We start from the raw sequence: 115,343 nt of genomic DNA on the forward strand, positions 1-115,343 counted from the left end.
TGGAGCTCTTATAGTGACCGAACCGAAGCTGGAAAAAGGGTTAGGGTAAATATAGATCTCTTATAGCGACCGAACCGAACCTCCAAAATGGATTTGGGTACCTATGAGCTCTTATAATGACCGAAACCAAGCGCAACAAGGATTTTGGGTAACTACAGAATTCTAATTGAAATTAAATAATAAATTTTTTACTCGTAATAGGTATATTTACCCCTTCTATATGCATTAAAGTGTATTTTCAATATCCGCCTAATCTGCTTTTTAGATTCGATTACCTTGCACCACTCAAATACCAAATTAGTGGTAATTTTTATATTTGGAAAAAGAAGCTTCAGCTCCCGTACAGATCGCAATATCCCATCCGCTATATTATCTATACAGCCACATACGCTGCACACAATTTTAGTCTCCCCGGCCTTTACGAAAAAGGAACAGCAAGAGCGGCAGGTTAACCCTTTTTTCAAATTCTCATAGGTGTATGCTGGTAGCCGCGTGTAGGGAGAGCCTGTCTTATGTTCCTTCACTAAAAACTCGGCTAGTTTATAGTGGTCATCGGAAAGCGTAGAAGTTCTCGCATTTAATTCCTCGAAAAATTTAGTAAGCTGAGTTGGATAAATAATTGGTTGCTCTAATGGTGCTTGATAGAGGGTGAATGTGGGATTGACAAAGAAGACGTTTGATTTTAAGGAAGTAGAGTATTTAATCTTTTGTAAAACTTGCCGCATCAATGTGCCGCTTCTCTTTATTTGGTCCAGCGGATTCTGAATCTCAGTATCATTCATTGCAAAGAACTGGTCGGATTTATAATAATAGTCCCCTTCAAAATTTTTTACTTCACAAGGAAAATGGGTCCCTTGGCTGATGATAAATGAATCTATTTGAAAACTAGTAGAATTCGTCTCAAGCAATAAATCATTCAATATCAGAAACTTATTTGGATTCAGCCTTTCAGTAAACTGATCAAACTTCACCTCACCTTCGTATCCTTTTTCTAAGTTTGAATAGATTTGTTTTTCCTTACTTGGTAATATCATACGATTATCCAAAGACCTAAAATTCTTTAACTCATCTGACTCGGTCCGATCCTTAAATGCCATAATCCACATCCTTCCTGTATTCCTTCATTGTACCTAAGGAATAAAATAAAAGAAGTGAATATTATGTTAACAATTTAAGTTTTCACGATAGGAAAAGTTTGAATTATCGTATAAAATATAAAATATTACAATGTTGTGAACAAGGGGAAAAGACTATGGTGCAAACGGCTAATAAGCAAGAAACTTTAACTTCACTTAAAAACAGAATCCTTGCTTTATATGAATACCTTATCAAAAACGGTGATATAGAAAACGCAGAAAAAACAAAGCAATTAGCAAAGAAACTGCAAAATAGGGAATTTATGATTGCGTTTTGCGGTCACTTTTCAGCGGGAAAATCAACGATGATTAACAAAGTGGTCGGCGAGAATTTGCTGCCATCAAGCCCGATTCCCACCAGTGCGAACCTCGTAAAGGTAAAGTCGGGTGAGGAATATGCGAAGGTTTTTTTCAAAAATGAAAAGCCGCGGGTGTACTTAGCACCGTATGATTATGAATTAGTAAAGAATTACTGCAAGGATGGAGACCAGATTAAGGAAATCGAAATCAGCCATGCTGACTCCCAGCTGCCTGCTAATACGGTAATTATGGATACTCCGGGGATTGATTCTGCTGATGATGCACACAGGGTCGCAACAGAATCCGCCATTCACCTGGCAGATTTAGTTTTATATGTGATGGATTATAACCATGTCCAAGCGGAGCTAAACTTTTTATTTACAAAAGAGTTAACGGAAGCAGGAAAAGAGGTTTACCTCGTTATTAACCAAGTGGATAAGCACAAAGAAGAGGAGCTGTCGTTCCGCCAATTTCAAAACAGCGTCACTGGTTCTTTCGCTGCATGGGGGGTTAAGCCCGCACGTATCTTTTATACTTCATTAAAGTATCAAGACCATAAACTCAATGAATTTAGTGAATTAAAAGCTTTTATCTCACAAAAATTGCAAAATAAGGATCACCTTTTACAGCAATCCATTTTTAATTCACTGAGAAAAATAGCACAAGATCATGTAGAACAAGCTCGGAACCAAAGAGAAGATGAACTTCAGCCGTTTTTTGAAGTTTTAAATGAGCTGCCTGAGGACGAAAAAAAGGACCTAACACAAACCTACCAATCCATCAGTGCAAACCTCACGACACTTGAGAAAGGGGTCGAGGAAACTGAAAAAGAAGTGGATACAGAAATAGCTAAGATTTTGAATAATGCTTATTTAATGCCGTTTCAAACAAGAGAGTTAGCAGAGGCATTTCTTGAAGCCGCTCAACCAGAATTTAAGGTAGGATTCCTTTTTTCAAAACAAAAAACGTTAGAAGAAAAGAATGCACGTCTTGACAGACTTTTCCAAGACCTGGTAGAGAGAACGAAATCACAGCTTGAATGGCATTTGCGTGAATATCTGATTGCTATCCTAAAAAGACATAGCCTAGATGACCAAGAGTTACAAACTAAAGCACAATCATTTTCTGTCGAAGTTCCAATCGATTTGATTGTTCATACAGTTAAGCAAGGTGCGAGAGTTTCTGGTGAATATGTGCTTCATTACACAGAGGACTTGGCTAATGGAATCAAAAAAATAGCAAGAGATGCCGTTTTAGATTTTAAAAACGCTTTTATGCCAGTATTGGCAGCTCAAACAAAAAAGTTAAGAGATATGTATACAGAAGATTTCCGAAGTATTGAAAATTATGTCAGTGCACTATCGGAAATAACTAAGTTTGAAACAGAAACTGCCCTTAAAGAATCAACAGTAGTAAACTTATTACATGAATACGTAGAAGATAAAGATGATGAGTATTTACTTTTTAATCAGGAAGAAGAGGACGCTGAAGTTATAAAGGGTCAGTCAATTACGAAGCCTAATGCCATTGAAAAAAATGAACCTCTTCTACCGGTCGTCAAGGAAGAAACAAGTGTAATCAGGAAAAATGAAACAGAAAAAGCAAGAGACCAGGTACAAAGTATGGTTACTCGTTTAGAGCAATCTGCAAAGCTAATAAACGTTCTGCCAGGTTTTCAAAAGCTGGCCAAGGAATTGGAAGACAAAGCAGACCGTTTGGCTCATAAAGGGTTCACGGTTGCTTTATTTGGTGCATTCAGTGCTGGAAAGTCTTCATTCGCGAATGCACTTATGGGGGAAAAGGTACTTCCAGTATCACCCAATCCTACAACGGCGGCCATTAATAAAATCAAACCTGTAAATGATCAATATCAGCATGGCACGGTCCTAGTGAAATTTAAGGAAGAGAACTCCATGCTCGAGGATATCAACCGATCATTAAAGTTATTTGACCTGCAAACTACTGCCTTAGAAGGTGCAGTGAAAGAAATTGATAAGGTTATGCTCGATAAGGGGCAGGAGGGTGTAGCGGAAAAAACGCACTATGCTTTTTTACAAGCATTTAAAAAAGGCTTCCTCCTCCACGGAAAGCAGCTTGGAACAGTATTAGAAACAGACTTAAACGAATTTGCTGATTTCGTGGCATTAGAAGAAAAGTCGTGCTTTGTAGAATGGATTGAACTTTACTATGATTGTGAATTGACGCGCAAAGGTATTACCCTCGTTGATACACCAGGGGCAGACTCGATTAATGCCCGCCATACAGGAGTAGCATTTGATTATATAAAAAATTCTGATGCGATTTTGTTTGTTACGTATTATAACCATGCATTTTCAAAAGCAGACAGGGAGTTTTTAATCCAGCTCGGCCGGGTAAAGGATTCCTTCCAGCTCGATAAAATGTTCTTTATTATAAACGCAATTGACTTAGCTGAGAATGAGGAAGAAAAGGAAACCGTAGCGGAATATGTAACAGAGCAATTAATAAAATATGGGATTCTCAAACCACACCTCTATCCATTATCTAGTTTGTTAGCGCTAAAGGAAAAATTGGTGCCGAACACAGGGGCAAGATCAGGCATGGGAAGTTTTGAAGGCGATTTCTATCATTTTATTTCAAATGATTTAACAGAAATGGCACTCACTTCGGCAGGTAATGAGTTAAATCGTGTTCATGAGTTAGTAGGAAAATTGGTTGAAAGTTCCAAAGAAGACCAAACTGTAAAGGACAAAAAACGCACTGAAATCGAAAAACAAAAAACTATGATTAAGGTTTTACTTGAAAAACAAACAGCAGATGTTGTGCAAAAACGAATGACCCAAGAAGGTGAAGAACTACTTTACTATATTAAACAAAGGGTTTTCCTCCGGTTTGGTGACTTTTTTAAAGAAGCTTTTAATCCTTCAGTGTTGAGAGATGATGGAAGAAATTTAAAGAAGGCTTTACAATCGGCTTTAGATGAGCTGTTAGAAAGTATAGGCTTCGATTTCGCACAGGAGCTCCGTGCAACGACTGTCAGACTGGACTCTTTTGCTGGAAAGGTTTTAGCCGACTATTATACGGGGCTAACGCGCAGCATGAGGGAAATAAATAAAGACTTGTCATTTTCAACATTTGAGATGAAACATGAAGGGGAGATTGAGTTCCCTTTAGCTTTCAGAGATTTAAATAAACAGCTGTTTACGAAAGCACTATCTTATTTTAAAAATCCAAAGTCGTTTTTTGAAAAAAATGAAAAGAAGTTGATGAGTGATGAGTTGTATCAGGTATTAAATGTCCCTGCTGATCATTACTTGAAATTTGAAGGTGAAAAACTAACTGCCTATTACGCGGGTATTGTATTTGATCAATTCGAAAAGTTAATCACTCAGATAGAGCAGCAGGCAGATGATTACTATGTAAGTCTTCTTACCGCTCTAGATGGTGGTGTATCCATCGAGAAATTACAAGAAGTATATCAAAAGCTGGAAGAGTCTATGAAATAATTTCATTGGAGGATGACTATGAATGTACTAATCGACAAAGAATGGCTGTTAAAAAACTTACATGATCAAAATGTCCGTATTGTGGATTGCTCTTTTTCATTAGCTGACCCTAAAAAGGGCAGAGAGGAATATGAACACAATCATATTCCTGGAGCTTGTTATTTTGATCTTGATAAAGATTTATCGGGCGAGGTTTCCGAACATGGCGGCAGGCACCCATTGCCAGACTTAAAAGAATTTATTCATAAACTTGAACTTGCAGGTATTGATAAAAACACAATAGTAGTTTCCTATGACCAGGGCGAAGGTGCGTTTGCTGCACGGTTCTGGTGGCTGCTGCAATATCTCGGACATGAAAAAGTGTATGTTTTGGATGGAGGATTTAATGGCTGGAAAGAAGGAAACTTTCCTGTGACTTCCGAGGTTCCTGCTTATAAAAAGACTACCTTCCAGTCTGACATTAACTACTCCCTGATTGCAAGTATGGAAGAAGTAAAGGCAGCAGCCGAGGAACAGAAAGCCAACGTAGTCCTAATTGATTCGAGAGAAGAAAAACGCTATTTAGGTATAGAAGAACCTATTGATAAAAAAGCTGGGCGGATACCTGGTGCACTTAATAAGCCATGGTTCGAAGGACTCAATGCTGGCTATTATAAGCCGGCAGAGATACAAAAACAACGATTCTCAGACATTCATACTGATAACGAAATCATTGTTTATTGTGGTTCAGGTGTGACGGCGGCACCTAATTTTATAGCATTAAAGGCAGCTGGTTATGAGAAGGTAAAACTTTACTTGGGAAGTTTTAGCGACTGGATTTCCTATCAAGAAAACAAAATAGAATAGGTTTTTATGTTATAATAGAAATCGTGTTGTTTTTATATGATAGGAGGTCTAAACCTTGGAAAATCAAAAACCTTCACTTATGTTAGTTGATGGAATGGCGCTGTTATTTCGTGCTTTTTATGCTACCGCTGTAACAGGCCAGTTTATGATAAATTCAAAGGGAATTCCGACGAATGGAATCCACGGTTTTATTAAACATTTATTTACTGCAGTTTCTGCTTTTAAACCATCCCATGTGGCTGTTTGTTGGGATATGGGCAGTAAAACTTTCCGCTCTGAATTATTTGACGCCTATAAGGGGAATCGCAGTGAAGCACCAGTCGAATTAATTCCTCAGTTTGATTTAGTTAAGGAAGTAGTCGCAGCCTTTGACATTCCTAACATTGGGTTAGCGGGCTATGAAGCTGATGATTGTATTGGAACAATTGCGTATCAAGCAAGGGAGCATGCACATGTTTCAATCTTAACTGGTGACCAAGATATTCTTCAGCTCCTGAATGAAAGTATTTCTGTCATTTTATTGAAAAAAGGATATGGAAATTACCTTGTTCATACTCCTGATACATTCTTTGAGGAAAAAGGTATAAAACCACGCCAAATGATCGATTTAAAAGCTTTAATGGGTGATCCAAGTGACAATTATCCTGGAGTTAAGGGAATTGGGGAGAAAACCGCTCTAAAACTTTTAAAGGAATTTGAGCATGTTGAGGGGATTATATCGAATCTTGATCGACTTTCAAAATCTCACAAAACGAAAATTGAGCAGGATTTAGAAATGCTTCACTTGTCACGCATGCTTGCTGAAATTAAGTGTGACGTCCCAGTGACATGTGACCTTATAGAAGCTGGATTGAAGATCGAGAAAGAAAAAGCTCTAAATAAATTAAATGAACTGGAACTTCGCGGCTTACATCGCCTGCTGCCGCTTGAAGCCTCCGTTGTTTCCTAGAGCCTAGGCTGTCCCAAAAATGGGACAGCCTTTTCCAATAATTATTTAGTGTTGCTTTTTTTCGCAGCATTTTCTAATTTACTTTTAGGGTCTTCTGTCATCTCCGCATCCTGACCGTAGCCTTGTGGATTCACTCCAGGTGCCTTTACACCGCGATTTCTTGAACCGTGTTTACTCACCGCTGTTCACCTCCCATTTTTTTAGTATTTCCACGCAAGAATAATAAAACTCAACTTTCTAAACAATAAAGATTAGAGGTGATAAAAATGAACAAAGGTGTTTATTTAGCCCTATCGAGTATTGCTTTAGCACAGGGCTTAAAGATTCCCATTCATTATTATAAGAAGAAAGAATGGCGCCCAGACCTCTTTTTCCAAACGGGTGGAATGCCAAGCTCCCATTCAGCTGGGGTTTCTACACTCACCACCTATATTGCCTTACAACGCGGGCTCCCAACATTTGATTTTGCCTTATCCTTGGTTTACGGTCTGATTGTGATGTATGACGCACAAGGTATTCGACGACAAACAGGTGAACTTACCTTAAAAGTAAATTCCATGCATGATTTAATGGAAAAAGTGGATAAAGAAGAAAGTGTAGAATTTGAACAAGAATCTCCAAAAAAATTGAAGGAAATGCTAGGCCATCAGCCGGAAGAAGTAATCGGCGGTGCACTCCTTGGGGCATTAGTAGGAGTGGTTGGGCATTTATACACAAAAAATAGTAGAAAAATGTCGAATTTTAAGTTAAAATCGGGTAGTAGATGGTTTTAGATTGCTTGGAGAGGGATGGAGAAGCCAGTGCGGACAGTTGATGAGTACTTGCATTACTTGGAAGGGAAAGGTTTTCAATTTCAAGAGGATGCAATCGGTTTTATTTATTTCGGAAAACACTACACGAATGCTTCCGATGAATTGATTAATTCTGCTATAGAGATTACATTAAAAGCACAGAAAACCTTTGATGGCAGCTTTTATGTGTCATTATTAGAAACCCTTGTTTCGAGCAAAATACAAACAAGAAATGCGGCCCTAAAGTTTGTTAAAGAAAGAGAACTAGTGGCAATATAAGCAAAAGCAAAAATCCTCCCGAATAAGGAGGATTTTTGCTTTACCCTTGAAGCTTTTGTCAGCAATCTCATGTATCATTCTCTTCCCTCAAAGTATTTCTTCTGATTGCTTGCCGCGCTAATTCATCGGCTGTTTTGTTTTCAATGCTTGGAATCCACTTCATAAAAAACAAATCAAATTGTTTGGACAGCTGTAAGGCTTGGTCCAGCAGCGGGGCATACAATTTGTTTTTAACAAATTCCTTCTCCACACCTTTATTAACTAATTCTGAATCAGTTCGAAAAGATACAACTGAATGCGAATAACCTTTTTCTAAGCAGATTTCTAAAGCTTTAATAAAAGCATGATATTCTGCTTCATGATTTGACATCGAGCCGAGCGGGATCGAATATTTTTCTGCTGTCCCATTCCCTTTAATAAATATTCCAGCACCGCTTGGTCCCGGGTTTCCAGCACTGGCCCCGTCAATATAAACTTCAATCAAAGCAGACCCTCCAGTTTCATATTAATTGAAAGTTTATCATAATCTAACTCAAAACGCAGGAAATATATTTTTCCTATTTCTACTTTGTTGATATGGGTATGCTAAGATTAGATGGATAAATCACATTGAAAAACAGTGAAATCATAAGATTTTTTCTTTTCAACTTCGAAATTTTTAAGGAAAGGTTGAAAAACATGAAGTATAGACTTGAGTGGAATTATAAAACAGGAAAAAATGAAAAAATACAATTTACCTCTGATTGGATTTCAACAGAATTGGCAATACAAACTGGTGAGGAACTTGAAAAGCTTGGAAAAGCAAGTGATATTTATTTTTATGATGAAGTTGGTACATCGTGGATCTTAAAAGAACTGAAAAAGCTGGTCACTGAAATTGAAGATGATCCTCATGAAATTACCGTTTATTTTGATGGTGGATTTCAAAAGGAAACCAATACTGCTGGTCTTGGAGTGGTAATATTTTTTAAACAAGGGAAAAAGAAATATCGAATTCGGGCGAACGAAGTGTTCGATGAACTGGAAACGAATAATGAAGCAGAATATGCCGCCTTTTATTATGCGTTGACGATTTTAGAGGAATTAGGCGTCCATCATTTACCTTGTGAATTTAAAGGGGACTCTCAGGTTGTGTTAAAACAGCTTGAGGGAGAGTGGCCATGTTATGAGGATGTACTCAATGCTTGGCTCGATAGGATTGAAGAAAAAATTAAAGCACTTTCACTCACTCCGAAATACACACCGATTCCAAGGAATGACAATAAAGAGGCAGATAAATTGGCGACCCAAGCTTTAGAGGGAAAAGAGATATTTGCAAAGACACAAATCATTTAAGAAACGGGGTGCCGTAGACTCGTGAAAAAATTAAGCAGAAAAGAACTGTTCAGTCATGTTGAATCCTTATTAGGGCAATATTGTGAGGGGTGTTTTGTCCATCAACAGTTCAAAAAGGAAGGCGGCAGAAGGGTCGCCCATCGTTTTTGTATTTCACAATGTACTGTTGGAGAAAAGCTGCAAGAATATGGAAAAAGGCTAACATGACTAAATGTCTAGTTCACAGAGACTATAGGCATCTCAATAGAAAAAGGCTGACGGTATACGCCAGCCTTTGGTTTGTTATTAATAGATTAAAGTTTTACTACGTTAGCAGCTTGTGGTCCGCGGTTTCCTTCAACGATTTCGAAAGAAACTTCTTGGCCTTCTTCTAAAGACTTGAAGCCTTCGCCAGTGATCGCGCTGAAGTGTACGAATACATCGTCTCCGCCTTCAACTTCGATAAAACCGAAACCTTTTTCATTGTTGAACCATTTTACTTTACCGTTTTGCATCTACTATTTCCTCCTAAGCCTTTCAGGACACTGTAAAAGTGCCAAAGATAAATATTATCATGACCAAAAAGATAATATAAATACTATTCAATTAATGATACATGACGCTTTAAATATACATGAATATTTTTGGACAGTCAAGGAAAGTAAGCGCTTTTTAAACCAATAAATCGTATTATCATGCAATATTCAAAATTAATAAATCTATCTGAACATAAAATTTTATCAGCCTCATATTCTTATAAAAATGGTTGATAAAGGGTGAGGGTAATGTACCGATTTTCTATTGAGGGAGACGAATGGATATTAAGATTCTCGCCGCAAATCTACATTGAAGCTGAAGAAAAACAAGTTGTCTTGACCGCATTGCTTCAAATCGGAAATGATTTATCATCTTATTCACATGGTGACGCCTTCCTTATGTTTACTAAGAAGATAGGTGCGATTGTTTTTGATGTTGAAAGAATTCCATCATTTATTTTAACCGTCTCTAACATTATTCCAGAAGAAAATTGGTATAGGCAGGATTCAAATTTCAAACTAATACAATAGTAATGCAAATAGGTGGTCAGAACTGACCACCTATTTTGTCATGAAAAAGACAAAATTATAGCTTTACGAATTGCCATGCATTTTGTATCTTAAGATTATCCTCATCAAACTCTAGTAATCCATAACCTGGACAAAAAAACTTATTTTCAAATAAATAGGTGCAAGGAAGCTTATCATCACCATCAAAAAACAAAAGTGTGTGTCCATCTAAATAAAAGGTATATACCATCTCTCCTTGTTGGTAATCACCAAAATAGGTTGAAATGGTGTCTATATTGTACATTGTTAATGGCTCCGTTATTTTCTTACTTGGTGAACCATTTACCATAAGATAATCATGATGATTTATTAATCCTATTGATACAATTACATCTTCATCTTCATCAATTCCAACAATATGGTCATTTTTCAAGGAGCGTATGGAAAGATTTTTTCCATTATGAATGATACAAGGATTCAGATTATGTTTAATCGTCAGTAAACCAGATTTTGAACTTAAATAGTTTCCGCAGGCTTCTTCAATGATTTGTAAATTGGGTTTACTCAATGGTTGTTTATCCGGAATAGATGAACCAAGCTGCTCCAAGACTTCCTCAACAATCTCCCAGCCAACATTATTATTCGCAACTGTAAAAATGCCGATATTCTGCTCGGGGAATATTACAATAAATGAGCGATAGGTACCAATCCCGCCGCTATGCCACCAATAATAATTACCCTCATCGTAATCTTTAATCCAACACATCCCGATAGAGCTTTCAGGTACCGTGTAGCGATTCGCCTGTATGCAGAAAATCTCTTGAAGTGATTGTTCAGTAAGAATCTCTTCCCTGTTAAATTTTCCGTTAGCTAAATACATTTGTCCAAATTTAGTCATATCTTCTGCATTGGTTATGCAGAAGAATGAACCATGGCAAGCCACGTTTTCAGGAAATGAATGATCCACTTTAAAGGAACCATCTTCTGATTTTTCATGCTGGAGTGCCAAAGGATAGGTCATAGCTTTCAAAGGATCATACATACTTCGGTTCATCTCAAGGGGAGTGAAAATTTCGTCATTCATCAGCCGAGCAAATCTTTTTCCTGCTGCTCTTTCAGCGACATATGCTGCAAGATTAATAGAATGGTTGCCATATGAATACATCAAATTTGGCGGCGCAACAAATGGAAGATGCGGAATCTCTTCTCTTACATATTTTTCAAGAGCATCGTTCTCACGGTTTCCGAATAGGTCACCACCATCAGGCAGTCCAGCAGTATGACTTAGCAACATACGTAAAGTGACAATGTTTGCGGCCCCTGAAAAACTAAGCCGCAGCTCGGGGATATACTCTTTTATTGGACAATCTAAATCTAGTAAACCTTGTTGGACAAGCTTCATGATTAGTGTTGCGGTAAGCGTTTTACTGACTGAACCAATTCGAAATAAGGTTGCAGGAGTAATGTCAACTCCTTGTTCCTCGGTGTTTGTAACACCGTAGCCTTGCTGTAACAGAACCTCTGAATCAGTGAATATTGAAAGTGCAAAACCAGGAGCTTTTTTTAATAGACTTGCGGCTAAACTATTAATCTTTTCAAAATTCAACATAACATTATACCTCTGTTTGTAGTATGTAAAATTTACCAAATAGAGCTTAATTATATAATGCATTTATCTAATGGTCTAGTAATGGATATATTTTTATCCTTTACAAAGAGACAAATGAAGTGGGAAAATGAATGCTGGATGCTTTATCAAAAGGAGCAATCGTAATGAAATTAATTATTGCCGAAAAGCCAGACCAAGGTTCAACATTGGCTTCTATATTTAAAAGTAAAAAACAAAATGGCTTTATTGAGATTTTTCCAAACGAAACTTTTACAAATGGAGCGTACGTCACTTGGGCGATTGGGCACTTATGCCAGTTGGTGAACCCAGAAGCTTATGAACCAGGATGGAAAAAATGGTCGTTGGATAACCTGCCAATGATACCCTCTCAATTCCAATATGAAGTAACGAAGGATAAAGTAAAACAATTTTCCGTTATCCAAAAGCTTGTAAATAATCCTGCCGTAACAGAAATTATTCATGCAGGCGACGCCGGACGTGAGGGTGAATTAATCATCCGTAACATTCTTCGCATTACAGGCTGCAGGAAGCCAATGAAACGTCTATGGATTTCATCTTTAACACCTAATTCGATTCGTGAAGGTTTTAACAAATTATTAGACGAAGATCACACTAAAAATCTATACTTTGAAGCATACACTCGAGCATGTGCAGATTGGGTAGTTGGAATGAATGCCTCAAGACTCTATAGCTTGCTTTTGCAAAAACAAGGCTTTTCTGATGTGTTTTCGGTTGGAAGGGTACAGACCCCTACATTAGCACTCATCGTAAAAAGAGAATTAGAAATTGAAAATTTTAAATCGGAGCCATTTTGGGAAGTGATTGCCCATTTTAACATCGATGGTAAGAAATATTCTGGCAAATGGCAGAATGATGGAGAAACACGTGTAAAAACAAATGATATGGCGGAGAAGGTTGCGGCGTTTTGCCGAGAAAAGCCAGCAGAAGTTTCAGATGTACAATCGGATAGAAAAGAGTTCCAACCACCTTTACTATATAATCTCTCTGCTCTTCAAGCAGAAGCAAATAAACGCTATAAATTCCCACCGAAAAAGACTTTAGATGTGCTGCAAAAACTTTACCAAAAAGGGAATGTTTCATATCCCCGCTCGGACTCACGATATGTAACGGTAGAAGAAGCGAATACTTTCCCTGATATTCTTACTAAACTAAGTCATATAAAGGGCTATGATCAATACTTTCCACTGCCTATTGAAACACTTGTTGATAACAAGCGGTACGTAAACGAAAAAAAGGTGACAGACCACTATGCGATTATTCCGACTGAACAAATTCCAAATGTAGACCGGCTTGATCCCGATGAAAAGAAACTTTACGACCTCATTGTCACAAGTTTAATAGCAGCACATTATCCAAAAGCCATTGCTGAATATACGACGGTAACGACTTTAGTGGATGGACGGGCAGTTTTTCAATCAAAAGGTAAGGTTCAAATCGAAGAAGGCTGGAGGAAGGTAATCAACCAAAAGGAAAAAGAGGATGAACCTGCTCTTCCACAACTAGTAAAAGGGGAACAAGGTCGAACGGTGAAGGTTGATGTGAAAGAAAGCCAGACCCAGCCGCCAAAACGCTATACCGAAGGTCAGTTAATTACCTTAATGAAAACGGCAGGTAAGCATATCGAAGACAAGGAAATGGAGAAAATCCTGTCCAAAACGGAAGGTTTGGGTACTGAGGCGACAAGAGCTGGTATTATAACCATGTTGAAGGACAGAAAATATATCGATGTAACCAAGAACCTAGTTTATGCGACAGCAAAAGCTAGAATCCTAATTGAAGCAATTGGACAGGAAATTCTTGCTTCCCCGGAAATGACAGCAAAATGGGAGCAGAAATTAAAAGAAATATCAGAGGGATCCGCTTCTCCCAAGAATTTCATGGAACAAACAAATAAAATGGTTTATCATTTAATTTCTTCTGGAGTTGACCATGCTGCTAATTGGGTGTTTTCAGAAGAGGTGCGCGAAAATTTTACCCCTAGTAAGAAGATGACAAAGGGTAAAGGCGGTACAAAGCTGGGCAAATGTAAAAAATGTGAAGGCTCCATTGTGGATAAAGGCAGCTTTTACGGGTGTTCTAACTATCAAAAAAACCAATGTAATTTCACAATATCTAAAAAAATACTTGGGAAAAACATTACCCAAAAAAATGTTAAACTTCTATTATCTGAAGGGAAAACAGAATTAATTGAAGGTTTTACAAATAAGGATAAAACTTTTAATGCAAAGCTTTATCTGGATGAGCAGGAAAAAAGGGTTAAGTTTTTATTTGAAGAACATAATCCCAAAACTGTGACAAAGTTATAATTCAACTTGTCACTATTTTTTATCTATAGTAAACTTTTAAGAGAGTAATTTTTTTGGAGGTACGGGATGCCAACACCGAGTATGGAAGATTATATCGAACAAATATATATGTTAATTGAAGAAAAAGGATACGCCAGAGTTTCAGATATTGCAGAGGCGTTATCTGTCCATCCCTCCTCAGTAACAAAAATGGTTCAAAAGCTAGACAAGGATGAATACCTTGTTTATGAAAAATATAGAGGTTTCAGCTTAACTACTAAAGGAAATAAGATTGGAAAGCGTCTTGTATTTAGACATGATTTACTGGAACAGTTTCTAAAAATCATCGGAGTGAAGGATGAAAATATATATCAAGATGTTGAAGGAATCGAGCACCACTTAAGCTGGGATTCGATTGAAAGAATCGTTGATCTTGTTCAGTTTTTTCAAGAAGATGAATCAAGGATAGAAGCATTAAAAGAAATTCAAAAACAAAACGAAGCTGATTAATGCAAAAGCACCTGGTAGAAACCAGGTGCTTTTGCTGTTGTTTTATTCGAGAAGGCTTCCATGAGTCCCATCTCAATAAAGCATATAAAAAAGAGGCTCCATGAAGTCTTCATGAGACCTATTTCAATAAGGAATCTACAGAATAGGACTCCATGAAAGCTTCATGAGACCTATTTCAATATGGAATCTACAGAATAGGGCTTCATGAAAGCTTTATGAGACCCATTTCAATTAGGAAACTACAAATAGGGGCTTCATGAAATCTTCATGAGACCCATTTCAAAAAGGAATTACAAAAAATGACTTCATAGGCTACATATTCAATGTTCCCACTTCTGAATTAAAATAAGTTTGGATAATGGTCAAAGGATTGATCCTGCTGCTCAGGGCTTAGAACAAGGTTCCCATGGTGATCCTCGGCTGCGAGAACGCCTGTTATGTCTCCGTTTGCTGCTTCCATTAACGCTTTTTGATAGGAGATGACCCGACCTCCGGAAGTAACAAAGCTGATAATCTCACCAAAATGGTTTCGATGAATACCTACTACTGTTTCCACAACGTTTCCCCCCTTTGCTCGATATTCTTTCTATAATTTACGATAAATAAACAGGAGGGAATAATATTTTAACGACAAATTAGCAATAAAACACATAGAAAAGAAGCATCTGACCGTCCCGATGCTTCTTTTTTTTAATCCCAATTAAAAGGTGTTTCTTGATACACGTAGTAGTTAAGCCAGTTTGAAAAGAATAAGTGACCATGGGACCGCCAGCGATTAATTGGCGGTTGTGTTGGATCATTATTTGGAAAATAATTTTCGGGAATATGGATTTGCAGCCCTCTGCTTATATCACGATTGTATTCCTGTGCTAAGGAATCTGATTCGTATTCCAAATGTCCAGTGATCATGACGTGTTTTCGATCTCGGGAGGCAATAAGCAGCGCACCTGCTTCCTCGGACGCGGCTAGAAGCGTAAGTTCAGGGTTCTCATGAATCTCACCAATCGATACATCTGTATAGCGAGAATGAGGAGCATAAAAATGATCATCAAACCCTCGCAGAAGTAAATCGTTTTGCTCGAAAATCTTATGCTCATAGATTCCCGAACATTTACGAGACAGTTCAAATTTATCAATCCCATAATGATAAAAAAGTGCTGCCTGGGCTCCCCAACAGATATGCAAGGTAGAGGTGACATTGGTTCTCGTCCAATCCATAATTTCTGTGAGTTCCTGCCAATACTTTACTTGCTCAAACTCCATCAATTCAACTGGCGCTCCTGTAATAATCATCCCATCATACTTTTGATTTTTAACCTCTGAAAAAGTAGTATAAAATTGTTCTAGGTGCTGCTTGCTTGTGTGTGTAGATTCATAGGAATTGGTTTTTAAAAATTTGACGTTTACTTGCAGCGGGCTGTTTCCCAAAAGCCTTAATAGCTGCGTTTCTGCCTTTTCTTTTTCAGGCATTAAATTGAGAATTAGAAGTTTTAGTGGACGAATATCCTGGCTGATTGCCCGTTCGTCGTCCATCACAAAAATATTCTCATGTTCGAGTATTTCTCGTGCTGGCAGCAACTTTGGAATGTTAATTGGCATGGTGCACTCCCCCTTTATTTCTAAGTGTTAAGTATATAGTATTTTTCTAATATTTGGTCAATAACATTATAAACATTATCTTAAATTCAGAAAAGAATAAAGTTTTGTGAAAAATATTACACGAAAATAAAAGGAGGATTTGATACAATAAAAGAGGCTATTAATTCTATTTGAATGCGGGGGATCATTTTTGCAAATGAGAACATCAATTAAGTCCGACATTGAAATTGCACAAGAATCGACCATGAAGCCAATTGTTGAAATTGCGAAATCAATTGGTTTAAAGGAAGATGACCTCGAATTATACGGAAAATACAAAGCAAAAATCTCGTATGAAGCGCTTAGAAATATTGAAACAAATGAAAGTGGGAAAATCATACTTGTTACTTCCATCAATCCTACTCCTGCTGGTGAAGGGAAATCAACCGTAACAGTGGGTCTTGGTGATGCCTTTAAACGCATTGGTAAGAAGGCTATGATTGCGATGCGAGAGCCATCATTGGGTCCCACAATGGGAATAAAAGGGGGGGCCACTGGCGGAGGCTATTCACAGGTATTGCCGATGGAAGACATAAATTTACATTTTACTGGGGATTTGCACGCGATAACTACAGCAAATAATGCGCTGGCTGCATTACTCGATAATCATATTCAGCAAGGAAATGAGCTTAAAATCGACCAGCGGCGTATTGTTTGGAAACGTGCAGTTGATTTAAACGATCGTGCACTAAGAAAAGTGATTATCGGTCTTGGGGGTCCTCTGCAAGGAGTTCCTCGTGAAGATGGCTTTGATATTACGGTTGCCTCAGAAATTATGGCCGTTCTATGTTTGGCTTCAGATTTGAAAGATTTAAAATCGCGATTAGCCCGAATGGTTGTAGCCTATAATGATAAAAAGGAACCTGTAACAGTTGGCGATCTTGGGGTTGAAGGAGCACTTACTTTACTGCTTAAGGATGCGGTTAAGCCAAATCTCGTGCAAACAATCGAACATACTCCTGCACTCGTACATGGTGGACCTTTCGCGAATATTGCTCATGGTTGTAATAGTGTGATTGCTACCCGTGCTGCTGCCAAGTTGGCTGATTTTGTCATTACAGAAGGCGGATTTGGTGCTGATTTAGGAGCTGAAAAGTTTTTACATATCAAAGCAAGAAGTGCTGGTATTAAACCAGAAGCAGTTGTAATCGTAGCAACCATCCGGGCATTAAAGATGCATGGCGGGGTAGAAAAGTCGGATTTGGCAAAGGAAAACATTGCTTCCTTAACGTTAGGTTTTGCGAATCTGCAAAAACATATTGAGACTATCAAGGCCTTTGGTTTACCAGTTGTGGTTGCGATTAATAAATTTATCACAGATACAGAACTGGAAGTTCAAACATTGTTAGAATGGTGCAAGCAAGAGGCAGTTCCAGTCGCTTTAACAGAGGTCTGGGAAAAAGGCGGTGCCGGTGGAGTTGAACTTGCAGAAACATTGTTATCCATCATGGAAAAAGAAGAAAATAACTTTCAACCATTATACGAGGTTTCAGATTCCCTTGAAAGCAAAGTGAGAACGATTGTTCAAAAGGTATATGGCGGAAAAGACGTAGAATTCTCAGCTAAAGCGAAAAAGCAGCTAGTGGACTTTGAGAGATTCGGATGGTCTAATTTAGCGATTTGCATGGCAAAATCGCAATACTCCCTGTCAGATGATCCTGCCAAATTAGGCAGGCCAACTAACTTTATCGTCAATGTAAGAGAGTTCAAGCCATCAATCGGTGCTGGATTTATTGTGGCGTTAACCGGAGAGGTTATGACCATGCCAGGATTACCGAAAAAACCTGCTGCGTTGAATATGGATGTGGATGACACTGGCAAGGCATTAGGGCTGTTCTAAAAGACTAGAGGTGAGTGAATGTTTGACCCTACCGCTTTCGATAATATGAAAGTAGTCGTTGAAGGTGCGTTATATGATTTAGATTTATCGGGTGAGATTGTCATTACAGACCGAAATGATATCATAAATATGGCGAAAATGTCCCGCAGCTTCGATATTGACTTTCATAACTCTTCAACTCAACCAGCTATTGTAGCAGCTAAATTGGAAATTAAAGCAGAGTTGATTAATCTTGCAGCAGAGTTACTGCCAAACTCATTGGCACAGCAACAGTCTGGATGTAAGATAAAGCTGCAATTCTTTTATGATACTATTACCAATGAAGCTCAATTACAGAGAATACGTGAAATTTTCTTTGATATTTGGGGTGGAACAAGACAGTTTAGTCATTCTGTAACGATTACACCTTCAAAATCACTCATTCGGAATTGTATTTCCATTGAATTTGACAGACTAATCAGCGAGGACCAGATGGATGATATAGTGGAAATGATCGATTTCATGATAAAGACCAATGAACACTTACAATCATACCTTAGGGAAATTTGTTAACTAGAGTGAAACCAGCTTTATTTAGCTGGTTTTTTGCGTTATAAATATTTACAAGAAAATGATTTCAAGGTACGATTGTTTTAACTAGATATTAGGACCTCATACCAATTTTAGGGGGAGATCACATTGGTTAAAACGGCATGGGTAACAGACAGTACGGCATATTTAGATGAAGAATTAAAAAATCATCCTGACCTGTATACAATACCGTTAACGATATTATTAGATGGTGAGGAATTTGCTGACGGGATTGATTTAACAGCTGCTGAGCTTTTTGCTAGATTAAAGGATCTTAAGTCGCCGCCAAAAACTTCACAGCCAGCAGTAGGTGTTTTCCAGGAATTGTACGAAAAACTTTCCAAGGATTATGACCAGGTTGCAGCAGTTCTGATATCAGGAAAACTCAGTGGTACCGTATCTTCAAGTGAACAGGCGGCAAAGCTGGTTAATATTCCTGTTAAAACCCTTGATTCTCAAATTCTAACTGCACCTATGACCGCTTTATTAAAAAAAGGAATGGAATTGATGGAGGCAGGTAATAGCCTTGAATCTGTCATGGACCAGTTAGAAATACTAAAGACCACAAATGAGACGTATGTTTTAATTGGAAGTCTAGAACAACTTCATCGGAGCGGCAGGATGTCTGGTTTACAGTTCTTCTTAGGCAGCATGCTTAACGTGAAGCCCATCATTTCCATAGAAGAAGGCGCCCTTAACACGAAAGAAAAAGTGAGAAGTGATAAGAAGGCCAAGGAAAGGATTCTTGACTACTTTAAATCCTCTTATGAGAAAAATAAATTTAAAGAAGTATATATTTTATATGGCTTACATCAGGAACAAGCAAATGAATGGAAAGTGGAATTAGAGCGATTATATCCTGAGTTAAACGTTATTACCTGTCCGTTGGGTGCAGTAATTGGTGTTCATGCAGGTGAGAATACTCTTGGTATCAGCTGGCACAATGGCCTGAAATAACTTTATCCCCAAGTGAGCATACTAAAATGGCAGTTCATTTTAGGTAAGGGGGTAATTTTCATGAAGAATAAGAATTTGACTCGTGAAGAGATTGAGAAACAAGACCAAAAAAATGATGTAGAATTTGGCGGTGAGTATACAATTGGTAACACGAAGTCACAAAGCCAAAAAAAGAGCGGCCGTCAAGCGAACAAAAAATAACTCCGAGTTATCGGGGTTATTTTTTGTTTGCTTTTCATGTTAAAATAGCAAGGATGAAGGAAGGTGTCTTATATGATGGATCAAATGATAGAACAAACGAAAACGTTTGTCCGCAGTCAATTAGGTGATGATGCAACAGGACATGATTGGTTCCATGTTGACCGTGTCAGACGGACAGCATTACATATATGCAAACAAGAACAAGCGGGCGACGCATTTGTTATTGAAATGGCGGCACTTTTGCATGATGTTCCTGATGAAAAGCTTAATGATAGTGTCCAAGCGGGGAAAAACAAACTGAATTCATTTTTACAAAGTATTGCTTTACCTGATGAGGTACAAGCTGCTATTGTGCAAATTATTGATACAATTTCATATAAAGGTGGAAGTAAAACGGAACTAAAAACCATCGAGGCAAAAATCGTTCAGGATGCGGATCGGTTGGACGCAATTGGTGCTATTGGGATTGCGAGAACATTTGCCTATGGCGGTAAAAAAGGCCAACCCATTTACGATCCCAGCATAAATGTGCGTGAGGAAATGAGTTTGGAAGAATATCGTAAAGGAAAATCAACTAGTATTCATCATTTCTATGAAAAATTACTAAAGTTGAAGGATTTATTGAACACAGATACTGCAAAAGGAATGGCAGAAAGCCGTCATCAAACGATGGTGGACTTTTTAGAACAATTCTATCTAGAATGGGATGGTCAGGACCGATGAAAATGCTAACAGTAGAAAATATTACAAAAACATATGGGGAAAAACAATTATTTAACAACATCTCCATTACCATCGGTGAAAAAGAGAGAGTCGGATTAATTGGCATTAATGGGACAGGAAAATCATCACTCTTAAAAATTATTGCAGGTTTGGATCAGCCGGATGAGGGAAAAATTATCACCGGTAAGGATTACTCGATTGCATTTTTAGACCAACAACCCGAATTAGATCCAGCTAAAACAGTACTAGAACAGGTTTTTCATGGCGAAGCACCTATTCTAAGGTTAATGCGCGAATATGAAAAAACACTAATGCTCCTGAATACATCTCCAAATGATACAAAGGTTCAAGAGGATTTATTCCAATTACAAAAGCAGATGGACGCTTTAAATGCATGGGATGCAAGTACAAATGCCAAGTCGATCTTAATGAAACTCGGAATTGAGGATTTCACAAAAAAAATCGGTGAGCTATCTGGAGGTCAGAAGAAACGTGTAGCGCTAGCTCAGGTCCTGATTGCTGAGCCTGATTTACTTATTCTGGATGAACCTACGAACCACTTAGACTTTGACTCTGTAAAATGGCTGGAAGAATATTTAAGCCGATATAGCGGCTCCATTCTTCTTGTTACACATGACCGTTACTTTTTAGACCGGGTTGCTAACCGGATGTTTGAGCTTGATGGCGGAAATCTCTATAGCTACAAAGGAAACTATGCTGCATTTTTAGAAGCAAAAGCGATCCGTGAAGAAAATGAGGCTGCGACCTTTGAGAAGAAACAAAACCTGTTTCGACGTGAACTTGAATGGATGAGGCGAGGTGCAAAAGCGAGAACAACTAAGCAGAAGGCAAGAATTCAGCGGTTCGATGAATTGGAAGATAAGCTTTCAGGCGGGAAGCCGACAGGTGAAAAGGTAGATATTTCGTTAAATGGCAGCAGGCTTGGGAAGCAGGTATTTGAACTTAAGGATGCGACTAAGCGTTATGGAGAAAAAACAATCTTAAAACACTTTGATCTGCTAGTAAAACCAGGAGACAGACTTGGGATTATCGGCAGGAACGGGGCAGGTAAGTCAACATTGTTGAACATTCTGGCCAAAAAGCTTCCGCTTGATGAAGGTGAATTTATCATGGGTCAAACAGTTAAAATTGCTTATTATACTCAGGAAAGCGAAGATATGGACGAAAACAAGCGGATGATTGAATACATTAAAGAAACCGCTGAAGTGGTGGAAACTTCTGATGGTAAAACATTATCTGCAGCACTCATGCTTGAACGTTTTCTATTCCCGCCTTTTTCTCATGGAACACCAATACGGAAATTATCTGGAGGAGAAAAGCGTCGGTTATACTTGTTAAAGTTATTAATGACATCACCAAATGTTCTCTTACTGGACGAGCCGACAAATGATCTTGATACGCAGACATTGACGGTGCTCGAAGATTACTTAGAAGAATTTCCCGGAGTGGTAATTACGGTATCCCATGACCGCTATTTCCTAGATAAAGTCGTAGACCAGCTGCTAGTCTTGCGCGGTGAAGGCCTAATTGATTCATTCTATGGGAATTATAGTGAGTATCTTGAAAAAGAATTAGCTGTTGAAGCGAAGAAGACAGCAACTAATAAGCCCGTACCGGTTAAAGCTCCTGAAAAGGAAAAAAAGAAAAGAATGACCTATAAGGAGAAAAAAGAGTGGGAAGAAATAGATGAAGTCATTGCTAAAACAGAAGCTCGATTAGAAGAAGTTGCCGAAGAAATAGGGAACACAGGCAGTGACTTCACAAAAGCCCAGGAATTAATGAAACTAGAATCAGAATTGAACGAGCATCTTGAGTATTTAATCGAAAGATGGGAATATCTAGCTGAACTAGCGGAAAGCGAGTAAAAAAGTACGTCGATGACGTGCTTTTTTTAAAGGGAAAAATTATATCGGCGTTAATTGGGTTATCAACGATAAATAGAATAATTCGGTGAAAAATCAATTTTATCATCGAAAAAAAATATATGACGTTGGTCCCCATCCACAAGACCAATTTCTAGAATGAAATATCACCATTATGTTAAACTTGTAAAGAGAAACTAAAGAATTAGGTGAATTTCGTGAAAATAAAGGGTATTGAACCAACTCCAAGCCCAAATACAATGAAAATTATTTTAGACCAAGAACTGCCAATGGGAAAAAGCCATAATTATAAAAAAGAAACAGCGGCCACTGCACCGGATGTAATCCAAAATATCTTCCAAGTTGAGGGAATCAAAGGTGTTTATCATGTAGCAGATTTCCTAGCGGTTGAACGCAATGCGAAATTCGACTGGAAGGATTTGCTGCCGCAAGTCCGTAAGGCGTTTGGGGAAACAGCTGAGCAATCAAGACAAACCGGTAACCAAGTATACGAACATTTTGGTGAAATCAAGGTTGAGGTTCAAATGTTTAAGGATATTCCCCTTCAGGTTAAGCTAACAGATGGAACGACAGAAAAACGGTTTGGGATGCCTGAATACTTTCTAAAAGCTAGAGAACGAGCTCAGCTACCAGACGAAAATTATATTCTGCTTCGCAGGTGGGATGCTCTCGGTGTTCGCTATGGAGATTTTGATCAAATTGGTCAGGAAGTCATAGAAGAATTAATGGCAGCTTATCCTGCAGAGCGGCTCGAGGATTTAGTATCCCAAGCACAAGTAAAGGAATTCGCAGCTAAACCAAAGCCAATACGAGAACGCAAAAAAGTAACACTGGAATCTTTTGGAAATCCAGATTGGCAGATTCGCTATCAATTGCTTGAACAAATGGATGATCCTGAACTTGAAGATTTACCCGTATTAGAAAAAGCCTTAGCAGATGAAAAGCCATCAATACGCCGACTGGCTACCGTTTATTTAGGGATGATTAAGGACCAAGCGGTATTGCCTTATTTATATCAAGCATTAAAAGATAAGACAGTTACCGTTCGCAGGACTGCTGGTGATTGCTTATCTGACCTTGGATTCCCTGAAGCCAATGAAGAGATGGCGAAAGCACTACAAGACTCAAGCAAATTAGTTCGTTGGCGGGCTGCAATGTTTTTGTATGAAGTAGGTGATGAAACAGTATTGCCGGCATTGAAGGCAGCAGAAAATGACTCTGAATTTGAGGTCAGCATGCAAATCAAGATGGCGGTCGAAAGAATTGAAGGCGGCGAGGCTGCAAAAGGTTCTGTCTGGAAGCAAATGACTGAGGCACGGAAAACAGAAAGTTAATTGGAATTGCACTTTGTAAATTAGATATAGTACACTGCAAATATAGAAAGTGAGGTTTTTATAATGTCAATGGCTTATGAAGAATACATGAGGCAAATGGTTTTACCAATGCGTGAGGAGTTAACAAGAACAGGATTTCAAGAACTTACATCCGCTGAAGAAGTTGAAAATTATATGGAGAGTGCAAGTGGCACAACGCTTGTTGTTGTAAACTCAGTTTGCGGTTGTGCAGCTGGACTTGCTCGTCCTGCTGCCACACAAGCAGTATTAACAAGCGAGAAAAAGCCTGATCATCTTGTAACGGTATTTGCTGGACAAGATAAAGAAGCAACAGCAAAAATGCGCGAGTATTTTGAAGGAATTGAGCCTTCATCACCATCAATGGCATTATTAAAGGGAAATAAAGTGGTTCACTTTATTCCACGGCATGATATTGAAGGAATGCCTATGGAATCCATAATGGATAATTTAAAGGCTGCATTTAATTCCAATTGCTAAAAGGATGTCATTCGACGTCCTTTTTTTTGGAGGTTTTTGATTGTTATGTTTGTCACAACGGCAGGACGAACCAATGAGCAAATGATTGAAAAGGCAATAGAAATAGCAGATAAATTAGCAGTGCTGTACATACCGCGCAGAAAAAAGTCGATTCAGACGTTACAAATAGAAACAAACAGTGAGTGTATTGTTGCAGGAAAAGAAAGGCTTGAACTATTTTCCTTAGGAGAGGAGCAGCCCTTCTTTTTCCATCCAAATTCAGCGATGTTTCGAATCAAGCGGCTGGCAAACGGTGAACACGACCCCTTTGCTGAAGCAGCACAACTTACCAAGGGAATGACTTTCCTGGATTGTACACTGGGTCTTGCCTCAGATTCGATTGTGGCAAGTTACTTAGTGGGGGATGAAGGGATGGTGACAGGCACTGAGGCTCAAAAGTTTTTGGCATTTTTGGTCAAGGAAGGACTGAAAACCTGGGATTCGGAAATTTTCGATATGAATAGAGCGATGGCTAGTATAAAGGTTATTCACAGTCATGCACTGGACTATTTAAAATCTCTGCCGGATAAATCCGTCGATTGTGTCTATTTTGACCCGATGTTTGATGAGTCTATCCTTGAATCAGATGGGATCAGGGCATTGGGGCATATTGCTCTTTACGATGATTTGAATGAGGAAACAATAGAAGAGGCATTGAGAGTATCAAAAAAGAGAGTCTTGTTAAAAGACCACTTTAAAAGTAAACGATTTGAAAAATTTAGTTTCCACGTATTAAAGAGAAAGACCGCTAAATTTCACTTTGGTTACCTAGAAAAATAAGAATTTCTATCATTCTGTAAGAAATGATTTTTCCAATTTGCCGCCAAAAGAAGTATAATAATTGGTAAGAGTTAAAAAATATCGGAAAAATTAACCCAATTCTTCCAGGAACAAAGGGGAAAATATAGATGAATAAATGGATTCGTAAATCGTTTGTAGTACTCGTTTCAATTTTAACATTTGGTCTTATTACTCCTACCCAACTAATAAATAACGTCAATGCTGAGAAACCTACAGAGAGAGATACGATTGAAGCTGCGCTGTTAAGAGGCTATGCTCAGGAAAACAGCTTTTTTGAAACAGAAAAAGTAGTAGATAAGGAAAAATTACTCGAAGAGTTGATCAAGAAAGCAGAGCTGCAATCCTATCAAAAATTTGGTACGAGGATTAAACCTGTAATTGAAAATGAGTTTCGGGAAATCATTATGCCAAATATCGAAAAAGCTTTGCAAGAAACAGCTGCTCAATTCCCAACGGAGGATTTATTAAATTTAGCTATTACAGAGACTCCTGGCAAGGGGCAATCAGAAAAAATCTTTAATATTAAAAATCGTGAAACAAATATGGATGTTCTTCGTTTTCATGTGAGAAGGGACAATCCACCTCAAGCTGGTTACTGGTTTAATTTTCATTACCATACCTATCATGACGGTTTTCAAAGCCATCATGAGCTAGGGTCTATCTATTGGGATAAAAATACCCCGCCAAAATGGATGAGTTAATGATTTGCGAAATAATATTAAAAAATTTTTTTTCATTATTGAAACCTTTCCTAGAGAATCTCGTATATAGACTATTACCTAAAATGGAGGAATGAAAAAATGGCAATAAGTTTATCAAAAGGTCAAAAAGTTGATTTAACGAAAACGAATCCTGGGTTAACAAATGTAGTAGTTGGTTTAGGCTGGGATACGAACAAATATGATGGCGGAAATGATTTCGACCTCGATTCATCCGTTTTCTTATTAGGTGAAAATGGCAAGGTTACAAACGAAACAGACTTCGTATTCTACAATAATCCAAAAGGTGCAAATGGTGCAGTTGTACATAATGGGGATAACCGTACTGGTGCAGGTGATGGTGATGATGAACAAGTAAACATCAATCTAACAGCAATACCTGCTAACATTCAACGTGTTACCTTCACAATTACAATCCATGACGCAGCAGCTAGAAACCAAAACTTTGGTCAAGTGTCTAATGCATATGCTCGTATTTTCAATGAATCAACAGGTGAAGAATTGATCCGTTATGATTTAGGTGAAGATTTCTCTATCGAAACAGCAGTTGTTGTCGGCGAATTATATCGTCATAACGGGGAATGGAAGTTTAGCGCAATCGGCAGCGGCTATCAAGGCGGCTTAGCAGCTCTTGCTACAGACTTCGGATTACAAGTAGGATAACATCTAGAATAAAGACCCAGCGTTAGCTGGGTCTTTGAACGAAAACATATACATCCGGGAGGAATTTTTTTAATGTGGGAAGGTATTATTGAAACATATTCATTATTTTTTGACTGGCAGCATTGGGTGGAGGTTCTTTCAGATCCGGTTAACTGGGGATTAATCGGAACCTTAGTAATTCTTGAAGGGTTACTATCAGCCGATAATGCTCTTGTTCTAGCAGTAATGGTAAAACACTTACCGCCAGAACAGCGTAAAAGAGCACTTTTTTATGGGTTACTAGGTGCTTATATATTCCGTTTTATCGCAATTGGAATAGGGGTATATTTAATTAAATTTACATTGGTTAAAGTTTTAGGAGCTGCTTATCTTGCTTGGTTAGCAATTAAATATTTTATTGATAAACGGAAAGCCAATCAGGCATTAGAATCAGAAGAAGAAGAGCACGGGATTAACCAGAAGGGCTTGCTCATCCGATTATTTGGAACCTTCTGGGGAACTGTTGCTGCAGTAGAATTAATGGATATTGCTTTTTCGGTTGACAGTGTTCTAGCTGCTTTCGGAATTAGCAATGAAGTTTGGGTGCTGTTGCTTGGCGGTATGCTTGGGGTTCTTATGATGCGTGGTGTTGCCGGAGTATTCTTGGCTTTAATCGACCGTATTCCAGAGCTTGAGACATCAGCATATATTTTGATTCTACTAATATCTGCAAAGATGTTTGCCGGTGTCTTCGGAATTCATGTTAGCCATATCACATTCTTTGTTATTTTACTAATTGTATTTGGAGCTACTTTTGTTGTTCATTTCATGAACAAGAAGAAAGAAGTGGGCAAAGAATCATAATTATGGTCGTACGACATAAAATGGGGAGCAGACGAAAGTCAGTCCCCATTCTTTTTTATTAAAGGAGTCATTTAGAATGAAGCATTTTACCTATTTTTATGAAAATGAGCTTGAGGCTTTATTCTTTCAAAAGCCAATGGACTTTACCAAATATAGTGATCGGGAGCTTTTATCCTATGGACTTGGTGCAACTCTATACATGCCGGCAACTCGTCCAAATATTCATCAAGATCTTCTTTCAAAAAAGCATGAAGGTCTAACTTCCCTTGTAATTGACCTAGAAGACGCCGTTGGTGATATGGAGGTTGAAAAAGCGGAAAGGCTGCTTGTTGAGGAACTCCTAAAATTAAAGGGTGAAATCAATAAAAAATATTTGACCATTGACGACCTGCCTCTAGTGTTTATCCGTATTCGGAATATCGAGCAGCTTAAAAGAATCAAGGAACAATTAGGCGATGCTACCCAGTTGTTAACGGGGGTGGTTTTACCGAAATTTAATGCAGAGTCTGGTGGTGAATTATTAGCAGAGGTGGTTAGAATTCACAAAGACCACAAGCCTTTTTATGCCATGCCTATTCTGGAAAGTGATAAAATAATACATAAAGAAACAAGAATGACTGAATTAATGGCAATAAAAAATCTTCTTGACCGCTATAAGGAAAATATCTTAAATGTTCGAATTGGGGCTACAGATTTTTGTGGATTGTATGGAATTCGCCGAAGTGTGGATACCACTGTTTATGAGATTGCTGTTTTACGAGATTGCATAACAGATATTATAAATGTTTTCCAACGTTCAGAAAGTCCTTATGTGATTTCAGGACCGGTCTGGGAGTATTTCTCATCTAAACCAAGGATGTTAAAACCGCAGCTTAGACAGACTCCTTTTCGCGAACGATATGGGGATGATGGCTTGAAATGGCGGGCTGAATTAATTGACCAGAATATGGATGGTTTAATTAGAGAAGTGTTAATGGATGTCGCTAATGGCCTTACAGGAAAAACTATTATTCATCCGACTCATATTAAAGCAGTGCAAGCACTTAACGTGGTAACATACGAGGAATATATTGACGCCTGTTCAATTGTTAATGCAAATCAAAGGGAAAATGGAGTGAGGAAAAGTAATTTTTCCAATAAAATGAATGAAGTTAAGCCTCATTTGTTTTGGGCGAAAAAGACCATTTTAAAATCTCAGCTTTACGGGGTGCTACATGAAGGATACACAAATATCGACCTTATCAAAAAAGACGTTTACGTATACAATTCTTGACAAAATTAATGTTGACATTGAAGTAACGGCTAATCCATATCGGTTAACTCTTGAAGAACTGTTTATAATGGCAGCAAGAATTAATAAAAAACGGTCGTTTTTGTTTGTAAGTAAGGTTCTCGGAAAACATCTGCCTGTACAACCGCAAAAAGGTCTTTTAACAGCTGCTTTACTTGCAGCTAGATATGCTGAAAGTATAAAAAATTTGAATTGTCCATTAATAGAGAGTTTGATCCATTCATTTGGTCAAAAAGAGACAGATTTTCAAAGTGTTTCTTTTATCCCTAAGTTTATAAACCCGGTTGTGATTGGATTTGCAGAGACGGCTACTTCACTTGGACACTCCTTTTTTGATTGTTTTGAAGAAGGAGAGTATTTTCACACAACAAGAGAAGAGATAGGCAATCTAACACCTTTTATAACCTTTGAAGAAGAGCATTCACATGCTACCTCTCATCGCTGCTATATTCCGATAGACATGATTAATAATCAGCGAGAAATTATTTTAGTGGATGATGAAATGACCACTGGAAAAACGGCAATCAATATTATCCAATCGATACATTCGCAGTTTCCTAGGAAAGACTATACCGTTGTGTCAATATTAGACTGGCGATCTGAGGAAAACAAACAACAATTTACACAACTTGAAAGAACACTTGGGATCAATATAAATGTCGTAAGCTTAATGAGCGGTAAGGTTCATGTTAATGAGATTGAAATACTTAAACCAGTTGAGGATCAATCTAATGCACAGATAGGCATAAGTACAGAAGTGGAAGTATTTTCTTTATCCTCCTTTTTTGAGGAAGAATATGCTGAAACTGGAAATAAGACTAACTATATTAAGGGAACTGGCCGCTTTGGGATAGACAGCAATGCCAATGCTGGTCTTCATCAGAAAATATTTAATGCAGCGGGAGTGTTGAGGCAGCACAGAAAGGGATCCAAAACATTATGTTTAGGGACCGGGGAATTCATGTATATTCCTATGAAATTGGCTGCTGCAATGGGTAAAAACGTCTTCTATCAATCTACCACTAGAAGTCCAATATATATTCAAAACATCGAAGGGTATGGGGCAAGATACGGCATAAGTTTTCCTAATCCTGAGGATCAGGATATTGCTAATTTTGTTTACAATATTCCTCCAGGTGAATACGATGAATTATTTGTATTATTTGAACGGAAAGTAGAGGCTGAAAAGCTTCAACCATTATTAAAACAAATGGAAACATTACAGTTAAAGTCGATCAAAATCGTCTTTTTCTCAGGATAATAGGGGTGGTGATAGAATGTCGATGATAACCAATCAACCTGCTAAAATGGGAAGCTATTCTGAGGATGATGTTCTTTTTCTATTAAAGGATTTAAGTTCTATTCAGCTTGAAGACTCCACTGTGAATCGTGAAATGAGAGTTCAATCTGGTCAGCATTATAGTGAATCATTGCCGATAGAATACCAGCCTCCAAAGGAATATGTGGATTTGTTTTGGAGTACTGCCAATGATTATAAATCAAAAGTCGCACTATGCGTGGGTATTGTGGCCGAGCAAATCTACCGAAATAAGGGTAATCAAGCCATCCTCGTATCTCTTGCCAGGGCAGGAACGCCGGTTGGAATTCTAATTAAAAGATATATTAAATTCCGCTACGGCATATCTTTACCTCATTATAGTGTCTCCATTATCCGTGATAGAGGTATCGACGAGAATGCACTACATTATATCCTTAAAAATCACCCAGAGGGTAACATTCAGTTCGTGGATGGCTGGACAGGAAAAGGGGCCATTTCACTCGAATTAACAAAGGCGTGCGGAGAATTTTATGAAAAATATCATATACAGCTTGATGATCAACTTGCAGTCATTGCCGACCCTGGACAATGTACGACGCTTTTTGGAACGAGAGAAGACTTTCTCATTCCAAGTGCTTGTTTAAATTCGACCGTCTCTGGCCTTGTAAGCCGAACGGTATTAAACACCAATTATATTGGGAAAAACGATTTCCATGGAGCAAAGTATTACCGTGAGCTTCTTCCAAGCGATGTATCAAATGATTTTATTGAGTTAATTGCTGGTGAATTTTCCGCCATCAGCCAAGAAGCAGGGAAAACCGCTTTACAAAAGGTATACGAGGAATTGAATGCAGAATTTGCAGGTATGCAGGATGTTAAAACCATCCAAGCTGAATATGAAATAGGAAGCACGAATTATATCAAACCAGGCGTCGGTGAAACAACAAGAGTACTGCTTCGAAGAGTCCCATGGAAAATCCTCATGCGCGATCCTTCAAGTCCTTATGTGAGACATATTCTCATGCTTGCTGAGGAAAAAGGAGTAGAGGTAGAGATATATCCTAGAATGAATTATTTGTGTATGGGGTTAATTAAATCGGTTAAGGAGATTAGTAAATGATAATTGCATCGGATCTTGACCGCACACTGATGTATTCTGATCGAGCAATTGAAGAATTCGGAATGCCAGAGAATCTTGTGTTAAAGCCAGTTGAAATGAATCAGGGAAAATGGGCAGGATATATGACACAAGCTGCTTTTTCAATATTGAAAGAAGTGAACCAGCACAGCTTGTTTATACCGGTTACAACAAGAACAACAGAACAATTTAAACGTTTTGTCATTTTTGAAAAAGAAATACCATTGTCCTATGCGATTACGACAAATGGAGCACATATTTTGTATAATGGGGAACCTTTAAAAGAGTGGTCTGAACAATTAATGTTTCAGTTGAAAAATGGAAGTGCAGCTGAGGAAGAGTTACTCCTTGCGTTAGAAATGGCTGGAATTATGTTGGATGGGGAAAGAAAGCAGGCTGATAACCTATTTTTTTACTATATTTTAAACTGTCTTCCGACCCCATCAGAACTCACAGAAATTCGTGGGCTTACAGCCAAATATGGATGGAAAATGAGCCTTCAGGGGAGAAAACTCTATTTTATTCCAACTGCCATTAGCAAAGGGAAGGCACTTGAGTTTATTTGTAACCGAGAAGGAATGGAAGCAATGGCGGGCGCAGGTGATTCTATTTTAGACTGGGATTTTATAAAGAATTGCCGCTATCGATTCGTCCCAAGTCATGGAGAGCTCCTTAAAGTGAAGGGACCAGCTGATGTCACGCTGACAAACCAGCTCGGTGTTGCTGCTGGTGAAGAAATACTCCAGCATTTCCTAAAGGCTTTAACACTCAGTATTTAACTATCTTTAATATATGGGTAAAAGAAGTAAAAATAGATTGAACAAAACAGAGTAAAAGAACCACAAAAAAATAAAATAGACATACTAATACTGGCAAGAACGGGAGAAAGAAACAGAGTAAAAAGTAAGCATAACCAGAACAAATCGATCATAACGAAGGTTTTCGACACCATTAAATTCATAATGATACTTAATTCCTCGCTAACATCTTCCATTCTTGGCCGCTTATATAAAAACCTCATTTAGTCACCTACTTATATCTAAGTACTCAATCATATGTAAGGACAAGGAAAAAGGTGAAAAGTGAGTAAATTACTTAGGGGAGAAATGAACTGCTTTTTTCTACATAGTAATGAAACATTTTACGATTACTTTCGTATAAACAATGAACCAATTTTTTAACTGTGATATGATGGTAAAGAATACCCTTACATAATTTTACTGTGACGTACAAAAAATCTTTCGCTTTTATGAGGGAAGGGATTATGAATGAATTTACCATACAACCAAATGAATGTTCGACCCGTATCCCTTACATTTGAAAATTGGCTTGATATGCTGAAAATGCCCCTGTCAGAACGCCCAGGATTTTCAATTGAGCAGGGAAGTATACAGATTGGTCAAGTACTAGCGAAATTCCTTGGAATTCCAATTGATAGTGATGAGTACTATAACCAGCTTTTTGATTATGTGTCTTCCGCTGAAAGTCGCTTACATTTATTAAGTGAAGAATCACTAAATAAAAACATGGATAATCAGCATTTTCAATCGATTCAAAAGGTATTGAATATCAGTCAAGAACAGAAGCTTTCAATCAATCGATTCACCGCTTTTCTTGATGGTGAACGGCTGTTGTATAAGTCAAGTATCCCAGCTATTCATCGAAAAGTAAGGGAAGCGATGATCAGCACGCTCGAACTTTTTGCCCAGCGCGAAAAGGACGGGTTAAAAAATCACGAACTAAGAAGGGTTTTAGTTGACGTCATTAAATGGTCGATGAACCACTTAAATCCTTTATTAGATACCATTGATCTTAAAAAGGAATTGCCTAAATTCTTATGGTACGGCGATATGAAAAGAAGTCAGCCTTATTTTCTGTATTATTTAATGAAACTTGGCTGCGATTTAGTTATCTTTCATCCTGAAGGCAAGGATGTTTTACATGGGTATCTAGATGAGGAAATTTTTACGCACCATTATCCAAATAAACAACAAGCGGAACCATTTCCTAAAGAGAAAAGAAATCGTCAAACCACTGTTGCTTATCGTGCCTCAAGAGAGATTGAGACGATTCTTAATCAGGAAGGTTCAGGTTTATATAAACCGTGGCAATTAAGGGAATATACTCCATCTTCAATTACCTTAAAAACAACCTATGATGAATTATTTATACTCGGAAAAGAAATGGCAATGGTTCGGCCCGGCTTTGAAGTAGAGAATGGACAAGTCAAAATTCCTTCCCTGTTTGCTAAAATACAGGGTGTAAGTAAAAATCGTAAAGAGTATTGGGACCGAATTCAAAACCTTATAGAATTCGAACACAGTATGCTGATTCGCCAATTACCTTTTACATGGTCAAGCTCGAATGATTTTCGCTTTCACTACCGGAACGCACTTGGCAGAGATGGATTGTTGAACCCGGAAATGATGTTGCAGGCACATTATTGGCCGTATTCATTCTTACCGACTGGGTTACAAAAGGGGATTGCGAATGCGATTCGACGAATTTGTGAGCGTCCGGGTTTAAAGTCTTTACCTGGGGAAAGCATGGAAGAGGTAAGCATTTATTTATTTAGTCAGGCTATGTTTACCCCAAAGGAAATTATCCAGTTGATGGAGAAATTTGATTATTCACAGCATGTGCCAAAGTTAATCATTTATAACAATGAATGCCGCGGTATGTTATCAAGATCAGACGCTGCCCTTATCCTGCTATTAAACCAATTTGGTATTGATATTATCGTATATAATCCGCCAGGCCATAATGATATTGAAAATTTCCTTAATGAAAATCTATTTGATACGCACTGGCTTGAGGATGTGGTTTTTGAATTAGAGTATAAAGAACCTTTCAAACTCAAAAGAAAGTTCTTTCAAGGAATTATAAAAAATTTAAGGGGAGATTAACTAGTGAATCTACCACAAAATCAATCTGCAAACTTAATGACAGAGGAAACACTAAGTGAAGCAAAGATTTCAGACATTAAGCTTGCCCTCAGGAAGGAAACAGAAGTTCAGAACCTCGCAAGGTCTATAGATGAGCGAGACCAAATAAAAATTTTGGAGTTTGGGAAAGAGCCTGCTGTGCAAATCTCCCGTTTCTCTGATCAAATCTTAGGTAATATGCGGACGACAAAGGTTGAGGATTCTGGTGAGCTTCTTAAGCAGCTCACCAGAATAATGGATAAATTCGACCCAAAGGACTTTCAAAAAACTTCAACTGGATTTTTCGGAAAGCTCTTCAAAAAGGGTGAAAAGATGATTGAAAAGGTCTTTGGAAAGTACCAAACCATGGGCTCTGAAATTGATAAGGTATACGTGGAAATATCCAAGTATCAGCATGAAATGGTTGATTCAACCAAAATGCTAGAGCAAATGTATGAGCAAAATTATCAATACTATCTGACCCTTGAAAAGTATGTGGTTGCAGGTGAAATGAAGGTTGAAGAACTTAAAAACAATCAGCTGCCGCAGCTCGAAGCACGTGTTGCTGCAGGTGATCAGATTGCTTCGATGCAATTGGATACGTTGAGAAATTCGATTGAAGCTTTAGAGCAGCGAATTTATGACCTTGAAATGGCAAAGATGGTATCATTGCAGACAGCACCGCAAATCCGCTTGCTGCAACGGGGAAATACAAAGTTGATTGGAAAAATTAATTCTGCTTTCGTAACAACAATTCCAATCTTTAAAAACGGGCTCATTCAGGCGGTTGCTGCAAAAAGACAAAAGCTTGTTGCTGATTCGATGAGTGAACTCGATCGGCGTACCAATGAAATGCTACTGAAAAATGCCCAAAACATTTCAAAGCAAAGCACAGATATAGCAAGACTTGCAGGAGGTCCAAGCATCAAAATCGAAACCATCGAAGAATCCTGGAACATTATTATTAAAGGAATGCAGGAAACAAGAGCCATCGAAGAAGAAAACAAACGCCTGCGCGTTGAAGGAACAAAACGTCTAGAACAACTGCAGGACAACTTTAAAAAATTGAAACAACAATACTAATTGATTGTTAACTATAAAAATTTTATTTATGAGGTGAAAGTTATGGCTATAAGCTTACAAAAAGGTCAAAGAGTAGATTTAACAAAAGGGAATCCAGGACTATCTAAAATCATGGTAGGTTTAGGCTGGGACCCAGTTCAAAGCGGTAAGAGCGGAGGCGGCGGTCTCTTTGGCGGATTGTTTGGCGGCGGAGGAGCAGGCGGCGGTGCTAATGTAGACTGTGATGCTTCTGTTATTATGCTAGGTGCAAATGATAAGATTCAAAACAACAATGACGTTATCTACTTTGGTAATTTGAAAAGCAAAGACGGCAGCGTTCAGCATTCTGGAGACAACTTAACAGGTGATGGAGACGGTGATGACGAGCAAGTAATGGTAGAACTAAGCCGAGTTCCAGCTAATGTTCAGAAACTTGTATTTGTTGTTAACATCTATGATTGTGTAAAAAGAAAACAGCACTTCGGGATGATTCGTAATGCTTTTATTCGAGTGGTGAATCCATCCAATGGTCAAGAAATGATTCGTTATAACCTATCAGATGATTACAGCGGCAAAACATCTTTAGTGGTTGGCGAAATTTACCGACACAACACAGAGTGGAAATTTGCAGCTGTTGGAACTGGTACAAACGCTGCAAGCTTAAGTGAAGTAGTGCGTTCTTATTCTTAATCTTTAGGGAACAGGCTTTGCTTGTTCCTCTACTATTACGTTCTGAAGAGGTGAGGTAGTTGGGCATCAATTTATCTAAAGGACAAAGAATTGATCTTACAAAAACAAATCCAGGACTAACAAAGGCTGTTATCGGGCTGGGATGGGATACAAACCGCTATCATGGCGGTCAAGATTTCGACCTTGACGCCTCTGCATTTTTAACCGATGCCAATGGACGGGTGACTCAAGACCTAGACTTTATTTTCTATAATAATTTAGCTCATTCCTCTGGAGGAGTAGAGCATACAGGTGATAACCGCACAGGTGAGGGTGACGGGGACGACGAGCAGATAAGAATTGATTTCAGCAAGGTTCCTCCACATGTACACCGTATTGCGATTGCTGTAACGATTCACGAAGCAGACGCTCGGAACCAAAATTTTGGACAGGTTTCTAATGCATTCGCCCGGTTGTTTGATGAAGAAACCAATCGTGAAATTCTCCGTTTTGACCTTGGTGAGGACTTCTCGGTGGAAACAGCTGTCGTTATCTGTGAGCTTTATCGTCACAACGGCGAATGGAAATTCAACGCCATTGGAAGTGGATTTTCAGGAGGATTAGCTGCACTTTGCCGGAATTATGGGTTAGAAGTATAGAGTTTGTCGGAAAATCTGTCCTATTCGGGCAGATTTTCTTTGTGTTTAACGATTCCCACCAATTAATTACCAATTATCCCGCACAATCTACCATGTTATAATTCTAGTAAAGGACTAATTTACTAGGAGGATTATAATATGCGTAAATGGGTTGTTTCCTCCATCATAGCTGGATTGTTTTTATCGATGTTTACCACTTCACAAGCCTCTTTTGATAGTATTAAGCTCGGTGATTATCCAAAAAACTCCGAACTTTATCAATTAATTAATAATAAATCCTCGCTCCAACAATTAAACGAAATGATTTTATTACCAAAAAGATTTTTTGATGAAAAAGCGGCTGCTGGAATTATCACTAGGATGGCAAATTTGCCTGAAGGTCTTTTAGAGAAAATTAACGAACAAGACATTACCCTTAAACTGTTTACTGGAAAATTAACCGATAATCAAACAGCTAGATATTTAGCAGGGAAGGTACCAAGAGGGTATAACTCACAAACCACGTGGGATGAAGTACCTGGAATTGGCGGCTCGCAGGTGGTTTTGGTGAAAATAGGGCACAGCGAAACGGGAAAAGGCCACGGCTCTGTCAATTTAGAGTTACATGAAATTGCACATTCGATTGATCATCTAGTATTCCAAAATATTAGTAAAAATAAAGAATTCCAATCGGTTTGGGAGGCAGAAAGGGGAATAATGTTTCCTGGAAACTCTTATTTTATCCTGCACGTAGAGGAATATTTTGCTGAAACTTTTGCCATGTACTACTTAAATGACGAAACGAAGTTTAAATTAAAAGAACTAGCTCCTCAGACGTATGACTTCTTTCAAGGACTACACTAATATTCCGGATATGGTAAGATGTAGGGTTATACTTACGCCATCATTATGGTAAAATGAACAACATGAATGCGAGACAAGGGAGTGTCAGTTTTGAAGCAATATTTAGAACTATGTGAGCACGTTTTGAAGAATGGTCATGAAAAGGGAGACCGTACTGGAACAGGGACGATTAGTACCTTCGGTTATCAAATGAGATTTGATTTACAAGAAGGCTTTCCTTTATTAACTACAAAAAAGTTACACTTAAAATCAATCATTTATGAACTACTATGGTTTTTAAATGGAGATACCAATGTCCGTTATTTGCAGGATAATGGTGTACGAATTTGGAACGAATGGGCTGATGAAAACGGCGAACTAGGGCCAGTATATGGACATCAATGGCGTTCATGGACCGGTGCCGACGGAACAACAGTAGACCAAATTAGTGAGTTAATTCATCAAATTAAAACCAATCCTAATTCACGCAGACTGATTGTAAATGCTTGGAATGTTGCAGAAATAGATAAAATGGCGTTAGCACCGTGTCATTGCTTGTTCCAATTTTACGTAGTCGATGGGAAATTATCTTGTCAGCTGTATCAACGTTCAGCAGATGTATTCCTTGGTGTACCATTCAATATTGCATCTTACGCATTATTGACCATGATGATTGCTCAGGTTTGTGATTTAGAACCAGGTGAATTTGTACACTCATTTGGTGATGTTCATATCTATCAAAACCATTTGGAACAAGTGAAAATGCAAATGGAGCGCGAACCAAGGGTATTACCAAAAGTGAAAATCAATCCAAACGTTAAGGATATTTTCTCGTTTGAATTTGAAGATTTCACGCTAGAAGGATATGACCCACATCCACATATTAAAGGAGTAGTCTCCGTATGATATCCTTTATTGTAGCAATGGATGAACACAGAGTCATTGGCAAGGATAATCAATTGCCGTGGCATTTACCGGAGGATTTAAAATTCTTCAAACGCACGACTATGGGACACCCGATTGCAATGGGCAGAAAAACGCACGAATCTATTGGCCGGGCACTTCCCGGCAGAGAAAATATTGTGATTACTCGTCAGCTAGATTATAAGAGCAATGATGTAACAATTTTCTATTCGATGGAGGAATTTGTGGAATATTGCCGAAATCAGGATGATGAAATTTTTGTAATTGGCGGTGCAGAAATCTTCAAAGAAACTTTTGAACATGCAGACCGCCTTTACATAACACATATTTACGAAAAGTTTGAGGGAGATACCTATTTCCCAGAGTTCAATGAACGAGATTGGAAGTTTATTTCCAGTGAAAAAGGCATTAAGGATGAGAAAAATCCCTACAAATATGAATTTAGAATTTATGATCGTATAGTAAAAGACAGCCAATGATTTTGCTGTCTTTTTCATTTCTAAAAAAATATCATTTCACCTAAACAAATTTAACTCTCCTGCTTTATAATATTTTAGAACGTAAAAAGGAGGCAATCATGTTTAGGCTGATCACATGCTTTTTGTATATTAGCGGATTTCTAATCTACAGCATTCCGCAGCTAGCAAGAATAAAGAAAGCGAGTCATTTACCCGTTGAGGAACGTGATAAGCTAGCTCATGAATATCCAAAAAAATTTTCTAAGAAATTTATGAAATTAACAGGCTCAGAGGTAGTGGTAGAGGGTTTGGAGTTGATTCCGGAGGGACCGGTTGTGTTCATTGCGAATCATGAAAGCGATTTTGATATTCCTGTTCTGCTTGGTACCATTGATAAACCTTTCGGTTTTGTTTCAAAAATAGAGCTAAAAAAAGTGCCTATCTTATCTTCGTGGCTCAACACGATTAACTGTATACTTATTGATCGTAAGAATCACCAGCAAGCACTTAACAGCATGAAAGAGGGTGTTCAATTGCTTCAAGAAGGTCATTCACTTGTTATATTTCCTGAGGGTAAGAGAAGCAAGGGAGGACCTGTCCAACCCTTTAAGGTGGGAGGTATTCGTCTAGCACAAGACGCTGGAGTGCCAATTGTACCAATTGCTATTAAAGGTACTGCGGATATTTTTGAGAAGAATGGGCGGTTAATAAAGCCTGCTCAAATTAAAGTAACCATTGGCTACCGAATCGATCCTATAATTCATAACCATAAAGACTATAAAGAGATGGCAGAAGAAGTTCGTCAAATCATTATCGCAATGAGTGAAGCAAGGAACATCGCTTCATAAAGAAAGAAGCATCGCTTTGATGCTTCTTTCACTTTAAAAGTAGGATCCGTTTAATTCATAATCTGCTAATTTATCAAGCATTCCTCTGAATTCATCTGGATGGCAGAAGTCTTCCTCGTGGAAATGTGCTTTCACCCATTGAATTAATTCATTTGGGCTATTAAAATATTCCCCGCTGCTGTCGCTTTTGCGAATCATATACCTGCCGTTATCTTCATCGATGGTTACTTCAACTGGCAGGGCTCCATCAAAACTACTGAGTGAAAATTCCATCTTCATCACATCCATTCGTAATAAGTTTAAAATAGTATATGTTTCTCTTGATGAAATTATAAATGGTAAATAACCAATTGTCAAAATATTTATACAATTCAAAATAGGATTTTACATTGACTTCAGGTGTGGTTCTTGGTAAATTGTTAAGAGTAAATGGTAGAGAAATAAATGCAAAAAATCACATTTAGATAAGTTTTCTTAGATAATGTGAAATTAATATGAATTATTGCGGATATTTTACTCAAAACTGTTGTTCAGTACTATAATCGTAGTAGAAAGATAATTAACTAAAGGGGATGTAAATCAATGTTCTCAAATATTGGAATACCAGGATTAATCCTTATTTTAACTCTAGCCCTTATTATTTTTGGACCTAAGAAGCTGCCTGAAATTGGACGCGCCTTCGGACAAACATTGAAAGAATTCAAAAAATCAACTCGTGAATTAACGGATGATGTAATGAAGGATATAGATGAGGAAAAGCAAAAATTGACTAAATAAGGTGTAAGATATTTTCTTGCACCTTTTTTTCTTCAGTTTTCTTTTAGACTATTAAAATGTTGGTAAGAGTGTTTACTTATTTTCAACCATTGAAATTGGCAGGGGAAATACATGGAAGATAAAGAATTACAATTAGTTGATCACTTAGATGAATTGCGAAAAAGGATTATTATATCTGCGGTCGCGTTTGTTGTTTTTTTCATTGTTGGATTCATATACGTGACTGATATCTACGATTGGTTAGTTCGAGATCTTGATGTCAAATTGATCGTACTTGGACCAAGTGATATTATTTGGGTTTACTTTATGATTGCGACGATTATTGCCATTGCAGGTACCATCCCGGTCTTGGCAAGCCAAATCTGGCTATTTGTGAAGCCAGCACTTAAACCTATTGAAAGAAAAATTACTTTATCGTATATACCGGCATTGTTTATTTTATTTATTATTGGGCTTTCTTTCGGTTACTTTATCATTTTTCCAATGGTGCTTGAATTCTTAGTCTCAATGGGAGCAGATATGTTTGTAACGAATTTTACTGCGGATCGATATTTCCGTTTTATTATGAATATGACCCTTCCGTTTGGTGTTCTGTTTGAGTTACCAGCGGTGGTAATGTTCCTAACTTCACTCGGGATTATTAATCCTTTTGTATTAGCTAAAATTCGTAAATACGCGTATTTCGTTTTAATCATAATTGCGATTGTTATTACACCGCCAGATTTCATGTCAGACTTTGTTGTTACGCTGCCATTGTTACTGTTATATGAAATCTCGATAAACTTATCGAAGTTTGTCTACAAGAAACGATTGAAAAAGCTTCAAGATCAAGAGGAAGAATTTGCAGAAGCTTAAATAATGGACTATTTGGCCTTCAGAGGTTTATTTCTCTGAGGGTCGTTTTTATTGTCAATCCATCTAAAAAGCATGGTTTATTATTTTTTTATAAATTGGAATGAATTTATATATACATATTTTAAAAACCAAGCGGATTTTGACACCTTTCGATTAGGTTAAGGTGTATAATATAGACAAACGGGTGAAAAAGAGGATTGATATTTTGTTATTCAAAAGCCTAGAGTTCAAAAATGTGGTTGGACAGAAGGTTAAAGTTATCGAAATTCCTTTATTGGAGGAAGGCAGCACTTATGCATTTATGATCCAACTCCGTTTACAGAAATTTATTACTGCTATTTATCAGGAGACGAAACCGAAAAAATGCTATTCGTTTAAAGAGTATTTGAAAAAGGGTATGAAATGGCCTGATTATGAAGCTTTGTTTAAAAAAACAGAATTGAAGAATAACGCATAACTTTTCAGAACACTGGATACCCCGGTGTTCTTTTAATTTTCACAATTAATTTCATGAAAATAGGGGAATTTATACCTTAAAGAACAGGGAACCTGTATAATACAAAGGAGTAAACCGTAGGATGTGAGTATATGAACAAAATTAAGATAGTAACCGATTCTACCATGGACATGACAAAAGAACAGGCGGAGCAGTTAGGTGTTGTCGTGGTGCCTTTGTCCGTAACTATAAATGGCGAAACATACTTAGACAGAGTTGAAATTCAACCTCCTGAATTTATGGAAAGCATGAAGAGTTTAGATGAATTACCGAAAAGCTCCCAGCCTTCCGCTGGTACCTTTCTTGAAGTATATGACAAGCTAGGTGAAGAAGGCTACGAGGTTTTATCGATCCATATGACAGGAAAAATGAGTGGAACTGTCCGCTCTGCTGAAAGTGCTGCACAGATGACAAAGACGAGGGTAACAGTCCTAGATTCCAAATTTATTTCCATTGCTCTTCAATTCCAAGTGAAAGAAGCGGCTGAAATGGCTAAGCAAGGCAAGAGCATGGAAGAAATTCTTAATCGACTTAAATCCGTCTGCGAAAACACGAAACTATATATTATGATTGATACACTCGAGAACATGGTGAAAGGCGGACGGATTGGTAAGGGTAAGGCCTTTATTGGCTCGTTACTAAATATCAAGCCGATTGCCTCGCTTGAAGGTGCCGAATACAATCCAGTGGCAAAGGTTCGCAGTCATTCTCAAGTGGTTAAATGGCTTGCTAAACAATTCTCTGAGGATGTCAAAGGGAAAACCGTTCGCGGTGTTGGAATTGTTCATGCCGAAGCACAGGGATTGGCTGCAAAAGTAAAAGATTCTATTATTGATTTAACTGGGTATCAAGATATTTCAGTTGATTATACAGGGCCAACCATCAGTACTCATACTGGACCTGGGGCGATTGCCTTAATGTATTACACTGAATAATAAACAGGATGGTGCAATGCATCATCCTATTTATTTACCAACAAAATTTCCGATGATTCGTCAACCTTATATCCTAGTCGCTGCAAATGCTTCCTTATCCCACTCCGTTCCCATGTTCTCAAAATCATAGTGCTTAGTATTTTTTTTGGATAGAAAATTCCGATATTTGTCAGTTCTTCAAAATTCATTCCCTGACGTACATACTTTTCGATTGTTTCATCACGTTGGTCAATGATCGCTAAAAATTTGTTCATTGCCTCAGTAAATTCCTGTTTCGTAAACAAACCCTTTTGGTGACCTGTAATATAAGTATCTGCTTCTAACTCTATTAGTCGTTTACCGGAAGCTATGAACGCATTGATATCCCCATCCGTACCAAAATACCATGGTCCAAAGGAAGTCATATCAAAATCCCCAACAAAGACGACACCTAACTCAGGGAAATAAGGACTGGAATATCCCACCGTGTGACCAGGTGTATGAAGAAAGTGTACTTTCACTCCGCTAAAGTTGTATTCCTGCTCATATTGATAGGTTCCCGAAATTTCTCCGAGGTTTTGCACCCATTCCTTAGGCATGTGCTTCCTTAATGCTTCAACACCATCCGGACCCCATTCTTGATAAACTCCATTTCCTTGAGCAATACCATCTATTGATTGAATGGTCTCAAATTCTAATGGGTTAATCCATTTTTTCGCATTGGGAAACAAATGATTATGCAAGGTATGATCGGGATGGTAGTGGGTATTGATAATCAAATCAACCCCATACTGAACTTTCAGTGCTCGAAGCTCGGCGGGGTCTGCTCCAGTATCGATGAGTACCTTATCTTTACTATGAATATACAAGCTTCGCGAATAGGGAACCTTACTATGATTTGGCCCTTCAATTATCAAAAGCTGACCGAGTTGTTGCATTTTTACACCTCTGTTTAGTTGACTAAATTTTCTGTCTGTTGAATGAATACTCATTCATAATATCATATCTTCCCATTTCATAAAACCTTTTTGTCGTCCTGTTTTTTATGGGTAAAAATAGCTGTTTTGGTAATGCTAAAAAAAATTGAAAGTAAAAAGGTGTTGTCTATGTTTAAATGGTTGTCAGGAAAAAAAGCAGAAGAAACACCAAAGGTTCATAGCTTAGACTTGGAAGAGTTGAAGGAACAGCTTAAAACGGAATTGAATGTTGGTGCGGACCTTGTCTTTAGGACGTTAAAAAGGGACGGGGAGAAACTCATTTTCTGTCTGATAGACAGTTTAATCGATTCAACAAAACTCGATGAAGTCGTAATTAAATCCATTATGAATCATAAGGAAATAGAATGGACATGTGAAGGGATTTCAAAAGTGTTACCTATGGCATCAATCCATGCTGTTAATCAGTTAGGTGAAGTTGTTCAGGGAATTAACCAGGGAAAAGTGTATATTTACTCGGAAGGGCAGCCCTATGGAATCCTAGCAGATGTTAGTAAAAATCTTGTACGTGGGCTTGAAAAAGCTGAAACAGAATCACTTGTTTACGGTCCAAAGATTTCTTTTACAGAATCTCTTCAAAGCAACATAAATATTTTAAGGAACAACATAAAGGATGAAGATTTATGCACAGAAGACTTAACAGTTGGTAGAAGGTCAAAAACAAAAGCGAAGATTGTCTATATCAGGGGAATTGCAGATGAACAAATTGTAAACACCTTTAAACAAAGATTGAACGAACTTGAATTGGATTACATACCTGGGACAACTGTCCTTGGTCAGTACATTGAGAGCAACAGCTGGACCGTTTTTCCTCAGTTAATGACGACAGAACTTCCTGATCGTATTTCAATCGCTTTATATAGGGGGAAAGTGGCTGTATTAATGGATAGGAGCCCAGATGCTCTCTATGGTCCAACATCCTTCTTCGCCTTTTTTGAATCAACAGAAGATGTTTATATGCGCTGGAACATGGGGTTGTTTTTACGGTTGCTGCGGCTAGTGGCTACTTTCATTTCTGTTTTACTTACACCCGCATATGTTGCTGTTTTGACCTATCACTATGAAGTAATCCCTTCCCCTTTGCTCCTGTCGTTAGGAGAGTCAAGGGCAAGAGTTCCCTTCCCACCGGTATTTGAAACACTATTACTAGAATTTGTAATTGAATTATTACGGGAGGCAGGGGCTAGGCTGCCGACAAAAGTCGGTCAGACAATCGGTATCGTTGGAGGTATCATCATTGGGCAAGCAGCTGTTCAAGCAGGATTTACTAGCAATATCTTAATTATTATCCTTTGTTTAAGTGCTCTTGGTTCATTTACAACCCCTAGTTATTTAATGGGTACAGCCATTCGACTCATACGCTTCCCGATTATATTGATGGCCGGATTATGGGGAGGCATCGGGATTATGATTGCTTTTTGCTTTTTCATTATCCACCTGCTCCGGCTGGAAACAATTGGCGGTCCATATCTAACGCCTATTTATCCAGCTAGAATAAAGGATATTGGATATAGTTTTTTCAAGCTGCCACCGCAATATTTTTCATTCCGCCCTATAACCAATCGAACAAAGGACAAGGAGCGCTTTCCTAAAAAGAAAGCGAAACAAAAAAAGGATGTAGATGAATAGGAGCGAACTAAAATGAAGGTGAATTTACATCCAAAAGAAGGATTATTAATAAATGCATTTATGCTCTTTTTTATCATCCACTCGGTACAGGTTGGAGTAGGATTGGCCGGGCTTCCAAGAGTAGTTTATTTAGTTGCAAAGCATGATGCATGGATTTCTGTTTTTTTAGCAGGGATGATAACCTCAATTGTCCTAATATTTATGGTCCAGATGCTTAAGCAATATGACAGTGCCGATTTATATGGCATTCATGTTGATGTATTTGGAAAATGGGCAGGACAATCATTGAATTTTATTTACATGATTTATATGACATCCACTTTTTTTATCATTTTAATGAACTACATTGAGATTGTTCAAGTGTGGATATTCCCGACGTTGCCGACTTGGCAGCTTTCACTCGTACTCATTTTGATCGTTATCTATGCTGTTTATGGTGGAATTAGAGTTATCGTTGGAGTTGCATTTTTTTCTGTTATTGGCACGGTATGGCTGGTAATAGTCCTTTTTGTACCATTACAATTTGGTGATTTTACACATTTGTTGCCAATTTTGAATGTAAATGCGAAACAATTAGTGATGGGTGCTCAGAGTACAACACTTTCTATGCTGGGTTTTGAAATCATCATGTTTGTTTATCCATTTGTAAAGGAAAAACATAAATCAATGCTTTTTGTTCAGATAGGGAATTTGTTTACAACAATTATATTTACACTTGCAACGCTCATTTCTATTGTATTCTTCGCTTCTAATAGTCTAGAAAAAACAATCTGGCCGGTATTATCGATGTTTAAGATTGTTCGACTACCTAACTTGGAAAGGTTTGAATTTATCGCAGTTTCCTTTTGGATGCTCATTATATTGCCTAATATGTGCTTCTATCTTTGGGCAGCTTCAAAGGGCTTTTCTCGAATTTTAGGGAAAAGACAAAAATCGGGTGTTTGGATTATTGCGATTGTTACCTTTGCAGCTACCTTCCTTATTAAGTCTAGATACCAAATGAATACGATTACGGATGTTGTAGCAAAGTTAGGTTTTTACTTTGCTTTTTGCTATCCAGTCCTACTTGCTATGATTGTCTTTATTAAAAAATGGTTTAAAAGGAGGGGGGATAAACATGCAGAAACGCAGTAAATGGCTAAAGATTGCTATTGTAATTAGTTCCTTCTGTATACTAACAAGCTGTGGAGTAGAAACAAAACAATTGGAAAGATTGGGACTGATTACTGCAATAGGATTTGATTTAAAGAAGGAAAATGAAATTAATGGAACTGTTGCAGTATCAAAATTTGATCCAATGGCAAAAGTTATGACCAACGTAATCTCTGCAAATGCCAATACCCTCCAAACGTTAAGAGCGGAGGAAAATCTTGCTATTGATCAAAGACTTGAAATGGGTCAGCTCCGGTGTGTCATTTATAGTAAAGAGTTGGCCGAAAAAGGAATCATTCAGCTTGTCAATGCTCTTAATCGTGATCCGACGGTTGGAAACATGGTTTATTTAACAATTGCTGAAGAAGACGCATCCTCCATCATTAAAATGGACGAGAAGAAAATTAAAGTGAATATTGGGACCTATTTATACAATTTAATTAGACAGAATGTGGAAAGGGAACTTTTAATATCGCCGACACTTCATGAATTTAATCATAAATTCTTTGATAACGGACAGGACCCTGTACTGCCTATCTTACAAGTAAAAAAAGACAAGGTAGCGATTTCTGGAGTTGCTTTATTTAATGATGATAAACTGGCCGCAAGATTAAGTAATGATAAGCTCTTTTATTTAAAACTGTTAACAGATGAATATCGAACAGGATCCAAGGAATTAGAGTTTGATCGCGAAGAATTTTCGAATATCATCAACACCCAAGGTGGTAAGTCTTTTGGGGAAGTATATAACAAATTGTTTTTAAGTATTGATACATTGCGCAGCAATACAAAAATTAAGTTAGTGGACAAAAAGAACATACGCTTTAAAGTCGAAGTTAAAATGGATTCGAGGTTGCTTGAAACCACCAATTATTTAGAGTTAGGAAAAACAGCTAACATGAAGTTCATCGAGAAAAAAGTTAATCAAGAAATGGAAAAACAAATTAAGAAACTCCTTTTATTTTTCCAAGAAAAGAAAGTGGATCCAGTAGGTATTGGGAATGAATATATGGCTCATGTCCGAGGTAAGCCTATGACACAAAAGGAATGGAAAGAATTATATAAGAATGCTAAATTTGATGTTCAAGTAAAGAATACAATTGCCAGGACAGGTACAATGGATTAATAGAGCCGTTTTCTTTCTTCTTTTGTGAATCTTTGTTACACTAATCACGAAAATAAGAAGGTTGCGGGTGATTATTTTGAAAAAACAAATTTTGTTTATGTTAATCATTGGTTTATTTGTGTTGTCTGCTTGTGGACAAAAAGGGATTGTGAATGCACTCGATTACCCAGTAAATGATTTTTCTGCGGTAACGGAAGAGAACAAACCTTTTGAAAAGAAAAATTTGGACGGAAAGATTTGGATCGCTGATTTTATTTTTACCAATTGTGCAGATGTATGTCCACCAATGACTGCCAATATGACCAAGCTGCAAAAAATGGTTACAGATGAGGATTTGAAAAATGTGGAATTTGTCTCATTTAGCGTCGACCCAACGGTTGATACACCTGAGAAACTTACTGCTTATGCGAAGAATTTCGGGTTGAAAACAGATAATTGGACATTTTTAACAGGCTATACACAAGAGTTTATTGAGTCGTATGCAAGAGAAACATTTAAGACGTTAGTGAAAAAGCCCCAAGAAGGTGATCAAGTGATTCACCAGACATATTTCTTCTTAGTGGGACCAGATGAAAAGGTTAAGAAAATTTATGATGGGTACAAAGAAGTACCATATGATGAAATGATTAGTGACATTAAATCGCTGCAATAGACCTTTTCCAGGTCTATTTTTTTGGGAATGAATAGGATATAGTACAAGCTTATTTTGTATTATTTTTGTTCTGTTATAATATCATTAGGAAGAGGGTGGTGAATCAAAATGATAAAAGTTTTCACCCTTCTTTTTCTTTCGACATTTTTCTTAAGTTCTTGCAGACAATCCGAACGGTTGGAATTGCATAAAGTGCGGACGGCTTCGGCTGTTATTTATGAGGAGATTCCTGCCGATTTTGTCCCAAAGGAAATAAAGATTATTTCCGCTGGTGACTCTTTAACAGAAGGTGTAGGAGATAGTACCAAAACTGGAGGATACCTGCCTTATTTAAGAACTTTGCTCGAGGAAGAAAAGGGAATTAAGGAAGTTGATTTCTATAATTTCGGTGTAAAAGGTAATCGTACGCCGCAGTTACTAAATAGACTTAAGACTGATGAGATGAAAGACACACTTGCTGCTGCTGATTTGGTAATTTTGACAATTGGCGGCAATGACATTATGAAGGTTGTCAGGGATAATATCTCAAATCTCCAGTTGTCCGCATTCAATAAGGAAAGAGAAGTATACATTCATAATTTGATTGAAATTATGAATACGATTATTCGTGTGAATCCCGAAGCCTCTATCGTCTTGGTTGGAGTATACAATCCTTTTTCACAGTGGTTTTCGGATGTAAAAGAGCTGGATCAAATCGTATCGGATTGGAATAGGGCTAGTCAAAGCGTTGTTGCTAATTATTCAAATGCATATTTTGTTGGGATTGAAGACCTTTTTATAAACCCAACAGAAAGTTTATTGCATTCAGACAAGTTTCATCCCAATGATAAAGGGTATGAATTAATTGCAGAGCGATTAAACGAAACTATAGAAGAACGGACATTACCTGATCTCGTTAAAAAGGCGTATATGGTCAGTAAAGAGGAGAATTAGCTTTCTATGAAAAATAAATGGAAAACGGGATTCTTTCTTTTATTAGGGTTCATTGTCATTATTGTTATTATTCTTTTATCTTTAATCATGATACCAGCGGATGAAAAAGGAAAGATTCAACAAACTGAACCTAATAACAAGAATGTTACTTTCGAGGTTAAATCGAATAAGGCAGATCTCAACGTATTAATAAACCAATATATAAAAAAAGAAGCAGCCGATTCACCCGTTGAATATAGCGTACATCTACAAGATGAAGTGGAATTGTATGGCACCTTACAATTCTTTAGTCAGGAAGTAGATTTAAAGCTTACCTTCGAACCAGAGGCATTAGAGAATGGTGACTTGGTTCTAAAGCAAAAGTCCATTTCAGTTGGCAGCCTGCATTTACCTGTTTCCTATGTACTCCGATTTATCAATGAAAATTATAAGCTGCCAAATGGTGTAGAAATTCACCCAAATGAAAAAATTGTTCATGTAAACATGCAGCAATTAAAACTAAAAAGTGATGTAAGTATAAAAGTAAATACATTTGATTTAATTAAAGATGATATTACTTTTACGATACTGGTACCCGTAGAATGAGGTGGCTCACATCAGTGTGAACCACCTTATTTCTTTACCTAATCTTTCAGGAGTATTGCTTGAAAGGCAGGTTCTCCTTTTGTAAGACCTGCCAATACAATCGTATAGGTTTCATTTGGACGGAACTGTACTTTTGGTAATGGCAGGACCACATTTTTCGTTCCAACCTCTCTAACTTCTAAATCTACGGTCATAGGCATGATTCCTAAATATTCGGTGACCTGTTTATATGAAACGTTTGGAAAGACAACATCTCGGTCTTTAACGGCAATATCCAGGGCACCTGTATCGGATGATAGATGAAGAAAACGTATTTTCGATTCATTAGGCGGCACTTCCGGTTGATTCAGGTACGGTAGCAGGCGCATTTTTTTCACAGAGTCGATGGTTGCGAGGGTATAGGATTTACCGGGCTCAACCGTAATTCTTTTGTTGAGAACACTATCTACTGAATTTCCTGTTGGGTAAATATCAATGTGATACTTACCAGGTTTTAATGCTAAATAATTGCTTGCCACTCTGAATGGGAGGCGTTTTACTTGCATTTGACCATTAATATAAATATCCACATCGGGGGAATCAGGTGAGGTGTGAAGGAACCGGATCCTTCCTTCGGCCTGGCTCTGTTGGATGTTACGAATCGTCATTGCTTTATTCATATATTTTAAATGTTTCAGATAGTAATGCATGTGAAGGTTTGGGTTAGAGTATTTAAAATTGTGAGCCAGCAGGTCGTACATTGCAGCCCTTTGAAGATAATCAGAATGATTTCTATTTCCAGACATCCCATTTGCTCCTTTCTTACGTTCTTTACAAATTAATTTATTCAAGCATGTTTAGGTGGGTGTCTATATTTGGATTTTTTGTTTACAAATGGATAAAAGTGTCATATACTTAATTCAAATAAGTCGGAAGGCGGGTGAAGTGTAATGTTAATTGAAAATACGTTAATTGCCGTTAATTTCAATATCGTTTGCACAGCCCGCGGATTCACCATATAGGGGAATCTATACCCATTATTCCTTTGTGAATAAAACCATGGGCTGTGTGTGCCTGTGGTTTTTTATTTTACATTTTTTGGAGGAATATGGATGAATTTATACACAATTGGTTTGACTGAAAAGATAAATAATGACTTTCAAGCTTTAAAACAAAGTGATGAGATGATTATCGGCCGGGTGGCCTTGGAACATAAGCATATGTATCGTGTATGGACGGAGCATGGAGATTTGCTTTGCGAGGTTTCTGGTAAATTTAACTTTGAAGCCTCAAGTCGTGAGGATTACCCAGCTGTAGGTGATTGGGTCATGCTCAAGCCGCGTGTGGTTGAAGGAAAAGGAACCATTTATTTAGTAATGCCACGCTTTAGTAAATTTTCCCGTAAGTCGGCTGGAAGAACAGCTGAAGAACAAATTGTTGCTGCAAACGTCGATACTGTTTTTCTTGTAAACTCACTAAATGACGACCTTAACTTAAGAAGAATTGAACGTTATCTACTGTTGACATGGGAAAGTGGCGCTAACCCTGTTATTGTCTTAAGTAAGGCAGATTTATGTAAAAATACTGAGGAAAAGCTTGCTGAAGTGGAAGCAATCGCATTTGGTGGAGTACCGGTTATCGCCATTAGTGCAGAGTTGAAGAGTGGAATCGAAAAACTTGGGCCCTATTTACAACCTGGAAAAACCATTGCATTATTGGGGTCATCGGGGGTAGGGAAGTCAACGTTAACGAATTTGTTAGTAGGCGACCAAAAGCAAGCGGTTAAGGAGATTCGTGAAGGTGATGACAAAGGACGTCATACGACCACCCACCGTGAACTGATCCAGCTTCCTAATGGCAGCGTATTAATTGACACACCAGGAATGCGAGAATTGCAGCTTTGGGAAAGTTCCGATGGTTTAGTAGAAACGTTTTCAGATATTGACGAATTGGGCGAAATGTGCAAATTCCGTGATTGCAGGCACCAGGATGAACCCGGGTGTGCTGTTTTGGAGGCGATTGAGGAAGGTACAATAGCTGCAGACCGCTTATCCAGCTACAACAAGCTCCAAAAAGAACTCGCCTATATCGAAAGAAAAGCCGATAAACGTGCGCAAACCGAAGAACAGAAGAAATGGAAAAATATTACCGAACAAGCGAGACAAAAAAAGAAAATTAAATAGGGTAATACAGCCGAACCCGGGTACGTGGTTCGGCTTTTTGTACCGTTTTGGTCAACAAATTGTATTTCTTCATAAACATTCGGTATACTCATAGTCATAGCAAAATAAATTCAAAGGGGTGGGAATTATGGGGGAAACGAAACAACTGGCAACATTTGCTGGCGGCTGTTTTTGGTGTATGGTGAAGCCATTTGATGAGCAGCCGGGCATTATTAGTGTCATCTCTGGATATACTGGCGGTCATGTTGAAAACCCTACATATGAGCAGGTTTGTACGGAGTCAACAGGTCATTATGAGGCTGTTCAAATTACCTTTAATCCAGAAATATTTCCATATGAAAAACTGCTTGAACTATTTTGGCAGCAAATAGATCCAACCGATTCAGGTGGCCAATTTTACGACCGCGGTCAGTCTTATCAAACAGCGATTTTCTATCATGATGAAAAACAAAAAGAGCTTGCAGAACAATCTAAACAGGCTTTGCAGGAGAGCGGCCGTTTCACTAAACCGATCGTAACGCCAATTTTACCGGCGAAAACCTTCTATCGAGCGGAAGAATACCATCAGCATTACTATAAGAAAAATAAAGCACATTATGAAGGATACCACGTAGGCTCAGGGAGAGCGGGTTTTATTAAGGCACATTGGGGGGGAAAAGAATGAAAAACAAGGAACAACTGAAAAAAGAATTATCACCAATGCAATATGAGGTTACCCAAAATAACGGAACAGAGCCTCCATTTCGTAACGAGTATTGGAATGAAACGAGGGAAGGTATTTACGTAGATATTGTCTCAGGAAAGCCATTATTTAGCTCTCTTGATAAATACGACGCGGGCTGCGGCTGGCCAAGTTTTACAAAGCCGATTGTAGAGGAAGAAGTAATTGAAAAGGAAGATTATAGCCATTTTATGGTGCGGACAGAAGTAAGAAGTAAAACCGGTGACTCTCATTTAGGCCATGTTTTCGATGATGGTCCTGGTCCAAATGGTCTTCGGTATTGCATTAATTCAGCAGCCTTACGCTTTATTCCGAAAGAAAAGCTAGAAGAACAAGGCTACGGAGCCTATAAGAAACTGTTTGACGAAAATTAAAAAGCCGCCACTGCGCGGCTTTTCCTAATTTCCTTTTGCTTTTGAAGTGGAGGTCATTCCACCAGAAAGGATAAATTTCATCGCGTCTTCGGGTTTAACGTCAATGATTTCTACCTGTTCCTTCGGGATTAAAAAGGTAAACCCGGCCACTTGAAATGTTTGCGGAACGTAAACCGCCACATACTCCTTAAGCGGGCTATAGAAATCCTCCAACTGTTCGGAGGTAATAAACCCCATACTCCTCATCTCAGTTCCTGGAATGACGACAAGCGCCACCTTTGAAAAGGACTTTTTCTCACCTAAAAAGGATTGAACAGTATCTTTTATGACAGAGTAAATCGTTTTTACAACAGGAATTTTTTCCAGCCACTTATCAATCAGTCTTATAATGCTGCCAGTTATAAATTTTGTAGATAACCAGCCTAGAAGAGTAATTAATACAATCGTGGTTAGCAAACCAATACCAGGAATATAATCCTCCTGAAGATAAGGCCTTAATGTATTTCCAAGCAGTCCATCGAGAAACAGAAACGTTTTGTAAATAACAAAGATTACAAGAATAATGGGAACAATGGTTAAAATACCGTTAACGAAGTTCTTCAAGAGCATTTTCAAATTTATCACCTACATTTTCTTCATTGATTCTCATAATATAGGCGAATGCACAGACAGGTCAAGTACCTATTACATAAATTAAGAGTGTTAACAGATAAAAACCTTAAGGAGTGAATAGGTATGCATTATGGTTATGGTGGTTTTGGTGGAGATTGCTGTGGATATGGTTATGCAGCACCAGCAGTAGGTGGCTGTGGTTGGGGTTATGGAACTTTCGTTTTAATCGTAGTGTTGTTTATTTTATTAATTATCATCGGCGCTAGCTATTGTTAATCCTAAAATGACTCAGGTAAAGTCCTGAGTCTTTTTTTTTGTTATTTTCTAAGAAGGAGCAAAACACGAACGATAATTAATTGATTTTATAAATAGTTCGTTTTTAATGTTGACGGAAAGCGATATCTTTGATATATTTACCAATGGTTAAGTAAATACGTCTTGGAGGTTTTGGACAATGGAAAATAGATATGATGTTATAGTAGTGGGTGCTGGCCCAGCGGGGATTTTTACCTGCTATGAACTTACACTAAAAATGCCGAACGCAAAGGTGCTATTAGTAGATAAGGGGCATGATATTTACCGGAGAAATTGTCCAATTTTAGATAATAAAATTGAAAAATGTCCTCCAGCTGCAGGCAGGAAAGAGTATGCAGGATGTTTGCCTGCTTGTTCAATCACTGCTGGTTTCGGTGGTGCAGGTGCATACTCAGATGGAAAGTTTAATATCACAAGTGAATTTGGCGGCTGGATGACCGATTACCTTTCAGATTCTCAAGTTATAGATTTGATTAAATATGTTGATGAGATTAACTTAAAACACGGTGCTACAGAAAGCATTACCGATCCGCTTACAGATAAAGTAAAGGATATCGAGCGCCGCGGCTTTGCAGCTGGCCTAAAATTGTTGCGTGCTCATGTTCGCCACCTTGGAACAGAGCAAAACTTAGAAATTATGAAAAGTATCTTCGAATACTTAAATGAAAAAATTGAAATGTCATTTAAAACAGAAGTACAGGATTTGATTACTGAAAAAACACCTGATGGCTACGTGATAAAAGGAATTAAGCTAAAAGGAGATAAGGACCTATTCGCCGAAAAGGTGGTAATTACTCCTGGACGGGATGGTTCAAAATGGCTGACAGAAATCTTAAAGTCACGCCGCCTGAAGATGACTAGTAATCAAGTAGATATCGGTGTTCGTGTAGAAACATCTGACATCGTTATGCAGGAAATTAACGAGCATTTATATGAAGGTAAATTTGTCTTCAATACTTCTGTTGGAACAAGAGTGCGCACGTTCTGCAGCAATCCATCCGGCCATGTGGTTGTGGAAAATCACTCAGGAATCATGCTGGCAAATGGTCATGCCTACAAGGATCCGAAGCTAGGCAGCCCTAACACGAACTTCGCATTGCTAGTATCTCATACATTTTCAGAGCCATTTGATAAGCCGACTGAATATGCGCACGAAGTATCACGTCTTGCGAACGCTCTTTCAAATGGCGGCTTAATTGTTCAAAAGTATGGAGATATTTTAAAAGGACGCCGCTCAACTGAAAAAAGAATTAAAGAAGGATTCATCGAGCCGACACTTAAAGAAGCGGTTCCAGGGGACCTTGGTTTGGTTCTTCCATATAATACACTTAAGAGTTTAATTGAAATGACAGAAGCATTGAATCAAGTATCGCCAGGGTTGGCTTCCGAGCATACATTGTTCTATGGTGTCGAAGCGAAGTTCTACTCTGCTCGACCAAAACTCAATGACCGATTTGAATCAGAAATCAGCGGTTTGTATGTCGGCGGTGACGGAGCTGGAATTACCCGCGGTCTTGCCCAAGCAAGCGCATGCGGTGTCTGGATCGCAAGAGACATCATCAAAAAAGCAACAACCGAACGAAATCAGGAAGTCGTTATGGCCTAAACCCGCTAAATTTAGCGGGTTTCTTTTTGGGTTTGGAGGTGTTTTTCAGCGTTAAATTGGATATATCGGCGTAACCTAGGTTTTCCGCAAACCAGCACTTTCTGTTAAACTGAACTTAAAAAGGAGGATACATATATTATGCTGCCAGACCGAATATCTCCTGGTGATGAAATTAGGGTAATTGCCCCATCTACAAGTATGGCCGTCATTAAAGGGAAGCAAGTAGAATTAGCAACACAGCGATTAAACCAGCTTGGCTTTACCGTCACGTTTGGAAAACATGTCGAGGACCACGATGAATTTTTTACGACTTCAATTGAACAAAGGGTTGAAGATTTGCATGACGCTTTTCGCGACCCAAATGTTAAAGGGATTTTAACAGCACTTGGGGGCTATCATACTAATCAGCTGCTAAACTACATAGATTACGATTTAATTCAATCCAACCCTAAAGTATTTTGCGGCTATAGTGACATTACCGCATTAAGTGCGGCCATTTATCAAAAAACTGGTTTAATCACGTATTCGGGACCATTTTTTTCAACGTTTGGTGTGAAATATGGATTAGATTACACGCTTCAATCTTTTTTAGAAGCTGTTACGAATGACGCACCATATGAGGTGAATCCTTCATCTGCTTGGAGTGATGATAAGTGGTATTTAGATCAGGAGGAACGTACCTTCATAGATCAGGAAAACTACTTGGTCATCCATGAAGGTGAAGTAGAGGGAAAACTGATTGGTGGGAACTTAAGTACGCTGCACCTTTTGCAGGGGACGGAATACATGCCATCATTAAAGGATTGTATTCTTTTTATTGAGGAGGATAACGAAGCACATATTCAATCTTTTGACCGCGTGCTTCAATCACTGCTTCAGCTGCCTGATGCAGCAAGTATAAGAGGTATTCTTATTGGCAGGTTTCAGAAGGATTCAAACGTAACGGAAGCGGCAATCAAACGAGTCATCGAAACAAAAAAGGAATTAAAAGATATCCCGGTGATCGCAAATGTCAATTTCGGACATGTTCAGCCCATTGTGACTATTCCAATGGGAGCCAATGCGGTGATTTCTGGTAGAGGAACAACCACTACAATTACCATTAATGCATAAGAAAAAGGGGGACCAAATCCCCCTTTAACCAATCGTCACTTTTTCTTTTGGATAATGTATTTTCTCCTGGCTATTATCTTTGCCTCTTAAAATCAACAAGCATGTTACAATCCCCAATCTACCGATAAACATCAAAAAGATAATGAGGATTTTCCCGAATGTCGTAAGAATCGGTGTTAAGCCCATTGATAATCCATTCGTACCAAACGCAGATGTTACTTCAAATACGACTTGAATCAAGGTTCCTTTTTCCGTAACTGATAAAATTAAAATCGAGACCAAACAGAGAGTGGCGGCAGTTGATATTACGATAAAGGATTTAATTACATCCTCCGTATGCAGTTCTCTTCTAAACACTTTAATTGACCCTTTTCCTCTTGCATAAAAGAAAATCGCCAGTAAAACAATTGCAAACGTCGTGGTCCGAATCCCGCCGCTGGCACTGCTTGGTGAACCTCCAATGAACATTAAAACCGACATGAAAAGCTGATTGCTCGGTGTAAATTCATTCAAATCCATCGTTGCCAGCCCCGCACTTTTGGTGGTAGCGGAATTAAATAAGGTATAGAAGAACGTTTCGTGCCAAGATTTATCGACGAAAAAATGGTAGCTATCAAGTAAATAAATCATAATGCTGCCTACTATGGTTAAGATGACAAATGTTGCGGTAGTTAATTTCGTAAATAAAGTGAAATGATATCTTTTTTTACTCTTCAAACTTAAAAGGAATTCGTAAACCTCAACAATAACCGGAAAACCTATCGCTCCGATAATCATCAATAAAATGATTACCGTCTGAACAAAATAATCATTACTAAAGGGGATTAATGAGCCGCCAGTAATATCAAATCCAGCATTCGTCGTGGCGCTGATGGAGCCAAAAAATCCATGTTTAAATGCAGATAAAGGGCTGTCAAAATATTTTAAGAAACGTATTCCTAAGATAATACCACCAACTATTTCAAATGAGATAATGATGATAAAAATCCGTTTTGCCAGCTGGACCAAACCAGATAAGTTGGATTGATTTTGGTCAACCATAATCAGCTGGCGTTCCTTTAATCCCACTTTTTTCCCAATCATAACCCAGAGAAAGGTACTCAGCGACATCACACCTAATCCGCCTATTTGGAGGATTATACACAATAGAAAAATACCCAAATTATTAAATGTATCTTTTATAGAGATAACACTTAGGCCAGTTACACTAACAGCACTTGCGGATGTAAATAGCGCGTCAATTATACTAAGGGACGCATTTTCACGATGTGCCCATGGTATTAACAAAAGCAATGTAGAAATAACTAAAGCAGATAAGTAAAAAACTACGATCAATTGAATCGTTGATAATTCTCTTTTTTTAGATAATGGTTTATTCGATTTATTCATTTAATCCATCCTTATGTAAATCTAAGTGTTATTCTATATGAACTATCCTAAAAAGTAAAAGATAGTTTTCTATGATTAAGATTTATGACATTTTTCTAAATGCTAGAGTTATGAGGACAAATGGTTCCTGCGGACTAGAATAATTATAAAGCTCCCTTTTAAGATAAATAAGATGAAAGTATTAAAATACTCGCTCATACAATGAACTAAAAGGGGAAGTGGTGTCAGGTTGGAACGTACGTATCTTATAAAACCGTCACTGGATGATACCTTGCCAATGATTGACTACGGCAAAGGGGTATATTTGTATGATCGGGAAGGAAAAAAATATCTTGACGGTGCCTCAGGTGCTGTCACGGCGAATATTGGCCACGGAGTATCCGAAATCCTTGAAGCAATGGCAGAACAAGCAAAGAAAATTTCGTTTGTTTACCGCTCACAATTTACAAGTGAAGCAGCTGAAAAGCTTGCTGAAAAAATTTCAGCACTTACACCTGGAGACCTAAATTGGTGCTTCTTTGTTAATAGCGGGTCTGAAGCAGTCGAAACTGCGATGAAAATGGCGATTCAATATTGGCAGGAAAAAGGCATACAAACAAAAACGAAGGTGTTATCAAGGTGGGTCAGCTATCATGGAATCACTTTAGGTGCACTTTCTTTGTCTGGGCACACAGGAAGAAGAGCGCGATTTGTTCCATTGCTCGAGGATTTTCCAGTAATCAATCCCCCATACTGCTACCGCTGCCCCTACAGCCTAGAGGCACCTTCCTGCGGATTCCTTTGTGCACAGGAGCTTGAACATGCAATCAAACGTATTGGTGCGCAGCATATTGCCGCTTTTATTGCAGAACCTGTAATCGGAGCGGCCGGGGGTGCCATTGTAGCTCCGAAGGATTATTTTAAGGTTATCAAAAAAATCTGTGATGATAATGACATCCTTTTTATTGCTGACGAGGTTATGACTGGCTTTGGACGAACAGGATCAATGCTGGCAATGGACCAATATGAAGTAATACCAGATATTGTAGCATTAGGTAAAGGGATGGGTGCAGGCTATGCTCCAATAGCGGCAGCACTTGCAAGTGAGAAGGTAATTGAGCCCATTTTGGCGGGCACAAAAGTAGTTATGAGCGGACATACCTTAAGTGCAAATCCACAATCCTGTGCGGTTTCTCTCGCCGTACTAGAATATTTAGACAGAAACAAGATTGTCAGTGAGGTAGAATCCAAGGGAGATTACCTAATAAAACTGCTGCACCCATTAAAAAATAAATATTCCTTTATCGGTGATATAAGAGGGAAAGGCTTATTGATTGGAATTGAGTTTGTCGAGGATACAGCTAATAAAACCCCTTTTTCTCGAAATGCAGGGGTTACTCCAACCATGATTGCTCTCGCAAAAGAAAAAGGGCTGCTCGTTTATCCTGCGGGCGCCGGTATTGATGGAGTAAATGGTGACTCCATTATTGTTTCGCCGCCATTAACCATCACGAAAAGTGAAATAGAAGTATTGGTTCAACTGTTAGAAGAAACATTTGAAGCTTTTTCAAAGCAAATGAAGTCGGGTGGTGTTTAGATGGAGAATCCATTTGGGAAAGTTAAAACCTTAGAAAAGGTTTTGGAAGTCTTCTACAACGGAATGACGTTAATGTTTGGGGGATTTGGCGGTGTCGGATCCCCGCCGACACTCATTGATGGAATTCTTGAAAAAGGAATACGGGACATCACATTAATCGGAAATGATACTGGATTTCCACATATCGGTATTGGAAAATTAGTCAGTCAGGGAAGGGCAATAAAGGTGATTGCATCACATATTGGTTCGAATCCGATTGCCGGTAAACTCATGCACGAAGGAAGGCTTGAGGTGGAATTTTCACCGCAAGGCATATTAGCAGAAAGGATTCGTGCTGGGGGAGTTGGTCTCCCAGCGATTCTAAGTGATATTGGAATGGAAAATGAACTCGTATCAAGAAATAAGCCCCATTTTCTCCTCAACGGGAAGGACTACTTAATTGAAACAGCTTTAACCGCAGAAGTTTCAATCGTTTATGCCAAAAAAGCAGACCCCTACGGAAATTTAATTTACGACAAAAGTGCTCGAAATACGAATCCACTTGTGGCGATGGCAGGAGATATTACCATTGCAGAGGTAGAGGAAATCGTTCCGCTCGGAAGCCTTGACCCGAATGAGATTATTACTCCTGGTGTGTTCGTTGACCATATTATTCCTTCGAAGGGAGTGAACTGGAAGTGGGCTTGGGAGTAGATTTTCGTAATACGATTGCCAAAAGAGCAGCAGAAGAAATCCACAATGGAATGGTGGTAAACCTAGGTATTGGAATTCCCTCCTTAGTTCCCAATCATTTACCGAAGAACATGATGGTCATGTTCCATGCTGAAAATGGGATTACAGGAATGGGACCAAGCCCAGAAAAAGGGATGGAAGATGAGAATTTATGTAATGCAGGCGGCTTTCCGGTTACCTTGAATCCAGGTGGTTCTTACTGTGATAGCACTGTGGCATTTGGGATGATACGACGAGGACGGGTGGATATCACCATTTTGGGTTCCCTGCAAGTCAGCGCACAGGGGGACTTGGCAAACTGGATTGTTCCAGGAAAAAAAGTCCCTGGGATGGGCGGTGCGATGGAACTGGCCCAAAAGGCAAGAAAAGTAATTGTATTAATGAATCATTGTGATAAGGCAGGAAATCCAAAAATCGTCACGTCTTGCACATTACCGCTAACCTCTGCTGCATGTGTGGATATGATCATAACAGAGTTGGCAGTATTCAAGGTGACTCCTGATGGATTATTGTTAACAGAATTGTTCGCGCCATACGATTTACAGATAGTCGCCAATAGGACTGAATGTGATTTTATGGTAAGTGATACGATCCGGAAAATAGCCAATTAATCTCACCTATTCTTCTGAGGAAGGAGTGAAAGTGTTGAAAAATCATGAAGAATTAATCAAGCAATGGCTGAAGGACAATCGGGCTAGAGGAACCCGGTTTTTACAAATCCTAGTCCAAGAGAATAGTACAAGGGGAAATGAAAGCAGTGCACAGGCGGTCATCATTGAAAAATGCCGGCAGTTAGGGTTGAATCTTGATATTTGGGAAATTGACCGGGATGAGTTAAAGGAGCATGAGGCATTCTGCTGTGACCGTCAAAGCTTTGAAGGAAATCCGAATGTCGTTGCTGTATTAAAAGGAACGGGAGGCGGGAAATCAATCATCCTAAATGGTCATATCGATGTGGTACCAGTCGGCGATGAGAAGAACTGGGAACATGATCCATTTAGCGGGCATATTGAGTGCGGTAAACTCTATGGCCGCGGAAGCACAGATATGAAGGGCGGGACCGCAGCGCTTATTATGGCAATCGAAGCAATTATTGCTACGGGCACCAAGCTTAAAGGGGATATTATTTTTCAAAGTGTGATAGAAGAAGAAAGCGGAGGTGCTGGTACGCTTGCTGCCGTCCTAAGGGGCTACCAGGCCGACGGGGCAATTATACCGGAACCAACGGGTATGAAGATTTTTCCGAAACAGCAGGGTTCGATGTGGTTTAGGATTACCGTAAAAGGCAGGGCAGCACACGGAGGAACGAGATATGAAGGTATTAGCGCCATCGAAAAGGCAGTACTAGTGATACAAAAACTGCAGCAATTAGAGAAGAATCGTAATATTAAAATCACGGATCCGCTATTTAACAGCATTCCAATCCCAATCCCGATTAACATTGGAAAAATAAATAGCGGCGAGTGGCCGTCATCTGTTCCAGATTTGGCTGTTATTGAAGGAAGAATGGGCGTATCCCCTGAAGAGACCATTTCGGCAGCTCAAGGGGAAATGGGTGCTGTATTGTCTGAGCTTAATGAACAAGATAAATGGTTCCAAGAGAATCCACTTGAAATTGAGTGGTTTGGAGGAAGGTGGCTTCCTGGAAATCTTGATGTCAATCATCCATTAATGAAGACACTATCCGAGAGTTTTGTAGAAATTAAGGGTAAAGAGCCGGTCATTGAAGCAAGCCCTTGGGGGACTGATGGTGGAATTCTCTCAAATGTTGGAAATACACCTGTGGTTGTCTTTGGTCCGGGAATTACTGCCACGGCACATGACGCCAATGAGCACATACATTTGGAGGATATGTTTGCAGCAAGTAAAATTATTGCTCTAACGCTATTAAAGTGGTGTGAAGTTAGTGAGGTATAGAAAATCCCTTCAACCTAGTAAATTTGATACAATAGTAAAAAATGAATCTTTTCATTTGGAGGGATTAAGATGAAGAAAGATTTATGGATAGGCGGCGAATATAGAAGTACTTCTTCCTATATGGAGCTGAAAAGTCCATATAACTTAGAGAGTCTTGCACAGGTAGGTATTGCCAGTCCGGATGATGTTCACGCTGCAGTCGATGCGGCCCAAAACGCCAAAAGAAGTATGGCAGAACTGCCTGCTTATGTGCGGGCTGAGATATTAGAAAAAGTAGTACAATTTCTTAAAGATGATCGTGAAGAATGTGCAAGAATCATAGCAAAGGAGGCAGCGAAGCCACTAAAAGCCGCGAGGACAGAAGTAGACCGAACGATTATGACTTACACCTTTGCAGCTCATGAAGCGAGGAAAATACATGGGGAAACCGTGCCAATGGATGCCGCTCCTGGCGGGCAGGGTAGGCTCGCTTTTACCGTTCGGGAACCACTTGGTGTCATAGCTGCCATCACGCCGTTCAATTTTCCTATGAATCTAGTTGCACATAAAGTGGGCCCAGCCATCGCTAGTGGAAATAGCGTTATTCTAAAGCCAGCAAGTCAAACGCCATTATCTGCCTATAAGATAGCTGAATACTTTCATCGTGCAGGTCTGCCCGCTGGGGCCTTGAATGTCATCACCGGAAGCGGACGCAGCATCGGTGATATCTTAATGAAAGATGAACGTATAAAAATGATTACTTTTACAGGAAGCCCTGAAGTGGGGACCTATATCCGTGAAAACTCAGGATTAAAGCGGGTAACACTGGAATTAGGATCAAATTCGGCATTAATTGTGGATGAAGGGGTTCAATTACAACAAGTGATACCTAGAATTGTGAATGGTGCCTTTGCTTATCAGGGGCAGGTTTGTATCTCGATTCAAAGGATATTTGTTCATGAAAATATCTTTGAGACTTTTGTGGAGCAGTTCGTAAATGAGACACAAAAGTTAAAGGCTGGAAATCCATTAGAGGAAGATACGGATATTTCAGCCTTGATAACTCGTTTTGATGTGCTGCGAACACAAAGCTGGGTGGATGAAGCTGTCAAGAATGGTGCTGAATTGAAGTTGGGCGGCAGAGCAGAGGAAGGGATTTTCCAACCAACGGTTCTGATCAATGTTCCGTCTACGGAAAAAGTAAGTTGTGAAGAGGTATTTGCACCTGTCGTTCATATCAATACTTTCAATGAATTTAGTAAAGCAATCCATTTAGTGAATGACTCAAAGTATGGGCTTCAAGCGGGAATCTTTACAAATGACATCCATAAAGCACTCCAGGCAGCAAAAAAACTTGAAGTTGGCGGTGTCATGATTAATGAAATTCCTACGTTCCGTGTAGACCAAATGCCGTATGGCGGAGTTAAAATGAGCGGAATGGGCAGAGAAGGCATTAAATATGCAGTGGAAGAGATGACTGAATTAAAGCTTATCAGCTTTAAAACAGAGTAGAGAAAATGTCTGGCTGATTCCAGTCAGACATTTTTTTCACCTGCTTTTCGGAAAGGAGTCTAAATGATGAATCAAATTTCCTCCACTATGATAATGGAAGAGAGTAATTTCTTTTTAGAAGTTTATCTTGATCCTTTTAATAAAAGAATACGAATTGATGATTACCGTGGAAATTTACATTTACTGCTGGAAAGAACGGAGGAGTTAGCACACAAGCATCAAGTGGAAAAATTAATTATGAAAGCGCGGTCAGAAGACTTTTTACACCTATTCGAAAAAAGCTTTCAGCCGGAAGCTGTAGTGGATCGTTATTTTCTTGGATCGGATGCCCATTTTTTTTCGAAGTTTTATACTGTGGAACGAAAGAAAAATGACCATTGGATTACAGAGGACGGAATGATTCAGAGCATTTACCAATTAGATACAACTATCAATAAACCCTATCCGCCAAAAGAGTATGAGTTAAAGAGAGCAGATGAATCTTGTGCCGAAGAGCTTTCGGCATTGTACAGCGAAGTGTTTCAAATCTACCCTACACCATTACATGAACCGGAATATGTGAAAAAGACCATGAAGGAAGGGACTGTTTATTACGTTTTCTTTCACCAGGGGAAGATTGTAAGTGCTGCTTCTGCCGAAATAAATTCCTTTTATAAAAATGCGGAATTAACTGATTGTGCAACATTAAAGGACCATCGAAAGTATGGGCTTATGAAAATTATCCTCGGTGAGTTAGAGGACGAACTGAGAAGGCAGGGGATATTTTGTGCCTACTCGATTGCGAGGAGTTTGTCTTTTGGAATGAATGCGGTATTATTCCAACTCGGTTATAAGTATCGCGGTCGACTAATGAATAACTGCTATATCTATGACAAGCTTGAAAATATGAATATGTGGGTGAAGAATCTGGCAAGCTGCTAATATTTTGGCTTTAAGAGCTGATTTTTCGGCACTTTTTGGTTAAGAGGTGATCAAAACCGTGGTTCAATTAACCGCGCTAACACAGGAGGTACTTTCAGCCATTCTGAAATCGATTGATGAGGGAATCCATGTGGTCAATACTGATGGCAAAACCATTTTTTATAATGAAGTTGCAGCACGACATGATGGCATGGATGTGAAGGAAGTCCAGGGCAGACATCTTTTAGATGCCTTTCCCTCCTTAACAGAAAATTCAAGCACCCTGCTCCGGGTGATTAAAACCGGTAAACCTATCTATAATCAAACACAGGTTTATGTTAATATGCACGGAAAACAAATTGATACGATTAATACAACACTTCCTATACTTGTAGATAAAGAGATTATTGGCGCAGTTGAGATTGCAAAAGATTATTCGCGAATGAAGCAATTAGCAGAAAGCCTATTGGATTTACAAAGGAATGTTAATAAAACCAGTAAGAAAAAAACGAGAAAGAACGTTAAATATACGTTAGATGATTTAAAGAGTGTAAACGCAGTTTTTTTAAGCACTAAGGAAGAAGCAGGTCGATTGGCAAAATCAGATTCTCCGATTCTAGTATATGGTGAGAGTGGTACGGGCAAGGAGTTATTTGTACAAGGAATTCATCATGCATCCCATCGAGGTGATAGTCCGTTTATTGCGCAAAACTGTGCAGCCATCCCAGAAACACTGCTGGAAAGTATTCTATTTGGTACCGCAAAAGGCAGTTACACAGGAGCGGTTGAGAGAAAAGGGCTATTTGAACTGGCAGATGGCGGAACACTGTTTCTCGATGAGCTTCATACAATGCCAATGGAGCTTCAGGCAAAGTTATTGCGTGTTTTAGAGGATGGCATGGTACGAAGGGTCGGAAGTTCGCAAAACATATCGGTTGATGTGCGTGTCATTGCTGCAATGAATGTTCATCCAAATGATGCACTTCAAAGTCATAAGCTTCGCTCCGATCTCTATTATCGTCTTAATGTGTTTACCTTCTCGCTGCTGCCTATACGGGAACGCAAAGAAGATGTCTTATATTTGACGCAATATTTCATTGAATTTTTTAATAAGACATTGAATAAACGAATTCATGGAGTCGAGCAAAAAGTGGAAGATTTCTTTTTGAGTCATCCATGGCCTGGTAATGTAAGGGAACTGAAGCATACGATTGAATACATGATGAACGTATGCAATGACGAAATCCTGCAAATGAAAGACCTGCCAATTATGATGAAACAGCAAGCAGCAGGAGATAAAAATAGTGACTACCAGTTATCCTTAAGAAAAAATGTAGAAGAGCTAGAAAAAAAGCTGATTGACACTGCGCTCAATCAATCAGCGGGAAATATCAAACAAGCAGCCGAGTTGTTGGAGATTCCTAGACAAACCTTACAATATAAAATCAAAAAGATACGTGAATAACTGCCGAAAATTCGGCGTTTTTTTTTTGTGAACCTCAATTGAATAGCAAAATAACCTATCCTTACCCGGACTAAGTGCATTGGCACAATTCTTGCATAATATTTAAGTAAAGCAGGGTAAGGAGGAAATACACATGAAACAAAATCTATATAAGCCGGATAGGCATTGGAAAGATATAGAGCTATGGAAAGATGTAAGTGAGGAGCAATGGAATGATTGGCTGTGGCAGCTGACCAATACCATTCGAACATTAGAGGATTTAAAAAAGGTAATCCATTTAACTCCAGATGAAGAAGAGGGAGTTAGAATCTCAACAAAGACGATTCCACTGAATATAACACCGTATTATGCTTCACTAATGAATCCTGATGACCCACGCTGCCCAATTAGGATGCAGTCTGTTCCGATTTCTAAAGAAATCCATAAAACGAAGTATGATCTTGAAGACCCTTTGTATGAGGATGAAGATTCACCCGTTCCCGGCTTAACACACAGGTATCCTGACCGTGTTCTGTTTCTCGTCACCAATCAATGCTCAATGTATTGCCGTTATTGTACAAGGAGACGCTTTTCAGGACAAATCGGGATGGGGGTTCCAAAGAAACAGCTTGATGCCGCTATTAACTATATCCGTCAAACGCCACAAGTACGAGATGTATTAATATCTGGCGGAGATGGGCTTCTCATTAATGATAATATTCTTGAATATATTTTAAAGAATCTACGCGAGATTGATCATGTTGAAATAATTAGGATTGGAACTAGGGCACCTGTTGTATTTCCACAGAGGATTACTGAAAACCTCTGTAACATTTTAAAAAAATATCATCCAATTTGGTTGAATACTCATTTTAATACATCTATTGAAATTACCGAGGATTCCAAAAAGGCTTGTGAAATGCTCGCTAATTCAGGTGTCCCAGTCGGGAATCAATCGGTCATTTTAGCTGGAATCAACGACAGTGTTCCAATTATGAAAAAGCTTATGCATGACCTTGTTAAAATACGTGTTCGTCCATATTATATTTATCAATGTGATCTGTCCGAGGGAATTGGGCATTTCCGGGCACCAGTCTCCAAAGGTCTTGAAATTATCGAAGGTTTGCGTGGTCACACAAGCGGTTATGCAGTACCTACGTTTGTCTTAGATGGTCCTGGCGGCGGCGGGAAAATTTCACTACAGCCGAATTATTTAATTTCACAAAGTGCGGAAAAGGTTGTTCTCAGAAACTTTGAAGGAGTCATTACCTCTTATCCTGAACCAGAAAATTATAAACCTGGAACAGCAGAGGGCTATTTCAAAAAAGTTTACCCAGATATGGAGGGAAAACGGTCAAATATAGGGATTGCAGGAATTATGAATGACCAGCATTTCAATCTTGTTCCAGAGGGGCTGACAAGACTAAATCGACGTAAAGAATACAATCAAAATCCTAACCATTCCACATTAAAGGACAAACGAAGTAAACGTGATGAATTGAAAGAAAAGAAATTTCAGGCATTACAAAATAAACCATCAACGTCTGAAAAAAATGATTCAGATATGGATACAGCTTCAAAGGAATAGAGGGATGATATGAGATTATTATGCGAATGGTGTGGTCAGGAGGCCGAAAAGGGAGAAAATACAGTTTATTGGGAGCTTACGGATGGAACTAGAGCGATTCAAATTACCGAGACGCCGGCGGTTGATTGTAAAGAATGTAAGATGATTTATCAAACAGATGAAATCACAAAGGAAATTGAGGATCAATTGTTCCTGATTAATACGAAAAAAATTGGGAAAACCATCAGCTATAAAGAGTTAATGGCACTTCCTAGACTGTTGAAGAGGAATTATTTTGACTTTTCATAATCAAAACCCCTATCTGCTGCTGATAGGGGTTCTTTTATCATTCTGTTTGAACTGATTTAGCAGCGTTTTTTCTAGCACGTAAAAATTTAACCAGATTTAAAACAATGGTTTTAATAACAGCGTAGAATGGAATTGCAAGTACCATCCCAAGTACTCCGGCCAGATTTCCAGCAGCCAATAATATAATGATAATCGTTGCTGGATGGGTATCTAAACTTTTTCCAAGAATAAGCGGTGATAATACATTACCTTCAATCTGCTGCGCGATGAGAATAACAACGATTACTAATAATGCTTTCGTAGGTGAATCAAATAAAGCTACAATGACGGCTGGTGCTCCTCCAAGAATTGGGCCGATATAAGGAATAATGTTGGTAAAAGCTACGATTAAGGCCATGACCAGTGCAAATGGTAAATCTATGATCAAATAGCCGATAAATGCCAGTGTGCCCACTGCCAAAGCTACAGTAACCTGTCCCTGAATATAGGCAGAGAGAGTTTCCCCAGTCTCTTTTAAAATCGATAAACCTTCCTCTCTATATGCAGTAGGAAGAAATTTCGATATCGCTGTAGGGAACTTATGCCCATCTTTAAACATATAGAATAATAAAAATGGAACTGTTACAAGTATAATGGCAATATTGGTGATTACACTCAGTATATTGGTTATGCTGCCAGTTATCGTGTTTGGCAGGGTATTTGCAAACCCTATTAGTCTTTCCTGTACAGTCTCGAGAATATCCTTTTGCTCATCCATGACCCATTTAAATTGCGATGATTTCACGACACTGTCAAAAAACTTCATCGTTTTGTCTGCATATACGGGAAGTTCGTTAGAAAGTGCGGTAAATTGTTTTGTAATAGCCGGAATTAAATTTCCAATCGCAAGTACACAAAGGAGAATGAATACAACATAAATGATTATGATGGCTAGTAGTCTAGGCACTTTATGACGCTGCAAGAAATTAACAACTGGATTAAGTAAAAAATAAAGAAAGCCTGTAATCAGAATGGGGAAAAAGATGGTTGAAAAAAAGATTCCGATTGGTTCAAATAAGAATGATATCTTGGTTGAAACCCAAATGATGGTTAAAATTAGTAAGACCTGAATTAACCAATATTGAAATTTTTTCTTTGCCAATGTTTGTACCTCTGTTTCTAAATATATTTGGTAAAATTATATCAATTATATTTAATTTATACCAATCATTCTTTAGGCCGGTTTTTTAATAAGACTCTGGACGTAGATTCATGCGTCGGTTATAGTATTTTTAACAATATCTTACCTAACAAAGAAAGAAAGGCGCAATGTATGATTAAATCATTTTACCACTTTTTAATGAAATATCGGCACCCAGAACCAAAGGATGCGATTAGTGTGTTTGCAAATGAAGCTTTTTTGGATCACAGCTTTCCAAAAACATCTCAAGATTACAATGAACTAAGCTCCTACCTTGAATTAAATGGACATTACCTAGAGTCCATGACCATATTTGATGACGCATGGCAAATTTATTTGTTATCGGAAAGAAAATAAAATAATGTATTTCTTAGAATCGTCTCTGCAAAAAGAGGCGATTTTTCTTTTTCTTCATTGTGCGCGATACATCGAAGTGTGCATATACTATTGTAATCAAAATTCACGACTCATCATTGAGAGGATGGAGGATATGAAAAGAAGGAATATACCGAAGTATAAGGTCGGTGATACGGTCGTGATAACGATGTATGGTACAGTTGGTAAAGTAACAGATGTCAAGTTGATTGACGGAAATTATGTATACGAAGTAAATAAAAGTGATGGTCTTTTTGTTGAATCAGGACTGCAGCTTCTTTCAGAATATGAAGGAGCTTTGGTGGAACAGGAACAAATTGATATCGAATACAAATTCTTTTTCGGAGATTTAGTACAGGTGGCTGGATACGGCTCTGATTTGTTTAAGATTGTCGGGTTTCGAACAGAAATTTGGCGCTACAAAGAAGATGCATGGGAAGATGTAATCTACGAACTATCTAGGATTAGTGATGGGGAATGGCTGGAAGCGGGTGAAGAAGAAATGACACTCGTTGCAGACGCAGAGAGTGCGGACACCTTTATTCAAAAGTTAGGGCTTCTTTACTTAGTCAATAATGAAGAGAAGCAGCAAGTCGCGATTTCAAAAACACAAAAAAACATTGTCAGAAAAGCAGAACTTGAAGAAATTGAACGAAAAAAGGAAAAAAAACAGCTCATTGATCATTTATTAGATATATTTAATGATTACAAAATTCTATATACCATGTTTAACGACCAGGAGTATTATCAAGTGATGCGTGTTATTCTGAGAAAATTAAAAAGTGTCGCCAATGACGATGGTAAAAGCCATGTTTAGCCTCTACCAGCCGGATATGGACAATAATAAATAAAGGACCAAAGGAATTCCACCCCATTTAATTAGAAAAAATAGACCTTCTAAGATTTTCTCAAAGGCAGTGATGATCAATCCATCCTCCTGATTTACGTCTTCAATAATAGCTTCAAATTTTGTTTGTAGATTTGACATACTATCACCTCATAATTGTTGTTTCTATTCATCCTATGCTTGTCCTAAGAAAAAAAGACATCTTTATTCTTTTATTTTGCTCCTATGTTTAAGGTTTAGAATATTTACCGATTCTTCTAGAAGTAAATAGCATGAATGGGCAGAAATCATCATACATTCTGTAAAAAGGGGGCGATGCTATGAGAGAAATTGAAGTATTTATTGATACGGAAGAGATTGCTGAATTTTTCTTTCATGAGCTGGTGAAAAGAGGATACGTTCCTACGGAAGAAGAATTGGAAGAAATCGCTGATATCACCTTCGAGTATCTCATCGAGAAAAGTATTATCGACGAAGAAGTAGAAGATGAATAGGTAAAATATCACGATACTTTTTTCATCTTTTTAATAAGAAGTAACGAAAGACGAGCATTGGAACCTGCTCGCTTTTTGTTTGCGGAAAATTTCTAAACTTTTTTCTTTATTGGGTGAAACTTTCCTATTTCTTTAGCGTATTACATACAACGAGGTTGAGGAGGAATGATGTTGCTAAAAAAGATTCTAAAGTCAATTCTAGGAAGTAAATCTCATCATCCAAAATATTCACATTCAAGTAATGCTTGGAAAAAAATGAACCACAATAAACATAAACATTTAGGCCATAAACACTATAAAAAGAAACATAAGAGCGGCAGTTTCTTTTCGAGCTTTTTTAGCAGTTAGATACTTATATGCTTAAACGAATAACTTTATTTGCCGCTAACATAATGGAAAGCCGATTTCAGCATAATGAAACCATTGCTCACCGCTACCAAGTTATAAACCATCTAGGTGTGGGAAGTTACGGAAATAGTTACTTAGTATATGATCGATTGTCACAACAAAAGAAAGTGCTAAAAGCGTTACGAATCCATAAAAGAGTGACGCAGTCAGGAAGAAACTCATTTGAAATCGAAAAAAAGCTGCTCCATTCAATTAATCATCCTGGATTTCCGAAGTATTTCGAAGATGGCCTACACAAAAATATTCCTTTTTATACGATGGAATATATTGAAGGAAAGAATTTTGAACAATTAATCTTTCAAGAAGGTCATAAGTATTCTGAACTAGAGGCATTTAATATCGCCAATGATGTACTAGAGCTTATAAACTATTTACATGAACAGCGGCTTGTTCACCGGGATATTCGGATCCCCAATGTAATTGCAACTGGTTCTGAGATCGTGCTTATCGATTTAGGCCTTGCAAGGAAATATGATCAAGGTGTGGGTAAGCACAGAAAAATAAAAAGAAATTTGCGTAAAGAAATAAATCCTCAAAGTGATCTTTATGGTCTTGGTCATTTTTTGCTGTTTTTACTTTATTCTAACTATTCCTTTCCTAAGAAAATGAAAGAAAGCAGTTGGGAAGAAGAATTGGAGATATCAAATCAAGCAAAGCACATCATAAGCAGGCTCTTACAAATAGAAGAATTCTATGAGGACTGCCGGCAAGTAAAGGCAGATATAAAAAAAATAATTGGGAAATAAGGAGGAAATGAGAATGTCTTTTTTTGACAAAGTATTTGCTAGTGTAGGAATTGGGTCTGCTACGGTTGACACAAAGCTTGAGAGGGATAGGTATATGCCTGGAGAGACCGTTAACGGTGTAGTAGAAATTAAAGGTGGAAAGGTAGACCAGCAAGTAGATGATATCTATTTATCATTAAATACTACCTATTTGAAAGAATCAGATGATAAAAAGTATAATGTGACAGCTACTATTGATCGTTTCCGAATTACCAGTCCTTTTACAATTGGAAAAAATGAGAGAAAGGAAATACCTTTTTCCTTCCAGCTTCCACTTGATACGCCGCTGTCAATTGGAAGGTCAAAAATTTGGGTTACCACAGGTTTAGATATTAAAAATGCAGTGGATCCTGGTGATAAAGACTATATTCAAGTTGTGCCTAATCAATTAATGACCGCAATCTTTAATGCAGTTGATAGTCTTGGTTTCCGTTTGCGTGAGGCGGATTGTGAAGAGGCATCATACAAATTACGGGGCCGTCTGCCTTTTGTGCAAGAATTTGAATATGTTCCGACCTCTGGACCTTTCCGTGGAAGATTAGATGAGCTTGAGGTAGTGCTGCGGCCAGCTGGAAATGGTGCACTTGAATTACTATTACAGGTTGATCGTCGTGCTCGAGGGTTGGGCGGATTATTTGCAGAAGCAGCTGGTTTGGATGAAACCAATGTAAGATTAACGGTAACTTCTGCAGATATTCCTAATCTTCAACAGCAAATCCAAAGCGTTATTCAGAGATATTCCTAATCGTCGACAAAAAAAGACGAATTTCTATGGAGGATTTTGCCATGTTCATCTCTAATTATTAAAGTAATGACAATTATTTTAATGATTGGAGGGGATAAGATGATCAAGGCGATAACCAAAAGAGCTATTATTCAATATGATGTGACAATCTTTCAAACTCCAAAGTACAGAGAATATAAAGGGTATAAACAAGTTTACCGTACCTTCATTCGTGCGGGTAACCATGAAAGTTGCTTACAGGAAACATTTAGTCTCTTTAATGTTACCGATCGAATACCGACAAATTATCAAGGAAGATTTCTTTCCACTGGAGATATCATATTAATTGATGAGGGTCGTGGCGGACAGCATTATTACCAATTAAAGCCAGGCGGCTGGATGCCCGTAAATCGAATTCATATAAGATAACAAAACCTAAGGAGTAATTCCTTAGGTTTTGTTTGTGTTTTAACCTCTACTCTTTCTTCCCCCAGCAGCACTATTTTCTTTTGCGTGTGCTTCATGTTCTGCTATGATTGCCTCGGGTGGAATGTGATTATTTTTCTTTGCTCGATTTGTTTGTGCTCTATGTTTTTTTCCCATAATGTAAGATACCTCCTTTGGATAATCTAAAAATAGCTTCCCACAAATAAAAAAAATCATGACCATTTCAATCAAAGGTTTTTCAATCGAAAATGGTTATGATATATTGACAAGTGTGAGGTAATCACTTCACTTAAATGAATGGAGGATATTAACATGAGTGTACATATTGGTGCGAAGGAAAATGAAATTGCAGAAACGGTATTATTGCCCGGAGACCCACTGAGGGCTAAATATATTGCGGAAACCTTTTTAGAGGATGCGAAATGCTATAACGAAGTTAGAAATATGTTTGGTTTTACTGGTACGTATAAGGGAAAAAGAATTTCTGTACAAGGAACAGGAATGGGAGTTCCGTCTATTTCCATTTATGTCAATGAATTAATGAATAGCTATAATGTTCAAAATTTAATTCGTGTCGGGACTTGTGGTGCCATCCAAAAGGATGTAAAAGTTCGCGACGTTATTTTAGCCATGACAAGTTCAACTGATTCAAACATGAATCGCTTGACCTTTGGAGGGGTCGACTTTGCTCCATGTGCTAACTTTGATTTGCTTAAAAAGGCCTATGATGCAGGAATGGAAAAAGGTTTAAATCTAAAAGTAGGGAACATTTTCACAGCAGACTCTTTTTATAATGACAATGCTGAACTTGAAAAATGGGCTAAATATCAGATTCTTGCTATTGAAATGGAAACTACAGCATTATATACGTTGGCGGCTAAATTTAACCGCAGAGCATTATCCGTTCTAACTGTAAGTGACCATATTTTAACCGGTGAAGAAACCACTGCTGAAGAGAGACAATTAACATTTAATGATATGATTGAAGTTGCTTTAGAAGCAGCAACAAAGGAATAGGAAAAATGACCTCTTTCGCTACTTGAAAGGGGTTTTCTTATTGACCTTTTTGGGAAAAATAGATATAGTGCAAAAAGGACAAAGAAAGATAGATAGGTGAAAATATGGGTTGGAAAATTTTATTAACGATAGGTATCTCAACTATACTAATTAGCGGCTGCAGTCAAATCAATTCCCTTCTAAATAAGCTTCCTTTTACTGCAGATGAATCTGGAAAGAATCAGCAGTCAAATGATAATGCGCCTATAAATGATCCACTAAGTTTAGAATCGATATTTTTCAATGAAATAAAAGAGGTAGACGGCAAAAATGTAATTCAAAATTCTACCAATGTCTTGGCGCTGGTAAACAAAGAATTTTACCTGCCTGAAGATTATATACCACAAGATTTGGTGAGACCAAATGTGGAATTTTCATTTGGCAATGTGGAAATAGAAAAAAGTTTAATGAGAAAAGAAGCAGCAGCTGCTTTAGAGAAGATGTTTTCTAATGCAAAGAATAACGGAATTGAGCTTTATGCGATATCGGGATACCGTTCCTATAGCAGGCAACAATCGTTGTTTGAAGCTGAAGTAAATAGAGTTGGGATAGAAAAAGCTGCTGAGGCAGTAGCTAATCCAGGCGCGAGTGAGCACCAATCAGGGCTGGCGATGGATATATCCAGCAAATCCAATAAATTATACTTAAATGAAGCTTTCGCTAACACAACAGAAGGAAGATGGCTCAAGGAAAACGCTCATCGCTTTGGATTTATTTTAAGATATCCGAAAGAAAAAATGGACATAACCAACTATATGTATGAACCCTGGCATTTTCGCTATGTAGGAATAAAGGCAGCAACAATTATGTACGAACATAATTGGACGTTAGAGGAGTATTTTAACGAAGTAAAGAAAATGTAAAGATACAGTACGGCACGTCTAAGGCAGGATGTGCCGGTTTTTTATAGGAGTAACATTTCTTTTTTATTTTTTAGTAAAAGATGTTATTCTAATCTTTAAGGGCTAGTTTTACATATTATTTTTTGACAATGAAAGTGGTGAGGGTTTTGGATGAACAAAATTTTGAACAAGAACATCTTGAACAAGAACAAGTAACAGATAAAAAATCCGGATATATGCACATTAAGAAATTTCATTTTATATTGATTTTGTTTTTCCTTGTATTATTATCTACAGGAATTACTACATTTGCTCTATCATTTGGAGAAGAAAAAGTTATAACTGTAGGTACCGAAAGATCAGAATTTGATAAACTTTACGAAGCCTACGATACATTAAAGAGCGGATATTTTCAGGAGCTTGACCAAAAGAAACTAATCAATGGGGCAATTGATGGTATGGTAAAGGCCTTAGATGATCCATATACAGACTATATGAGCGTGGAGGAAGCAGAAAACTTCCATAGCTCTATCAATTCATCTTTTCAAGGTATTGGTGCAGAAATCCAAGAGAAAGACGGACATATTACCATAGTTTCACCTATCAAAGGATCACCTGCAGAAAAAGCAGGATTGAAACCGAATGATATCATTATGGCAGTAGATGGAAAAAGTCTGCAGGGAATGACCTCGACAGAAGCAGTAACCATTATCCGTGGTAAAAAGGGCACTAAGGTTGAGTTGACTATCCAACGGCCAGGAACGGATGCCCCGGTAAAAGTTCCGATTATTCGTGATGATATTCCAATTGAAACAGTTTATGGGGAAATGGTTGGCGATGGTATTGCTAAGGTTCACGTAACCAGTTTCTCTACTAATACATCCAAAGACCTTGCTGCAAAGTTAAATGAACTTCAGAAGGAAGGCATGAAAGGGTTAGTCTTAGATTTACGCCAAAACCCGGGCGGATTACTAGATGAGGCCATTAGTATTTCAAGTATGTTTGTACCAAAAGGAAAATTGATATTAAAAGTAGAAGATCGTAATGGAAAAATAGAGGAGTACCCTTCACAAAACGATGGAAATCCTGACTTCCCATTAGTCGTATTAATTGACAAAGGCAGTGCCAGTGCGTCTGAAATTCTTGCTGGGGCTGTAAGTGAATCTGCTGGAGTAAAGCTTATTGGTGAAACTTCCTTTGGGAAAGGAACCGTTCAAACAGCCAAGGATTTCTCTGATAAATCAAATATTAAATTTACAACTGCTAAATGGCTGACGCCAAATGGTAATTGGATTCATAAAAAAGGTATTAAGCCTGACTTCGAAGTTCCGCTTCCGGATTACGCATCATTACCAATTATAAATCCGGATAAAGAGCTGAAGTTATCTAGTTCTTCCTCAGAAGTCGAAACAGCACAGAAGATGCTTAAAGCAATAGGGTTTGACCCAGGTCGCGTTGATGGTTTCTTTGATGAGAAGACGCAAGAAGCTGTAAGCAGTTTCCAAACCGCTAATAATTTACCTGTTAATGGAGTATTAAAAGGGGATTCCACTATTAAATTAATGGAAAAACTGAGAGAAATGATTGAAACAAATGATACTCAGCTTCAAAAGGCAATTGAAGTTCTAAAAGAGGAAATGAAATAAGGAAGAGGTCTGGACCATATGGTTCAGGCCTTTTTTGTTGAGAAAATTTAGTTTTCAGGAAGAACATCTAATAATTGACGGATTCTTTCCTTTTTACGTTCGATTAATTCTGCAATAAATTGCCTATACTCATTATCTTTTTGTGAAGAAATCTCTTCGTATAATTCCTTTAACTGGTCAAGATGTTCTTTGAGGGTATATTCATTCACTCCAGAACCTCCTGACTGCACCTTGCGAAGGATGATTTCCACGAGTTTGTCATTGGTTGCCTCGAGTGATTTTGTTCCTTGTCGGACATATATGGCGCCGTAACGAAGCTCATTTCGTTGAACAACAGAAGTATAGGGAACGTATTTTGGATCATATTCAATTATGAGTACCTGAAACCGTTTATTACTCAAATCTGGTTGGTCCTTACTATAATGAAAATCTTCTGTCCGATATTTTAAGTATTTGGGTAGTAAGTTAGAAAGTTTATTGTCAATATCTGCTTTGTCTAAAAAATCATCTTCATTAAGCCCAGTTAAAGAAATAGCCCCCTCATCATTTTGACTGACACCAACTATAATGCAGCCGCCCCCCGAATTTGCAATTGCCAGTGTATGTTTTGCCATCTTAGAAAATTCTGTCCATTTTGTTTTAAAATCTAGAAAATCTGTCTCCCCTGTATTGTAGAGGAGAAGGTCCTTTAACGTTTCATGTGAAGGGTTTCTAACGAAATGCAGGAGACTTTTTGGATAGACATACTCATAGATCATGAGAGATAGTCCTTTCTGAATATTCTTTTTACTATTATTATAATCCACTTCTATCTAGTTGTTAGCCCAATTTCATATATAATAAAAGGAATATTAAATGAAAAAGAGGTTAGCATTATGAACAATACAGAAGTTTATATATTATCAGGCTTTTTAGGAAGCGGAAAAACGACTCTTTTAAAGCGATTACTCGAGAATGAGCGACTCGTTGGCAGAAAAACGGCTGTAATGATGAATGAGCTAGGAAAGGTCTCAATTGATTCGGAAGTTGCTCGTGAAGAGGATGTGGCGCTGAAAGAACTATTAGGGGGCTGTATCTGCTGTTCCATTCAGGACAAGCTTGAAGCGCAGCTGCAGGGATTATTAGTAAATGAAAAGCCAGAAGTCATTTATATCGAAACTACTGGTGCAGCACACCCTGTTGAAGTTCTAGACGCCATTCTTTCACCATTATTTGCAGAGCAATTTACAATTAAAGGAATTGTTACGACTGTAGACGGATTAAGATGGAGGGATAGAAAAGCATTAAGTCCACAGCTCCAACAGTTACTTATCGAGCAGGTCAGACACGCAGATTTTATCCTCATAAATAAAATGGATGAACTGTCAGAATCTGAGCAGGCAAAAATTATTTTTGAAATTCAAGGGATCAATTCAGCCGCACGTTGTTTATTAACCAATTTTTCGCAGGTTTCAATGGATGAATTGAGAAAACTGACTATTTCTTTTGATAACAAAACGGATGCAGCATTTACTATAAAAGCCCTCAATTTAACTACGTTTGTTTATCAATTTAAAGGTCCGATTAGTCATAATGGTTTCGAACAATTTTTGAAGGATTTACCAGCTGAAATTTATCGGATCAAAGGCTATATGAAATTTGATCCATTATCAAAACCATATCTTTTCCAATACTCATATGGCATGCCTTTTTACATGAAAGAAGAAATGAACTTACGCTTAAATTTAGTTTTTATCGGTGAAAATATCGAATGGTCAAAGATAGAAGAAAAGCTTAAAAAACTTGAAAAGGAATTCAAAAACCAAAAAGAAAATGAATGAACATTTCTTCTTCAGGTAACTCTTTTAATGTAGTTATTTTACATGTAAAGGGGGATTAGATGAAAAAGAAAACAGTTATCATGATCGTTATTCTTTTCCTCCTAAATGGTCAAGCGATTCATGCATCCACTAATATTAGTTATAAAATTGAAATGCTGCCATGGGAAGAAGTCAATAAGGTTTTGCCAAAGTATTCAAAGTTTACCGTTCTAGATATGGAGACTGGGAAAAAGTTTAATGTCCAAAGACGTGCTGGAAGTCATCATGCTGATGTACAGCCTTTGACCCCGAAGGATACGAAAATAATGAAAAAAATTTATGGAGGGAAATGGAGCTGGAAGCGGAGGGCAATTATCGTGATCAGTAAAGACCAATGGATTGCTGGATCTATGCATGGGATGCCGCATGGCGCAGGAGCTCTAAAAAATAATTTTCCGGGGCATTTTTGTATCCACTTCTACGGAAGTACTACCCATCGAACAAATGCGATGGACCTTTCACATATGTTGATGATTTTTAAGGCTTCTGGTAAGTTAGAGGAGTATTTGAGTATGGCATCACCATATGAGACGGTTGAAGCATATATTGCCGGTTTAAAACAGCAGGATTTGTTTATTTCTAAGTTAATCAGCGTTCAAAAATTTAATTGGAAGCCTGTATTAGGAAAAATTGAAAATGTTCGAATCACAAGGATGCCGATATTACCTGCCGAAGATTTAAAACAGGAAATAAGTATGGATGTACCAGTGGAGATTGACTGGTTTATAAAAAATAAAGGACGTCAGCACTATCGAGGAGAAATTCATTTAATACGTTTTTCAACGATGGAAGGCTGGAAAATAGATTCTGACTCGTTTTTAAAAGAAAATCATTTGAAGAATTGAAAAAACACCTTTGTAAAGGTGTTTTTTCATACATGTTAAGCCTGCTGGCCAAATTTAATGAACGTCCTTTCGTCCTCAATTAAGCCGCAGGAGGCACATTGAATTCGATAGTCTGGTCCGTTGTAAGGCAGATGGTAGGGTTCTAAATCATTTTCGCTGTATTCTCTTAGGACCTCACCCGATTGAGGGTCTAGTTTTACAGATTGAGAAACTTGTTGGATAATATTAAAACGGCTTCGATTGGTTTTACAATTGGGACATTTATAAGGTGTTGACATTGCTTATCTCCTTTCACAAGATTATTGTTATTTATTTTTTGCAATAATATTGGAAAGTATGTAACAATGCAATTGGGGATATGTGGAGGTGGCTAATTTTGATGATTGCAGATTTCAATTTTGATGAATTATTAGCTGAATATCGAAAGATTTGGAATAATCGTTTGCTTACTGCGAGTGATAGAAGCAGTGAAGACACACTTAAGGAAGCAGTCTCTAGAGAACTGCTGGATGAAAATTCTCATCCCAGAATTCGTAAAAATAAATTTGAAAAATATTATTCTGCTATTAAAAGAATCACTCAGTCAACCATCTCAAATGAAGCAAAGGTAGCACTTATACTATTCCATAATGGTGTTATGGAGCAATTACTAAAGGAGGGATAAAGATGAGAAAGTACTTATTTTTCATGCTTATTATCGTATCTGTATTAAGCATCAGTGCATGCAATAATAAAGACAAAAAAGCCGATGAATTACCAGAGTTTGTAGAGGTAGAGTTAACGATTAACCCGGAAAAAGGAAATGTCAACGAACCGATTGTTTTTGAGGCAAAGGTAACCCAAGGAGACGAAAATGTTGAAGATGCCGATGAGGTGACCTTTGAAATTTGGCGTGCCCATGATGAAAAGCATGAGAAAATCAAAGTGGAGCATACGGAGAATGGGATCTATCGTTTAGAAAAATCATTTCAGCAAGAAGGAACCTATTATATTATTTCTCACGTAACCGCAAGAGACATGCATAACATGCCTAAAAAGGAATTCGTCGTTGGAACTGCAAGTGAACCGGAAGATCCAAGTGAATCGAAGGATTCAATGAAGATGGAAGGTCATTAAGAACAAAAGCAGGAAGTGCTTTCACACAGATGAGCCAGGCGCTAAAGCTAGAGTAAAAAAGGAAAAGACAGTTGAGGATTTGTTGCTGTCTTTTCCTTTTTTAGATTTCTGTCACATCGATTTGAGAATAGTGGATGTCATGAGATTTAATTAATTTGATTTCAAGTATGCCATCTTTAAATTTTGCAGAGGACCCTTTCCTTTTTACGGCAGCAGGTAGCGTGATGGAATGTTTTTGGTCTAGCTCTGGTATATTTTCGACCGTCAACTGGTTCGCAGTATGATAAATCCGCAAATCCTTCAGGAGTGATTCATCCTTAATCGGTATTCTTACAAAAACAGAATCATGCGTTTCAAAAGCTGTAGAGTTCTGTGAATTTACCTGCTGAGAGGGTTGAGGACGAAAATGATTGACGAAATCCTGGGGATTCATGGCACTTCCGGATTGAGAGGACATTACATTTCCCAAAATGCCTTTAATAAATTGGTCGATTTCATCCGATTTCATATGCTGAAGCTTATTCTTCATATCTTTATTAAAAGGAAAAAAGTTAAACGGGAACATAAACTCCACACCTTTCAGCAAACTCTCACTAGGCAGTCATACCTTATTCTATGCAGCAAGGATTGCTGGCGTTATAAATAACCAGAAATTTTAAAATATAGTCAAGCCTTCCAAGCATATAGTTAAGAAAACATTATTGTGAGGTAATGACTCATGAAGAAAAAAACGGCATTAATTACGGGAGCAGTTACTGGTTTAGGGAAAAAAACTGTCTGCCAGCTAGCCGAACAGGGGTATCAGCTAGCTATAAACTATCGAAATAGTCATGAAGAAGCCATACTATTATCAAAGGAAATGGAAGAAAAATTCGGGAATAAAATTATTTGTATTCAAGGTGATGTGGCAAATCAATTAGATTGTACACAAATGGTTGAAAAAGTTATAAATGAGTTCAACTCCCTTGATATTGTCATCCATAATGCAGGGCCCTATGTCCATGAAAGAAAAAAAATATCGGAATACTCTTTTGATGAATGGAATTATATAATCAATGGGAATTTAAATGCAGTTTTTTATTTATCGAAAGCCATTATTCCTAATATGAGAGAGCGGCGATGGGGAAGAATCATCACAATGGGTTTTGATAGAGTAGAAACGAGTCCTGGGTGGATTTACCGTTCTGCTTTCGCTGCGGCAAAAACAGGGCTTGCCTCACTAACAAGAACGATTGCTATGGAAGAAGCAGCAAATGGTATTACCGCTAATATGGTTTGCCCTGGGGATATCATTTCTCACTGGAAGGAAAAGAGTATCCAAGAAGCGACATTTAGCGAAAGAGTGCCAGTAGGAAGACATGGAACAGGCGAAGACATTTCGCGTGTCATTTCCTTTCTCGTTGACGAAAAGTCCGATTTTATAACTGGAAGTATTATTCCTGTCACTGGAGGTAAGGATGTGCTCGGAAAAGTCTGTTCTCAAAAAAATCAGTCAAAATAATTTTCCTTTTACGATTTTTTGAACTATTCTATTTTTTGGAATGAATTATGTTCCTTTTGTGGATAATAGATGTAACACATCTATGAAAGGAGCAAATAAAATGAGTTTTAACATGAACCGTATTAATCCAAATCAAACTCAAGTATTCTTTCATGATGGTCGTTTTGAAACATTAACGAACGAGGAACTAGAAGAATTTTTGCTCCATATGGGTTTTAGCGAAGTAAATTCCGGTACGGAACAAAATATAACGGATTAATAAAATTTTCTTAATAACAAAAAAAGCAATCGGCCAAAGCCGGTTGCTCTTTATGCTTCTAATAAATGTGATGGTTCTTCTTGTACTGGACCATTATTACGCATGAGGTAGAAGGAGTATTGGTCTTTAGGTATTTCATATAAGTCATACACTTCGCCATCTGCATTCAACTGGTCGTAAAGTGATTTTCTAGTTTCATTTGCCTTAACAACATAAGGGAGTTTTTCTGCAGCCTTAATAGACCTGATATTTACCTTACGAATCCTCATAAAGATTGTTTCTATTCCTAATGTATAAAAAACCTCTTGAAAAAAGGCATCCTTTGCAGGGGCATTATAACCTTTGCCATGATATGGCTTTCCAAGCCATGTGCCTAAAAATCCTGCATTATCTTCAATATCAAAAAGATTAATGGTTCCAATAGGGGCACCCCATTCATCAAGAATGGTCCGCGAAATACACTCTCCGCGCTCTTCAGCTTCGAGCGTTTGTTTCGTCATAAAGATGAATTCCTCATAAGAAGAACATTTTTGACGCACAAAAGGAAAGACATCTGGATGCGACATAAGTTCAAATAATACATGGCTGTCATGAAGATCTCGTTTCTTAAGCATTGAATTTCCCTCCATTTGGGCAATCCGATCCCATGTCTAAAGAAGCGGCCCACCCACGAAATTTTTTATTCAGATAAACTAAAAAATTTCGGGGTGGGAATCGAACCCACTAGAACCAGGTATTACTGGTGGCGCACCATTTGCCTTCCCTATATCATTTTTTTTGTTGATGAAAAATAATGTGATTTACCCCCCAGATTTTTAGGCCTTTTTCGGTTTCACTTAGAGTATCATACTAGAAAAAATAAAAAAAATAAATAGGTTTTTTGTTGTTTTTTCGTGTTTATTTATTGGCAAATTTCAACAAATTTCTACTGTTCTGAGAAAACGATTTCACCGCCAATCATCGTCCATTTTGGTTTTGCTAAATAATGAAAAGGATGGTGACTCCACAGCACTAAATCAGCCTCTTTTCCCTCTTCAATGCTTCCTAATTGTTGGTCTAACCTTAGGTTCCTCGCAGGTAAAATGGTGATTCCTTCTAATGCTTTTTGTTCTGATAATCCTTCTCGAACGGCAATCCCCGCACATATATTCAAATACTGAATAGGTGTATAGGGGTGATCGGTTGTTATCGATACTTCGACACCGTTATTTGTGAGTTCTTGATAAGTTTTCCAGGTCTTATTTTTTAGTTCGATTTTTGATCTCCTGGTTAAGGTCGGACCGACTGAAACCTTTAAGTTCATCCCAGCTAACTCGCTGGCAATTAAGTGCCCTTCTGTACAATGCTCAATTCTTAGATCCAGGTTAAATTCCTCAGCTAGGCGTAAGGCAGTAATAATATCATCAGCCCGATGAGCATGAATTCTAACGGGAATTTCCCTTTTTAAGGCCATAACTAGGGGAGCTACTCTTAGATTATCTGGATTATCTGTATGGATTGCTTTATAGAACGCTTCCCGGAGCATTCCCATAATTCCCATTCGTGTTATTGAGTCATTATTCCCCTGACTATGAATTCTTTTTGGATTTTCTCCTAAGGCAAGCTTAAGACCTGCAATTTCCTGGACAACCATTTTTTTTACATTCTTCCCGGTTGTTTTGATTACAGATGTAGTACCACCTATCACATTTGCACTTCCAGGCATGACATGTGCAGTGGTGATTCCACTTTTGATGGCATCGGAAAAAGCAGGATCTAGAGGATAAACACCATCAATGGCTCTAATATGAGGAGTCATTGCTTCTGCTGTCTCGTTTGCATCATTACCAGCCCAGCCAGTTCCTTCATCGTATAGCCCTAGATGGGTATGCACATCAATAAAGCCTGGTAAAAGATAGAGTTGATGACAATCAATGATTTTAACGGTTAAATCAGTTTGAAGATTTTTTCCAACCTTTATGATTTTTCCATTTTCTATGAGAACATCACCATTTTTTAGTGGTTCAGATGTAACTGGATAAAGGGTTGCATTTTTTAAAAGAATTTTCATGATCATTAAACCTTTCTGCACGTTGATAATATTATTTTTACCATTTTATCAACTGGAAGAATGAGTGGATAGTGGAAAATAATGATTTTTGAAAAAATTATGAAACCTTTTCGTAATGGCAACGTAAATATTAGGGAAAGATAGAAAAAATTTTCCGTTGGGGGAATCATAAATGATAAAAAGTGAAGAAAAAATGCTTGCGGCAATTCTCTATGTTGTTAGTCTATTTTTTCCGATTATAGGTCCTCTTGTTATTTGGTTATTAAAAAAGGATGAGTCATCATTTATCAATTATCATGGAAGAGAATATTTTAATTTTTTCATTTCATACACGGTTTATTCCGTAATAAGCGGAATATTAATTTTCTTAATCGTAGGCATTTTCTTATTATGGATATTAGGAATCATGGCCCTAGTATTTACAATCATTGCAGCAGTCAAGGCATATGAAGGAAATGAATATCGATTCCCACTAATCTTTAGAGTTATAAAATAATGGCTGTGTTAAAGCTAACTTTTGATTTTGCACCCTGTTAATTTGTGTGGAAGGCACGAAGACTCCTCGAAAATGCTATCGCATTTTCTTCGTGCGTGGGCAAATTCAAGGAAGCCCTTCAATGTCCTGCAGGAGTACGGAGCAAGTGAGACCCCACAGGCGCTAGCGCCAAGGAGGCTCACCGCAACGCCTGCGGAAAGCGAAGTGCCTCGGACAGGCAAAGACGGCCTGTCCCTGCGATGATTATTCCAAGAAGCATTCTTTAGTGGAACACAAATCAACAGGCCAATTTAACACAGCCAAAAAAATCAAATATAGGCCAACTAACCCAGCAAAAAAAATTTTTGCTGGGTTTTGAACGTTTTTATAGTTCAAACGTCATATCAATATATAAAGCTTTAACAAGGGGGAACTGGCATGGAATTATTAGAAGGTATGAACTGGGGATTAATCGCACCGCTCTTTATCATTCAACTTATCTTACTAATCGTATCACTAGTGGATTTATCTCGAATCGAAAAAACGAATGGCCCTAAACTGCTTTGGGTATTTATCATTATTTTTGTAAATATTATTGGCCCTATTCTATATTTTGTGATTGGAAGGAGAAATGATTAATGTCTCTCATCCAAATTAAAGGCTTAAAGAAGAGTTTTCAAGGAAATGAAGTGATTAAGGGACTGGATTTTGTACTTGAAAAGGGCAAGTGTATTGCCCTATTGGGTCCCAATGGAGCAGGGAAAACAACGACACTCCGGATGCTATCAGGATTAATGAAACCCACTGCAGGATCTATTTCTTTTAGCGATGCTAAAAAGGATGGAGATATCCGCCACTTAATTGGCTACCTGCCTCAGTTTCCTGTTTTTTATGACTGGATGTCAGGATTCGAATTTCTTCAATACGTCGGCAAGCTTGCTGGCTTAACAAGCAAAGAGGCAAAGGAACGTTCCTTAGAGCTTCTAGAGCAGGTTGGAATCAGTGACGCAAAGAATAGGAGGGTAGGAAAATACTCTGGCGGGATGAAGCAAAGGCTCGGTATTGCACAGGCGATTATTCACCGTCCACAGCTTGTCATGTTAGATGAGCCTGTGTCTGCATTAGATCCATTTGGCAGAAGAGAGGTTTTAGAGCTGCTCGAAGGATTAAAAAAGGAGACCACCATTCTGTTCTCCACGCATATTTTGAATGATGCTGAGGAGGTTTGCGATGAGATCCTATTTTTACATAATGGAGAAATTGTGGAATCCGGAACAATGGTTGAGTTGCGTGAACGGCACCAGCAGGCAAAGATAGACTTAATCTTCCGTAAGAAAACAGAGGAAATGGAAAGTACTTTTAGGAACAATCATTTAACAAAATCTATTCTGATAGACGGAAATCGAATTAGTGTGTTTGTTACCGATGTAGAGACGGCAAGGAAGGAGTTTTTGAAATTAATCTCCAATAAAGACTGGCAATTGGATAAATTTGAAATAAGCAGTATGACCCTTGAAGATGTATTTATGAAGGTGGTGGGGAAATGAGCCAATGGATGACACTTTTTCAAAAAGAGATTATAGAGATGTGGAGAAATTTTAAATGGATTTGGGTTCCAATTACCTTTATTTTATTAGGTGTAAAAGAGCCATTAACGAGTTATTATTTACCACAAATTATTAAATCGGTGGGCGGTCTGCCTGAAGGAGCAGTTTTTGAAATACCAACACCAACAGCAGGGGCTGTATTAGCTTCGGGTCTAAGTCAATATTCGACAATCGGGGTGTTAGTCATTGTCCTTGGCACAATGGGTATCATTGCAGGTGAAAGGAAGAGTGGAGTAGCTGCGATGATCCTTGTAAAGCCGGTTTCTTATCTATCTTATGTTACCTCTAAATGGGCGGGTAGTCTTTTGCTAGTGTGGATTTCTTTATTTATTGGTTACTTATCAACTTGGTATTATACGGGGCAGTTATTTGATTGGGTACCGATTGGGGAATTTTTTCAATCGTTCGTTTTATATGGATTATGGCTGACATTAATAGTAACGGTTACAGTGTTCTTTAGTTCAGCTCTTTTATCGCCTGGAGTGGCAGGATTTATCTCATTAGCACTCGCGCTGGCAGTAAGTATCCTCAGCGGTGCACTTTCTCACTTACTAGAATGGAGCCCTTCGCAGTTAACTAGTTATGCAGGCGCCTTGCTTACGGCAGGGGAACTTCCTGATGATACCCTCCCTGCAAGTTTAGTAGCGCTGGTAATCATTCTCATTTTTCTATTGTTTAGTGTGTTCGTATTTAAGAGAAAAGAGCTTGCCTCATAATTAGCCATGTTTAAAAAAGGGAATCCGTAATCAAGAGGCCAGTCAATTGGCTTCTTTTTTCTATTAATCTTTTATAGCGGATATAAAGAAAACTCCTATCATTTTTTTTATCCATCTTTAATAGAATATATATAAGAGGGGCAGATAAGGAGTTTTCAGGATGAAAATACATGAATTTTACCGTGACAGTGCCAATATTACTTTAAATGGAAGCCTTGCAGCGCTCATTCCTGCTATCACCATCGCTGTTGGAAATCTATATTTTTTTCAAAACAATCAAATTATGTTACTTACCATCCCTTTTGTGGTGTACAGCTTTATAAGCTTTCAGATCTACCTATATAGAGTAAAACAAGCTATTTCCATTGATCGAAATATGCCTCAATTGTCCAGTTCATATAAAAGTATTTTTTCTGCGCGACATCTTGTGGTTGTCTACATGAATCAGCAAGATTCTAGTTTGCACCTTTTCTATCCTGATGGACACCAGGCAGGAAAGATTGAGAGATATTGGCAAAAGGGCGTTTATCTGTTTAGGAAACCAAGAATTTATGTACTCTATGATAGCCAAGGGGGGCCTATTGGATATTACAAAATAAAAAAATCATTCATAATTGAAGTCTATGATCAAAACAGGAGATATTTAGGCTGTTATGAAAAAGAGCATGTAACATGGTTAAAACAAAAGAAAGAAATGGTAGATGTGACAGGTAGATTGTTTGGCTCAGTTGAAGGTTCAGGTTTTTTTATGGATGAACGAGTCTTAAATCAATCGGGGAAGCAGGTCGGGCGGCTGAGACGCGGGTGGATGCCTGTTGAATGGAGCGGTCGTTTTCCAGAACCAAATACACCAGTACTTTCGCTAACTGAAAACCTATCAGAAAAGGACAAGCTATTAACGATGTCATTTCTAATTAATGAATATTTTATTGAGAGATAAGGAAGTGTCTTTCTAATTGAATATTTGATAGAATAAGGTATAAAAATTGCGGAGGTTATCGTAGTGCAAATCGATTTAATTAAAGGTCATGGTTCAGGAAATGATTTTCTCTTAATTGATGAAATAACGAATGCTTATTCCTTTTCGGAAGGTGAAAGGGCTAAGCTTGCTACATTATTATGTGACCGAGATTCCGATTTAGGAGCGGATGGTATTCTTTTCATCATGAACAGCGACCAAGCTGATGGAAAAATGCGGGTTTTTAATTCGGACGGTTCAGAGGCTTCCATGTGTGGTAACGGTTTGCGGTTAGTCGCCCGATATGTTTGTGAAATGAAAGGACTAAATGAAGCCACGATTGAAACCATGAAGGCGAATTTAAAGGTTAGTGAACAAAAGGATATTTATCCGGATGTGATAACCTACCAAGTAGAGATTTCGCCGGTTTCATTCTTATTGGAAGATTTACCTTTGAAATTAAATCAAGCCAATTTACTAAATGAAAAAATCTCAGAGCTTTCACAGGAGTTAACATTTACTGCGCTGGCGGTCCCCAATCCGCACTTAATTTCAATCGTAAATACAGAACAATTGCAATCTGGCGTGCAAAAAGTGATAAGCGAGAAGGTTAACAACCCAAATGAGTTATTTCCGGATGGCGTAAACGTAAGCTTTGTTAAAAATTTGGCAGAGGGAAGTATTTATGTAAACACCTATGAACGGGGAGTGGGTTTCACAAATGCTTGTGGAACGGCCATGTCGGCCTCTTCATTGGTAACATGCCTGCAAGAACTGAATAACGTGGAAGAAATAGTTAATGTTTACAATAATGGTGGTAGAGTGCAATGTGTCGTTCATGAAGACGATGAAAACTACAGCATTGATCTGATTGGTAATGCAACGTACATGTACCAAGCATATGTGGATGTGGACCTAGAAAGCGAAACCTTTTCTGTAAGTTCGAAAGAGGAATTTACCGAGCAGTCAACATACGAAAAGTTGCAAGCAGACGCACAAGACTTTCTTAAGAAAGCTGGTTTGTAATAACTAAATAAGTTTATGTAGGTCACATAGGGTTCTATGTGACCTTGTTTGCTTTCAACACTTCGAGCACGGGTCCAAAAGGCTGAATCGTTTTTGTTTGAAAATAATTCTTAAATGGATCACCTTGTTTTCTAATTCGTTGTAATGCATTTTCCATGTTAAAGTCCACAGGATTTAGGGTATCATCCACTTCGTCCCAATATAGTGGTGTGGCTACACCGGCATGCTCATTCCCTCTCATGGAATAGGGTGCTACAATTGTTTTTCCTTCACTATGCTGGACATAGTCAACGTAAAGTCTATTTCCACGATTTTTTTTCATTCGTTCCGTTGTAAACGAATCTGGATCCTTCGAAATCAAATAGTCCGCTATAAAGCTTGTGAATAAACGTGTATCTTCAAAGGAAAATACGTCCTCAGGCAAAGGCAGATAAATTTGTAATCCTTTATTTCCAGATGTTTTTATAAATCCAATTAGATTTAATTGATCAAGAATCTCTTTAATGAACAATGCAGCTTTTACCGCTAAGTGAAATTCTTCCTTTGAGGGAGGATCTAAATCAAAGACAATTTCACTCGCTCCCTTACTGTTAATTTTTTGAAATGGTATATGGTATTCAATCGCAAGCTGATTACCGAGCCAGATGAGTGTTTTTAGATTGTTACAAACGATATAATCAATTCCTTCTGATATATGTGTATGAACAAAATCGGGTGCATAGTCTGGACAATTTTTTTGATAAAAAGGTTCACCGAACATTCCGTGCGGATAGCGAATCACTGTTAGGACTCGATCTTCTAAAAAAGGCAGCATATATGGTGATACTTCCCTTAGATACAGTATGAAATCTACCTTTTGAATGTCATGGTTTTTCCAAAGAGGCTTATCAGGGTGGGTAATATCCAAATCTTCCGGTAAATTTTTTTGCTTAAAGATAAATTGTTCATATGTACATTCATTAGGCTTTAAATCAAAACGGAAGCGATGAAAATGAGGTTCACGCAGCTGATTTTCGTAAAGCTCTAAGTATTTCACCTCTAAGCAAATAGCAGGCTCGACATAGATAAACTTGGTGTCTTCACTCACCATATTCTGTTTAATCGTACTTTGAAGAGCTTGCTTCTCGTCTGGTTTAAAGCCAAATAGTACTTGACCAATTCCCTGAATACTTCCTTCCTTGTATACTCCAACATAAAAGTACCCATTTGTCTTTTCAAATGCTGTAATAAAGCAGGATACATATTTCCAGTTTTTATATTTTAACCAATGTAAGGATCTCTTTCCTTCTTCCCATTGACTGTTTTTTTGTTTTGCAATAATCCCTTCACCATCATGGAGAACAACGTTTTCCCATAATTTTGAAAAGTCCTTATGGGCTTTAACTAGCTGCAGTAAGTTATGATTATAGGGGTCTGCTTCTAGTGGGAAATCGAGCTGTTTAAAAAGCTCGATCAGTCTCTCCTTTCGTTCTTTAAATTTTTTTGAATGAAGAGGTTTGCCAGCTAATACTAGGATATCAAAGACCATTAAACGACAAGGAACCTTTTCTGCTTGTTCAACAATTTTCTTTGAAGCCTTTAATCTTCCACGGACTTGGATCGCAGAGAAATTGGCCTTATATGGATTTTCAAGTAGAACAAGCTCTCCATCAAGTCGAAGCGGCAGAAGAGGTTGAAAGAATTCCTCTAGCGGCTCAAGAAATTCCTTTATCTCTGGGAATTGTGGCAGCAAGGGCTTGTCATTCCTACTGGTTAAGGTAATCCCATTTTTATCCCAATTCAAAATCGCTCGAAATCCATCATACTTAACCTCGTACAGCCAATCAGGTTGAACGCTTAGGTCGAATGTTAGTGTTGGCAGCATCGGTTTCATTGATTAATTTCCTCTCTTTTTCCTTTATTTTGTTTCAAACCAACAGGTTTCATCCTTTACCAAATGTTTTTAGGAATTTCTCTTAAAGCAAAAAACCACAATAATAATAAAAAGAATGGAGATTTGCACTTATGCATACGATGTGGAAAGGCAGCATTAGTTTTGGGCTTGTAAATATCCCAATCAAGCTTCATACAGCCACTGAGGATAAAGACATTAAACTTCGAACGTTGCATGATAAATGCCATGCACCGATTAAATATGAAAAAATTTGCACTGTATGTGAACAGGAAGTAAAACCAGAGGAAATTGTGAAAGCATACGAATATACAAAAGGGAAATTTGTGGTTCTGGATCAAGAAGACCTTGAAAAGCTTCGGAAGGAAAATGAAGAAAAGGCAGTAGAAATTATTGATTTTGTCAAAATGGAAGAAATAGATCCTATTTATTTTGACCGAAGTTATTATATGTCCCCTAATGAAGGCGGTGGGAAAGCATATTCCTTGCTTCGAAAAGCACTTCAGGAATCCCACAAGGTAGGTATAGCAAAAATTATTATTCGCTCTAAAGAACAAATGGCAGTCATTCGTGTGTATGATAATACATTGGTCATGGAGACGATTCATTTTCCAGACGAAGTCCGCCGTTCGGGAGACGTTCCAAATGTCCCGGCAGATGATAAGGTTACTGATAAAGAATTAGCTACTGCGATTATGTTAATTGATCAATTAACTACTGAATTTGAACCTGAAAAATACACCGATGAATACAGGTCAGCATTATTAGAGTTAATTGAATTAAAACGTACAGGACAAGAAACCGTCACCCCGACAGCTAAAGAGACACCTTCTAACGTTACCGATTTAATGGCAGCACTGCAGGCTTCGATTGATAGGACCAAGCCTAGAAGCGAAGGTGCTGGAAGAAAAGAACCTGCAATAAAAAAGGAAACAGCTATAAATAAAGAAAGTGCAGCGAAGAAGGAAACAGTTGTCAAAAAGCCTGCAGCCCCTAGGAAAAAAGCAGCACCAAAGGTAAAAAAAGAAGCATAATCAAAAAAACCGATTCGACGACCTCGAGTCGGTTTTTTGCGACTTTTTGTCTTATAAATGATGGTATTTTGAATCCGGGCTCTTACATATGATGATGAAAGGACGCAAAAATGAAGATGTGCGGGGGAGTGCAATGGCTTATAATGTGCTTTTGTTTGCTGATCCTGGGATTGATGATTCTTTTGCAATTATGTACGCTTTATTAAATCCACATATAAATCTGGTCGGCATTGTTAGTGGATATGGGAATACAAAAAAAGAACAATCCGTTAAAAATTCTGCTTATTTAGTTGAATTAGGCGGCAGGGAGGATATTCCGATTATTGCTGGTGCAGCTGGTCCTTTATCTGGGGAACCTGTTCAGTATTATCCGGAAATACATGGACCAGAAGGACTAGGGCCAATAAGACCTCCTGATTCTTTTCAAAATATAAAAGTTCATGATTATAACAAAATCCTTGAAATCGTTAATCAATATAAGGGAAATTTAATCATTGTCAATGTAGGAAGATTAACAGAGTTAGCTCTCATGTTTATCTTATATGGTGACAATGCTTTAAAGGATATAACGGAATTTTATATTATGGGCGGTGCATTCCTAGTTCCGGGAAATATAACAGCAGAAGCGGAAGCCAATTTCTATTCAGATTCTATTGCAGCAAGAATCGTTATGGAAAAGGCTCATAATGTTCATCTATATCCATTGAATATCACCAATAGAGCGATCATAACGCCTGAGATGGTCGAAATACTTGCAGAAAACAGTCCAACATCTTTTCGCCCATTGCTAAAACCGACATTTGATTATTATTTTAAAGCCTACCAAAAAAACGTTCCGGGAATAAAAGGTGCTCCTATTCACGATGTTGTCCCCTTAATGGCAATAACCAATCCTGAAATTTTTAAATATATACCCCGAAGAGTGAAGGTAGAGGAATTTGGAAATGCCAAAGGAAAGAGTATTGCTGATTTTCGTCCAAAACCGGATCCTGAGCCCTTGGAAACTTTAGATTACATCGGTATGGAAGCTGACATCCCAAAGTTCGTTGAAAACTTTATGGAGATCTTTTTAAAGGGGGATTATGAAAAAAAATAAATATCCCTGTTATTTTTTATAGTTAGTAGCTTAGTAGTATGCTATACTGTAAATTTAATTGACTTTTAGAGTAATAAAGAGTATGATTAAGGTACGCTTTTAAGTTCGTGTAAATATTTTTTGGTTTAAGTAGTCGTAACTGCACGATGTGTGGGTGATGTCTATTACCTGGTGCATTACGACTTTTTGATTTATTAAATGGTTATGTGCTAAAAGTGAACAAAATTTTGGGGGTTCTATTCATGAATAACGGTAAAGTAAAATGGTTTAATGCAGAAAAGGGATTTGGATTTATTGAAGCTGATGGCGGTCAAGACGTATTCGTACACTTCTCTGCTATCCAATCAGAGGGTTTCAAAAGTTTAGAAGAAGGTCAATCAGTATCTTTTGAAATCGTTGAAGGTGCTCGTGGACCACAAGCTGCTAACGTAGTTAAAGCTTAATTCATGAAAAATAAAAAGGTGGTGCAATGATAAGGCATCACCTTTTTATCTTTATAAAAGATGTTAAACTTAAATCAAAGTGTCCAACAGTCTTGCAAAAAGTACAAGGGGTGATCATTTTGGCGTTTGGTAGAAGAAATGATGAAGAAGTAAAGCTTGAAGAAACTAAAATTTGGGAATGTAATTCAGATAACTGTAAATGCTGGATTCGTGACAATTTTAAGAGCACTGAAGTGCCCCTCTGTCCAATATGCAAAAGTGAAATGAGCCTTTCCACGAAAGAATTACAGGTCATTCATAATCATAGTAAAAACTTTATGTAATAACATAAGATGAAGCAGGGGATATTCCTCTGCTTTTCTTATGAATCAATGTTTTCCTTACAATAATCAAATACTGCTAATTCCTCGTCTTCTTCAAGAGCAAAGTCTAAGACTTTTTCTGTGCCTCTTTCATAGAGGTGATAGTGCGAAATTCTTGGTCCCTTTTCATCTGCTACAAACAGGACCTTAATTCCAACGCCTTTTTCAGAGTATAGTTCATCCTCTTCCTCTACTTCTATTTCAAGAAAAAATTCATAGCGGTCTCCGCTTAATAATCCAAATGGATCGACAAGTTTTTCAACTGTATGACCAGTTATATTCAATGAGATCATCCTTTGCAAAATAGTTTCTTTTTTATTATATACATATTTCGAGATTAACTAGAAACAAATGACACCATTCGACCTCAAATTGTTATCAAAATATGGATAAATATTATGAAATAACTGTGAACGATGTCAAATTTAAGATTTATTTAATAAGTATCAAGTAAAATTGAGTTATTAGGAGTACGAGTAAGTTAGAGGTGAAAACTGCACTTTACTTTTGTGAAGAATTTCACATAATGAGAATAAGGAGGCAATTATCCATGTCAAAAGACAGTCCTGTAAAGAGTTTATTGGCTAATAGAATGCAGCGTAGAACTTTTTTAAAATGGTCAGGGGCAATTGGAGTCCCAGTTATTGCTGGTGGTGTAGGGACTAAATTATTAATCGACAAGCAAAAGGAAGAAAATGTTGCAAGTGCCAGCGATTGGGATAAGGTCGTATCAACTTGCAGTATCAATAATTGTGGAGGCCGCTGTGTTATTAAGGCATATGTAAAAGACGGTGTAGTGGTTCGCGTAGCAACCGACACCCAGGAAAGCGGTGATCCCAGCATTCCTCCTCTTAGGGCATGTGTCCGTGGGCGAAATTATCGTAATTTACTTTATCATCCTGACCGCCTGAAGTATCCGATGAGACGGATAGGAAAGCGAGGCGAAGGTAAGTTTGAAAGAATATCATGGGATGAAGCGATTAATACAATTGCCTCTGAGATTAAACGAATTGGTGATACATATGGTCCGGAATCCAGATATGTCAATTACGCTTCTGGACAAAGCTGGGGGCTTCACGGCGGCAGGAATAGTTCGAGAAAGGTATTAGCATTAACTGGCGGATATTTAAATTACCGGAATGACTATAGTTCCGGGGCAGGAAATGTGGCAACGCCATTTACCTATGGAACGAACAATTCAGGCAGCAGCTTTGATTCCTTATTACATTCTAAGTACATCATCCTATGGGGGCAAAATCCGTCAGAAATGATTTTCTCGACTCCATATCGTGATTATTTAATGCAGGCTAGAAAAAACGGAGCAAAAATTATTCTCATTGACCCTCGATATACGGATACCGCGATTGCATTTGCTGATGAGTGGATTCCAATTAAACCAACAACTGATAACGCGATGATGGACGCAATGGGCTATGTCCTTGTAACAGAGAAATTACATGATCAGGCATTCCTTGATAAATATTGTGTAGGCTTTGATGGTGACCATATGCCTGAAGGTATTGCAAGGGAAGAGTCAGTGAAGAGTTATTTATTAGGCGAAAAAGACGGAGTAGCAAAAACACCGGAATGGGCCGAAAAAATATGCGGAGTGCCTGCTGGGAAAATTCGTGAAATTGCGAGAAACTATGCGACGATAAAGCCTGCAGCACTAATTCAAGGGTGGGCTGCACAAAGGCAGGCGTATGGTGAACAATTTATGCGCGGAGGTGCACAGCTGGCTTGTTTGACAGGAAATGTTGGTAAACTTGGAGGCTGGGCAGCTGGAACGGGTTACTGGAGTCGGGCAGATATTGTTTATCCATTTAAGGTAGAAAATCCGGTGAAGGCATCTATTCCTTGTTTTCTTTGGACAAAGGCCGTAGAACAAGGCACAGAGATGACCGCAGCAGATGGGCTTCAAGGAACTGATAAATTAACTGCTAATATTAAAATGATTTTTAATATGGCAGGGAATATGTTGGTAAACCAGCATGCTGATATTAATAAAACAACAAGCCTATTAGAGGATGAAAACAAAGTAGAATTTATCTGTGTCAGTGATCTTTTTATGACCCCGAGTGCTAAATATGCAGATATTCTTCTACCAGGAACAACCTTTTTTGAAAGGTACGATATAGGTGTGCCTTGGTGTTTTGGAGATTACGTTGTTTTTGGAGATAAAACGATCGATCCACTCTATGAATGTCGGAATGAATATGATGTATTTGCAGAAGTGGCAGATAAATTAGGGGTTAAGGAACAATTTACTGAAGGCAGGACGATACTCGATCTGGTAAAAGAAAGTGTTAAACGAACACGTGAGGAGCTGGATCCAAACTTCCCTACATTTGAAGAATTCAGGGAAAAAGGTGTTCATCATTTTAAATTTGATGAACCGCTCGTTGGTTTCAAGGCACAAATTGATGATTTAGAAAACAATCCTTTTGAAACACCTTCTGGAAAAATTGAATTATTTTCTAAAACCCTTTGGGATATGAACCAGCAAGAAGAAATACCTGCTATTGCTAAATATATATCTTCATGGGAAGGACCGGAAGATCCATTAATAGAAAAGTATCCATTACAGCTCATAAGTTGGCATTATAAGCGGAGATGTCATTCCACTTATGATAATATGCCATGGCTTGAGGAAGCAGCTAAGCAGGAAATGTGGCTGAATCCTAATGACGCCCAGAAGCGTGGAATAAAGGATGGAGATAGAGTTCAAGTTTTTAATGAGCGGGGAAGTTTGTATATTGATGTAAAGGTAACAACTCGTATAACTCCTGGAGTGGCTGGTATTCCACAAGGTGCATGGTATACACCTGACAAAACAGGCATAGACCAAAGGGGATCCATAAATGTGTTAACATCACAACGACCAACTCCTCTTGCGAAATCAAATCCACAATTAACAAACCTTGTTGAAGTGAAAAAAGCATAAGGAGTGATTGCTTTGGATCAAATAGGATTTTATATCAATCAAAGTATCTGTCAAGGCTGTAAGGCCTGTAGTGTGGCTTGTAAAGATAAAAACAATATAGAAGTAGGGATTAACTTTCGCCGGGTTTATACGAAAGAAGAAGGTTCTTATATGCAGCAGGCAAATGGAGGTATTGTCCAAAATGTGAAATCGTATTATTTCTCAATTGCTTGTAACCATTGTGAACAGCCTGCTTGTATACTAAGCTGTCCGACTGGTGCCATTATGAAGAGTGATGAGAATGGGGTTGTAACAATAGAACAGGAGATTTGCGCTGGTACTCAATTATGTGTCAAGGCATGTCCTTATGGTGGACCACAATACAACAAAGAAACATTTAAATCAAACAAATGTAATTTTTGTATGGACCTTCAGGAAAAAGGGGAAGACCCCGTTTGCGTTGCAACATGTCCATTAGGAGCCATTGAATTTGGACCGATAAAAGAACTTCGAAAGAAGTATGGAAACATTAGTCAAATAAAAGGAATGCCTAGTCCGGCAATAACGAAACCGAACATTGTCATCACGCCCCATAGGGATGCAAAATTAGTTTAAAACCTCATATAAATAAGTTGGTGATTAGATGTCTATTCTCGTAAATTGGCTGGAGAGTCTGCATGAAGAAATAAAAATTTCGACTGAATGTATAAGATTACGAAATCGAAAATCAACGTGCAGTTTTTGCCTAGATAGATGTGAGCAGCATGCTTTTGAAATAAAAGACAATTTACTCATCATCGATAAAACAAAATGTTTGATGTGCGGTGAGTGTATCATTGCCTGCCCATTGTCTGCCATTGAAGGTATAGCATGTAACCGAATTTTTGATAACAGAAGCTTGGTTTATGACCCAAGTTATACACCTGCTGTAAAAGAACTGCTCATTTTAAAAAAAAGAGGAATGACATCCATTCAAGTTACTCGTCAAACAATGAACATCGCATGGGAAACTATAATTTGTGATACAAATGAACAATTACGATTACTTGATGAAAGTCCAATTCTTGTTGTTGAAAAAGTAATGGATAAAGTGCTTTCGAGGAGAGCCTTCTTTGTGTCTTTTCGAAAAGAAGGAATACAGCTTGCTAAAAGTATGGCTCCAGCGGCTTGGAAGGTTGAAAAGGATGACTGGAAGCTTTCGAAATATTATCCTGATTATCAACTTTTCTCAGTAAAAATGCACAAAGATAAATGCACCCTTTGCCAAGCTTGCTTTTCGCTTTGTCCGGAAGAAGTGTTTCATTTGAAGGAAAGTAACCTTCATATCGGAAACCAAAAGTGTGTGAATTGTGCCTCGTGTACGGATGTTTGTCCGGAAAATGCGATTGAGATTGAACTAGATATTAAAAGTAAATGTGAACGGGTTGAACAGCTACATAAAAAGAATTGTATCGATTGTGGACATACATTTTACTCCTATAACCAAGAAACTGAAAAATGTCATATATGTGTAAATAGAGATCCTGAATGGTTAAGTCCAAATTAATAATATTTCACTGTATGATAAGTTTTCGTTTGGTTAAATTATAGCCATCTTGATGTAGGGTGGTGAGAATATTGACGAAGCGGAATATTAAAACAAAATCAGGTCTGCAAAGTGCGAAAAGTATAAATAGCGAAGAATTTGCCAACGAGATGACCCCACAAAATAAAAAGGTAAAGAAATCTAAGCCAAACACATAGTATGCCTAATGTTCACCTAATAACAAGCGCTGGAGGGCTACTCCAGCGCTTGTTTTAATGTGCTTTTTTTTCGCCAGGCTTTATTGCAAACATGGCCACAAAAGCTGCAATAATACTAAGCCCGCTCAGTGTAATAAAAATCCAATAATTTTCCTGTTTCATTAACAACGCAATAATCGGAGGACCGGCTGCAACACCAATAAATCTCATCGAGCTATAAATAGAGGAGATAGTTCCACGCTCTTCCTTCTCAATTCCCGCAGTTATTAAAGCGTCTAAACATGGTAGACCAATTCCAATTCCGATTCCGGCTATTAAAAACATCGTAATCATAAACCAAAGCTTTATCGATAGCCAAAGGGCGGCTATAGAAATTGCAGCGATAACAATGCCTCCAAAGGTGAGCCATTTCATTAGTACCTTGTTATCTTTAATTAATTTGCCAGCAATAAACGATGACAAACAAAGTGCCCCAAGCGGCAATGCAAGAAACAATCCTTTCTTTAAATCTTTTATCCCATATTCGGTTTCAAAGATTTCAGAGAGATAAAATAATATGCCAAAAAGGACTAACATCAAAATCCCGCCAATAAAAAAGATAGCGTATAACCATTTTCCTTTTTCGGTAAAGGTATTCTTTACATTTGTGAAAAATTGCTTAAAAGGAATTGGTTTGGAACGAGACTTTGGACTTTTCACTAAAAACATTACCATAATCACTGAAATGGTACAAAAGACCGGAAATGAATAGAAAGGTAAGAACCAGATAAAGCCTGCTAGTAAGGATCCCAATATCGGGCTTAGAACCTTACCAAATGTATTAGAGGTTTCAATTAACCCAAGACAACTGCTAACATCGTCTTCATTTTTGAACATGTCGCCAACCAAAGGCAGTACAATTGGCATGGCTCCAGCTGCTCCCACTCCTTGTAGGGCTCGGCCAAGCAATATTATCCAATAGGCGTTTTCCAACTTCCAGGCGGCCCATCCTGAAATTAAACCACCTATTCCTGCAATAATGAGACTTGGTATAATTACTTTTTTTCGTCCAATATGGTCCGATAAATATCCTGCCACTGGAATTAAGAAAATCGCAACGATGGAATAAACCGTTATAATCATACTTGTTTGGAACGCTGTGATTGATAATTCTTTTTCCATTGAGGGCAGGACGGGTATTAGCATGGAATTACCAAGCGTCATTACTAACGGAATTGATGACAATGAGAGTATTGCCCACTTTTGTTTGGAAAGTTCACCTGATTTTTTCTTTTTACCAGCTGAGGATGATTTATTTCTCACAGCCTCTGAACTCGGGCATAATCGTTCAATATGATCCATTTCTCTTCTATCCCGCCTTCATATGATGTGCTAACGTTAATATTGACATCTTTATTTTAAAATAACTATCAAACAACAATCCTTTAAATGGAATATCCTTAAATTGAATTTTCTAAAAAATATTGTTGACAATATGCTTTAAGATGGTTTAATATAAAAATCAATAAAGGCATGGCATTGATGAAGAGTAGTAACTTTTACGGATTCTATAGAGAGCTGATGGTTGGTGCAAATCAGTGTAGACGTAAGAGTGAATGGACTTCGGAGCCTCCAAACCGAACCTCCTATAGGGTCAGTAGGCTTTGGCGAAATCCTCATCGTTAAAAGAGGCAGATATTCAAGCAGATAGTTGCGTTGCTTTGATATCGGTTAAGTGAGCTGATTTTTGGCTAATGAAGGTGGCACCACGGGTCTTCCGTCCTTTTTGGATGGAGGGCCCTTTTTGTTTTTCTCTAGAAAATAATAATGAAATCTAAGATCAAGAGGAGTACACTTATTTAATTCTTTTCAGAGAGCCGGGGAAGGTGAGAGCCCGGTAAGAATGGATTTGTGGAATGGACTTGTGAGAGGCTGCCTGAATCATTAGTAGGGCCGCACGGAGTTCCACCGTTAAAAGGATAGGATATACGACTTTTTAAAGGTCCTGTATCTGAAGGAGGAAGCTGCAAAAACAGCTTCAAACAGAGGTGGCACCACGACAAAGAATCGTCCTCTATACGCATAATTTTGCTTTTTATGCGTATAGAGGACGATTTTTTTATTTATTTACGAAGGGAAGTAAAGCGCATGAAAATAAAAAATGGTTTTTTCTTAAAGGAACTAAAAGGGGATACATTCACTCCTATTTCTATTCTGCAAAAGATTAGTGGGCATAAAAAGTTTTTATTGGAAAGTTCACATAAGTACCATGACTCTGGGCGTTATTCCCTTATTGGAGCCGATCCAGCATTCGAACTTATATCAAATGGTGACACAAATGAAATTGTATATCGGAATGGTGAGAAGAAAGTTTTAATAGGAAACCCACTTGAATTGATTCAAACATTGCTTCCAAAGATGGATGAAGCACCTTTTCCATTTATAGGCGGGGCAGTAGGGTATGTTGGCTATGATATAATCCGCCAATTCGAAGAAATTGGTGAAGAGTTTCCGAATGGATTACAAATGCCTGATGTTCATTTAATGTTTTATGAAGAAGTCATTGTCTTTGACCATCTTGAAGAGAAAATAACGCTTTGCGGTGTACCCCTTTCAAACGAAATAGATAAAGATTTACTTGAAAAAAGGCTGGAGCAAAGAATTGAAGAGCTGAAACAGCCTGCTATTTATCAAGAAGAAACCCCTTTTCAATTTACAGGTTTTCAGTCTGAAACCTCTAAGGAAGAGTTTATAGAAAATGTTGAAAATGCGAAGGAGCATATAAAAGCAGGTGATATTTTCCAGGTGGTACTCTCAAGAAGAATGAAGTCATCCTTCCAAGGTTCACCTTTATCACTCTATCGCAAGCACCGTGCCCATAATCCGACACCTTATATGTTCTATATAGATTTCAATGAATATACCGTAATTGGTTCTTCACCCGAAAGTCTCATAAAAACAAGAGGATCACAGGTGTTCTCAAATCCAATCGCAGGTACAAAAAGAAGAGGAAAAACAATTGAGGAAGACCAGTTGATTGCAAAAGAATTGAAAAGTGACGAAAAGGAACTGGCAGAGCATAAAATGCTCGTTGATCTTGGCCGAAATGATTTAGGCAGGGTTTGTGAATTTGGTTCTGTAACTGTAGATAAGTATATGGAAGTTGAAAAATTCCGTCATGTCATCCATCTTGTATCAGAAGTCAGTGGGACGTTAACAAAAGATCATAGTAATCTCGACGCTTTGGCAGCATGTCTTCCTGCGGGGACTGTTTCCGGGGCGCCGAAAATCAGAGCAATGGAAATTATTAATAAATTGGAAAAATCAAAACGTGGACTTTATTCCGGAGCTATTGGTTATTTATCCGCCAACGGAAACATTGATTTTGCCTTAGCAATTCGTACGATGATTTTGAAAGAAGGGACTGCCTATATCCAGGCAGGTGCCGGAATTGTTCATGATTCCAACCCCGAATCAGAATATGAAGAAACGATAAATAAATTAAAAGCCTTTTTGGAGGGTGAACAATGATTTTACTAATCGACAATTTTGATTCCTTTACGTTTAACCTTTATCAATATTTAGGTGAATTAGGTGAGGAAGTAACCGTTATTAGAAACAATCAGCTTACAATCCAGCAGATAAAGGATATGAATCCGAAAGCCATTATTTTGTCACCGGGTCCTGGAAAACCAGAGGATGCTGGAATTTGTATTGAGGTGATTCAAAGCTTATTTCAAGAAATACCTATTTTGGGTATATGTTTAGGACACCAAGCAATAGGGGCAGCATTTGGGAGTGAAATTAGAAGAGCTGATTTTATAAAACACGGGAAAACGTCGCAAATCACCCATAATGGCGATGGAGTTTTTACCTATTTAACGTCCCCATTAGAAGTAATGCGCTATCATTCGTTGGTGGTTGCGAAGGATCGTTTGTCACCTGATTTGGAATGTGTCGCACATTCTCTTGACGACCAAGAGGTAATGGCAATAAAACACCGACACTTTCCAGTATTCGGCTTACAGTTTCATCCTGAATCGATTGGGACACCAAATGGTAAGCAAATGCTGCAGAATTTTTTATCTGAAATAGAAGGGATGAAGAGAAATGAAAAACTTTTTACTCCAATTAGCTGAAGGTGAATCTTTCTCAGAACCACAAATGAAAGAGGCAATGGACTTAATATTAGGTGAAGAGGTTTCTGAAAGTGAAATTGCTGCCTTTTTAATGGGATTAAAATCAAAAGGTGAAACAGTGGGAGAAATTACTGGAATCGTTAAGGGTCTAAAGGAGAATACCCTTCCATTTCGTAAGAAGTTTCCGCGGGTTTTAGATAACTGTGGAACTGGTGGGGATGGATCTTCGAGTTTTAATATAAGCACTACATCAGCATTTGTTATTGCTGGAGCAGGTATTCCTGTAGCAAAGCACGGAAATCGCAGTATTTCAAGTAAAACAGGCAGTGCAGATGTATTGGAGTATCTAGGCATTAATTTAAATTTGCCAGTTGAGCGTACAGAGGAAATTCTTCATGAACTTGGAATCGCCTTCTTATTTGCTCCGCATGTGCATCCAAAATTAAAGAAGATTATGACGGTTCGGAGACAATTGAGAATCCCTACTGTCTTCAACTTTATTGGTCCACTTACCAATCCTATTGATTTAGATTATCAAGTACTTGGTGTCTATCGAAAAGACTTATTACCGGTATTTGCAGAAGTTCTACAAAACCTAGGGCGTAAACGTGCGGTAGTCATAAGCGGTGCAGGTTCTATGGATGAGGCGTCTCTACAGGGTGAGAACTATCTTTCTTTATTAGAGAATGGAGTTATCTCCACCAAAACCTTTATACCGGATGAAGTAGGACTTCCTGAATATGATAACAGTGCGATTAAGGGTGGAGATTCTAAGGAAAATGCGGAGATCCTTAAAAAGGTTCTTTCGGGCGAAAAAGGTGCATGCCGAGATACAGTTTTATTGAATGCAGGGATAGGAATATATACAAGCGGTAAGGCGGTCAACATTGTCGAAGGAATTAATATTGCTAGGGATGTTATTGATTCAGGAGCAGCTTATGAAAAGTTACAACGGTTAATTGAACTAACTCGAAAAGGTCAAAGAGAGGCGATATAAGTGGAAACCATATTAGATCGAATTATTAACGAAAAGGAAAATGAGGTCAAAAGACTCCGCGAAGGAGATTTGTTAAAAGTTGAGGTGAGGCCGAGAAGATCCTTCATCCAAAAATTACAGAATGCAGAAGAGATAGCGATTATTTCAGAATTTAAACGTGCTTCGCCATCTAAAGGAATGATAAACAATGGAGTGGAACCCGCCGAACAAGCGGCAAGATATGAGGAGGTAGGAGCATCCGCTATTTCCGTGCTAACTGATTCCACCTTCTTTAAAGGTTCATTTGCTGATTTAAGGGCCGTAAGAGAGGCGGTTGAGCTGCCTATCCTTTGTAAGGATTTTATTATTGATTCAAGTCAAATCGACCAAGCTGCTGGATACGGTGCTGATATCATTTTATTGATCGTTGCGGCACTTGACGAGAATACGCTGACTCAATTGTACCAATATGCAATAGGCTTGGATTTAGAGGTATTAGTTGAGGTTCATAATCAAGCAGAATTAGAAATAGCACTCAAACTTGGTGCTCAGCTTATAGGTGTTAATAATCGGGATTTAAAAACCTTTAACGTTTCACTTGAGGTTACAGAGTCTCTAGCAAAATCAATAAAGGACGCTGGAGCATTTCTAATCAGCGAAAGTGGGATTCATTACAAGGAAGATGTGGAGCGGGTACGCAGAGCTGGAGCGAATGGGATTTTGGTCGGTGAGGCGTTAATGAAGAGTACCGACTTAGCTAAATCTTTCCAAGATTTCAGATTGCCGCTTGTTGACAAGGTGATAAAATGAAAGTGAAAATTTGTGGAATTACAGATCTTACAACTGCTATAGCAGCAGTTGATTACGGGGCAGATGCAATCGGTTTTGTTTTTGCAGAAAGCAAGCGAAAGATTTCAGTTATAAAAGCAAAAGACATCATTACTCACTTACCGAAAGAGGTATTAAAGGTTGGGGTATTTGTTAATGAGTCAAAAGAAAAGATAGAGGAAATTGCCTCCGAAGCAGGACTCACACATGTTCAACTACATGGCGATGAAACTCCAGCCTTTAGCCAATCTCTATCATTCCCTGTAATCAAAGCAGTAGGTATACATGATAATCAGAGTTTAAAGCAACTAGAAAGTTATCCTTGTGAATACGTTCTGCTGGATGGACCGAAAGGAAAATTCAGAGGGGGGAATGGCTTGTCTTTTGATTGGAACTGCATTTCGCCTCACGACCTCAAGGAGAAAAAAGTCATTCTAGCTGGAGGATTACATGAGGAAAATGTTGAAGAAGCCATTAAGCTCATTCAACCATACATGGTCGATGTCAGCAGCGGAGTAGAAACGGACGGAAAAAAGGACTTAAACAAGATCCAGACTTTTATTAATAAGGCTAAAGGGAGCCAAACAGGAGGAACTAGGAATGAATTCATATACACTGCCGAATGAAAAAGGGCAATTTGGAATTTATGGAGGAAGATTTGTACCAGAAACGCTTATGAAGGCTGTTCTTGAGCTGGATGAAGCATACAAAGCAGCAAAAAAGGATCCCAGTTTCCAAGCAGAAATTGATGGGTATTTAACGGAATATGTAGGAAGAGAAACACCGCTTTATCATGCGAAAAATCTTACAAAATACGCGGGCGGAGCTCAAATATATCTTAAAAGAGAAGACCTGAATCATACGGGTGCCCACAAAATAAACAATGCAATCGGTCAGGCTTTACTAGCTATAAGAATGGGAAAAAGAAAAATTGTTGCTGAAACTGGTGCTGGACAGCATGGCGTTGCGACTGCAACAGTCTGTGCCTTATTAAACTTGGAATGCATTGTTTTTATGGGGGAAGAAGACATCAAACGTCAGGCACTAAATGTCTTTCGAATGGAGCTTCTCGGTGCTAAGGTTGTAAGTGTCACCTCTGGCAGCGCAACATTAAAAGATGCCGTTAATGAAGCCTTAAGATATTGGGTTGAACATGTAGAGGATACACATTATCTCTTGGGTTCTGTTATGGGACCACATCCATTCCCTGTAATGGTAAGAGATTTTCAAAGTGTAATTGGCAAGGAAACGAAAAAACAGTTCTTAGCAAAAGAAGGAAGGCTTCCAGAAGCCGTGGTTGCTTGTATCGGAGGGGGCAGTAATGCTGCGGGAATGTTCCATCCGTTTATAGAGGATAAAGCAGTCAGTCTCTATGGTGTAGAGGCAGCGGGACAGGGAATAGATACGGATTTCCACGCCGCTTCACTCACAAAAGGAAAACCAGGTGTCCTTCATGGAGCCCTCATGTATCTACTACAGGATGACGATGGACAAATTATTGAGGCTCATTCTGTTTCGGCTGGTCTTGATTATCCTGGTGTAGGACCAGAACATAGTTACTTAAAAGACAGTGGCAGAGCACAATATCATTCTATTACTGATAAAGAGGCATTAGAAGCGTTCCAACTTTTATCAAAATTAGAAGGCATTATACCTGCACTTGAAAGTGCTCATGCAATAAGCTTTGCAGTTAAACTCGCAGCCGAAATGAAGGAAACCGAGTATATTGTGGTATGTTTGTCCGGTCGTGGTGATAAAGATGTAACAGCTGTAAAAGAAAGGTTAGAAAGGGAGAGATCATAATGAATAGAATTGAAAAAAGTTTTAAGATGTTAAAAGACCATGACCGGAAGGCTTTTATTCCCTATATTATGGGTGGAGATGGAGGACTTAATAATCTAACTGAGCGTCTACTAACATTAGAAAAATTCGGTGCCACCCTCATTGAAGTTGGTGTTCCTTTTTCCGATCCTGTAGCGGATGGGCCAACCATTCAGCAAGCTGGTATTAGGGCGCTTCAAAATGGAACGACACTAAGGGGAATTATTGCAGAACTAACAAAAGCGAGAGAAGTAGTATCGATCCCCATCGTGCTTATGACTTACCTAAACCCTGTCTATTCATATGGGATTTCTACATTTGCACAAGATATTGCAAAGGCCGGAGTGGATGGCTGTATTATTCCCGACCTTCCCATGGAAGAAGAGGACCTTCTAGCAACAGAACTTGAGGATGTGGGGATTGAATTAATCCGACTTGTTACGTTGACATCTCCGAAAGAGAGAATAAAAGAAATATCGAATAGAGGGAAAGGCTTTTTATACACTGTTACTGTAAAGGGAATAACCGGAACAAGAAATGAATTTGATCAAGAGGTAGTCGAATTTCTAAAGAAAGTAAAGGAAATTAGTCCCATACCTGTTGTCGCTGGATTTGGCATATCAAACGAAAAGCAAATTAATGAACTAAGTCCCCATTGTGATGGAATCATTGTCGGCAGTAAAATTGTTGACTTATTCAATAAAAATGATTTAACAGGGCTTGAAAGCTTTATGTCAGTATTGAAACCGGAAAAAAATATCATTTAAGAACTGAAATCCACTCCTTTGCGGGTGGCTTTTTTCTATACCTAGCCTTAATCTAGCAAATTGGCAGGAATGTCTGCTTGATACCCTCGTATATCTCCTATATAATTAGTCTATACTTTTACTGAACTTCTCAGCATTTTAAATCATATTCTAGGGATATCCCTTTTCTTGATTATAAACTTCCATTCTTGGAAGTTTTGTTTGTTATTGAGATAGATAAAAAGAGGTGTTAATAAATGAAGGAAATCACAGTTGAGGAATTAACAACGATAAAGAATCCGGTTATTATTGATATCCGCGCGCCTATTGAATTTAAGGATGGTGCTATTCCGGAAGCAATCAACATTCCTTTATTTACAGATAAAGAGCGAGAGGAAATTGGAACCATCTATAAACATGAAGGACAAGCCAAGGCAAAATGGAGAGCCATGGAGATTGTGTCGCCCAAAATTCCTAGTCTGCTTCAGCAAATTAAAGCAGCAATGGTAAATGGGGAAGAGTTAATCGTCTATTGCTGGCGTGGGGGGATGCGCAGTAAAGCTGTTGTAACCTTTTTAGAATTTGCCGGCATTTATGTGATGCGTCTAACAGGTGGTTATAAAGCATATCGACAATACATTCTTCAGCAAATCCCAACAATGTTTCCTGAAACAGCAATTGTATTGCATGGTCTAACGGGCGTTGGAAAGACGGAAGTTTTGAAGAAATTAAAAGCAGCTGGATACCCAACACTTGATCTTGAGGGAATGGCAGCTCATCGGGGATCCATTTTTGGAACGATTGGACTGGGAGAGGGCAATAATCAAAAAACGTTCGATTCTCTTTTATACAAAGGACTTCAGGAGGTACAAGGTTCCACTCATTTTGTGATGGAAGCAGAAAGTAAACGGATTGGGAAAGCTGTCCAGCCCGAAGAGCTAATGGATAAAAAAATGCGGGGAATCAATTTCTATATTCACACTCCTTTAGAGCAACGGGTTAAGCATCTGATAAATGAGTACGTGATTCCTTATCAAAATGAGCCATGGTATCACGGTCAAATTGCGCTTGGAATTGAAAAGATTGTAAGAAGAATAAAAGATAATGAAATGAAAAAAATGTTAGTCAAATCTTTGGAGAATAAGGATTATCAACAAATGATCGGCATTTTACTCGAACATTATTATGACCCACGCTACGATCATGCAACGCTTGAATACGATGGTAAATTCATTGATATTTATGCGGATGATTCGGACGTTGCGGCTATCAAAGTGATGGAAGAAATAGATAAACTTATGGTAAAAAAGAATGAGGTATTTGAAGGGCAGATAAAGGCCCTTTAGGGATGAAAAAACCGCCGTACAAATATCGGCGGTTTTTAAGTATATAAAAGTTATTGTTTCTTGAATGGCCTCAATCCACGACGTTTTATTTCATCTCTTAAAATCTGTATCCACTCTTTTTCCTTTCCGGATTTTAAAGCATCCCGATACGTCACCACTAACAGCTCGTTACTCATTATCTTCAACTTTGCAAGCCTCCTCGGAATAATGGATTGAATATTCAGTTTTTACAATTGTAATCGTTTTCTTGCCGTTTGAGAACCTTTTTCACAAATTTGTAATAAAAAACACAAAGGGAACTTGAATGGATAATTTAGTTGCACTACTGTATGAGCTTTGATTATACTAAGGAATAGTTATATTTGGAAAGGAAAGGTGCAAGGATGATTCATTTAACATGGCGCGAGCGTGAAACCTTAAAAAGAGTAAAATGTGTTCATACGGATGCTAAAAAATATATTGTGAATAACGCATTAACTGCCGGAAAAATCTATGATGTTAAAAATGAAACGGAAGAGTTTTATTATATTATTGATAATACCGGAAAAGTGGGCGGATTTTACAAAGAATATTTCCAAAATGTAGACTGATGGGCTTTTGCCTGCAGTCTCTTTTTTTGAATGAGGGGGACTAGTATGAAGTTATGGGATGAGCAGTTTGAATTAAAAGGGGAAATGGTCAGATTACTTCCAATCAGCTATGATCATTTAGATGGATTGTGGGAAGCAGCCCAACCTGACGAGATATGGACGTTTATGGCTACTGTAGTTAGGAGTAAAGAAGAGATGGAGCAGATGATTGTTTCGGCCATTAATAAAAGAGATAAAGGAAATGAATACACGTTTACGGTTGTAAATCAGGATGACCGTATTATTGGAAGCACTAGATTCCTCGATATTTTACCAGAACATAAGAGTTTAGAAATTGGCTCTACATGGTATCATCCAGATTTTTGGAGAACAAGAGTAAACACTGAATGTAAGTACCTGCTTCTAAGTCATGCTTTTGAATGTTGGCAGTTAAGGCGCGTTCAACTTAAAACAGATTCTCGAAACTTCCGATCACAACAAGCAATAGAGCGAATTGGAGCTGTAAAGGAAGGAACGCTAAGGAAGGACCGAAAAATATCGGGTGGATATGTTCGTGATACTGTCTTCTATAGTATTCTCCTGGAGGAGTGGGGAACAGTAAAGAAGGAATTAGCAAGGAAACTTGGTGTACAATAAAAAAGCATTGGGGCTCCAATGCTTTTTTACCCTTATTAATTTGTGCTTGCATTTATTTCTGTCTGTTTTACCTTTTTATATAACTTTCTGCTTAGCCATGTTTGTAGAATTAAAAATGTACCGCCTACTGCCCAATATAGCGGCAGTGCTGCAGGTGAACTAAAAGAAAACATAACAATCATGAGTGGAGACAACAGTCCCATAAATTTCATTTGCTGTTGCTGAGCAGATGGCATACTAGACTGTGAAACTTTAAATTGGAAATAATAAATCACACCCGCAATGAGGGTAATGATGATATCAGGGTCTCCAAGACTAAACCATAGAAAACGGTGGCTAGCAATCTCTTCTGAGCCGCGAATTGCATAATAAAAGCCCGTTAAAATCGGCATTTGAATCAGAAGTGGCAAACATCCCATATTTAGTGGATTTACACCATGCTTCTGATAAAGCCCCATTAATTCCTGCTGCATTTCTTGCTTCTTTTTTGGATCCTTTTCTTCTTTCATTTTCTTTTGGATAGCTTCCATTTCTGGCTTCATAACATCCATTTTTTCTTTCATGTTCATTTGATTTCTATATTGCTTTAGCATAAACGGCATTAATATAAGTCTAATGATAAGGGTAATGAGGATAATCGATAAACCATAGCTTCCATTGAAAAACTCAGCTAAAAAATGAATAGAAACAGCAAATGGTTCAACAAAATAAGTATTGAAAAACCCATCACTCTTTCCATTTGCTCCAGAACAGGCTGATAGAAGCATAGTAGTAAATGCTAATAGTAGTAATATTGGTAAAGAACGTTTGATTTTCATATTTCCTCCTAGGATTGCTTAAATTGTTTTTAGTTTAAATAGGTAGGAGGAAATAGGTTCTTCTGTATCGCCCTGCGAACTCTTTTTTCTACGAATATATTTAAATATTCGAATTAAAATGATGTTCCTGTGTAGAGAAGATTTCTTCTTATAGTTAAACAATGGGTGATTTATTTTTGTATGTGTAGGCTCACTTATGGTTCCCATAAACGAATATTCTACATTCATTGCCCAAAGTAATTTAATGATGACTCCGAAATATAGGCTTAAATAAAGTGTTTCTAAAGCATTTGCATCTGTAAAATCAATGAGCAATTGGTACAAAAATAATCACCTCACTTTTGTTATTATGGATATGAGTATAATGGAGAAAGACCAAAGAATCAATTGAATCCTTCTGGAAAAGGCATAGTAGGAATATTCACTCAAACATGAAAGAATGCTGCCCATACAGACAGCATTCTGTTTATTTCACTATAGAAGGTTTATTCCAGTGGGCAGTAATCATTTTATAAGCAAATTCCACGTTCTCTTCTGAAGGTGGTTCTACATGATTCAATGGATATTCGAGTCCTAGTGCTTCCCATTTATATACACCGAGCTTATGATATGGGAGAATTTCAACCTTTTGCACATTTTCTAGTGTTCCAATAAATTCTCCAAGCTTTTGAAGATCCTCAGGATGATCAGAAACGGTGGGAACGAGAACATGGCGGACCCATATTGGAACTTTACGATCAGATAAAAATTTTGCGAATTCAAGAATATGATCATTTGCCATACCGGTTAATTGAATATGCTTTTTACGGTTTTTATGTTTTAAATCGAGCAAAATCAAGTCGGTATACTGTAATAACTCTTCAAGCTGTTCAATAAATAATTTAGAGTGTGAGAAACAGCCACCAGAAGAATCTATGGTCGTATGAATCCCTTTCTTTTTACATTCCTTAAACAACTCAGTAAGGAATGGTACTTGGAGCAGTGGTTCCCCGCCGCTAACCGTAATTCCTCCACCTGATGATTGGATGAAGGGAAGGTAGGACATGAGATCATCCATGATTTCGGAAACGGTCATCTGTTTGCCGCTGCCGATTTCCCACGTATCAGCGTTATGGCAAAACTGGCAGCGTAATAGGCAGCCTTGTGTAAATACGACATAGCGTATGCCTGGTCCGTCGACTGTTCCTAATGTTTCAATAGAATGAATATTTCCGTTCATGTTGATGATCCCCCTTTATTTTTAAAGCAGGAGCCCCTTAACAAGGAGCTCCACAGTATATTTTACAGTGATTCGTGGAAAGTACGGTTAATAACGTCTAGCTGCTGTTCTTTTGTTAATTTGATGAAGTTAACCGCATATCCAGAAACACGAATAGTTAATTGTGGATATAATTCTGGATGTTCCATTGCATCCAATAATGTTTCTTTATTAAATACGTTAACATTCAGATGGTGACCAGATTTAATTGCATATCCGTCAAGGATTGATACTAGGTTACGTACTTGGCTATCTTCTTCTTTCCCTAATGCTTTAGGAACAATGGAGAAAGTATTAGAGATTCCGTCCATTGCAGAACTATATGGAAGTTTCGCAACGGAAGAAAGGGAAGCTAGTGTACCTTTCGTATCACGGCCATGCATTGGGTTTGCACCTGGTGCAAAAGGTTCCCCAGTACGACGGCCATCAGGTGTATTACCAGTCTTTTTACCATAAACGACATTTGATGTAATCGTCAAGATAGACATGGTATGAACGGAGTTACGGTAAGTTTGGTGCTTACGTAACTTTTTCATAAATGTTTCAACGATTTCAACCGCTATGCTGTCAACACGGTCATCGTTATTCCCGTATTTAGGGTATTCTCCGCTTGTTTCAAAATCAACAGCAAGGCCGTTTTCATCACGAATTACTCTTACTTCACCATATTTAATAGCACTTAAAGAGTCAGCAACTACGCTCAATCCTGCTATACCTGTGGCCATTGTACGTAAGATTTGAGAGTCATGTAATGCCATTTCAATTCTTTCATAGCTATACTTATCATGCATATAGTGAATTACATTCAAGGTGTTAATATACAATCCTGCAAGCCATTCCATCATTTGATCAAACTTTTGCATTACTTCATCGTAATTTAACACATCAGAAGTGATTGGCTGGTATTGCGGGCCAACTTGAATTTTTAATTTCTCATCTACACCACCGTTAATAGAGTAGAGAAGAGCTTTTGCTAGGTTTGCACGAGCGCCGAAGAATTGCATTTGTTTACCAATTTCCATAGCGGATACACAACAAGCAATTCCATAATCATCACCATACTCTGGACGCATAATATCGTCATTTTCGTATTGAATAGAGCTGGTCTTAATGGATACTTTTGCACAATATTTTTTAAAGTTTTCAGGCAGCTGTGGTGACCATAACACGGTTAGGTTTGGTTCCGGAGCTGGACCTAAGTTATCTAAAGTGTGTAGGAAACGGAATGAGTTCTTTGTAACAAGTGAACGGCCATCTTGAGCCATACCACCAATAGATTCTGTTACCCAAGTAGGGTCACCAGAGAATAAGTCATTATAATCAGGTGTACGAGCAAATTTTACTAAACGAAGCTTCATAACAAAGTGGTCGACTAATTCTTGTGCTTCCACTTCAGTTAAAGTTCCATTTTCTAGATCTCTTTCTACATAAATATCTAAGAAAGTAGATACGCGACCAAGACTCATTGCAGCACCATTTTGCTCTTTGATGGCTGCTAGGTAACCAAAGTATAACCATTGGAATGCTTCAGCAGCAGTTGTTGCTGGCTGTGAAATATCAAAGCCGTGGCTGCTGGCCATTTCTTTTAATTCTTTCAATGCACGAATTTGCTCAGCAATTTCTTCACGAAGACGCATATTGTCTTCTGTCATTACTTTGCTAGTATTTTTTTGATCTTTTTGTTTTTCTTTGATTAAGAAATCCACACCATATAATGCAACACGGCGATAGTCACCGATAATTCGGCCGCGGCCGTAAGCATCAGGAAGTCCAGTGATGATCGCTGCTTTACGTGCCAGCATCATTTCATCTGTATAAGCATCGAAAACACCTTGGTTGTGAGTCTTACGGAACTCTGTAAAGAATCTTTCAATATCAGTATTTAATTCGTAACCATATGATTCTAAAGCAGCTTTTGCCATCCGAATTCCACCGAAAGGCTGCATAGAACGATTAAACGGCTTGTCAGTTTGAACTCCAACCACTTTTTCAAGTTCTTCATTAAGGTAACCAGGAGTGTGAGATGTGATCGTAGATACTGTTTCAGTATCCATGTCTAAGACTCCGCCTTTTTCACGTTCCTGTTTAGTTAGTTCCATTACTTGTTCCCAAAGCCTGTTTGTTGCGTCAGTTGCACCTGCAAGGAAGCTGTCGTTACCTTCGTATTGATTATAGTTTTTTAGTATGAAATCACGTACGTTAACTTCTTTTGTCCAAGTACCTTTTGTAAAACCTTTCCATTGTTCCATGATTATTTTCACCTCGTAAATTTGTATGAGATTTAATATAACAGTGTTGCTGTTATTTCTTAACTTGAGTGTAACAGATTTTTTGTGAGTGAAATCACGTATATTGTTAACATATTGTGAAGTCTCGTTTTTAATAGGTTTTTAGTAGTTGTTTTTGAACTTTTTATGAACGAATTCTAATAGTGGGAAAATCTGTACTATAATTAATTCGTAATCTGTTTAATCTGTTATATAAGAAAAATCCAATGATATCAACATGTTCATAGTGGAAACCTATGAAACAGATATCGATTTAAAATGAAAAAAACAGGAGAATAATCTCCTGCTTTAATCGACGATAATATCCGCAATCATCGGACCATTATGCTCTCTATCCCCATGAATTTCACAAATCAAACGATAAGTACCTTCTTTGTCAATTTGAAGGGGTACGTGTGTTTCTTCCCCTTTTTTTACGGTGCCTTTAATTTTTGTACCTTCAATATAAAACGGATGCTCTTCACCGTTAACCCCGCTAATGTATAAGTTTACTTTTTCCCCTGCGTCTAGATGTATAGTACCTGGATCCCAACGGTATACTTCAATTTCCTTACCTTCTTTTGTTTTACTGTTATATTCAACTGTGACCATATGAATTTCTCTATTCTTATCAGTAGCAGTTTGATTAAAAACAGTCGTATCTCCTGCTTTTAACAAAAACCATGCAGAAATGGTTACAAGCAGGAAAGCAGTTACTAATATGAAAACTAGTGTATCTTTCTTTAATACTAAAAATTTCATTATTAACCCCCCTATAATTTGTCCTATTTCAAGTGTATGCAGAGAAGGGAGGGAAACTTGTCTCTTTTTTAAAATTTTTTCTATAAGCTCGTACACATAATATAGAAATTGTAATTATCTTTGTATTCAATTATATTAAAATTATTTCATTATAACACCAAACACTTGTCGGTTGAATAACAGTTCTTTTAATAATATTTACAACCTAAAATATTTTGATAAAATCAGATGATAACAGAAAAAGTAAGGATGTTGGAAATTGTCAAAATTAGTTTCTTTATTTATTGTCTTGACATTTATTTTATCAAATCAAGGTAATGTTTACGCGGAAGAAAAACAGTCTTTAGAGATAAAAAGTGAAGCTGCCGTATTAGTAGATTCAGAAACAGGTGCGTTATTATATAGTAAAAATAGTAAAGAAAGATTATACCCTGCTAGTTTGACAAAAATTGCTACAGCTATTTATGCAATCGAAAATGGAAATCTTGATGATGTTGTCACAGTAGGTGCAAGAGCCGTAAAGGAAGAAGGAACTAGAGTATATTTAGTTGAAGGGGAAAGAGTACCTTTAAAAAAGCTGATTCAAGGAATGCTCATTAACTCAGGGAATGACGCTGCCGTAGCCATTGCTGAACATTTAGATGGTTCGGTTGAACAGTTTGCTGATAATATTAATAAGTATTTAACGGAGAAGATTGGTGTGAGTGATACTCATTTTTCCAATCCCAATG

128 protein-coding genes and 2 other annotated features (1 of these 130 running past the window's edge) are annotated in these 115,343 nt (G+C 38.0%); of the genes, 99 read left to right on the forward strand and 29 right to left on the reverse strand.

Annotated features, from left to right (window positions below; translation table 11 throughout):
- Positions 1–188: 188 nt before the first annotated feature.
- Positions 189–1,097, reverse strand: a complete 909-nt coding sequence (locus BANA01_RS09760) for a nuclease-related domain-containing protein (protein ID WP_034674068.1) — start codon at positions 1,095–1,097, stop codon at positions 189–191.
- Positions 1,098–1,252: 155 nt separating this feature from the next.
- Here BANA01_RS09760 and BANA01_RS09765 point away from each other — a divergent pair, with 155 nt between their 5' ends.
- From BANA01_RS09765 to BANA01_RS09775, 3 genes are read left to right on the forward strand one after another with little or no spacing between them, the layout of a single operon-like run.
- The gene (locus tag BANA01_RS09765; protein ID WP_034674070.1) at positions 1,253–4,921 is read left to right on the forward strand and encodes a dynamin family protein; all 3,669 of its coding nucleotides are present in this window, start codon (positions 1,253–1,255) and stop codon (positions 4,919–4,921) included.
- 18 nt (positions 4,922–4,939) lie between these two features.
- Positions 4,940–5,767 carry a sulfurtransferase gene (locus BANA01_RS09770; protein ID WP_034674072.1) on the forward strand — a complete coding sequence of 276 codons (828 nt, stop codon included), beginning with the start codon at positions 4,940–4,942 and terminating at the stop codon, positions 5,765–5,767.
- 55 nt (positions 5,768–5,822) lie between these two features.
- The gene (locus BANA01_RS09775; protein ID WP_157411753.1) at positions 5,823–6,716 is read left to right on the forward strand and encodes a 5'-3' exonuclease; all 894 of its coding nucleotides are present in this window, start codon (positions 5,823–5,825) and stop codon (positions 6,714–6,716) included.
- A gap of 41 nt (positions 6,717–6,757) precedes the next feature.
- Here the strand turns inward: BANA01_RS09775 and sspL are convergent, their stop codons facing one another.
- Positions 6,758–6,895, reverse strand: a complete 138-nt coding sequence (gene sspL / locus BANA01_RS09780; protein ID WP_034674074.1) for a small, acid-soluble spore protein L — start codon at positions 6,893–6,895, stop codon at positions 6,758–6,760.
- An 87-nt stretch (positions 6,896–6,982) separates the two neighbouring features.
- On the opposite strand from sspL, the gene BANA01_RS09785 reads away from it, so the two are divergent.
- The gene (locus BANA01_RS09785; RefSeq protein ID WP_034674076.1) at positions 6,983–7,489 is read left to right on the forward strand and encodes a divergent PAP2 family protein; all 507 of its coding nucleotides are present in this window, start codon (positions 6,983–6,985) and stop codon (positions 7,487–7,489) included.
- Between the two features lie 15 nt (positions 7,490–7,504).
- A complete protein-coding gene (locus BANA01_RS09790; RefSeq protein WP_218895556.1) occupies positions 7,505–7,786 on the forward strand; it encodes a DUF6123 family protein in 282 nt (93 codons plus the stop codon).
- Between the two features lie 67 nt (positions 7,787–7,853).
- On the opposite strand, the gene BANA01_RS09795 is transcribed toward BANA01_RS09790, so the two are convergent.
- On the reverse strand, positions 7,854–8,270 hold the full coding sequence (locus BANA01_RS09795) for a reverse transcriptase-like protein (protein ID WP_034674078.1): 417 nt from the start codon (positions 8,268–8,270) through the stop codon (positions 7,854–7,856).
- A 194-nt stretch (positions 8,271–8,464) separates the two neighbouring features.
- Here BANA01_RS09795 and BANA01_RS09800 point away from each other — a divergent pair, with 194 nt between their 5' ends.
- Together BANA01_RS09800 and BANA01_RS09805 are read left to right on the forward strand one after the other, a co-directional pair.
- Entirely contained in the window at positions 8,465–9,121 is a 657-nt protein-coding gene (locus tag BANA01_RS09800; RefSeq protein WP_034674079.1) for a ribonuclease H family protein, read from the forward strand.
- A gap of 21 nt (positions 9,122–9,142) precedes the next feature.
- Entirely contained in the window at positions 9,143–9,328 is a 186-nt protein-coding gene (locus tag BANA01_RS09805) for a zinc-finger domain-containing protein (protein ID WP_034674081.1), read from the forward strand.
- A gap of 86 nt (positions 9,329–9,414) precedes the next feature.
- Here the strand turns inward: BANA01_RS09805 and cspD (BANA01_RS09810) are convergent, their stop codons facing one another.
- Positions 9,415–9,615, reverse strand: a complete 201-nt coding sequence (cspD, locus tag BANA01_RS09810; protein ID WP_026563856.1) for a cold-shock protein CspD — start codon at positions 9,613–9,615, stop codon at positions 9,415–9,417.
- A gap of 270 nt (positions 9,616–9,885) precedes the next feature.
- On the opposite strand from cspD (BANA01_RS09810), the gene BANA01_RS09815 reads away from it, so the two are divergent.
- Positions 9,886–10,167 (forward strand): hypothetical protein, encoded by a 282-nt coding sequence (locus BANA01_RS09815; protein ID WP_034674065.1) that lies wholly within the window; start codon positions 9,886–9,888, stop codon positions 10,165–10,167.
- Between the two features lie 55 nt (positions 10,168–10,222).
- Here BANA01_RS09815 and BANA01_RS09820 read toward each other — a convergent pair whose 3' ends face one another.
- Positions 10,223–11,755 carry a serine hydrolase domain-containing protein gene (locus BANA01_RS09820; RefSeq protein ID WP_052106320.1) on the reverse strand — a complete coding sequence of 511 codons (1,533 nt, stop codon included), beginning with the start codon at positions 11,753–11,755 and terminating at the stop codon, positions 10,223–10,225.
- A 164-nt stretch (positions 11,756–11,919) separates the two neighbouring features.
- Between BANA01_RS09820 and BANA01_RS09825 the strand changes: the two genes are divergently transcribed.
- The gene (locus BANA01_RS09825; protein ID WP_063253089.1) at positions 11,920–14,103 is read left to right on the forward strand and encodes a DNA topoisomerase III; all 2,184 of its coding nucleotides are present in this window, start codon (positions 11,920–11,922) and stop codon (positions 14,101–14,103) included.
- 66 nt (positions 14,104–14,169) lie between these two features.
- Positions 14,170–14,592, forward strand: coding sequence for a transcriptional regulator MntR (gene mntR, locus BANA01_RS09830; RefSeq protein ID WP_034674059.1), 423 nt, complete (start codon positions 14,170–14,172; stop codon positions 14,590–14,592).
- Between the two features lie 340 nt (positions 14,593–14,932).
- On the opposite strand, the gene BANA01_RS09835 is transcribed toward mntR, so the two are convergent.
- Together BANA01_RS09835 and metA are read right to left on the reverse strand one after the other, a co-directional pair.
- Positions 14,933–15,148: a DUF3892 domain-containing protein gene (locus BANA01_RS09835; protein WP_034674061.1), complete on the reverse strand. Its 216-nt coding sequence runs from the start codon at positions 15,146–15,148 to the stop codon at positions 14,933–14,935.
- A 134-nt stretch (positions 15,149–15,282) separates the two neighbouring features.
- Positions 15,283–16,191: a homoserine O-acetyltransferase MetA gene (gene metA / locus BANA01_RS09840; protein ID WP_034674063.1), complete on the reverse strand. Its 909-nt coding sequence runs from the start codon at positions 16,189–16,191 to the stop codon at positions 15,283–15,285.
- Between the two features lie 196 nt (positions 16,192–16,387).
- On the opposite strand from metA, the gene BANA01_RS09845 reads away from it, so the two are divergent.
- The 24 genes from BANA01_RS09845 (at position 16,388) to BANA01_RS09955 (ending at position 39,396) form a co-directional block, all read left to right on the forward strand.
- Positions 16,388–18,070: a formate--tetrahydrofolate ligase gene (locus BANA01_RS09845; RefSeq protein ID WP_411833636.1), complete on the forward strand. Its 1,683-nt coding sequence runs from the start codon at positions 16,388–16,390 to the stop codon at positions 18,068–18,070.
- 18 nt (positions 18,071–18,088) lie between these two features.
- Positions 18,089–18,622 (forward strand): hypothetical protein, encoded by a 534-nt coding sequence (locus tag BANA01_RS09850; RefSeq protein ID WP_034677151.1) that lies wholly within the window; start codon positions 18,089–18,091, stop codon positions 18,620–18,622.
- A gap of 126 nt (positions 18,623–18,748) precedes the next feature.
- Positions 18,749–19,597, forward strand: a complete 849-nt coding sequence (locus tag BANA01_RS09855) for a DegV family protein (RefSeq protein WP_034677149.1) — start codon at positions 18,749–18,751, stop codon at positions 19,595–19,597.
- Between the two features lie 60 nt (positions 19,598–19,657).
- The gene (locus BANA01_RS29880; protein WP_169803677.1) at positions 19,658–19,798 is read left to right on the forward strand and encodes a hypothetical protein; all 141 of its coding nucleotides are present in this window, start codon (positions 19,658–19,660) and stop codon (positions 19,796–19,798) included.
- 72 nt (positions 19,799–19,870) lie between these two features.
- Positions 19,871–20,521 (forward strand): HD domain-containing protein, encoded by a 651-nt coding sequence (locus BANA01_RS09860; protein WP_034677147.1) that lies wholly within the window; start codon positions 19,871–19,873, stop codon positions 20,519–20,521.
- A complete protein-coding gene (locus BANA01_RS09865) occupies positions 20,518–22,407 on the forward strand; it encodes an ABC-F family ATP-binding cassette domain-containing protein (protein WP_034677145.1) in 1,890 nt (629 codons plus the stop codon). Before BANA01_RS09860 ends, BANA01_RS09865 begins: the two co-directional genes overlap by 4 nt.
- A 215-nt stretch (positions 22,408–22,622) precedes the next feature.
- Positions 22,623–23,759 carry a conserved virulence factor C family protein gene (locus BANA01_RS09870; RefSeq protein ID WP_034677143.1) on the forward strand — a complete coding sequence of 379 codons (1,137 nt, stop codon included), beginning with the start codon at positions 22,623–22,625 and terminating at the stop codon, positions 23,757–23,759.
- A 63-nt stretch (positions 23,760–23,822) separates the two neighbouring features.
- On the forward strand, positions 23,823–24,257 hold the full coding sequence (locus tag BANA01_RS09875; RefSeq protein ID WP_034677141.1) for a BrxA/BrxB family bacilliredoxin: 435 nt from the start codon (positions 23,823–23,825) through the stop codon (positions 24,255–24,257).
- A 45-nt stretch (positions 24,258–24,302) separates the two neighbouring features.
- The gene (locus BANA01_RS09880; protein ID WP_034677138.1) at positions 24,303–25,076 is read left to right on the forward strand and encodes a class I SAM-dependent methyltransferase; all 774 of its coding nucleotides are present in this window, start codon (positions 24,303–24,305) and stop codon (positions 25,074–25,076) included.
- A 128-nt stretch (positions 25,077–25,204) separates the two neighbouring features.
- Positions 25,205–25,798, forward strand: coding sequence for a YpjP family protein (locus BANA01_RS09885; protein ID WP_034677136.1), 594 nt, complete (start codon positions 25,205–25,207; stop codon positions 25,796–25,798).
- Between the two features lie 99 nt (positions 25,799–25,897).
- The gene (locus BANA01_RS09890) at positions 25,898–26,479 is read left to right on the forward strand and encodes a TerD family protein (RefSeq protein ID WP_034677134.1); all 582 of its coding nucleotides are present in this window, start codon (positions 25,898–25,900) and stop codon (positions 26,477–26,479) included.
- A gap of 72 nt (positions 26,480–26,551) precedes the next feature.
- On the forward strand, positions 26,552–27,322 hold the full coding sequence (locus BANA01_RS09895; RefSeq protein ID WP_034677132.1) for a TerC family protein: 771 nt from the start codon (positions 26,552–26,554) through the stop codon (positions 27,320–27,322).
- Positions 27,323–27,398: 76 nt separating this feature from the next.
- Entirely contained in the window at positions 27,399–28,595 is a 1,197-nt protein-coding gene (locus BANA01_RS09900; protein ID WP_034677130.1) for an HpcH/HpaI aldolase/citrate lyase family protein, read from the forward strand.
- Positions 28,537–29,874, forward strand: a complete 1,338-nt coding sequence (locus BANA01_RS09905; RefSeq protein ID WP_034677128.1) for a phosphoribosyltransferase family protein — start codon at positions 28,537–28,539, stop codon at positions 29,872–29,874. The genes BANA01_RS09900 and BANA01_RS09905 overlap by 59 nt, the downstream gene beginning before the upstream one ends.
- Before the next feature lie 16 nt (positions 29,875–29,890).
- Entirely contained in the window at positions 29,891–31,012 is a 1,122-nt protein-coding gene (locus BANA01_RS09910) for a cysteine protease StiP family protein (protein ID WP_034677126.1), read from the forward strand.
- Positions 31,009–31,809, forward strand: a complete 801-nt coding sequence (locus BANA01_RS09915) for a hypothetical protein (protein ID WP_034677124.1) — start codon at positions 31,009–31,011, stop codon at positions 31,807–31,809. Before BANA01_RS09910 ends, BANA01_RS09915 begins: the two co-directional genes overlap by 4 nt.
- Before the next feature lie 489 nt (positions 31,810–32,298).
- Complete coding sequence (locus BANA01_RS09920; protein ID WP_052106443.1) at positions 32,299–33,936, forward strand: YceG family protein; 1,638 nt, start codon at positions 32,299–32,301, stop codon at positions 33,934–33,936.
- A gap of 36 nt (positions 33,937–33,972) precedes the next feature.
- Positions 33,973–35,037 carry a toxic anion resistance protein gene (locus BANA01_RS09925; protein WP_052106444.1) on the forward strand — a complete coding sequence of 355 codons (1,065 nt, stop codon included), beginning with the start codon at positions 33,973–33,975 and terminating at the stop codon, positions 35,035–35,037.
- A 42-nt stretch (positions 35,038–35,079) separates the two neighbouring features.
- Positions 35,080–35,706 (forward strand): TerD family protein, encoded by a 627-nt coding sequence (locus tag BANA01_RS09930; RefSeq protein ID WP_034677120.1) that lies wholly within the window; start codon positions 35,080–35,082, stop codon positions 35,704–35,706.
- Positions 35,707–35,765: 59 nt separating this feature from the next.
- A complete protein-coding gene (locus BANA01_RS09935) occupies positions 35,766–36,344 on the forward strand; it encodes a TerD family protein (RefSeq protein ID WP_034677118.1) in 579 nt (192 codons plus the stop codon).
- A 138-nt stretch (positions 36,345–36,482) separates the two neighbouring features.
- Positions 36,483–37,187, forward strand: coding sequence for an anthrax toxin lethal factor-related metalloendopeptidase (locus BANA01_RS09940; protein WP_034677116.1), 705 nt, complete (start codon positions 36,483–36,485; stop codon positions 37,185–37,187).
- Positions 37,188–37,277: 90 nt separating this feature from the next.
- Positions 37,278–38,072, forward strand: a complete 795-nt coding sequence (locus BANA01_RS09945; protein ID WP_034677114.1) for a thymidylate synthase — start codon at positions 37,278–37,280, stop codon at positions 38,070–38,072.
- The gene (locus tag BANA01_RS09950) at positions 38,069–38,569 is read left to right on the forward strand and encodes a dihydrofolate reductase (protein ID WP_034677112.1); all 501 of its coding nucleotides are present in this window, start codon (positions 38,069–38,071) and stop codon (positions 38,567–38,569) included. Before BANA01_RS09945 ends, BANA01_RS09950 begins: the two co-directional genes overlap by 4 nt.
- A 98-nt stretch (positions 38,570–38,667) precedes the next feature.
- Entirely contained in the window at positions 38,668–39,396 is a 729-nt protein-coding gene (locus BANA01_RS09955; protein ID WP_034677110.1) for a lysophospholipid acyltransferase family protein, read from the forward strand.
- Between the two features lie 33 nt (positions 39,397–39,429).
- Here BANA01_RS09955 and BANA01_RS09960 read toward each other — a convergent pair whose 3' ends face one another.
- Positions 39,430–39,669: a hypothetical protein gene (locus tag BANA01_RS09960; RefSeq protein WP_034677108.1), complete on the reverse strand. Its 240-nt coding sequence runs from the start codon at positions 39,667–39,669 to the stop codon at positions 39,430–39,432.
- Between the two features lie 309 nt (positions 39,670–39,978).
- Between BANA01_RS09960 and BANA01_RS09965 the strand changes: the two genes are divergently transcribed.
- From BANA01_RS09965 to BANA01_RS09980, 4 genes are all read left to right on the forward strand, one after another.
- Positions 39,979–40,173 carry a twin-arginine translocase TatA/TatE family subunit gene (locus tag BANA01_RS09965; RefSeq protein WP_045524138.1) on the forward strand — a complete coding sequence of 65 codons (195 nt, stop codon included), beginning with the start codon at positions 39,979–39,981 and terminating at the stop codon, positions 40,171–40,173.
- Positions 40,174–40,284: 111 nt separating this feature from the next.
- Complete coding sequence (tatC, locus tag BANA01_RS09970; protein WP_063252970.1) at positions 40,285–41,028, forward strand: twin-arginine translocase subunit TatC; 744 nt, start codon at positions 40,285–40,287, stop codon at positions 41,026–41,028.
- Between the two features lie 205 nt (positions 41,029–41,233).
- Entirely contained in the window at positions 41,234–41,485 is a 252-nt protein-coding gene (locus tag BANA01_RS09975; RefSeq protein WP_063252972.1) for a DUF2535 family protein, read from the forward strand.
- Positions 41,486–41,616: 131 nt separating this feature from the next.
- Positions 41,617–42,459, forward strand: a complete 843-nt coding sequence (locus BANA01_RS09980; RefSeq protein ID WP_063252973.1) for a DegV family protein — start codon at positions 41,617–41,619, stop codon at positions 42,457–42,459.
- A 26-nt stretch (positions 42,460–42,485) separates the two neighbouring features.
- Here BANA01_RS09980 and BANA01_RS09985 read toward each other — a convergent pair whose 3' ends face one another.
- Positions 42,486–43,376 carry an MBL fold metallo-hydrolase gene (locus BANA01_RS09985; RefSeq protein ID WP_063252976.1) on the reverse strand — a complete coding sequence of 297 codons (891 nt, stop codon included), beginning with the start codon at positions 43,374–43,376 and terminating at the stop codon, positions 42,486–42,488.
- Between the two features lie 168 nt (positions 43,377–43,544).
- Here BANA01_RS09985 and BANA01_RS09990 point away from each other — a divergent pair, with 168 nt between their 5' ends.
- The 6 genes from BANA01_RS09990 to BANA01_RS10015 all read left to right on the forward strand — a co-directional run bounded on the left by BANA01_RS09990 (position 43,545) and on the right by BANA01_RS10015 (position 49,510).
- Complete coding sequence (locus BANA01_RS09990; protein WP_063252977.1) at positions 43,545–45,062, forward strand: spore germination protein; 1,518 nt, start codon at positions 43,545–43,547, stop codon at positions 45,060–45,062.
- Between the two features lie 12 nt (positions 45,063–45,074).
- Positions 45,075–46,196, forward strand: a complete 1,122-nt coding sequence (locus BANA01_RS09995) for a GerAB/ArcD/ProY family transporter (protein WP_063252978.1) — start codon at positions 45,075–45,077, stop codon at positions 46,194–46,196.
- On the forward strand, positions 46,180–47,340 hold the full coding sequence (locus BANA01_RS10000) for a Ger(x)C family spore germination protein (RefSeq protein ID WP_063252980.1): 1,161 nt from the start codon (positions 46,180–46,182) through the stop codon (positions 47,338–47,340). The genes BANA01_RS09995 and BANA01_RS10000 overlap by 17 nt, the downstream gene beginning before the upstream one ends.
- Before the next feature lie 76 nt (positions 47,341–47,416).
- Positions 47,417–47,992 carry an SCO family protein gene (locus tag BANA01_RS10005; protein ID WP_063253090.1) on the forward strand — a complete coding sequence of 192 codons (576 nt, stop codon included), beginning with the start codon at positions 47,417–47,419 and terminating at the stop codon, positions 47,990–47,992.
- A 108-nt stretch (positions 47,993–48,100) separates the two neighbouring features.
- Positions 48,101–48,925, forward strand: coding sequence for an SGNH/GDSL hydrolase family protein (locus BANA01_RS10010; protein WP_063252982.1), 825 nt, complete (start codon positions 48,101–48,103; stop codon positions 48,923–48,925).
- Positions 48,926–48,931: 6 nt separating this feature from the next.
- On the forward strand, positions 48,932–49,510 hold the full coding sequence (locus tag BANA01_RS10015) for a YpmS family protein (RefSeq protein ID WP_063252984.1): 579 nt from the start codon (positions 48,932–48,934) through the stop codon (positions 49,508–49,510).
- 38 nt (positions 49,511–49,548) lie between these two features.
- On the opposite strand, the gene BANA01_RS10020 is transcribed toward BANA01_RS10015, so the two are convergent.
- Positions 49,549–50,295 (reverse strand): DUF4397 domain-containing protein, encoded by a 747-nt coding sequence (locus BANA01_RS10020; RefSeq protein ID WP_063252986.1) that lies wholly within the window; start codon positions 50,293–50,295, stop codon positions 49,549–49,551.
- A gap of 306 nt (positions 50,296–50,601) precedes the next feature.
- Between BANA01_RS10020 and rsgA the strand changes: the two genes are divergently transcribed.
- The 3 genes from rsgA to msrB all read left to right on the forward strand — a co-directional run bounded on the left by rsgA (position 50,602) and on the right by msrB (position 52,767).
- Complete coding sequence (rsgA, locus tag BANA01_RS10025; protein WP_063252988.1) at positions 50,602–51,672, forward strand: ribosome small subunit-dependent GTPase A; 1,071 nt, start codon at positions 50,602–50,604, stop codon at positions 51,670–51,672.
- Positions 51,673–51,799: 127 nt separating this feature from the next.
- Entirely contained in the window at positions 51,800–52,336 is a 537-nt protein-coding gene (gene msrA, locus BANA01_RS10030; protein WP_063252990.1) for a peptide-methionine (S)-S-oxide reductase MsrA, read from the forward strand.
- Positions 52,333–52,767: a peptide-methionine (R)-S-oxide reductase MsrB gene (msrB, locus tag BANA01_RS10035; RefSeq protein WP_063252993.1), complete on the forward strand. Its 435-nt coding sequence runs from the start codon at positions 52,333–52,335 to the stop codon at positions 52,765–52,767. Before msrA ends, msrB begins: the two co-directional genes overlap by 4 nt.
- Before the next feature lie 24 nt (positions 52,768–52,791).
- On the opposite strand, the gene BANA01_RS10040 is transcribed toward msrB, so the two are convergent.
- The gene (locus BANA01_RS10040; RefSeq protein WP_063252995.1) at positions 52,792–53,382 is read right to left on the reverse strand and encodes a DUF502 domain-containing protein; all 591 of its coding nucleotides are present in this window, start codon (positions 53,380–53,382) and stop codon (positions 52,792–52,794) included.
- 120 nt (positions 53,383–53,502) lie between these two features.
- Between BANA01_RS10040 and BANA01_RS10045 the strand changes: the two genes are divergently transcribed.
- The 3 genes from BANA01_RS10045 (at position 53,503) to BANA01_RS10055 (ending at position 56,413) form a co-directional block, all read left to right on the forward strand.
- On the forward strand, positions 53,503–53,655 hold the full coding sequence (locus tag BANA01_RS10045; protein WP_063252996.1) for a YjcZ family sporulation protein: 153 nt from the start codon (positions 53,503–53,505) through the stop codon (positions 53,653–53,655).
- A 178-nt stretch (positions 53,656–53,833) separates the two neighbouring features.
- Entirely contained in the window at positions 53,834–55,300 is a 1,467-nt protein-coding gene (locus BANA01_RS10050) for an NAD(P)/FAD-dependent oxidoreductase (RefSeq protein ID WP_063252999.1), read from the forward strand.
- Between the two features lie 138 nt (positions 55,301–55,438).
- Positions 55,439–56,413, forward strand: coding sequence for a S66 family peptidase (locus BANA01_RS10055; protein WP_063253001.1), 975 nt, complete (start codon positions 55,439–55,441; stop codon positions 56,411–56,413).
- A gap of 24 nt (positions 56,414–56,437) precedes the next feature.
- Here the strand turns inward: BANA01_RS10055 and BANA01_RS10060 are convergent, their stop codons facing one another.
- Positions 56,438–57,802: a TrkH family potassium uptake protein gene (locus BANA01_RS10060; protein WP_063253002.1), complete on the reverse strand. Its 1,365-nt coding sequence runs from the start codon at positions 57,800–57,802 to the stop codon at positions 56,438–56,440.
- 229 nt (positions 57,803–58,031) lie between these two features.
- Between BANA01_RS10060 and BANA01_RS10065 the strand changes: the two genes are divergently transcribed.
- The 9 genes from BANA01_RS10065 to BANA01_RS10105 all read left to right on the forward strand — a co-directional run bounded on the left by BANA01_RS10065 (position 58,032) and on the right by BANA01_RS10105 (position 67,738).
- Positions 58,032–59,378, forward strand: a complete 1,347-nt coding sequence (locus BANA01_RS10065) for an aspartate aminotransferase family protein (RefSeq protein WP_063253006.1) — start codon at positions 58,032–58,034, stop codon at positions 59,376–59,378.
- Positions 59,379–60,071, forward strand: coding sequence for a CoA transferase subunit A (locus tag BANA01_RS10070; RefSeq protein WP_063253008.1), 693 nt, complete (start codon positions 59,379–59,381; stop codon positions 60,069–60,071).
- Complete coding sequence (locus tag BANA01_RS10075; RefSeq protein ID WP_063253010.1) at positions 60,056–60,721, forward strand: 3-oxoacid CoA-transferase subunit B; 666 nt, start codon at positions 60,056–60,058, stop codon at positions 60,719–60,721. The genes BANA01_RS10070 and BANA01_RS10075 overlap by 16 nt, the downstream gene beginning before the upstream one ends.
- Positions 60,722–60,755: 34 nt before the next feature.
- Positions 60,756–62,027 (forward strand): peptidase, encoded by a 1,272-nt coding sequence (locus tag BANA01_RS10080; RefSeq protein WP_063253012.1) that lies wholly within the window; start codon positions 60,756–60,758, stop codon positions 62,025–62,027.
- A 69-nt stretch (positions 62,028–62,096) separates the two neighbouring features.
- Complete coding sequence (locus tag BANA01_RS10085) at positions 62,097–63,518, forward strand: aldehyde dehydrogenase family protein (RefSeq protein WP_063253014.1); 1,422 nt, start codon at positions 62,097–62,099, stop codon at positions 63,516–63,518.
- A gap of 66 nt (positions 63,519–63,584) precedes the next feature.
- A complete protein-coding gene (gene ablB, locus BANA01_RS10090; protein WP_063253016.1) occupies positions 63,585–64,439 on the forward strand; it encodes a putative beta-lysine N-acetyltransferase in 855 nt (284 codons plus the stop codon).
- Positions 64,440–64,497: 58 nt separating this feature from the next.
- Complete coding sequence (locus BANA01_RS10095; protein WP_063253017.1) at positions 64,498–65,883, forward strand: sigma-54 interaction domain-containing protein; 1,386 nt, start codon at positions 64,498–64,500, stop codon at positions 65,881–65,883.
- Positions 65,884–66,016: 133 nt separating this feature from the next.
- Positions 66,017–67,450 (forward strand): lysine 2,3-aminomutase, encoded by a 1,434-nt coding sequence (kamA, locus tag BANA01_RS10100; protein ID WP_063253018.1) that lies wholly within the window; start codon positions 66,017–66,019, stop codon positions 67,448–67,450.
- A gap of 9 nt (positions 67,451–67,459) precedes the next feature.
- Complete coding sequence (locus tag BANA01_RS10105) at positions 67,460–67,738, forward strand: YokU family protein (RefSeq protein ID WP_063253019.1); 279 nt, start codon at positions 67,460–67,462, stop codon at positions 67,736–67,738.
- A 37-nt stretch (positions 67,739–67,775) separates the two neighbouring features.
- Here the strand turns inward: BANA01_RS10105 and BANA01_RS10110 are convergent, their stop codons facing one another.
- On the reverse strand, positions 67,776–68,879 hold the full coding sequence (locus BANA01_RS10110) for an AI-2E family transporter (protein ID WP_063253020.1): 1,104 nt from the start codon (positions 68,877–68,879) through the stop codon (positions 67,776–67,778).
- 174 nt (positions 68,880–69,053) lie between these two features.
- On the opposite strand from BANA01_RS10110, the gene BANA01_RS10115 reads away from it, so the two are divergent.
- Positions 69,054–69,275, forward strand: coding sequence for a YozE family protein (locus tag BANA01_RS10115; protein ID WP_235847105.1), 222 nt, complete (start codon positions 69,054–69,056; stop codon positions 69,273–69,275).
- A 124-nt stretch (positions 69,276–69,399) separates the two neighbouring features.
- Positions 69,400–70,110, forward strand: a complete 711-nt coding sequence (locus BANA01_RS10120) for a hypothetical protein (RefSeq protein WP_157411754.1) — start codon at positions 69,400–69,402, stop codon at positions 70,108–70,110.
- Between the two features lie 3 nt (positions 70,111–70,113).
- Here BANA01_RS10120 and BANA01_RS29500 read toward each other — a convergent pair whose 3' ends face one another.
- Positions 70,114–70,281, reverse strand: a complete 168-nt coding sequence (locus BANA01_RS29500; RefSeq protein WP_157411755.1) for a hypothetical protein — start codon at positions 70,279–70,281, stop codon at positions 70,114–70,116.
- Between the two features lie 179 nt (positions 70,282–70,460).
- Here BANA01_RS29500 and BANA01_RS29065 point away from each other — a divergent pair, with 179 nt between their 5' ends.
- From BANA01_RS29065 to BANA01_RS10135, 4 genes are all read left to right on the forward strand, one after another.
- Complete coding sequence (locus BANA01_RS29065; protein ID WP_081954691.1) at positions 70,461–70,634, forward strand: YozD family protein; 174 nt, start codon at positions 70,461–70,463, stop codon at positions 70,632–70,634.
- Positions 70,635–70,990: 356 nt separating this feature from the next.
- Positions 70,991–71,788 carry a serine/threonine protein kinase gene (locus BANA01_RS10125; protein ID WP_082799466.1) on the forward strand — a complete coding sequence of 266 codons (798 nt, stop codon included), beginning with the start codon at positions 70,991–70,993 and terminating at the stop codon, positions 71,786–71,788.
- Between the two features lie 13 nt (positions 71,789–71,801).
- Positions 71,802–72,572, forward strand: a complete 771-nt coding sequence (locus BANA01_RS10130) for a sporulation protein (RefSeq protein WP_063253023.1) — start codon at positions 71,802–71,804, stop codon at positions 72,570–72,572.
- A 99-nt stretch (positions 72,573–72,671) separates the two neighbouring features.
- A complete protein-coding gene (locus BANA01_RS10135; RefSeq protein WP_063253092.1) occupies positions 72,672–72,980 on the forward strand; it encodes a YodL domain-containing protein in 309 nt (102 codons plus the stop codon).
- A gap of 39 nt (positions 72,981–73,019) precedes the next feature.
- On the opposite strand, the gene BANA01_RS30555 is transcribed toward BANA01_RS10135, so the two are convergent.
- Positions 73,020–73,154: a hypothetical protein gene (locus BANA01_RS30555; protein WP_268875068.1), complete on the reverse strand. Its 135-nt coding sequence runs from the start codon at positions 73,152–73,154 to the stop codon at positions 73,020–73,022.
- Between the two features lie 156 nt (positions 73,155–73,310).
- Between BANA01_RS30555 and deoD the strand changes: the two genes are divergently transcribed.
- The 3 genes from deoD to BANA01_RS10150 all read left to right on the forward strand — a co-directional run bounded on the left by deoD (position 73,311) and on the right by BANA01_RS10150 (position 76,542).
- Entirely contained in the window at positions 73,311–74,015 is a 705-nt protein-coding gene (deoD, locus tag BANA01_RS10140) for a purine-nucleoside phosphorylase (RefSeq protein WP_063253024.1), read from the forward strand.
- A 104-nt stretch (positions 74,016–74,119) separates the two neighbouring features.
- Positions 74,120–74,917, forward strand: a complete 798-nt coding sequence (locus BANA01_RS10145; protein WP_063253025.1) for a M15 family metallopeptidase — start codon at positions 74,120–74,122, stop codon at positions 74,915–74,917.
- Positions 74,918–75,045: 128 nt separating this feature from the next.
- On the forward strand, positions 75,046–76,542 hold the full coding sequence (locus BANA01_RS10150) for a lmo1851 family serine protease (RefSeq protein ID WP_063253026.1): 1,497 nt from the start codon (positions 75,046–75,048) through the stop codon (positions 76,540–76,542).
- A 47-nt stretch (positions 76,543–76,589) separates the two neighbouring features.
- On the opposite strand, the gene BANA01_RS10155 is transcribed toward BANA01_RS10150, so the two are convergent.
- Positions 76,590–77,300, reverse strand: a complete 711-nt coding sequence (locus tag BANA01_RS10155; RefSeq protein ID WP_063253027.1) for an AlbA family DNA-binding domain-containing protein — start codon at positions 77,298–77,300, stop codon at positions 76,590–76,592.
- 117 nt (positions 77,301–77,417) lie between these two features.
- Here BANA01_RS10155 and BANA01_RS10160 point away from each other — a divergent pair, with 117 nt between their 5' ends.
- The gene (locus tag BANA01_RS10160; protein ID WP_063253028.1) at positions 77,418–78,362 is read left to right on the forward strand and encodes a CobW family GTP-binding protein; all 945 of its coding nucleotides are present in this window, start codon (positions 77,418–77,420) and stop codon (positions 78,360–78,362) included.
- 59 nt (positions 78,363–78,421) lie between these two features.
- Entirely contained in the window at positions 78,422–79,246 is an 825-nt protein-coding gene (locus BANA01_RS10165; protein ID WP_063253029.1) for a hypothetical protein, read from the forward strand.
- Positions 79,247–79,281: 35 nt separating this feature from the next.
- On the opposite strand, the gene BANA01_RS10170 is transcribed toward BANA01_RS10165, so the two are convergent.
- Positions 79,282–79,524, reverse strand: a complete 243-nt coding sequence (locus BANA01_RS10170; protein WP_063253030.1) for a hypothetical protein — start codon at positions 79,522–79,524, stop codon at positions 79,282–79,284.
- A gap of 101 nt (positions 79,525–79,625) precedes the next feature.
- Here BANA01_RS10170 and BANA01_RS10175 point away from each other — a divergent pair, with 101 nt between their 5' ends.
- Positions 79,626–79,910, forward strand: coding sequence for a hypothetical protein (locus tag BANA01_RS10175; protein WP_063253031.1), 285 nt, complete (start codon positions 79,626–79,628; stop codon positions 79,908–79,910).
- 2 nt (positions 79,911–79,912) lie between these two features.
- Positions 79,913–80,362, forward strand: a complete 450-nt coding sequence (locus tag BANA01_RS10180; RefSeq protein ID WP_063253032.1) for a FixH family protein — start codon at positions 79,913–79,915, stop codon at positions 80,360–80,362.
- A gap of 100 nt (positions 80,363–80,462) precedes the next feature.
- Here the strand turns inward: BANA01_RS10180 and BANA01_RS10185 are convergent, their stop codons facing one another.
- Positions 80,463–80,948, reverse strand: a complete 486-nt coding sequence (locus BANA01_RS10185) for an Hsp20/alpha crystallin family protein (RefSeq protein ID WP_235847101.1) — start codon at positions 80,946–80,948, stop codon at positions 80,463–80,465.
- Positions 80,949–81,080: 132 nt separating this feature from the next.
- On the opposite strand from BANA01_RS10185, the gene BANA01_RS10190 reads away from it, so the two are divergent.
- Both BANA01_RS10190 and BANA01_RS29885 read left to right on the forward strand, forming a co-directional pair.
- A complete protein-coding gene (locus BANA01_RS10190) occupies positions 81,081–81,863 on the forward strand; it encodes an SDR family oxidoreductase (protein WP_063253034.1) in 783 nt (260 codons plus the stop codon).
- A gap of 100 nt (positions 81,864–81,963) precedes the next feature.
- Positions 81,964–82,122, forward strand: a complete 159-nt coding sequence (locus BANA01_RS29885) for a hypothetical protein (protein WP_169803678.1) — start codon at positions 81,964–81,966, stop codon at positions 82,120–82,122.
- Between the two features lie 50 nt (positions 82,123–82,172).
- On the opposite strand, the gene BANA01_RS10195 is transcribed toward BANA01_RS29885, so the two are convergent.
- Both BANA01_RS10195 and BANA01_RS10200 read right to left on the reverse strand, forming a co-directional pair.
- Positions 82,173–82,736 carry a GNAT family N-acetyltransferase gene (locus tag BANA01_RS10195; protein WP_063253035.1) on the reverse strand — a complete coding sequence of 188 codons (564 nt, stop codon included), beginning with the start codon at positions 82,734–82,736 and terminating at the stop codon, positions 82,173–82,175.
- Between the two features lie 311 nt (positions 82,737–83,047).
- Positions 83,048–84,175: an amidohydrolase gene (locus BANA01_RS10200; protein WP_063253093.1), complete on the reverse strand. Its 1,128-nt coding sequence runs from the start codon at positions 84,173–84,175 to the stop codon at positions 83,048–83,050.
- A 169-nt stretch (positions 84,176–84,344) separates the two neighbouring features.
- Here BANA01_RS10200 and BANA01_RS10205 point away from each other — a divergent pair, with 169 nt between their 5' ends.
- From BANA01_RS10205 to dapF, 6 genes are all read left to right on the forward strand, one after another.
- A complete protein-coding gene (locus BANA01_RS10205) occupies positions 84,345–84,668 on the forward strand; it encodes a DUF4870 domain-containing protein (RefSeq protein WP_063253036.1) in 324 nt (107 codons plus the stop codon).
- Positions 84,669–85,085: 417 nt separating this feature from the next.
- A complete protein-coding gene (locus tag BANA01_RS10210; RefSeq protein ID WP_063253037.1) occupies positions 85,086–85,286 on the forward strand; it encodes a PLDc N-terminal domain-containing protein in 201 nt (66 codons plus the stop codon).
- Entirely contained in the window at positions 85,286–86,194 is a 909-nt protein-coding gene (locus BANA01_RS10215) for an ABC transporter ATP-binding protein (protein WP_063253038.1), read from the forward strand. Before BANA01_RS10210 ends, BANA01_RS10215 begins: the two co-directional genes overlap by 1 nt.
- Positions 86,191–86,970 carry an ABC transporter permease gene (locus BANA01_RS10220; protein ID WP_063253039.1) on the forward strand — a complete coding sequence of 260 codons (780 nt, stop codon included), beginning with the start codon at positions 86,191–86,193 and terminating at the stop codon, positions 86,968–86,970. Before BANA01_RS10215 ends, BANA01_RS10220 begins: the two co-directional genes overlap by 4 nt.
- Before the next feature lie 160 nt (positions 86,971–87,130).
- Positions 87,131–87,910, forward strand: a complete 780-nt coding sequence (locus tag BANA01_RS10225; RefSeq protein ID WP_063253040.1) for a hypothetical protein — start codon at positions 87,131–87,133, stop codon at positions 87,908–87,910.
- A gap of 63 nt (positions 87,911–87,973) precedes the next feature.
- Positions 87,974–88,954 (forward strand): diaminopimelate epimerase, encoded by a 981-nt coding sequence (gene dapF, locus BANA01_RS10230; protein WP_063253041.1) that lies wholly within the window; start codon positions 87,974–87,976, stop codon positions 88,952–88,954.
- Between the two features lie 34 nt (positions 88,955–88,988).
- Here dapF and BANA01_RS10235 read toward each other — a convergent pair whose 3' ends face one another.
- Positions 88,989–90,827 (reverse strand): DNA ligase D, encoded by a 1,839-nt coding sequence (locus BANA01_RS10235; protein WP_063253042.1) that lies wholly within the window; start codon positions 90,825–90,827, stop codon positions 88,989–88,991.
- Between the two features lie 131 nt (positions 90,828–90,958).
- Between BANA01_RS10235 and ku the strand changes: the two genes are divergently transcribed.
- The 4 genes from ku to BANA01_RS10255 all read left to right on the forward strand — a co-directional run bounded on the left by ku (position 90,959) and on the right by BANA01_RS10255 (position 93,741).
- Positions 90,959–91,879, forward strand: a complete 921-nt coding sequence (gene ku, locus BANA01_RS10240) for a non-homologous end joining protein Ku (protein WP_082799467.1) — start codon at positions 90,959–90,961, stop codon at positions 91,877–91,879.
- Positions 91,880–91,973: 94 nt separating this feature from the next.
- Positions 91,974–92,975, forward strand: a complete 1,002-nt coding sequence (locus tag BANA01_RS10245; RefSeq protein WP_420884247.1) for a nucleoside hydrolase — start codon at positions 91,974–91,976, stop codon at positions 92,973–92,975.
- A 242-nt stretch (positions 92,976–93,217) separates the two neighbouring features.
- On the forward strand, positions 93,218–93,418 hold the full coding sequence (cspD, locus tag BANA01_RS10250) for a cold-shock protein CspD (protein WP_063253044.1): 201 nt from the start codon (positions 93,218–93,220) through the stop codon (positions 93,416–93,418).
- 119 nt (positions 93,419–93,537) lie between these two features.
- Positions 93,538–93,741: a cold-shock protein gene (locus BANA01_RS10255; RefSeq protein ID WP_174524415.1), complete on the forward strand. Its 204-nt coding sequence runs from the start codon at positions 93,538–93,540 to the stop codon at positions 93,739–93,741.
- A 38-nt stretch (positions 93,742–93,779) separates the two neighbouring features.
- Here BANA01_RS10255 and BANA01_RS10260 read toward each other — a convergent pair whose 3' ends face one another.
- Positions 93,780–94,073: a DUF6509 family protein gene (locus BANA01_RS10260; protein ID WP_063253095.1), complete on the reverse strand. Its 294-nt coding sequence runs from the start codon at positions 94,071–94,073 to the stop codon at positions 93,780–93,782.
- 257 nt (positions 94,074–94,330) lie between these two features.
- Between BANA01_RS10260 and BANA01_RS10265 the strand changes: the two genes are divergently transcribed.
- The 4 genes from BANA01_RS10265 (at position 94,331) to BANA01_RS30560 (ending at position 98,446) form a co-directional block, all read left to right on the forward strand.
- Entirely contained in the window at positions 94,331–96,724 is a 2,394-nt protein-coding gene (locus tag BANA01_RS10265) for a DMSO/selenate family reductase complex A subunit (protein WP_235847102.1), read from the forward strand.
- A gap of 3 nt (positions 96,725–96,727) precedes the next feature.
- Complete coding sequence (locus BANA01_RS10270; protein WP_326160868.1) at positions 96,728–97,318, forward strand: DMSO/selenate family reductase complex B subunit; 591 nt, start codon at positions 96,728–96,730, stop codon at positions 97,316–97,318.
- 28 nt (positions 97,319–97,346) lie between these two features.
- Entirely contained in the window at positions 97,347–98,249 is a 903-nt protein-coding gene (locus BANA01_RS10275; RefSeq protein ID WP_063253045.1) for a 4Fe-4S binding protein, read from the forward strand.
- Positions 98,250–98,320: 71 nt separating this feature from the next.
- A complete protein-coding gene (locus tag BANA01_RS30560) occupies positions 98,321–98,446 on the forward strand; it encodes a hypothetical protein (protein WP_268875069.1) in 126 nt (41 codons plus the stop codon).
- Positions 98,447–98,500: 54 nt separating this feature from the next.
- Here BANA01_RS30560 and BANA01_RS10280 read toward each other — a convergent pair whose 3' ends face one another.
- Positions 98,501–99,787, reverse strand: a complete 1,287-nt coding sequence (locus tag BANA01_RS10280) for a bacillibactin exporter BcbE (RefSeq protein ID WP_063253046.1) — start codon at positions 99,785–99,787, stop codon at positions 98,501–98,503.
- Between the two features lie 168 nt (positions 99,788–99,955).
- Positions 99,956–100,213: a binding site (T-box leader), on the forward strand.
- A gap of 39 nt (positions 100,214–100,252) precedes the next feature.
- Positions 100,253–100,503, forward strand: a binding site (T-box leader).
- 70 nt (positions 100,504–100,573) lie between these two features.
- On the opposite strand from BANA01_RS10280, the gene trpE reads away from it, so the two are divergent.
- From trpE to mnmH, 8 genes are all read left to right on the forward strand, one after another.
- Entirely contained in the window at positions 100,574–101,956 is a 1,383-nt protein-coding gene (gene trpE / locus BANA01_RS10285) for an anthranilate synthase component I (RefSeq protein ID WP_063253047.1), read from the forward strand.
- The gene (locus BANA01_RS10290; protein WP_063253048.1) at positions 101,953–102,564 is read left to right on the forward strand and encodes an anthranilate synthase component II; all 612 of its coding nucleotides are present in this window, start codon (positions 101,953–101,955) and stop codon (positions 102,562–102,564) included. Before trpE ends, BANA01_RS10290 begins: the two co-directional genes overlap by 4 nt.
- Entirely contained in the window at positions 102,536–103,561 is a 1,026-nt protein-coding gene (gene trpD / locus BANA01_RS10295; protein WP_063253049.1) for an anthranilate phosphoribosyltransferase, read from the forward strand. The genes BANA01_RS10290 and trpD overlap by 29 nt, the downstream gene beginning before the upstream one ends.
- Positions 103,562–104,350, forward strand: a complete 789-nt coding sequence (trpC, locus tag BANA01_RS10300) for an indole-3-glycerol phosphate synthase TrpC (protein WP_063253050.1) — start codon at positions 103,562–103,564, stop codon at positions 104,348–104,350.
- On the forward strand, positions 104,347–104,994 hold the full coding sequence (locus BANA01_RS10305; protein ID WP_063253051.1) for a phosphoribosylanthranilate isomerase: 648 nt from the start codon (positions 104,347–104,349) through the stop codon (positions 104,992–104,994). Before trpC ends, BANA01_RS10305 begins: the two co-directional genes overlap by 4 nt.
- Entirely contained in the window at positions 104,969–106,171 is a 1,203-nt protein-coding gene (trpB, locus tag BANA01_RS10310; RefSeq protein ID WP_063253052.1) for a tryptophan synthase subunit beta, read from the forward strand. Before BANA01_RS10305 ends, trpB begins: the two co-directional genes overlap by 26 nt.
- Complete coding sequence (gene trpA / locus BANA01_RS10315) at positions 106,171–106,956, forward strand: tryptophan synthase subunit alpha (protein ID WP_063253053.1); 786 nt, start codon at positions 106,171–106,173, stop codon at positions 106,954–106,956. Before trpB ends, trpA begins: the two co-directional genes overlap by 1 nt.
- Positions 106,957–107,192: 236 nt before the next feature.
- Positions 107,193–108,281, forward strand: a complete 1,089-nt coding sequence (gene mnmH, locus BANA01_RS10320; RefSeq protein ID WP_063253054.1) for a tRNA 2-selenouridine(34) synthase MnmH — start codon at positions 107,193–107,195, stop codon at positions 108,279–108,281.
- Positions 108,282–108,331: 50 nt separating this feature from the next.
- Here the strand turns inward: mnmH and sda are convergent, their stop codons facing one another.
- Entirely contained in the window at positions 108,332–108,457 is a 126-nt protein-coding gene (gene sda, locus BANA01_RS10325) for a sporulation histidine kinase inhibitor Sda (protein WP_411833677.1), read from the reverse strand.
- Between the two features lie 207 nt (positions 108,458–108,664).
- Here sda and BANA01_RS10330 point away from each other — a divergent pair, with 207 nt between their 5' ends.
- Together BANA01_RS10330 and BANA01_RS10335 are read left to right on the forward strand one after the other, a co-directional pair.
- Positions 108,665–108,871, forward strand: coding sequence for a DUF6501 family protein (locus BANA01_RS10330; protein WP_063253098.1), 207 nt, complete (start codon positions 108,665–108,667; stop codon positions 108,869–108,871).
- A 45-nt stretch (positions 108,872–108,916) separates the two neighbouring features.
- Positions 108,917–109,507: a GNAT family N-acetyltransferase gene (locus tag BANA01_RS10335; RefSeq protein ID WP_063253056.1), complete on the forward strand. Its 591-nt coding sequence runs from the start codon at positions 108,917–108,919 to the stop codon at positions 109,505–109,507.
- Between the two features lie 35 nt (positions 109,508–109,542).
- Here BANA01_RS10335 and yidC read toward each other — a convergent pair whose 3' ends face one another.
- The 5 genes from yidC to BANA01_RS10360 form a co-directional block, all read right to left on the reverse strand.
- Positions 109,543–110,325 (reverse strand): membrane protein insertase YidC, encoded by a 783-nt coding sequence (gene yidC, locus BANA01_RS10340; RefSeq protein ID WP_063253057.1) that lies wholly within the window; start codon positions 110,323–110,325, stop codon positions 109,543–109,545.
- An 18-nt stretch (positions 110,326–110,343) separates the two neighbouring features.
- Positions 110,344–110,649: a hypothetical protein gene (locus BANA01_RS10345; protein ID WP_063253058.1), complete on the reverse strand. Its 306-nt coding sequence runs from the start codon at positions 110,647–110,649 to the stop codon at positions 110,344–110,346.
- Positions 110,650–110,791: 142 nt separating this feature from the next.
- Positions 110,792–111,544, reverse strand: coding sequence for a pyruvate formate-lyase-activating protein (gene pflA, locus BANA01_RS10350; protein WP_063253059.1), 753 nt, complete (start codon positions 111,542–111,544; stop codon positions 110,792–110,794).
- Positions 111,545–111,606: 62 nt separating this feature from the next.
- Complete coding sequence (pflB, locus tag BANA01_RS10355; RefSeq protein ID WP_063253060.1) at positions 111,607–113,832, reverse strand: formate C-acetyltransferase; 2,226 nt, start codon at positions 113,830–113,832, stop codon at positions 111,607–111,609.
- Positions 113,833–114,159: 327 nt separating this feature from the next.
- Complete coding sequence (locus BANA01_RS10360) at positions 114,160–114,612, reverse strand: cupredoxin domain-containing protein (RefSeq protein WP_063253061.1); 453 nt, start codon at positions 114,610–114,612, stop codon at positions 114,160–114,162.
- Positions 114,613–114,871: 259 nt separating this feature from the next.
- Here BANA01_RS10360 and BANA01_RS10365 point away from each other — a divergent pair, with 259 nt between their 5' ends.
- A protein-coding gene (locus tag BANA01_RS10365; RefSeq protein ID WP_063253062.1) for a D-alanyl-D-alanine carboxypeptidase family protein crosses the window boundary here: on the forward strand, positions 114,872–115,343 show its 5' end (the start). The gene runs 671 nt beyond the window's last position; only the first 472 of its 1,143 coding nucleotides appear in the window; its start codon is at positions 114,872–114,874; its stop codon lies off the right edge, out of view.

The organism is Neobacillus niacini NBRC 15566 (assembly GCF_001591505.1).
GTDB classification, from domain to species: Bacteria; Bacillota; Bacilli; order Bacillales; family Cytobacillaceae; genus Neobacillus; species Neobacillus niacini.

Bases quoted from the DNA above. Each gene is read 5' to 3' on its own strand.
- BANA01_RS09760 (WP_034674068.1), bottom strand. From the start codon at position 1,097: ATGGCATTTAAGGATCGGACCGAGTCAGATGAGTTAAAGAATTTTAGG.
- BANA01_RS09765 (WP_034674070.1), top strand. From the start codon at position 1,253: ATGGTGCAAACGGCTAATAAGCAAGAAACTTTAACTTCACTTAAAAAC.
- BANA01_RS09770 (WP_034674072.1), top strand. From the start codon at position 4,940: ATGAATGTACTAATCGACAAAGAATGGCTGTTAAAAAACTTACATGAT.
- BANA01_RS09785 (WP_034674076.1), top strand. From the start codon at position 6,983: ATGAACAAAGGTGTTTATTTAGCCCTATCGAGTATTGCTTTAGCACAG.
- BANA01_RS09790 (WP_218895556.1), top strand. From the start codon at position 7,505: ATGGAGAAGCCAGTGCGGACAGTTGATGAGTACTTGCATTACTTGGAA.
- BANA01_RS09800 (WP_034674079.1), top strand. From the start codon at position 8,465: ATGAAGTATAGACTTGAGTGGAATTATAAAACAGGAAAAAATGAAAAA.
- cspD (WP_026563856.1), bottom strand. From the start codon at position 9,615: ATGCAAAACGGTAAAGTAAAATGGTTCAACAATGAAAAAGGTTTCGGT.
- BANA01_RS09815 (WP_034674065.1), top strand. From the start codon at position 9,886: ATGTACCGATTTTCTATTGAGGGAGACGAATGGATATTAAGATTCTCG.
- BANA01_RS09820 (WP_052106320.1), bottom strand. From the start codon at position 11,755: ATGTTGAATTTTGAAAAGATTAATAGTTTAGCCGCAAGTCTATTAAAA.
- BANA01_RS09825 (WP_063253089.1), top strand. From the start codon at position 11,920: ATGAAATTAATTATTGCCGAAAAGCCAGACCAAGGTTCAACATTGGCT.
- mntR (WP_034674059.1), top strand. From the start codon at position 14,170: ATGCCAACACCGAGTATGGAAGATTATATCGAACAAATATATATGTTA.
- metA (WP_034674063.1), bottom strand. From the start codon at position 16,191: ATGCCAATTAACATTCCAAAGTTGCTGCCAGCACGAGAAATACTCGAA.
- BANA01_RS09845 (WP_411833636.1), top strand. From the start codon at position 16,388: ATGAGAACATCAATTAAGTCCGACATTGAAATTGCACAAGAATCGACC.
- BANA01_RS09850 (WP_034677151.1), top strand. From the start codon at position 18,089: ATGTTTGACCCTACCGCTTTCGATAATATGAAAGTAGTCGTTGAAGGT.
- BANA01_RS29880 (WP_169803677.1), top strand. From the start codon at position 19,658: ATGAAGAATAAGAATTTGACTCGTGAAGAGATTGAGAAACAAGACCAA.
- BANA01_RS09860 (WP_034677147.1), top strand. From the start codon at position 19,871: ATGATGGATCAAATGATAGAACAAACGAAAACGTTTGTCCGCAGTCAA.
- BANA01_RS09865 (WP_034677145.1), top strand. From the start codon at position 20,518: ATGAAAATGCTAACAGTAGAAAATATTACAAAAACATATGGGGAAAAA.
- BANA01_RS09875 (WP_034677141.1), top strand. From the start codon at position 23,823: ATGTCAATGGCTTATGAAGAATACATGAGGCAAATGGTTTTACCAATG.
- BANA01_RS09880 (WP_034677138.1), top strand. From the start codon at position 24,303: ATGTTTGTCACAACGGCAGGACGAACCAATGAGCAAATGATTGAAAAG.
- BANA01_RS09885 (WP_034677136.1), top strand. From the start codon at position 25,205: ATGAATAAATGGATTCGTAAATCGTTTGTAGTACTCGTTTCAATTTTA.
- BANA01_RS09890 (WP_034677134.1), top strand. From the start codon at position 25,898: ATGGCAATAAGTTTATCAAAAGGTCAAAAAGTTGATTTAACGAAAACG.
- BANA01_RS09895 (WP_034677132.1), top strand. From the start codon at position 26,552: ATGTGGGAAGGTATTATTGAAACATATTCATTATTTTTTGACTGGCAG.
- BANA01_RS09900 (WP_034677130.1), top strand. From the start codon at position 27,399: ATGAAGCATTTTACCTATTTTTATGAAAATGAGCTTGAGGCTTTATTC.
- BANA01_RS09905 (WP_034677128.1), top strand. From the start codon at position 28,537: ATGAAGGATACACAAATATCGACCTTATCAAAAAAGACGTTTACGTAT.
- BANA01_RS09910 (WP_034677126.1), top strand. From the start codon at position 29,891: ATGTCGATGATAACCAATCAACCTGCTAAAATGGGAAGCTATTCTGAG.
- BANA01_RS09915 (WP_034677124.1), top strand. From the start codon at position 31,009: ATGATAATTGCATCGGATCTTGACCGCACACTGATGTATTCTGATCGA.
- BANA01_RS09920 (WP_052106443.1), top strand. From the start codon at position 32,299: ATGAATTTACCATACAACCAAATGAATGTTCGACCCGTATCCCTTACA.
- BANA01_RS09925 (WP_052106444.1), top strand. From the start codon at position 33,973: ATGACAGAGGAAACACTAAGTGAAGCAAAGATTTCAGACATTAAGCTT.
- BANA01_RS09930 (WP_034677120.1), top strand. From the start codon at position 35,080: ATGGCTATAAGCTTACAAAAAGGTCAAAGAGTAGATTTAACAAAAGGG.
- BANA01_RS09940 (WP_034677116.1), top strand. From the start codon at position 36,483: ATGCGTAAATGGGTTGTTTCCTCCATCATAGCTGGATTGTTTTTATCG.
- BANA01_RS09950 (WP_034677112.1), top strand. From the start codon at position 38,069: ATGATATCCTTTATTGTAGCAATGGATGAACACAGAGTCATTGGCAAG.
- BANA01_RS09955 (WP_034677110.1), top strand. From the start codon at position 38,668: ATGTTTAGGCTGATCACATGCTTTTTGTATATTAGCGGATTTCTAATC.
- BANA01_RS09960 (WP_034677108.1), bottom strand. From the start codon at position 39,669: ATGGAATTTTCACTCAGTAGTTTTGATGGAGCCCTGCCAGTTGAAGTA.
- BANA01_RS09965 (WP_045524138.1), top strand. From the start codon at position 39,979: ATGTTCTCAAATATTGGAATACCAGGATTAATCCTTATTTTAACTCTA.
- tatC (WP_063252970.1), top strand. From the start codon at position 40,285: ATGGAAGATAAAGAATTACAATTAGTTGATCACTTAGATGAATTGCGA.
- BANA01_RS09980 (WP_063252973.1), top strand. From the start codon at position 41,617: ATGAACAAAATTAAGATAGTAACCGATTCTACCATGGACATGACAAAA.
- BANA01_RS09985 (WP_063252976.1), bottom strand. From the start codon at position 43,376: ATGCAACAACTCGGTCAGCTTTTGATAATTGAAGGGCCAAATCATAGT.
- BANA01_RS09990 (WP_063252977.1), top strand. From the start codon at position 43,545: ATGTTTAAATGGTTGTCAGGAAAAAAAGCAGAAGAAACACCAAAGGTT.
- BANA01_RS09995 (WP_063252978.1), top strand. From the start codon at position 45,075: ATGAAGGTGAATTTACATCCAAAAGAAGGATTATTAATAAATGCATTT.
- BANA01_RS10000 (WP_063252980.1), top strand. From the start codon at position 46,180: ATGCAGAAACGCAGTAAATGGCTAAAGATTGCTATTGTAATTAGTTCC.
- BANA01_RS10010 (WP_063252982.1), top strand. From the start codon at position 48,101: ATGATAAAAGTTTTCACCCTTCTTTTTCTTTCGACATTTTTCTTAAGT.
- BANA01_RS10015 (WP_063252984.1), top strand. From the start codon at position 48,932: ATGAAAAATAAATGGAAAACGGGATTCTTTCTTTTATTAGGGTTCATT.
- BANA01_RS10020 (WP_063252986.1), bottom strand. From the start codon at position 50,295: ATGTCTGGAAATAGAAATCATTCTGATTATCTTCAAAGGGCTGCAATG.
- rsgA (WP_063252988.1), top strand. From the start codon at position 50,602: ATGAATTTATACACAATTGGTTTGACTGAAAAGATAAATAATGACTTT.
- msrA (WP_063252990.1), top strand. From the start codon at position 51,800: ATGGGGGAAACGAAACAACTGGCAACATTTGCTGGCGGCTGTTTTTGG.
- msrB (WP_063252993.1), top strand. From the start codon at position 52,333: ATGAAAAACAAGGAACAACTGAAAAAAGAATTATCACCAATGCAATAT.
- BANA01_RS10045 (WP_063252996.1), top strand. From the start codon at position 53,503: ATGCATTATGGTTATGGTGGTTTTGGTGGAGATTGCTGTGGATATGGT.
- BANA01_RS10050 (WP_063252999.1), top strand. From the start codon at position 53,834: ATGGAAAATAGATATGATGTTATAGTAGTGGGTGCTGGCCCAGCGGGG.
- BANA01_RS10055 (WP_063253001.1), top strand. From the start codon at position 55,439: ATGCTGCCAGACCGAATATCTCCTGGTGATGAAATTAGGGTAATTGCC.
- BANA01_RS10060 (WP_063253002.1), bottom strand. From the start codon at position 57,802: ATGAATAAATCGAATAAACCATTATCTAAAAAAAGAGAATTATCAACG.
- BANA01_RS10070 (WP_063253008.1), top strand. From the start codon at position 59,379: ATGGAGAATCCATTTGGGAAAGTTAAAACCTTAGAAAAGGTTTTGGAA.
- BANA01_RS10085 (WP_063253014.1), top strand. From the start codon at position 62,097: ATGAAGAAAGATTTATGGATAGGCGGCGAATATAGAAGTACTTCTTCC.
- ablB (WP_063253016.1), top strand. From the start codon at position 63,585: ATGAATCAAATTTCCTCCACTATGATAATGGAAGAGAGTAATTTCTTT.
- kamA (WP_063253018.1), top strand. From the start codon at position 66,017: ATGAAACAAAATCTATATAAGCCGGATAGGCATTGGAAAGATATAGAG.
- BANA01_RS10105 (WP_063253019.1), top strand. From the start codon at position 67,460: ATGAGATTATTATGCGAATGGTGTGGTCAGGAGGCCGAAAAGGGAGAA.
- BANA01_RS10120 (WP_157411754.1), top strand. From the start codon at position 69,400: ATGGAGGATATGAAAAGAAGGAATATACCGAAGTATAAGGTCGGTGAT.
- BANA01_RS29500 (WP_157411755.1), bottom strand. From the start codon at position 70,281: ATGTCAAATCTACAAACAAAATTTGAAGCTATTATTGAAGACGTAAAT.
- BANA01_RS29065 (WP_081954691.1), top strand. From the start codon at position 70,461: ATGAGAGAAATTGAAGTATTTATTGATACGGAAGAGATTGCTGAATTT.
- BANA01_RS10125 (WP_082799466.1), top strand. From the start codon at position 70,991: ATGCTTAAACGAATAACTTTATTTGCCGCTAACATAATGGAAAGCCGA.
- BANA01_RS10130 (WP_063253023.1), top strand. From the start codon at position 71,802: ATGTCTTTTTTTGACAAAGTATTTGCTAGTGTAGGAATTGGGTCTGCT.
- BANA01_RS10135 (WP_063253092.1), top strand. From the start codon at position 72,672: ATGATCAAGGCGATAACCAAAAGAGCTATTATTCAATATGATGTGACA.
- BANA01_RS30555 (WP_268875068.1), bottom strand. From the start codon at position 73,154: ATGGGAAAAAAACATAGAGCACAAACAAATCGAGCAAAGAAAAATAAT.
- deoD (WP_063253024.1), top strand. From the start codon at position 73,311: ATGAGTGTACATATTGGTGCGAAGGAAAATGAAATTGCAGAAACGGTA.
- BANA01_RS10145 (WP_063253025.1), top strand. From the start codon at position 74,120: ATGGGTTGGAAAATTTTATTAACGATAGGTATCTCAACTATACTAATT.
- BANA01_RS10150 (WP_063253026.1), top strand. From the start codon at position 75,046: ATGAAAGTGGTGAGGGTTTTGGATGAACAAAATTTTGAACAAGAACAT.
- BANA01_RS10155 (WP_063253027.1), bottom strand. From the start codon at position 77,300: ATGATCTATGAGTATGTCTATCCAAAAAGTCTCCTGCATTTCGTTAGA.
- BANA01_RS10160 (WP_063253028.1), top strand. From the start codon at position 77,418: ATGAACAATACAGAAGTTTATATATTATCAGGCTTTTTAGGAAGCGGA.
- BANA01_RS10165 (WP_063253029.1), top strand. From the start codon at position 78,422: ATGAAAAAGAAAACAGTTATCATGATCGTTATTCTTTTCCTCCTAAAT.
- BANA01_RS10170 (WP_063253030.1), bottom strand. From the start codon at position 79,524: ATGTCAACACCTTATAAATGTCCCAATTGTAAAACCAATCGAAGCCGT.
- BANA01_RS10175 (WP_063253031.1), top strand. From the start codon at position 79,626: ATGATTGCAGATTTCAATTTTGATGAATTATTAGCTGAATATCGAAAG.
- BANA01_RS10180 (WP_063253032.1), top strand. From the start codon at position 79,913: ATGAGAAAGTACTTATTTTTCATGCTTATTATCGTATCTGTATTAAGC.
- BANA01_RS10190 (WP_063253034.1), top strand. From the start codon at position 81,081: ATGAAGAAAAAAACGGCATTAATTACGGGAGCAGTTACTGGTTTAGGG.
- BANA01_RS29885 (WP_169803678.1), top strand. From the start codon at position 81,964: ATGAGTTTTAACATGAACCGTATTAATCCAAATCAAACTCAAGTATTC.
- BANA01_RS10195 (WP_063253035.1), bottom strand. From the start codon at position 82,736: ATGCTTAAGAAACGAGATCTTCATGACAGCCATGTATTATTTGAACTT.
- BANA01_RS10205 (WP_063253036.1), top strand. From the start codon at position 84,345: ATGATAAAAAGTGAAGAAAAAATGCTTGCGGCAATTCTCTATGTTGTT.
- BANA01_RS10210 (WP_063253037.1), top strand. From the start codon at position 85,086: ATGGAATTATTAGAAGGTATGAACTGGGGATTAATCGCACCGCTCTTT.
- BANA01_RS10215 (WP_063253038.1), top strand. From the start codon at position 85,286: ATGTCTCTCATCCAAATTAAAGGCTTAAAGAAGAGTTTTCAAGGAAAT.
- BANA01_RS10220 (WP_063253039.1), top strand. From the start codon at position 86,191: ATGAGCCAATGGATGACACTTTTTCAAAAAGAGATTATAGAGATGTGG.
- BANA01_RS10225 (WP_063253040.1), top strand. From the start codon at position 87,131: ATGAAAATACATGAATTTTACCGTGACAGTGCCAATATTACTTTAAAT.
- BANA01_RS10235 (WP_063253042.1), bottom strand. From the start codon at position 90,827: ATGAAACCGATGCTGCCAACACTAACATTCGACCTAAGCGTTCAACCT.
- ku (WP_082799467.1), top strand. From the start codon at position 90,959: ATGCATACGATGTGGAAAGGCAGCATTAGTTTTGGGCTTGTAAATATC.
- BANA01_RS10245 (WP_420884247.1), top strand. From the start codon at position 91,974: ATGAAAGGACGCAAAAATGAAGATGTGCGGGGGAGTGCAATGGCTTAT.
- cspD (WP_063253044.1), top strand. From the start codon at position 93,218: ATGAATAACGGTAAAGTAAAATGGTTTAATGCAGAAAAGGGATTTGGA.
- BANA01_RS10260 (WP_063253095.1), bottom strand. From the start codon at position 94,073: ATGATCTCATTGAATATAACTGGTCATACAGTTGAAAAACTTGTCGAT.
- BANA01_RS10265 (WP_235847102.1), top strand. From the start codon at position 94,331: ATGTCAAAAGACAGTCCTGTAAAGAGTTTATTGGCTAATAGAATGCAG.
- BANA01_RS10275 (WP_063253045.1), top strand. From the start codon at position 97,347: ATGTCTATTCTCGTAAATTGGCTGGAGAGTCTGCATGAAGAAATAAAA.
- BANA01_RS10280 (WP_063253046.1), bottom strand. From the start codon at position 99,787: ATGGATCATATTGAACGATTATGCCCGAGTTCAGAGGCTGTGAGAAAT.
- trpE (WP_063253047.1), top strand. From the start codon at position 100,574: ATGAAAATAAAAAATGGTTTTTTCTTAAAGGAACTAAAAGGGGATACA.
- BANA01_RS10290 (WP_063253048.1), top strand. From the start codon at position 101,953: ATGATTTTACTAATCGACAATTTTGATTCCTTTACGTTTAACCTTTAT.
- trpD (WP_063253049.1), top strand. From the start codon at position 102,536: ATGAAAAACTTTTTACTCCAATTAGCTGAAGGTGAATCTTTCTCAGAA.
- BANA01_RS10305 (WP_063253051.1), top strand. From the start codon at position 104,347: ATGAAAGTGAAAATTTGTGGAATTACAGATCTTACAACTGCTATAGCA.
- trpB (WP_063253052.1), top strand. From the start codon at position 104,969: ATGAATTCATATACACTGCCGAATGAAAAAGGGCAATTTGGAATTTAT.
- trpA (WP_063253053.1), top strand. From the start codon at position 106,171: ATGAATAGAATTGAAAAAAGTTTTAAGATGTTAAAAGACCATGACCGG.
- mnmH (WP_063253054.1), top strand. From the start codon at position 107,193: ATGAAGGAAATCACAGTTGAGGAATTAACAACGATAAAGAATCCGGTT.
- sda (WP_411833677.1), bottom strand. From the start codon at position 108,457: ATGAGTAACGAGCTGTTAGTGGTGACGTATCGGGATGCTTTAAAATCC.
- BANA01_RS10330 (WP_063253098.1), top strand. From the start codon at position 108,665: ATGATTCATTTAACATGGCGCGAGCGTGAAACCTTAAAAAGAGTAAAA.
- BANA01_RS10335 (WP_063253056.1), top strand. From the start codon at position 108,917: ATGAAGTTATGGGATGAGCAGTTTGAATTAAAAGGGGAAATGGTCAGA.
- yidC (WP_063253057.1), bottom strand. From the start codon at position 110,325: ATGAAAATCAAACGTTCTTTACCAATATTACTACTATTAGCATTTACT.
- pflA (WP_063253059.1), bottom strand. From the start codon at position 111,544: ATGAACGGAAATATTCATTCTATTGAAACATTAGGAACAGTCGACGGA.
- pflB (WP_063253060.1), bottom strand. From the start codon at position 113,832: ATGGAACAATGGAAAGGTTTTACAAAAGGTACTTGGACAAAAGAAGTT.
- BANA01_RS10360 (WP_063253061.1), bottom strand. From the start codon at position 114,612: ATGAAATTTTTAGTATTAAAGAAAGATACACTAGTTTTCATATTAGTA.